The sequence below is a fragment of the Streptomyces sp. NBC_01471 genome (assembly GCF_041438865.1).
In the GTDB taxonomy this organism is placed as follows: domain Bacteria; phylum Actinomycetota; class Actinomycetes; order Streptomycetales; family Streptomycetaceae; genus Streptomyces.
The window spans coordinates 5,186,831-5,302,173 of sequence record NZ_CP109450.1 but is presented as its reverse complement, the minus strand read 5'-3'; the positions used below and the strand labels follow the sequence as shown (position 1 = coordinate 5,302,173).

Below are 115,343 nucleotides of genomic sequence, written 5' to 3'. Positions count from 1 at the left end.
ACCCACCAGGGGAATCCGGCACTGGCGGTGCGCAGTGCGGGCACCGTGGGGACGGTCAGCGGTCCGGCGAGCGAGACGGAGTACGTGGCGGGGGACGCCGGGGACGCGTAGCCGAGGTCGGTCGACGCGAGGACCAGCCGCAGCCGGTGTCCGGCCTCGATCTTGTCGTCGATGGCCGGCAGGGTCACCTCGACCGTCCGGCCCGCCTTCGCGCCCGTGATCCGGACCGGGGCGACGAGCTGGTGGGGCAGCACCTGCTGCTTGCCGCCCGGTGGCACGTCGTACACCTTGGCGAAGAGCACCGCGTCCGGCGATGACGACTCCACCCTGATCCTGGCCTTCGGTGCGCCGGTGACGTTGAGCGCGGTGGCCAGCGGCGCGGAGTCGAAGAGCGCGTACTGGCCGGGCAGGTCCAGCGAGAGCCCCACCCCGAGGCCCGAGAGCTGGGAGAGCGCGGCGACACCCGGTACGGCGGAGATCGAGGGTGGTGCGCCGCCCGCCGGATTCTCCACGGTCTGCTCGCGGCCGGTGAGCGCGAGCGGGCGCCCGCCGCTCTCCAGGCCGGGGTAGCGGTCGCTGCTCGCGCCCCTCAACTGGGCGGCGCCGTCGGTCGAATCGACGCCACCGGTCCGGGTGACGCGGAAGGCGGGTCCGGTGTCGGCGCCCTTGTCGTCCTTCAGGTAGCGGTCGAACCAGGAGCTGATCCGCCCGTTGATCCGGCTGGTCTCCCGGTCGCCGCCGTCATGTCCGCCGGCGATCCAGTCGACCGATACGGGCGCACCGTTGGCCTTGATCCGCTTCGCCGCCGCATCGGCCTGGCCCAGCGGGAAGAGGGAGTCCGTCTGGCCCTGGATGAGCAGCGAGGGCACCCTGATCCGGCCGCCCACCGCCGACGGGCTCCGCTCGTCGAGCTCCTTGCGGGCGGCGGCGTCCGGCTTTCCGCTCTCGGCGACCCGGTCGTACATCGTGCAGAGCTGCTTCTCGAAGCGGGCGCAGCCGCCGCCGGAGTTGATGAAGATCCCGGCCCAGAGCCTCTTGAACACCCCGTCCGGGAAGAGCGAGTCGGCCAGGTTCCAGTACGTGATCTGGGGCGCGATGGCGTCGACGCGGTGGTCGTACCCGGCGGCGAGCAGCGAGATCGCACCGCCGTAGGAGGCCCCGGTGACACCGACGCGTGGGTCACCCGGCTTGTCCAGCTGGACGTCGGGGCGGGTCGCCAGCCAGTCGATCAGCCGGGACACGTCCTTGACCTCGTGTGCGGGGTCGTTGAGCCCGATGGCTCCGGTCGACTTCCCGAAGCCGCGGGCCGACCAGGTCAGCACGGCGTACCCGTCCCGCGCCAACTCCTGGGCCTGGGACCTCACATCGTCCTTGCTGCCACCGAAGCCGTGCCCGAGCAGCACGGCGGGCCGCCGTCCGGAGCCGCCCGATGTGAAGTACGACGTGTCGATACGCACCCCGTCCACCGCCATCAGCCGGTCCGAGCGGTGCACGGGCGCGGGCCCGTCGGACGCGACGGCCGTCCACGTGCCGGCCCCGGCGAGGACGGCGAGCGCGGCGGCTGCCCCGGCGAGCACCCGGCCGCGGGGTTTGCGTAGCTTCATGTCTGAACCCTAAGCGCCTGCTCGGACAGTGCGACGGGCCACCGGGTGGAAGTGCCCGGCGTACTGGCGGAGTAGCCGGGCCGGGCGCGTACCGCGGCGGGAGTAGCGGAGCACGGGAGCAGCGGAGCACGCGCCCGGGTGTCCCGGACAGAGGACGGGGGTCAGCCCCGCGGAGCCCGCGGATGTACGAGGAAGGCGGGCGCGCCCGTGGTGAGCGGCGCGGTCGCCCGGCACCAGCCGAGCACCCGGTCCGCCGACATCCCGGGCACCAGCGGGGCCAGTGCGGCGATCCGCCGCCGCAGCCCGGCCTCGTCCGTGACGCCGTCGACGGCCCAGTCGGCCGCGTCGAAGTCCGGGTCGCCGTTCGTCGGCCGGGGGTCGATGGCGACGAGCCGCCCCGCCGGCCCGACGAGCACGTTCCCCTGGTGCAGATCGCCGTGCACCAGGCCGTCGGCGGGGCCGGTCCCGGCGAGTTCGAGCGCGGCGGCGCGTCCGCGTGCCAGCACCTGCGGACCGTGGGTGCCCCGCCGGGCGGCCATGTCGTACATGAAGGCGATCCGGTCGCTGAGCGGCGGGAGCAGCGGGGTACGGGGACGCGGTGCCGCGCGCAGGTCCGCCAGGAGCCGGGCGATGTCCGCGGTCCCCCAGCCGTGCTCCCGCACGCGGGTGCCCGGCTCGACCCCGGCGAGCAGCAACGCCCCGGCGCCGAGGTCGCTTTCGAGCAGCCGGACGACGGACGGGGCGGCGGACCAGGCGTTCAGGGCCTCGGCCTCCTGGGAGGCGATGACCGGATCGGGCGTGAGCTTCAGCCACACGGAGGCGGCGGCCGTGTCCCCTTCCCCGTACCGCAGGCAGCGGTACACCCGGGAGGTGCCACCCCCGCCTGCCGCACCGACGTCGAGACCCCACCGGCGGGCGAGGACGTCCACGAGCGCGGGGAGGGCGTCGTACCAGGGTCCGGCGGAGGGCCCGAAGCGTGTGATCAGCCGGGCGCGGTTGCCGGGGTCCTGCTCAGTCGTCACCATCGCGCTCTTCCCGCCGTACGCCGTCCGCCGTCGTGTCGCGCCAACGTACCCGGAGATCAGGTTGGGTGTGCCGGGCGCGGATGGGCAGGCCGGGGTCGTCGAGGCCCCCCGCTCAGACGTTCTCCGACGACGTCCGGGGGCGTGGGCCCCGGCTCACGTAGGCGGCGATTCCGGCGACGGCGAGCACTGCCGCGACCAGTGAAGCGGGTCGGCTTCCGGACGCCTGTGTCTGCCAGGTCAGCGCCTCCCCCGCAGTGCCCGTGCCCGGGAACACCGCCGCGCCGAGCGTCCATCCGAGAGGCAGGAACCACGCCCGAGCGGTACCGGTCGTGGCCGCCCCCAGGGCGGTCACGCCCAGCAGGCCTGCCGTGTCGCGGACGACACATGCGAACGGCCCGAACCGCGTGCCGGTGAGCAGCGTGGCCAGCAGGAGCACGAGCATCCATCCCAGGGCCGCCGCCAGGTGGGACGTCCGCAGCCACCCCCACGGCCTCGCCGCCGTGCGGTCCAGGGTGTCGTCGGGGCCGCCGAGCGTGGCGGTGACGACGGCCACGAGGAGCAGCGCCGTCAGGGCGAGTACGGTGCTGCTCACCTCGCCCGGGTCGCTGAAGACCGTCGCCAGCAGCCACACGACGGCAGTGGCCGCGGCCGCCGCGCCCAGTGCGGCCGGAGCCCGGCGCGAGCGGACGTAGAGCGTCAGCCCTCTCACCGGGCACTCCGGGTCAGGAGGTGGGTGGTGTCCCGGCACTTCTGGGCGGCCCGGTACACGGTGGTCACCCGGGCGCCGGCCTCGGCCCGTGGCAGTGCCTCCAGCCCCTTCCAGAGCTTGACGGCCTCCGGGTCGTCGGATTCGAGGCCGTCGGGACCGGCGGTCGGCTCCCGGTCGAGCAGCCAGTAGGCCGCAGCGGTGGCGACCTGGAAGTTCCGGGTGTCTCCGCAGCCGAGAGGTCCGGTGAACACCGCGGTGAGCATGGCCGGTTCGAGCCGGCCCGGGTGGGCGAGGTGACCGTCCTTGCCGACCGTGATCGTCATCAGCGCGGTGTCGGCCCTGGACCTCGGTGCGGTGGGAGGGAAGAGCGTGCTGGTGTCCTCGTGTGCCGCGACGACCGGTGTCTTCGACAGGAGCTCCACCGCGTGCCGGGCCCTGGGGGCCACCTCGGGCAGCAGACCTTCGTGCGCCCGGCTGACGCAGACCCGCGGGGCGTCCGCGGTGCACACCGGTTCCTGGGAGACCGGGTCGAGCGTCCCCCGGGCGTAGGCATCGCCGGTCGGTACGACCAGCGCCGTGACTGTTGCCCCGATGGCCAGCGGTACCAGCGCGGCGAACGCGAACTGACGTTTCCGGACGGCGAAGAGCACGACGCAGGCCACCGCGACCGCGACCATCCAGACGGCCTGGGCGACGCTGACTCGGCCGCTCACGGTGTCGTAGTCGCTGAACCTGCTCAGCCCCATCGGGGAGAACGCCGCCATGACTCCGCCGTCCGGCAGGGCGTGGGGCGCGAAGACCAGCAGCGCGAAGCCGGTCACGGCCAGCGCGGGTGCGGTGGCGAGCGCCGGCACCAGGCGTCCGACGGCCAGCCCGAGCCAGACCGAGGCGATCATCGCGATCAGCCCGACGGCCACGACGGCAAACGCGGCCGGCGGAAGGTAGCGCGCCGTTCCGGCGATCCGGGGTGCCGCCGCGAGGAGCGTGACCAGGTACGCGGCGAGAACCGCCAGCCCGGTCGCGACCAGGATCGGCACGATTCGCTGCTGCCGGGGGCGGGGCGCGCTGGCGAACAGCTCGGCGACGTTCGCCCGGTGCTCGCGGTAGGACTGCCAGGCACCGGCGGCCATCGCAAGGGGCGAGAGAGCCGCGAGGTATTCGCGCTCCGTCATGACCAGCGCCATCCACCCGGCGGACCACCGCCCGGCGGTGGCGTTGAGCACGATCGCGCCGACGACGGCGATCAGCAGTGCGGCGCCGGGCGCGGCCGACCGCCGGAGCTCGATGCCGGTGACGCGGATCATGCGTTGCTCCGGTGCTGACGCAGAAGTGCGGAGTAACCGCGCTCCGCCGGGCTGTCGCCCGCGTCGTCCTGCCCGCCGCGGGCCATCAGGTCACCGGGGGTGCCCTGGAAGAGGAGTCGGCCTTCGTTCATGAGAAGGACGTCGGTGCAGGCGGCGACGACGTCCTCGACGAGGTGGGTGGAGACCAGCACACAGCTGTCGGTGCCGAGGCCACGCAGCAGGTCGCGGAATTCGAGACGCTGTTCGGGGTCCAGTCCGACGGTGGGCTCGTCGAGCAGCAGCAGCTCGGGGTCGTTCACGATGGCCTGCGCGATGCCGGCCCTGCGCAGCATGCCGCCGGACAGCGCCTTCATCCTGGTGTCGGCCTTGCGGGTCAGCCCCACCCGGTCGATCGCACGTTGCACGGCGTCGGGTACAGCGGTCCTGGGCATTTCCTTGAGCCAGGCCATGTACTCGACGAACTCGCGGACGGTGAACCGCGGGTAGAAGCCGAACTGCTGGGGCAGGTAACCCAGTCCGCGGCGTACCCCGCGCACGTCCGCGCGGCCGTCGACCTGCGTGCCGAGCAGCGTCAAGGAGCCGCCGGCGGGCTTGACGACGGTGGACAGCGCGCGCATCAGCGTGGTCTTGCCCGCACCGTTCGGGCCGAGCAGACCGTGCACACCGGTCGTCAGGGCCAGGTCGAGGCCGTCGACGGCCAGGTGCCGGCCGGCCCGGACCCTCAGTTCCTTCGCGTGGATGGGCCAGGGATGCAGGGTGGGGGCCGTCTCGGCAGCACTCATCGGTCGCACGGGGTGTCTCCTGTTCACGGGGTCAGTTGCCGCTGGTCAGGCGGCGGAAGCGAGTGGCGGCGAACGGCGTGGCCGCCGCGAGCGCCACGGTCGTCGCCGCCCAGCCGGCGTCGCTGCCCGGTTGCAGCAGCGGGGGCAGGGACTGGGCCGCCACGCTCGGCAGCAGGACGGCCGCGGACCAGGCCGCGCCGAGTCCGATCGCCGCGCGCCGCACCCCGGTGAAGGCGCCGACCGCGAGGGTGGCCGCGGTGAACGCCAGGCACGGCAGCAGGGTGAGGGCCAGTGAGGTTCCGGTGCTCGCACCCGCCCCCAGCAGCGCCGGAAGCACGATGACGAGCACCGCGAGCGTGCGCCGCAGCACCATGGCCAGACCGGCTGCGGGCGTGGTGGCGATCAGTTCCCAGACCGGATCGGTCCGCCGGCTCCAGGCCACCGCGACGCCGGGCAGCGGAGCCACCGGGGCCAGCAGCAGCACGAGCGACGGCATGCTCGGCTCGGCGGAGTCGAGGAGCGCGCCGCAGCCCAGCACCGCGACGGTCACCGCGAGCCAGGGCAGCAGCGTCCAGGCGAGCCGGCGTCGGTGCACAGCCACTGCTCGTGTGCGGTGCCGGGCAGGAGGCGGGCTCGTCCGCACCGCCCGGTCGAGCGAGACGGCGACGCGGTCGAGCAGATCCGTCGTGGCGGGGGTGACGTTCCGGGCGAGTTGCTCACGGCATGGTGCGCACGCGTCGAGATGGACCTCGACCGACCAGAGCGCGGCGTCGTCGAGCCCGCGCCCGCCGTCCGCGTAGCGGGCCAGGATCATGGTGGTGGGATGAGTCATGAGAGCGCCTCCCGCAGCGCGATCCGGGCCCGCCGCGCGCGGGTCTTCACCGTGCCCTCCGGCATGCTGAGCAGCACTGCCGTCTGCCGGACCGACAGGTCGTCGAGCACCATCGCCTGCATCACCTGCCGCAACTCCGGTGGCAGCCGCAGCAAAGCCTGTTCGAGGTCCTGGTCGACGCGGGTGGCCAGCACCTCGTCCTCGGCGGCCGGCGTGGTCGTCTCGGCCAGGGCGATGCTCGGCACCCGCTCCTGCCGGGCGCGCCGGCGGAACGCGTCGACGAGACGGTTCGCGGCGATCGTCCAGAGCCAGCCGACCGCACTGCCCGCGGTCACGGAGCCCGCGTAGCTGCCGGCCGCCCGCCAGACCGCCAGGTAGGTGTCCTGGAGCACGTCGGCGACGACGTCGTCGTCACCGCAGCGGCGGCGGAGCCGCACCGCCAGCCAGGGCGAGGTACGCCGGTACAACTCGTCGAACGCCGCCCGGTCACCGCCGGCGACGCGACGCACGAGCTCTGCCTCGTCGAGGTCTGCCATGCCTTTCACACTGAGGGAGACGACGCGACCTTCGATTCAGGTTCTCTGACGGTTCCGCGCTTACCGGGAGCGACGATGCCGTTCGTTTCCGTACGAACGCCGTACGGGGTCCCCGCCGCGTCCGGAAATGATCAGTCAGGCGAGGAGCGCCCTGCCCAGCCAGTCCGTACGGTCCCGAACACCGGGCAGGGCGAAGAAGTACCCCCCGCCGAACGGCTTGACGTAGTCCACCAGCGGCTCACCGGCCAGCCGCTTCTGCACGGTCTCGAACTGCCGGGCCAGGTCCTGCTGGTAGCAGCAGAAGAGCAGCCCCATGTCGAGGTTGCCGTTGGAGTCCATGCCCCGGTCGTAGTTGTACGCGCGGCGCAGCAGCCGCTGCCCCCCGGTCTTCGGCGTCCGCGGATTGGCCATCCGGATATGGCTGTCCAGCGGGATCACATCGCCCTTCGGGTCCTGGGCGTACCGCGGGGAGTCGGACTCGTGGTTCCCGTCGAGCGGGGCGCCGGTGTCGCGGGCCCGGCCGAACATCCGCTCCTGCTCGGTCAGCGAGACCCGGTCCCAGAACTCCACCAGCATCCGGATCAGCCGCACCACCTGGTAGCTGCCCCCGGACGTCCAGCCGGGCTCGGCTCCGGCGCCCGCCCAGACCAGCCGGTCCATCGCGGCGGCGTCGTCGGCGTCGGGGTTGGCCGTGCCGTCCTTGAACCCCAGGAGGTTGCGCGGAGTTCCGCTGGGGCGGGCCGGGCTGCTGAAGCCGTCCATCCGCCAGCGCACCTGCATCGCGCCCCGGGTGTGCCGGGCGATGTCCCGCAGCGCGTGCAGCACCACATCGGGGCTCTCGGCGCTGAGCTGCACACTGAGATCGCCGTGGCACTCGGCCTGGTCGAGGTCGTCGTCGGGGAAGGACGGCATGGTGGTGAGCCGCAGCGGCTTGCGGCTGTGGAGCCCGAAGCGGCCGTCGAAGAGGGCGGCCCCGACACCGGCCGTGACGGTCAGCCCGCCGGCGGGGACCTGTGGTCCGAGGACACCGGAGTCGCTGGGCGGGGCGGTGATGCCGAGCGGGGGCGGGGTGCCTCCGGTGGTCAGGAACCGGGCCCGTTCGGTGAGGGTGCGCAGCAGTTCGGTGAGTTCCCTGCGGCCGTCGGCGGTGACGTCGAAGGCCGCGAACACGGTGGCGCGCTGGGGCGCCCCGAGGATTCCTGCCTGGTGCGCGCCGTGGAACTCCGTGCGGGACGCGGCCGGTTCCGCGGTGCTGCCGGCGGGAGCCGCGGGCCGGTCCGCGGCCACCAGGGCGGCCCCCGCTGCCACGGACCCCATGCCCAGCGCCGCACTCCGCAGGAACCCGCGCCTGCGCACCTCGTTCGGGCCGTTACCGCTCATACCGCTCCTCCCGCCGTTCCGGTGCCGTTCATGCTAGGCACCCGGTCCGCCCCCGAACTGCCGTACGGGTGCTGGCGGGGGCGGGAGTTCCCCCGGGAGTTCACCGCCGCGCCGCGCGGACGTCGGCGGTGAACCGGAGGGGACTCACGAGGACCGGACTCAGTGGTTGCGCGGGAAGCCCAGGTCGACGCCGGCCGGGGCGTCCGCCGGGTCGGGCCAGCGGGTGGTGACGACCTTGCCGCGGGTGTAGAAGTGCACCCCGTCGTTGCCGTAGATGTGGTGGTCGCCGAAGAGCGAGTCCTTCCAGCCACCGAAGGAGTGGTAGCCGACCGGGACCGGGATCGGTACGTTGACGCCGACCATGCCGGCCTCGACCTCCAGCTGGAAGCGGCGGGCCGCGCCGCCGTCCCGGGTGAAGATCGCGGTGCCGTTTCCGAACGGCGAGGCGTTCATCAGCGCCACGCCCTCCTCGTACGTGTCGACGCGCAGCACGCACAGGACCGGGCCGAAGATCTCGTCCTTGTACGCGTCCGATTCGGTGGAGACCCGGTCGAGCAGCGAGAGGCCGATCCAGTGGCCGTCCTCGTGGCCCTCAACCGTGAACCCGGTCCCGTCCAGGACGACTTCGGCGCCCTGGGCGGCCGCTCCCGTGACGTACGAGGCGACCTTGTCGCGGTGTGCCCTGGTGATCAGCGGCCCCATCTCGGATGACGGGTCGTTGCCGGGGCCGATCGTGATCTTCTCGGCGCGCTCGCGGATCTTCGCGACCAGCTCGTCGGCCACGGAGGCGACGGCGACGACGGCGGAGATCGCCATGCAGCGCTCACCCGCGGAGCCGTACGCGGCGGAGACAGCGGCGTCGGCCGCGGCGTCCAGGTCGGCGTCGGGCAGCACCAGCATGTGGTTCTTGGCCCCGCCGAGCGCCTGGACGCGCTTGCCGTGCGCGGTGGCGGTGGCGTGGATGTGGCGGGCGATCGGGGTGGAGCCGACGAACGAGACGGCGGCCACGTCCGGGTGGCTGAGCAGGCCCTCCACGGCGGCCTTGTCACCGTGCAGGACGTTCAGCACACCGTCCGGCAGGCCGGCCTCGGTGGCCAGCTCGGCGAGCAGGTTCGCGGCCGACGGGTCCTTCTCGCTGGGCTTCAGGACGAAGGTGTTGCCGCAGGCGATGGCCAGCGGGAACATCCACATCGGCACCATGGCCGGGAAGTTGAAGGGCGTGATGCCCGCGACGACACCGATCGACTGACGGATCGACGACACGTCGACCCGGCTGGAGACCTGGGTGGACAGCTCGCCCTTGAGCTGGGTGGTGATCCCGCAGGCCAGCTCCACGATCTCCAGACCGCGGGCCACCTCACCGAGCGCGTCGGAGTGCACCTTGCCGTGCTCGGCGGTGATCAGCGCGGCGATCTCGTCGCGGTGGGCGTCGAGGAGCGCCCGGTAGCGGAAGAGGACCGTGGTGCGCGCGGAGAGCGAGGAGGTTCCCCACGTCGCGTACGCGGCCTTCGCCGAGGCGACCGCGGTGTCCACGTCGGCGGCGGAGGCCAGCGCGACCTGCGTGGTGACGGCGCCGGTCGCCGGGTCCGTGACCGGGCCCCAGTTGCCCGACGTGCCGTCGACGGCCCTGCCACCGATCCAGTGGGTGACGGTCTTCATGGTGAACGCTCCTAAAGCCTTAGAGATGACGGCGTCGGGCTGCGACCTGCCGGTCGTACTCCTCCCGGGCCCCGACCGCCGAGGGGCGGGTGGCGGTCTCGGCCACAGGAACATCCCACCATGCCTGCGGCCGGGGCGGCCCCGACACTGTGTCTGCCGTTTCGGTCTCCACGTAGACACATGTAGGCCGGTCCGACGCACGCGCCGCGGCCAGGGCTTCGCGCAGGTCACGGAGGGTCTTGGCGCGCAGGACGGTCAGCCCGAGGCTGGCCGCGTTGGCCGCCAGATCGACCGGCAGCGGGTCGCCGGTGTACGTGCCGTCCGGGGCCCGGAAGCGGTACGCCGTGCCGAAGCGTTCGGCGCCCACCGACTCCGAGAGGCCGCCGATCGAGGCGTACCCGTGGTTCTGCAGGACGACGACATTGACCGGGAGCCGCTCCTGCACCGCGGTGACGATCTCGGTGGGATTCATCAGATACGTGCCGTCGCCGACCAGCGCCCAGACGGGCCGGCCGGGAGCGGCCAGCTGGACGCCGATCGCGGCCGGGATCTCGTATCCCATGCAGGAGTAGCCGTACTCGACGTGGTACTGGTCGGCGGAGCGGGTCCGCCACAGCTGGTGCAGGTCGCCGGGGAGGGAGCCCGCCGCGTTGATGACGATGTCGTCGCCGGTCACGAGCGCGTCGAGCGCCCCGAGCACCTGCGCCTGGGTGGGCGCGGCGTCCTCGCTGCCCGTGTAGGCGGCGGTGACCCGCACCTCCCACTCCGCCTTCGCCGCCCGGTAGGCGCCTTCGTACGCCTCGGAGACCCGGTGGCCGGTGAGTGCGCCGGTCAGCCGCTCCAGCGTGGCACGGGCGTCCGCGACGAGCGGGAGCGCGGACAGCTTGTACGCGTCGGATCCGGCGATGTTGATGTTGACGAACCGGACACCGGGGTGCTGGAAGAGCGTTCCCGAAGCGGTGGTGAAGTCGGTGTAGCGGGTGCCGACGCCGATCACCAGGTCGGCGGCGCGGGCCAGCCCGTCGGCCGTGGCGGTGCCGGTGTGGCCGATGCCCCCGACGTCCGCCGGGTGGTCGTACGGCAGCACGCCCTTGCCCGCCTGGGTGGAGGCCACCGGGATGCCGGTGGTGTCGGCGAAGGCCCGCAGCGCGTCCTGGGCGCCGCTGTGGCGGACGCCGCCGCCCGCGACGATCAGCGGGCGGTGCGCGGCGCGGACCGCGGCGACCGCGTCGGCGAACTCCGTCGCGTCCGGGCGCCGTACGGGTACCCGCCAGACCCGCTCGGCGAAGAACTCCTCCGGCCAGTCGTACGCCTGCGCCTGCACGTCCTGCGGCAGGGCGAGCGTCACCGCGCCGGTCAGCTCCGGATCGGCCAGGACCCGCATCGCGGCCAGCGCGGCCGGGATGAGCGCCTCGGGGCGGGTGATCCGGTCGAAGTACTTCGAGACCGGGCGCAGGCAGTCGTTGACCGAGACATCGCCCGCGTAAGGGACTTCGAGCTGCTGGAGGACCGGGTCGGCCGGACGGGCCGCGAAGACGTCGCCGGGGAGCAGCAGCACCGGCAGGTGGTTCACGCTCGCGAGGGCGGCGCCGGTGACCAGGTTGGTGGCGCCGGGGCCGATGGAGGTGGTGACGGCGTGCGCGGAGAGCCTGCCGGACTGCCGGGCGTATCCGACGGCCGCGTGCACCATCGCCTGCTCGTTGCGGCCCTGGTGGTACGGCATCGCGTCCTGGCCCGACTCGATGAGCGCCTGGCCGATCCCGGCGACGTTGCCGTGGCCGAAGATGCCCCAGGTGGCGGCGATCAGCCGCTGCCTGCGGCCGTCGCGCTCGGTGTACTGGCGCGCCAGGAAGGCCACCAGCGCCTGGGCGGTGGTCAGATGACGGGTGCGCGCGGGAGGCCCGTCGAGCCGCTCGCCGACGTGGTCGCTGCCGGCCCGGCGGTCGGTCATGAGCCTTCCTCCTGTGCTCCGTTGCCGTACAGCGGGAGCCTCGGGTCGACGGGCTGCGTGTCCCAGGTCTGCCGGATCCAGCCGTGGTCGGGGTGGTCGCTGATCAGCCACTCGCGCTCGGCGCCGGGACCCGCCATCACATTCAGGTAGTACATGTGGTGTCCCGGGGTGGCCATCGAGGGCCCGTGCCAGCCGTCCGGGATCAGTACCGTGTCCCCGCTGCGGACTTCGGCCAGCAGGTCGGTGCCGCCGGGCCTGGACGGGGAGACCCGGTGGTAGCCGGGGCCGCCGTCCGCGATCTCGAAGTAGTAGATCTCCTCCAGGACCGATTCCTCACCGGGCCGGTACTCGTCGTGCTTGTGCGGCGGGAAGGACGACCAGTTGCCGCCGGGAGTGAGCACCTCGACGGCGATGAGCCGGTCGCACGCGAAGGTGTCGGCGGCGGCGAAGTTGTTGACCTGGCGCGAGCAGCTGCCGCTGCCGCGCAGTTCGACGGGGACCTCCGGCGCGGGGCCGTAGCGGGCGGGGAGACGTCGCCCGCACTTCGCTCCTGCCAGGGCGAAGCGGCCTCCCGCGCCGGAGGAGATCTGCGCACGGGCGTCGCGCGGCAGGTAGGCGAAGTCGGTGACTCCGGCGAACACCCCTGCCCTGCCGTGCAGTTCGATACTCTCCCCGTCGACCAGGACCGTACAGCCCCCGGTGAGCGGCAGCACGATCCATTCGCTGTCCTCCGTGGAAAGACGGTGTGAACCTCCGGGGCCGAGTTCCAGGATCCGCAGCGCCGAACGGTCCCAGCCGGCCCGCTCGGGGCCGATGTCCAGGGCGTACGGGGCGCGGGCCGCGCTGCCCGCCCGTACCAGCGGGGACGTGTCGTGCGGACGGCTGTCGTTCATACGTCCCTCCCGGACGGCTGGAGCAGGCCCGCCGCGATGTCCACGGCGCCCGCCACGTCCCCGTCCGCCGGGTAGAGCAGCGAGCGCCCGGCCACCAGGCCCTGCACCGTGGGCAGTCGGAGCGCCGTGCGCCATCTCTCGTAGGTCGCGTCCTGGTCGCCGCCCGGTTCGCCGCCGAGCAGCACGGCGGGCAGGGTGGTGGTCTCCATCACCCGCGCCATGTCGTCCGGGTCGGCGGTGACGGGCACTTTGAGCCAGGTGTACGCGGAGGTGCCGGCCAGCCCGGACGCGATGGCGAGGGAGCGGGTGACCGCGTCGGCGGTGAGGTCGTTGCGGAGCCGCCCGTCCACCCGGTGGCAGATGAACGGCTCGACGAAGACCGGGAGCGCGCGGGCGGCCATCTCGTCGATGGCGCGGGCGGCGGAGTGCAGGGTGGCCGGCGAGCCGGGGTCCTCGTAGTCGATGCGGAGCAGCAGCTTGCCCGCGTCGAAGCCGAGCCGGGCCAGGTCCTCGGCGCGGTGGCCGGTGAAGCGGTCGTCCAGCTCGAAGGAGGCCCCGGCGAGGCCGCCGCGGTTCATCGAGCCCATCACGACCCGGCCCTCCAGGGCGCCCAGGAGCAGCAGGTCCTCCAGGATGTCGGCGGTGGCGAGCACACCGTCGACGCCCGGCCGGGAGAGGGCGAGGCAGAGCCGCTCCAGCAGGTCGTGCCGGTTGGCCATGGCGAGGTCCCGCCCGCCGACGGCGAGCGAGCCGCGGGCCGGGTGGTCGGCGGCCACGATCATCAGCCGGCCGCCGTCCCGGAGCAGCGGTCTGCGGGCGCGCCGGGCCGCCGCCTCGGCGATGGCTTCCGGGTGGCGGGTCCTGGTGGTGACGAGATCGCCGACGGAGAGCGCCCCGCCGCCGGTCACGGCCGCACTTCCTGGAGGGCCGCGTCGACCTCGGACGCGTACGGCATCGCGGACGAGCAGGCCAGCCGGGAGGCGACGATGGCGCCCGCCGCGTTGGCGTACCGCATGGTGCGCTCCAGCTCCCAGCCCGCGAGCAGGCCGTGGCAGAGCGCCCCGCCGAACGCGTCGCCCGCGCCGAGGCCGTTGACGACCTCCACCGGTACGGGTGGCACCTCGGCGGTGCTGCCGTCGCGGTGGACGGCGAGGACGCCGCCGGGGCCCTGTTTGACGACGGCCAGCTCCGGCCCCCGGGCGAGCAGCGCTTCGGCCGCCGCGCGGGGTTCGCGCTCACCGGTGGCGATCTCGACCTCGTCGAGGTTGCCGACGGCCACGGTGGCGTGGCGCAGCGCGCGGGCGTAGTGCGGCTTCGGGTCGTCGGTCCAGAACATCGGGCGCCAGTCCAGGTCGAAGACGGTGACGCGGGGTCCGGGAGGGGCGGGCTGGGGAGGGGCGGGGGCGGCGCTCCGGGCCGCCAGCGCGGTCAGGGTCGCCGTGCGGCTGGGTTCCGCGCAGAGGCCCGTCCCCGTCATCCAGAAGACCCGCGCGGCCCGGATCGCCCCGAGGTCCAGCTCCTCCCCGTACATCTCCAGATCGGGTGCCTTCGGCTGCCGGTAGAAGTACAGCGGGAAGTCGTCCGGCGGGAACATCTCGCAGAAGGTCACCGGGGTGGGCAGACCGGGGACCGGGGTCACCCAGCGGTCGTCGACGCCGAAGGCCCGCAGCTGCTGGTGCAGATACTCACCGAACGGGTCGGCGCCCGTCCGGGTGACGACCGCCGTCCGCAGCCCGAGCCGCGCCGCCGCGACCGCGACGTTCGTCGCCGAGCCGCCGAGGAACTTGCCGAAGGTGTCGACCTGCGCCAGCGGCACACCGGCCTGAAGCGGGTAGAGATCCACCCCGATCCGGCCCATCGTGATCAGGTCGTACACCGTGCACGTCCTCTCCATCGGCGGGCGGCCCCCCGGCCCCACGGCCGGGTGACGGGGGCCGGGTAACGGGCCCTCAGGTCTAACTCCCCCCTCGGACCCCTGTCAACGCATTGTCCGGACATTCGGACGAACGCTTGACAGCTTTCCCGGCCGGGCGGAAGCCTTGGTGCATGACGCAGATCCGGATCGGCTCCGCACCCGACTCCTGGGGAGTGTGGTTCCCCGAGGACCCGCTTCAAGTCCCCTGGACCCGCTTCCTCGACGAGGTCGCCGCGTCGGGCTACGAGTGGATCGAGCTCGGCCCGTACGGCTATCTGCCCACGGACCCGGTCCGCCTCGCCGACGAGACCGCCGCGCGCGGGCTGCGGGTGTCGGCCGGGACGGTCTTCACCGGGCTGCACCACGGGCCCGGCGTCTGGGACGCGACCTGGGCGCAGGTGGCCGGTGTCGCCGCGCTCGCGCAGGCGGCCGGGGCCGGGCATCTCGTCGTCATCCCGTCGTTCTGGCGCGACGACAAGACGGGCGAGGTCAAGGAGTCCGACACCCTCGACGCGGGCCAGTGGCGGCAGCTCACCGAGCTGACCGAGCGTCTGGGCCACGAGGTGCGCGAGCGGTTCGGGCTGCGGATCGTGGTGCATCCGCACGCGGACACCCACATCGACACCGAGGAGAACGTCACCCGCTTCCTGGACGCGACCGACCCGGATCTGGTCTCGCTCTGCCTGGACACCGGGCACTACGCGTACTGCGGCGGGGACAGCGTGCGGCTCATCGAGACGTACGGGGAGCGGATCGGCTATCTGCATCTGAAGCAGGTGGATCCGGTGGTGCTGGCCCAGGTGCGGGCGGAGCGGCTGCCGTTCGGGCCCGCCGTGGCGCGCGGGGTGATGTGCGAGCCGCCGGACGGCGTCCCGGCGCTGGAGCCGGTGCTCGACGCGGCGCGCAAGCTGGGGACCGATCTGTTCGCGATCGTCGAGCAGGACATGTATCCGTGCCCGCCCGACAGGCCGCTGCCGATCGCCCGCCGCACCCGCGCGTTCCTCCGCTCCTGCGGGGCCTGAGGCAGCATCGATCACCGCGGGCGCGAACCTCTATGCCCCCATCCACCCGATGTGACTCATGTGCCGCTTGAGTCACAGGAGTTACCTTCACGTCACGCATGTCCGCGTTACGCGGTCTTTCGGTCACAGGAGATCAACAGTCCCTCCCCTGTCCTCTTCGGACGCCGTTGTCCGGGGAGAGGGTGAATTGATCACCAATGCGCAGCCCCGCGACTCCCCCGACGGCCCACCAGGCCGGCGTCGCGCGGCAGGCAGGGAGGTGCTGGTCATGACCGACCGAAAGCTCTGGTCCTACAAGGAGATCGCCGCACACATCCGGGTGCAGCCGGACACCGTCCGCTCGTACCGGAAACACGGGCTGCTGCCGCCCCCCGATCAGGTGGAGAACGGAAAGCCCTACTGGTACGCGGAGACCATCCGGCTCTGGGTCTCCCGCAGGCCGAGCAACAGATCCCGCTAGGCCCTGTCCGCCGGGTCCCAGTGGCTTCCAGGAGCCCCGGGCGCACCATGGGGAGGTACGGAACATCCGCACAGAGGAGAGCAGCATGAGCGCCGAGACAGAGACATCCCGGCCCGGGGCTTCCCGGCCCGGCACCGCCTACCTCGGGATCCCCCAGTCCGGCCCGCCCGCCGAGGCCGCCGCCCCCGCGTCCGGCTGCTGCGGCGGCGGGTGCTGCGGCGGCGGGGCCGCCGACGTGGAGGCGGGCGCGGTCACCGCTGTCTACGAGGTGACCGGGATGGCCTCTGAGCACTGCGAGGGTGCCGTCTCGCTCGAACTCGCCGAGCTTTCCGGCGTCACGGGTGTCACGGCCGTCGCCGCCACCGGGCAGGTCACCGTGGTCTCCCGGGCCCCGCTGGACGAGGAGACCGTGCGCTCGGTGCTGGACGAGGCGGGATACGGACTCGTGGACCGGGCCTGACCCCGTACCCGTAACGCGCTCACCAGGAGGCCCGCACCGGCCGCGACCGGCGCGGGCCTCACCACGTCACCGGCAGTGTCTGCGGGGCCCTGCTCGTCCTGCCGGTCCTCCACCGGACCGGCCCGGCCGCGCGGAGCCCCGGATACAGCCGGGTCAGGGCCCGCAGCGCCTCCTGGAGCTGGACCCGGGCGAGTTGAGCACCGACGCAGAAGTGGGCCCCGTGCCCGAAGGCGAGGTGCGACGGCGTGTCCCGGGTGAGGTCGAGGAGGTCGGGCTCGGGGTACACGCGCTCGTCGTGGTTGGCGGAGGTGGTGAGCGCGATGACCGCGTCGCCCTCCGCAACCGTCACCCCGCCCAGCGGTACGGCCTCGGTCGCCACCCGCATATTGGCTCCCACACTGGCCTGCGCGTACCGCAGCAGCTCCTCGACCGCACCCGGGATACGGCCGGGCTCGCGGCACAGCAGCCGGTAGCGCTCGGGCTGTTCGAGCAGCAGATGGACCAGCCCGGCCAGCCGGTTGGCCGTGGTGCTGTAGCCCCCCATGAGCAGGACGACGCAGAACGAGATGAGTTCGCCCTCGCTGAGCCGGTCGTCGTCGTCGCGTGCCGCGATGAGCGCGCTGAGCATGTCGTCGGCGGGGTGGGCGCGTTTGACGGCGATCAGGCCGGCCAGATAGGTGCTCATCTCGTCGACGGCCGTGCTCACTTCGGCGTTCTTCGCGGTGACGCTGCGCAGCACGTTGTCCCAGGCGTCGAGCCGGTCGGCGTCCACACGCGGGGTGCCCAGCAGGTCGCAGATGACGGCCAGGGGCAGCGGCCGGGTGAAGTGGGGGACGAGGTCGACGGGGCCCGGCGTGGGTTTTACGCCGGTCAGCAGGTCGTGCGCGAGGGCGGCGATACCGTCCCGCATGGCCTCGGCGCTGCGTACGGTCAGCGCGGGGGCGATGAGCCGGCGCAGCCGGGAGTGGTCGGGCGGGTCGGTGGTGAGGATGGAGTCGGGAAGCGCCGTCGCCCGCCGGCCGCCGCCACCCTGTTCCCCGGTGGCCCGGGTGCGGCTGAAGCGGGGGTCCGCCAGGACTCTGCGGACATCCGCGTGCCGGGTCACCAGCCAGGCCGTGCCGCCGCCGGGCAGCCGGACGCGGACCACCGGCTCGTGGCGGCGCAGTTCGGCCAGTTCGGGCAGGGGGGCGAGACCGTCCGTGTGCGGGAAGGGGAATGGCCGGAGGCGGTCGGGCTGGCTCATGGTGGCCTTCCGTCAGGGCGGGTCGGGGACAGCGGCGGGGCGGGGGGCGTACGGGGCGGGCGGGGCTGGTCGGCGCGGTACGGGGCGGTCAGGGGCATGCGTAGACGGACACGTGGTACGCGCTGTCGCGGGTGAACGGTTCGCCCGCCCAGCCACCCCGGCGCTCCCGCAGCCGCAGTCCGGCCTGCTGTGCCATCAGGTCCAGCTCGCCGCAGCCCGCGTACCGGAACTCCACGCGCATGTGCCGGGTGCGGCCGTTCTCGTGGATGACGTAGTGCGAGCGGTAGCGCTGGACGGACGGGTCGATGCGCCGGTGGCACACGACCAGGTGGTTCTCTCCGTCGGAGACGACCTCGGAGCCGGCCGCCCGGGCGAGCGCCTCCGGTACATGGGCGTCGAGGACGAAGAGCCCGCCGGGGGCGAGGCGGCGCGCCACCTCGGTGAAACAGCGCGTTTGGCTCTCCTGGTCGGGCAGTTCGAAGAAGGTGCCCGCCGCCAGGTAGACCAGGCTGAACGTCGTCCCGGAGACGGGCACGTCGGAGAAGTCCCCGAGGGTGACGGGGACTTCCCCGCCGCCCGGCTTGGCGCGGAGCCTGCGGATCATGGCCGCGGAGCCGTCGATGCCGTGCACGTCGATGCCACGGGCCCGCAGCGGCAGGGCGATCCGCCCGGTGCCGATGCCGAGTTCGAGTACCGGCCCCTCCCCGGCGAGGTCCGCGAGGGCGTCCACCGTGGCTCCGCTGATCCGGGGCTTCCCGAAGAACCGGTCGTAGTCGTCCGCGAACTCGACGGCGTAGCCGGGCCGGGTGCCGGTCTCGGTCTCGGTCTCGGTTGCCATGGGGCTCCTATCCGAAGGGGTGGGGGCGGCTGCGGCCGGGACCGGGAACGTGCCCGGAGGGCAGCGGCAGAGCACCGGGGGCGATGACGCGCACGACCCGGACGCCGGCATTGCGGACGAACTTCGTGCTGGTCTCGACGAGGACCACGTCCTGGCCGGTGTGCCCGGCGAGGACGGCCAGCGGATCGGCCGGCCGGTTGGACCGGGGCGGCCCGGCGCGCCCGGCCGGGGCGGTCCGGTCCGTACGGTCCACCGGGTCCGCCCGATCTGGCTGGCCTGTGCGGTCCACCGGGTCCGCCCGGTCTCGTGCCTGTGTCCGGGCCACGTCCCACAGGCTCAGGCTGTCCTGCCGGTAGTACGCCCAGAGCGCGTGCTGCACCGCCGTGGTGGGAGGGGTCTCGCCCCGCCACTCCTCCCAGGCACCGCGGGCTGTCACGGTGTGCATGCTCCACCGCACCATCAGGGCCTCGTACGCCGCCTTCTCGACCAGGGCCGCGACATCGCCGGGCGGCCCGCACCGGGCCCCGAACGTCTGGCCCGTGCCGTCCGGCCGGTGCAGGGCGACCACGACGCACTCGGCCCCGGGCGGGGCCGGCAGGGCGAAGGCGGTGGCGGTCAGCCCGCGGTCCTCGATGAGCGCACCCAGCGGCCCGGCAGGACCGGCGTCCAGCATTCGGGGCGCACGGTCGGTCAGCCCGTACCAGCTGCGCCGCACCAGGTCCCGTTCGAGCACCTCCCAGGCCGCGTGGCGCGCGGCGGACGCCGCGTCGGGGTGCGCGGCGATGCCGGTCGAACCGGTCGACGACAGGGTGTCGCATCCGGGCGGGGGCCGGTGCTGGAGGAAGACGGCGCCCGCCGCCACATAGGTCTCCGCGCCCGCGACGGTCCGGCCGCGGACCCACAGCCGCCGGCTGTCGGGCAGGCCGGGGGGCGCCAGTGCCGCCAGCCCCCGGCGGCGCAGTTCTCCGTGAGTGGCCACGGTCTCGGCGGCCGCCTCGGCCGCCCGTCCGGCCATGACGTTCCCGACCCGTTCGAGGAGTTCCCCGCGGGCGCTCCGCGCGACCTGCTCCCGCTCGTGCCCGGCAGCGCTGCCGACGATGACACGGGCGCCACCGGCCGCGCTGGTCCCCTCGAACGCGGCCGACCGGGCGGCCACCCTGCCCAGCAGGACGTCCGGGTGGTCGGGACAGGGTGTGAAGACCTGGGGCGTCCAGGGGCTCACTCCCGCTCCCCCAGGATTCCCGCGCACTGTTCGAGCACCCGCCGGCCGCGCGGGGCGAGGCTGTCCGCGTGGGCGCTCAGGGTGCGTACGGCCTGGGCCCCGTCGCCCGTGAGTTTCGTGTGCCGGGCATCGGCAGCCGCGCCGGAACCGGCCAGCCGCCGGTAGAGCAGCACACTGCGAGCCAGGACGACGGTCTGCTGGAAGAGTCCGCTCAAGGGGCGCGGGTCGGCCCGCAGGGGTGTGGCGACGAGCAGTTCCCGGGCCGATCCGCCGCCGGGCGCGCCGCTTCGGTCGGGCGCTGGGCTTCCGCCGGGCACGCCGCTTCGGTCGGGCAGCAGGAACGGCTCCACCGATGCCGCGGCGTTGCACCGGGTGTGCGCGCCCTCGTGGATCAGGGCCTCGGCACAGCGCACCGGCCCCGGCAGGCCACCGGGACCGGCCAGCAGCCGGGTCCGGTTGACGAGGACCGCCCCGTGGACGGTGAAGTCGGTGAACCCGTCGATCGCGTTACCGTCCAGCAGGGCGATCTCGGCGACCGTCTCCCGGGTCTCAGCGGCGCTCTCCGGCCAGACCTGCGACAGCAGCCGGAACGCCTCGTCCAGGACCTGCCGTTCGGCCGCGCTCCAGGCGGTGACCTCCGCGTGGACGGGCCGCCCGTCCGCATCCGTACGCGCCGGGACCGAGCGCAGCGCGCGGGCCACACTGCGGCTGAGGTGCCCCCGCGGCGTGGCGGGCGCGCACATCGGGTCCGGCTCCCGGTCGAGCCGGGCCTCCAGCGTGCGGCGCCGGTCCGGGTCGAGGGCGCCCGATCGCAGGGCGCGCTGCACGGTGTGGACCACTTCGACGACCGCGGGCCGGTAGAGGGCCGCGTCCGGGGGCGCCGGCAGGCCGGCCCGGTCGAGTACCGCGCTCATGCGCCGGGTGAGTTCCGTCCGGTCCTGGACGGCCCCCCGGGCATCCGGCTCCACCTGCATGCCCGTTCTCCTCACTGCTCGGAAACGCCCGGAAACGCCCGGGACCCTTCGGGACTGCTCGGACGCAAAGGTGCGGCGGGCGCCAAGGCCCGCCGCACCGCGCGCGGTTGCGCGCCGACTGCTAGTCCGGGATGTCGACCATCAGGGCGAACTCGGGAAGTTCCTCCGCGTCGACCTCTTCGACTTGCTCGATTTCCTCGTGCATGGCGCGCTCCCTTCGGTTCACCGGCCCCCACCGCTCTCGGAAGGCGTTCACCCGGCAACCACATCGTTGGGGAAGGGCTCAGCACTGCCAATGGCGAGAAAACGGAAAAGTACGGGTACCGGCCTAGGTCGCGGCGTCCGGATTACGGCTTGTGACCAAGAACGGCGCCCCGGCCCCCGGCGCATCCGGCGTCATCACCGCAGATGGGACCAGCGCATGCCAAGTCGTTCAGTACCGCCACGTTCTTGGCAACCACGCCCTTCCCGCCCGGCGGGCCGCGGACCGTCCTGGACAGGTTGTCCGGAAACCGGGAAACGCCTCGGGCCAGGGGTGCCGGACGGGGTGGGACACGGACGCGCGAACCGGGCCCGGCCCGCGCCCGTACGTGGAGATCTTCTGGTGACCGGGCCGCCCGGCATCGTGCAGTCGGGTATTGCCATGGCCAACTCTTCGCTGTTCGTAGTGACAAACGGCTCGAAATTGCGTACCTTCACAGGACGTTCACAACGAGACTTAGATCACAGGATGTGGGGGGTAACCATTCCGGCGCCCCGAGTGTCTAAGTGAACGATGCCAAGGATGTCTTGGGGGACGTCCGGCGGAACATCTTGGGGGATGTTCCGGGCAAGCGTTGGCCGGGGCACGTGCCACGGGGAGCTTGAGCGGCCCACCCGTCGAGTACGTACCCCGGCAGATCGCATGCCGTGGCAGCAGCAGTACGCGGAGCCGGCCTCCGCGCCCAACAGACGCCCGGACCGGATCCCGTGGGGGGAATCCGCCCGGGGAAACGGGAAGCGCCCCGTATCGTCGACCCGTGGGGGGATCGGCGGCGGGGCGCTTTTCGATGCTGTGCGGTACGACCGCGGTGCGGAACGACCGGGTCAGCGGCCTTCGACCGGTGTGAAGTCACGGAGGACCTCACCGGTGTAGATCTGGCGCGGACGGCCGATGCGGCTGCCGGGCTCCTTGATCATCTCGTGCCACTGGGCGATCCAGCCGGGCAGTCGGCCGATCGCGAACAGCACGGTGAACATCTCGGTCGGGAAGCCCATGGCGCGGTAGATCAGACCCGTGTAGAAGTCCACGTTCGGGTAGAGCTTCCGCTCGACGAAGTACTCGTCGGCCAGCGCGTGCTCCTCCAGCTTCAGCGCGATGTCGAGCAGCTCGTCATCCTTGCCGAGGGCCGAGAGGACGTCGTGCGCCGCCGCCTTGATGATCTTCGCCCGGGGGTCGAAGTTCTTGTAGACGCGGTGCCCGAAGCCCATGAGCTTCACGCCGTCTTCCTTGTTCTTCACCTTGCGGATGAAGGTGTCGACGTCGCCGCCGGACTGCTTGATGCCTTCGAGCATCTCCAGCACCGACTGGTTGGCGCCGCCGTGCAGCGGGCCCCACAGCGCGCTGATGCCGGCGGAGATCGAGGCGAACATGTTCGCCTGCGAGGAGCCGACCAGACGCACGGTGGAGGTCGAACAGTTCTGCTCGTGGTCCGCGTGCAGGATGAACAGCTTGTCCAGTGCGGAGACGACGACCGGGTCCGGCACGTACTCCTGCGAGGGGACCGAGAAGGTCATCCGCAGGAAGTTCTCCACGTACCCGAGGTCGTTGCGCGGGTAGACGAACGGGTGGCCGATCGACTTCTTGTACGCGTACGCCGCGATGGTCGGAAGCTTGGCGAGCAGGCGGATCGTCGAAAGGTGCCGCTGCTGCTCGTCGAAGGGGTTGTGGCTGTCCTGGTAGAACGTGGACAGCGCGCTCACCACCGAGGACAGCATCGCCATCGGGTGCGCGTCACGCGGGAAGCCGTCGAAGAAGCGCTTGACGTCCTCGTGCAGCAGCGTGTGCTGGGTGATCTCGTTCTTGAAGGTCGACAGCTCGTCGACCTGGGGGAGCTCGCCGTTGATCAGCAGGTAGGCCGTCTCGAGGAAGGTCGACTGCTCGGCCAGCTGCTCGATCGGATACCCGCGATAGCGCAGGATGCCCTGCTCGCCGTCGAGGTAAGTGATCGCGGATTTATAGGCGGCGGTGTTGCCGTATCCGCTGTCCAGTGTGACCAGCCCGGTCTGGGCTCGGAGCTTCCCGATGTCGAAGCCCTGGTCGCCGACGGTGCTGTCGATCACCGGGTAGGTGTGCTCGTCATCGCCGTACCGCAGTACTACAGCCTTGTTAGCGTTCTCGCTCACGTCATCCCTCACCGACGTAGTGCCTCTTCTTCGAGGTGCCCTGACTGTCTCTACCATCCCCCACTTGGCTCAGCAGAGTGCACTCGGGGTCGCCCGTTGGGCTATTTGGCGGCACTGAGTGCCGCCAACCTGCTTATCCTGCCCTCTTCACCCCGGTCCCGGAACCCCGGGGTGACGATTCCCATGGTCTTCCGTCCGCACCGCCTCCCGCCAGTCTGTGGCCCAGCGCGGTAAACCGCCTGCCCGCGGAGACCGTGCGCACCGCCTGGCCGATCGCCTTCCGGGAGCCGACCAGGACGACGAGCTTCTTCGCCCGGGTGACGGCCGTGTAGAGCAGGTTGCGCTGGAGCATCATCCAGGCACCCGTGGTGACCGGGATGACCACGGCGGGGTACTCACTGCCCTGCGAGCGGTGGATGGTCACCGCGTACGCGTGCGCCAGCTCGTCCAGCTCGTCGAACTCGTACTCCACCTCCTCGTCCTCGTCGGTGAGCACCGTCAGCTTCTGGTCCTCCGGGTTGAGCGAAGTGACCACGCCCACCGTGCCGTTGAAGACCCCATTGGCACCTTTGTCATAGTTGTTGCGGATCTGGGTGACTTTGTCGCCGACCCGGAAGACCCGGCCGCCGAACCGCTTCTCGGGCAGCCCCGGTCTGGCCGGGGTGATCGCCTGCTGGAGCAGGCCGTTGAGCGTGCCCGCGCCGGCCGGGCCGCGGTGCATGGGGGCCAGGACCTGGATGTCACGGCGCGGGTTCAGCCCGAACTTCTGCGGGATACGGCGGGCCGCCACATCGACCGTGAGCCGCCCCGCCTCCTCGGTCTCGTCCTCCACGAAGAGGAAGAAGTCCGGCAGGCCCTGGGTGACCGGGTGCACCCCGGAGTTGATCCGGTGGGCGTTGGTGACCACCCCGGACTGCTGGGCCTGGCGGAAGATCCGGGTCAGCCGGACGTTCGGCGCCGGGCTGGTCGCCGACAGCAGATCGCGCAGCACCTCGCCCGCGCCGACGGACGGCAGCTGGTCCACATCACCGACGAGCAGCAGATGCGCGCCCGGGGCGACGGCCTTGACCAGCTTGTTGGCGAGGAGCAGATCGAGCATCGACGCCTCGTCCACGACGACCAGGTCCGCGTCGAGCGGGCGGTCCCTGTCGTACGCGGCGTCGCCGCCCGGCTTCAGCTCCAGGAGGCGGTGCACGGTGGACGCCTCGGCCCCCGTCAGCTCGGCGAGCCGCTTGGCGGCGCGGCCGGTGGGCGCCGCGAGCAGCACCTTGGCCTGCTTGGCGCGGGCCAGCTCGACCACGGAGCGGACCGTGAAGGACTTGCCGCAGCCGGGGCCGCCGGTCAGCACCGCGACCTTCTCGGTGAGCGCGAGGCGGACCGCCGCCTGCTGCTCGGGCGCCAGCTCGGCGCCGGTGCGCCCGGCCAGCCAGAGCAGCGCCTTGTCCCAGTCGACGTCACGGAAGGCGGGCATCCGGTCCTGCTCGGTGCGCAGGAGTCTGACCACCTGGGACGCGAGCGAGATCTCGGCCCGGTGGAAGGGCACCAGATAGACCGCGGTGACCTGCTCCTCGCCGCCTTCGGGTCCGGGCACCCGCTCCCGCACGACCCCCTCCTCCGCGGCCAGCTCGGCCAGGCAGTCGATGACCAGCCCGGTGTCGACCTGGAGCAGCTTCACCGCGTCGGAGATCAGCTGCTCCTCCGGGAGGAAGCAGTGCCCCTGGTCGGTGGACTGGGAGAGCGCGTACTGGAGTCCGGCCTTGACCCGCTCCGGCGAGTCGTGCGGGATGCCGACCGCCTGGGCGATGCGGTCGGCGGTCAGGAAGCCGATGCCCCAGACGTCTGCGGCCAGCCGGTACGGCTCGTTCCGCACGACGGAGATCGAGGCGTCGCCGTACTTCTTGTAGATCCGGACGGCGATGGAGGTGGAGACCCCGACCCCCTGGAGGAAGATCATCACTTCCTTGATCGCCTTCTGCTCCTCCCAGGCGGCGGCGATCATCTTCGTCCGCTTGGGGCCGAGCCCCGGCACCTCGATGAGGCGCTTGGGCTCCTGCTCGATGATGTCGAGGGTGTCCAGGCCGAAGTGCGTGGTGATCCGGTCGGCCATCACCGGGCCGATGCCCTTGATCAGCCCGGAACCGAGATAGCGCCGGATGCCCTGGATGGTGGCGGGCAGGACCGTCGTGTAGTTCTCCACGGTGAACTGCTTGCCGTACTGGGAGTGGGAACCCCAGTGGCCCTCCATGCGCAGCGACTCGCCGGGCTGGGCGCCGAGCAGCGAGCCGACGACGGTCAGCAGGTCGGAACCGCGGCCGGTGTCGACGCGGGCGACCGTGTAGCCGTTCTCCTCGTTGGCGTAGGTGATCCGCTCCAGGACCCCTTCCAGCACTGCCATGTTGGACATGGTCCGACGTTACCGCCGGGGTCGGACAGCCCGGTGCGCGGAGGCGGGTGCGACCGTCCGGCCACCCGGGCCGCGCGGTCACGATCGCGTTACGGAGTGCCGGGCTCCCCTTGACCGCTCCCCGTGTAATCGATTCCAATCTCCCGTGTAATCGATTCCATGCGGCCCACAAGGAGGTGGTCCAGCGATGGCGAGCATCAAGGACGTCGCAGCCGGCGCGGAGGTCTCCGTCGCCACGGTGTCCCGGGTACTCAACGGCCATCCGTCGGTCAGGCCCGACACCCGCACCCGGGTGATGGCCGCCGTGGAGGCCCTCGGTTACCGGCCGAACGCCGTCGCCAGGTCCCTGCGCACCCAGCAGACCCGCACCCTCGGCCTGGTCATCAGCGATGTGCTGAACCCGTACTTCACCGAGCTGGCCCGCTCCGTCGAGGACGAGGCGCGGGCGCACGGCTACAGCGTGATCATCGGCAACGCCGACGAGCAGCCCGCCCTCCAGGACCACCACATCCGCACCCTCACCGACCGCCGGATCGACGGCCTGCTGGTCAGCCCCACCGACGGCGGTTCGCCGCTCATGCTCGACGCGGTCCGGGCCGGTGTGCCGATGGTCTTCGTGGACCGCTGGATCCCGGGCGTGGACGTCCCCGTCGTACGCTCCGACGGGCGCGGCGCCGTCCGCGACCTGGTCGCCCACCTGTACGCCCTGGGCCACCGCCGACTGTCCATCATCGCGGGCCCGGCCACGACCACCACCGGCAGCGAGCGGGTGGACGCCTTCCGCGAGGCGCTGCGCGAACACGGCCTGCCGCTCCCGGACGCCCGGATCGGGCACGGCGACTTCCAGGCCGCCAGCGGGCGCCGGGAGGCGGCCCGGCTGCTGGCGCTGGCCGAGCCCCCCGACGTGATCTTCGCCGCCGACAATCTGATGGCGCTCGGCGCGATGGACGCGATCCGCTCCCATGGCCTGCGCATCCCGCAGGACATCGCGCTGGCCGCCTTCGACGACATCCCGTGGTTCGTCCACACCGACCCGCCGATCACCGCCATCGCCCAGCCGACCGGCGAACTCGGCCGGGCCGCGGTGCGCGCGCTGATCGACCGGCTGGAGGGGCGGGAGCCGCACTCCGCGATCCTCCCCGCGCAGCTGGTGGTACGCCGCTCGTGCGGCGAGCCGCCCGTGGCCACGGGCGCCGCCGGTACACCCCCCGCGCCCGGCTCCCCCCGTACGCAGCCCCCCACGTCCCCCGCCCCCACGCCGAACAGGAGCGACCGGTGAACGTCCCCGACGAGTTGCTGCGTATCGAAGGCATACGCAAGACCTTCCCCGGAGTGGTCGCGCTCGACAGCGTCGACTTCGACCTGCGCCGCGGCGAGGTCCATGTCCTGCTCGGCGAGAACGGCGCGGGCAAGAGCACTCTCATCAAGATGCTCTCGGGTGCCTACCGCCCCGACAGCGGCAAGATCTTCGCCGAGGGCCGCGAGGTCCGCATCCACAGCGCACAGGACGCCGAGCGCCTCGGAATCGCCACGATCTACCAGGAGTTCAACCTGGTGCCCGATCTGACGGTCGCCGAGAACATCTTCCTCGGGCGCCAGCCGCGCCGCTTCGGGATGATCGACCGGGCCAGGATGGAGCAGGACGCCGCCGGGCTGCTGGCCCGGGTCGGCCTCGACGTCGCGCCCCGGACCAAGGTCCGTGAACTGGGCATCGCCCGGCTCCAGATGGTGGAGATCGCCAAGGCGCTGAGCCTGGAAGCACGCGTCCTGATCATGGACGAGCCCACCGCCGTGCTCACCTCCGGCGAGGTGGAGAAGCTGTTCGGCCTGGTCCGCGCGCTGCGCGAGGACGGTGTCGGCATCGTCTTCATCACGCACCACCTAGAAGAGATCGCCGCGCTCGGCGACCGGGTCACGGTGATCCGTGACGGCCGCAGCATCGACCAGGTGCCCGCCGGCACCCCCGAGGACGAACTGGTCCGGCTGATGGTGGGCCGCAGCATCGAGCAGCAGTACCCCCGGGAGCGTACGGCCGCCGCGGACGGCCCCGGGGCCGAGGGCGCGCCGCTGCTCTCCGTACGCGGTCTGGGCCGGGACGGCGTCTTCCACGACATCAGCTTCGAGGTGCGGGCCGGTGAGGTGGTCGGCATCGCCGGGCTCGTCGGGGCCGGCCGGACCGAGGTCGCCCGCGCGGTCTTCGGGGCCGACCCGTACGACACGGGCACCGTCGACGTCGTCGGCAGACGGCTGCCCCGGCACGACGTGAACGCGGCGATGGGCGCCGGGATCGGCCTGGTCCCCGAGGACCGCAAGGGCCAGGGCCTGCTGCTCGACGCCTCGGTCGAGGAGAACCTCGGCCTGGTCACGCTGCGCTCCGCCACCCGCGCGGGCCTGGTCGACATCAAGGGCCAGCAGGCCGCAGCGGCCCGGGTCGCCGGGCAGCTCGGCGTACGGATGGCCGGGCTCGGCCAGCATGTGCGCACCCTGTCCGGCGGCAACCAGCAGAAGGTCGTCATCGGCAAGTGGCTGCTCGCCGACACGAAGATCCTCATCCTGGACGAGCCGACGCGCGGTATCGACGTCGGCGCCAAGGTCGAGATCTACCAGCTCATCAACGAGCTGACGGCGTCCGGCCACGCGGTCCTGATGATCTCCAGCGACCTGCCCGAGGTGCTCGGCATGAGCGACCGGGTGCTGGTGATGGCGCAGGGCCGGATCGCCGGTGAACTCCCCGCGCACGAGGCGACCCAGGACGCGGTGATGGCACTCGCCGTCAGCGCGGCAACCCCCCACAACGAAGTGAAGGAAGCAGAGGGTTCCCGTGACCACTGACACGCTCAAGAGCGATACGGGCGCGAGTGGCGCCTCTGCGGTCGTCCGCCGCGTCCTGCTCGACAACGGCGCGCTCAGCGCCCTGGTCGTCCTGGTGGTGGCGATGTCGCTGCTCTCCGGCGACTTCCTGACCACTCAGAACCTCCTCAACGTCGGTGTACAGGCCGCCGTGACCGCGATCCTCGCCTTCGGTGTCACCTTCGTCATCGTCTCGGCGGGCATCGACCTCTCGGTCGGTTCGGTCGCCGCGCTCTCCGCGACCGTGCTGGCCTGGACGGCGACCTCGGAGGGGATACCGGTCTGGATCGCGGTGATCCTCGCCGTCGCCACCGGCATCGCCTGCGGCCTCGTCAACGGCGTGCTGATCTCGTACGGCAAACTCCCGCCGTTCATCGCGACGCTGGCCATGCTCTCCATCGGCCGCGGTCTCTCGCTGGTCATCTCGCAGGGCAGCCCGATCGCCTTCCCCGGCTCGGTCTCCTCGCTCGGCGACACGCTCGGCGGCTGGCTGCCGGTCCCGGTCATCGTGATGATCGTGATGGGGCTGATCACGGCGCTGATCCTGGCCCGTACGTACATCGGCCGCTCCATGTACGCCATCGGCGGCAACGAGGAGGCCGCCCGGCTCTCCGGGCTCCGGGTCAAGCGGCAGAAGCTCGCCATCTACGCGCTCTCCGGCCTCTTCGCCGCCGCCGCGGGCATCGTCCTCGCCTCGCGGCTCTCCTCCGCGCAGCCGCAGGCCGCCGACGGGTACGAACTGGACGCCATCGCCGCCGTCGTCATCGGCGGGGCCAGCCTGGCGGGCGGTGTCGGCAAGGCGTCCGGCACCCTCATCGGCGCGCTGATCCTCGCGGTGCTCCGCAACGGCCTCAACCTCCTCTCGGTGTCCGCGTTCTGGCAGCAGGTCGTGATCGGCGTGGTCATCGCACTCGCCGTCCTGCTGGACACGCTGCGCCGCCGCGCCGGGTCCGGTGCGGGGGCGGGCGGATCCGCCGGTGCGGCCGGATCCGGCGGGCCCGGCGGCAAGGGACGGCAGGCGGCCAAGGCGGGCATCGCCGTCGTCGTGGTGGCAGCCGTCGTGGGCGCCGTCTCCTACTTCAACTCCGGCTCTTCGTCGACCACCCGTACCAAGGTCGGTCTCTCCCTCTCCACCATGAACAACCCCTTCTTCGTACAGATGAAGGCGGGCGCCCAGCAGGAGGCCAGGGCCGAGCACATCGACCTGACCGTCACCGACGCGCAGAACGACGCCTCCCAGCAGGCCAACCAGATAGAGAACTTCACCAGCGCCGGCGTCAAGGCCATGATCATCAACCCGGTGGACTCGGACGCGGCGGCCCCCTCCGTACGCGCGGCCGACAAGGCGGGCATCCCGGTGGTCGCTGCCGACCGCGGCGTCAACAAGGCGGACACCGCGACCCTCGTCGCGTCCGACAACATCGCGGGCGGCAAGCTCGCCGCGAAGACCCTGGCGGCCAAGCTCGGCGGCAAGGGCAGGATCGTCGTCCTCCAGGGCACCGCGGGCACCTCGGCCAGCCGCGAGCGCGGCCAGGGATTCGAAGAGGGCATGAAGGCGTACCCCGGCATCAAGATCGTCGCCCGGCAGCCCGCGGACTTCGACCGCACCAAGGGCCTGGACGTCATGACCAACCTGCTCCAGGCGAACCACGGGCTCACCGGGGTCTTCGCCGAGAACGACGAGATGGGCCTCGGCGCCATCAAGGCGCTCGGCAGCAGGGCGGGCACCTCGATCCCGGTGGTCAGCTTCGACGGGACGCCCGACGGGCTGAAGGCCGTCAAGGCGGGCACCCTGTACGCCACGGTCGCCCAGCAGCCCGCTGAGCTGGGCAAGCTGGCGGTCCAGAACGCGATCAGGGCCTCGCACGGCAAGAAGGTCGGCAGCATGGTGAAGGTGCCGGTCAAGGTCGTCACCAAGAAGAACGCAGCCGACTTCTCCTGACGGGCCCACCGGCCCCGTCACCGCCCTCCTTCGAAAGCAGGACAGATATGTACGACTACGACCTGCTGGTCGTAGGGTCGGCCAACGCCGACCTGGTGATCGGCGTCGAACGCCGCCCCGCCCCCGGCGAGACCGTGCTCGGCTCCGACCTGGTCATTCACCCGGGCGGCAAGGGCGCCAACCAAGCGCTGGCCGCGGCCCGGCTCGGCGCCCGCAGCGCCCTGCTGGCCCGGATCGGGGACGACGCCAACGGGCGGCTGCTCCTCGAATCCCAGCGCGCGGCGGGCGTCGACACCGTCGGTGTCCTCGTCGGCGGCGCACCGACCGGGGTCGCCCTGATCACGGTGGACCCGTCGGGCGACAACAGCATCGTGGTCTCCCCCGGCGCCAACGGCCGGCTCACCCCCGCCGACATCCGCGCGGCGGGCAGCCTGTTCGAGGCGGCCGGCGTGGTGTCGACGCAGCTGGAGATCCCGCTGGAGACGGTCGCCGAGCTGGTACGGGCGCTGCCCGACGGGACCCGGTTCGTACTGAACCCGTCCCCGCCGCAGCCACTGCCCCACGAGATCCTCGCGGCCTGCGACCCGCTGGTGGTCAACGAGCACGAGGCGAGGACGGTGCTGGGCGACGCCGCTGGCGACTCCCCCGAGGAGTGGGCGCGGGCACTGCTCGCACTCGGCCCGCGCTCCGTGGTGATCACCCTGGGCGCGGCGGGCGCGCTGGTCGCCGACGGCCGTACGGGCACGAGCGCGCACGTACCGAGTCTCAAGGTCGAGGCGGTGGACACGACCGGTGCGGGCGACGCCTTCACGGCGGCGCTCGCCTGGCGTCTGGGCCAGGGCGAGGACCTGGCGGAGGCCGCCGCGTTCGCCGCCCGGGTGGGTGCGACCGCCGTCACCAGGCCCGGCGCGCAGGAGTCCTACCCGACCGCCGACGAGGTGCGGGCGGAATGAAGAGGTCCGGAATCCTCAACCGCCATCTCGCGGGCGCCCTGGCCGAGTTGGGCCACGGCGACGGTGTGCTGATCTGCGATGTCGGGATGCCCGTGCCGGCCGGCCCCCGTCTGGTGGATCTGGCGTTCCGGGCCGGGACCCCGTCGTTCGCCGAGGTGCTCGACGGCATGCTGGCGGAGCTGGTCGTGGAGGGTGCGACGGCCGCCGAGGAGGTACGGGAAGCCAACCCGGCGACGGCGGATCTGCTGGACGCCCGCTTCCCGGACCTGCGGCTGGTCCCGCACGACGACCTCAAGGGCCTCTCGGCGGGCACCCGCCTGGTGGTCCGCACGGGAGAGGCGCGCCCGTACGCGAATGTGCTGCTGCGCTGCGGGGTCTTCTTCTGAACGGACGTTCTGAACGGACCTTCTGAGCAGCGGTTCCGAGCGAGTGTCCGGAACAGCCGTGCGGAGGGGGCCCGGTCCACCGGACCGGGCCCCCTCCGCATTCCCCTCCCCTGACATCAGAGCTTCCCGTTTCCCCCCGGATCCGTCCCCCTGAAGCCCTGATGCCACGTACGACGTGCGTCACGGGGAAAGGGTTGTACGGATGCGGGGAGTTACTTCTCCCGCCCGGTCAGACGCGGTCGGCCGCGATCAGGAGGTACTGGAACGAGCCGTCCTTGTACGAGTTGATGAACGCCTCCTCGATACCGGTGACCAGCGAGGACGTGGCCCGCAGCTCCCAGTAGGGCAGCGTCGCAGCCGTCAGGTCGATGATGGTCTGCGGTACGAGACGGTTGTCGGCCATGGCCTTCAGGTACTCCCGGCGGGAGTGGATGTTGCACTCGAAGTGCGCGTTGATCTGCGAGACCCACTTCGATGGCTGACCGTAACGCGGGTTCCAGCAGCCGGTGATGGTCACGTAGCGGCCCCCGGTCCGGAGGACGCGGGAGTGCTCGGCGAAGAGGTCGTCCAGGTCGACGTACATGCTCGACTCGTTGTTCCACGAGCCCGCGGCCTGCCCCGTCTCGAAGGGCGTGTCGAGCATGTTGCACACGCGGGCCCGGACGTGGTCCCCGATGCCGAGTTCGTGCGCACGCCGGTTGCCGAATTCGGCCTGCTTGGCCGACAGCGTGACGCCCTCGACCGTGCACCCGAACCGCTGGTGCGCCATGACCATCGAACCGCCCCGGCCGCAGCCCGCGTCCACGAGTGTGTCGTCACGCCCGATGGAGCCGAGGTGGTCCAGGAGGACTTCGGCCTGGGCCGACTCCAGCCGGTGGAGCTCGGCGATCAGCCTCTTCTCGTACTCGCTGTCGTGAGCGTCGCCGAGGGCGGCGTGGTCGACGTCGCCGATGCCGTAGTGGTGGTGGTACAGCCCGTCCACGTCACCGAGACGCAGATTCACGGGCCTGGCCTCACGGTCCCAGTAACGGGCGATGTCACCCTGGTACGGCGACGCCGGGTCCGGGATGAAAACGGGGGCGTCGGTGGTGAGATCGGTGCTGGTCATAGTGAAGTCCGCTCCTTACCAGAAATCGGGCAGGCTGTATCGGTAGGTGTTCGTCCGGTGCCAGTAGTGGTTGCCGTCGACCCAGGCGGCCACTCCCCGCAGGAAACGCAGCACGCTCGGGACGGGGCAGTCGGCCGCCAGCGCGGCGGCTTCGTTCTCGAAGCCGTGCATGAGGTCGTTGTGGACCTCGACCGCCTTCAGATAGGCGTCCCGGTCGGAGACGGCCTCCCGTTCGGCGATCACCACGGGCAGGTTCAGGTGCTTCCCGGGGCTCTTGAGTTCCTTGGTGTACGAATACAGGTCGTTGACGATGGTGGTGGCGTTGCCCGCGAGCGCGATGACCCGCTGCATCGCCGGCTGGGCGTGCAGGTCGGCGGGGAGTTCGTAGCCGCCGACGGTGTCGGTGATGGTGGGGCAGGGGCGGAAGTTGTTGAACTGGCGCATCGCCAGGTACTCCCACACCTCCGGCACGTGATCGGTCTCGGACCACGCGGCCTCGGCCAGGTAGCCCAGGTGCAGCCGGGCCATGTCGTGCCGGTACCGGTCGGTCTGCGAGGGGGTGGCCAGCTGGTTGAAGTACTCCATGGCGGAGCGGTAGGCGCGCCGGGGCGCGTCCGACTGGAGCGACCGCGCCCACTCCGGCTCGTACTCCTGCGTCGTGTGCAGCGGGTCGAGAGCCGTGTGTGCCAGCAGGAGGCGGCTGCCGAGTCCGACGGGTGAGCCGCCGTGGTCCTCGCAGTAGCAGTCGTCGACCGCGTTCTCGGCGACCATCAGCCGGGTGGCGGCCATCAGGTGGTCGACGGTGGGCGCGTCCGGGTGGCAGGCGACCATGTAGCGGCCGACGGAGAAACCGTCGAACTGGTCCTCCCACTCCGGGGGGTACGCCTGGACCTCGTCCACCGCCCACACCTTGATCCTGCGGCTGACCTCCTCCACCCGCACCGGGTCGGGGGGCGCCACCGGGTGGTGGTAGAGGCCCGGGATCGGTGTGCCCTCGGCCGGCCCACCGGGCTCCGCGGGCACCGGGGGCTCCGGGGATTCCGCGATGACCGGAGGTTCCGCGCGCCGGCCCAGGTGCAGGCCCGCCGTGCCCAGACCGCTGGGGCCGCACAGGATCCGTTGCAGGGCAGCGCTCGGCTGCAGAGGTGAAGGCCCGGGATCGGCCATCCGTAGCTCCTTGGTGAGGTGGGTGGGCTGCCCGGGGCTCAGCCGCGGTGGGCGATCTGTACGTTCTCCAGCACGCCGAGCGCGTCCGGCAGCAGGACGGCGGCGGAGTAGTAGGTGGTGACGAGGTACGAGATGATCGCCTGCTCGTTCATGCCCATGAAGCGCACCGACAGGCCCGGCTCGTACTCGTCCGGCAGGCCGGTCTGGTGCAGCCCGATGACGCCCTGGTTGTCCTCACCGGTCCTCATGGCAAGGATGGAGCTGGTGTTCTCCTTGCTGATGGGGATCTTGTTGCAGGGCAGGATCGGGACCCCGCGCCAGGCCGGGACCTGCTGGCCGCCGAGGTCGACATGGTCCGGGTAGAGCCCGCAGGCGTTGAACCCGCGCCCGATCGCCGCGATCGTCCGGGGATGGGCGAGGAAGAGCTTGGTGCCGCGGCGCCGGCAGAGCAGCTCGTCGAGGTCGTCCGGTGTGGGCGGGCCGGACTGGGTCTGGATCCGCTGCTTGAAGGCGGCGTTGTGGAGCAGCCCGAACTCCCGGTTGTTGATCAGCTCGTGCTCCTGGCGCTCCCGCAACGCCTCGACGGTGAGCCTGAGCTGCTCCTCGGTCTGATTCATCGGTCCGTTGAAGAGGTCGGCGACCCTCGTGTGGACCCGCAGGACCGTCTGGGCGACGGAGAGTTCGTACTCACGCGGCCGGAGTTCGTAGTCGACGAAGGCGCCCGGCAGTTCGGCCTCGCCGGTGTGCCCGGCCGACATCGCGATCTCGGCCTCGCCGTGCCGGGTCTGCGGCCGGTCCGCGAGCGAGCCGAACTGCCGCAGATGGGCCTGGAGACCCGGCGCACCGGACAGCACGGCGTCGAAGTCCGCGCGGGACAGCGTGAGCAGGGTGCCGGCGGTCTCGGCCGTGGCGGTGCAGTCCCACCTCGCGTCGGTGTCCAGCAGGGCGTTCTCACCGAACCGGTCGCCGTCGGCGAGCACGGCCACGGAGACGTCGTCGCCGTACTTGCCGGCGGCGGTCTGCTTGATCCGGCCGTGGGCGATCAGATGGATCTGCTCGGCGAGGTTCCCCCGCTCGGCCAGCACCTCGCCCGCGCGGAAGTCCCGCTGGACGCACCGGTCGGCGAGGGCGGTCAGTACCTCGACGTCGTCGAACCCGCGCAGCAGGGCCAGTTCGCCGAGCTCGCGCGGGATCACCCGGACGCCTGCACCGTCCTGGACGAACTCGATGAGTCCGTCGCCGACGGTGTAGCTCAGCCGGCGGTTCACCCGGTAGGCGCCACCCTTGGTCTCCACCCAGGGGAGCATCCGCAGCAGCCACCGGGAGGTGATCTCCTGCATCTGCGGGGCGGACTTGGTCGTGGTGGCCAGGTTCCGGGCGGCCGCAGTGCTCAGGCTGGACTGTGCCGGCTCTGTCTCCGGGCCGGTCTCAACGGTCATCAGGCGAGTTCTCCTTTGCGACAGCGGTGATCGGCACACACGCGCCGAACCGTGGACAAGGAATGAAGAGGATGATGTGCGGGCCATCCGTCCAGATCCACCGGAACGCTAACGGCCGCTTCAGCCAACTCGCCTGAACAGGATGTCGGGTTACTTCGATGCAGCGATCTCGCTCCGCATCAGGTTTATCGGGTGACTGACGGGATTCAGCCGAGATGGACGGCGAGACCAGCGAGGCTCAGCATTCGCGGGGAGGCAGGCCGTACCTGCGAGGTTGTGGCCACGGTGTCGGCCAAGCGGGGGCGGCAGACCGACGCCGCGGCCGACGCGCTGACAGTGTGGCTCAGCATGGCCTGAATATGGGTCTGGAGCGCGGGCCCTCAGGGCGACCGATCGTTCGACCCGAGTGTGTACTCGGGCCGGGTCAAGCCTGACGCAGTCCGTCTGCTCGAAGAAACCTACCGGCGGGCGGCGGCCGCGAGTTACGAGGCCCGGCCATCACCTTCTCGACCGCACGGCGGGGCGACCGACCCACCGCACGCACGTCACTGCGAAAGAAAGGCAGCGGATCCGGCCTCACGCGCGGCATGCACGGCTTCAAGGCGCTCAAAACCTCGGGGAAGCATGACCCGCCGCCACTCGGCCATCGAGGCGACGCGCAACTCCCTGTGCTCGCTCGCATCCAGCCGGATCGACTCCAACTGCTCATCCGTGAGAATGCCGCCGTCGAAGACGAAGCCCACCTTGGCCAGCGGCCACGACTCGCCACGCGGCAGGAAATGACTCAGGAGGAGACGCTGTTTCCCCCGGAACGTCAGCCCGGTCTCCTCGTGATACTCACGCACGGCCGTCTGCCAGGGCGTCTCGTCGAGGTCCGTGTTCCCCCCGGGGAACTGCCATCCCTGCTTCCCGTGGACGGACAGCAGTTGTACCGGCCGGCCGCGTGTGTCAGTGACGAAAAAGCAGCCATACATTGTGGCGCGCTCGATTGTCTGGACGTACTGCGACGGTGGGAGCCATGCCGTTGTCATGCGCTCACCGTACGCACCACACCGCTGTACCGCAGATTGGTGAGGGTGGGGCCCCCTGATGCCGAGCCCCATCCTCATCAATCCCGCAGCCTGCTATTCCGCGACGGCGAGCCGCGTCGGCCTACCCATCTGGTAGACCGTCCAGCCGGCCGACTGCCAGTGTTCCCCGTCAACTTGATTGCGCACATCCACCAGGACCCGGCGCTTGGAGCCAATATTCCCCGGCTCAAGAGCCGCGAACTGTGGCCAGTCCGTCGCCAGCACCACCAGGTCCGCGTCCTGCGCGGCGTCTTCGGCACTGTCTGCCAGGTTCCAGTCACCCGCGAGCTGCCGTACCTGCGGGTCGTACAGAGCGAGGTCGGCCCCAGCATCTGCCAGAAGGCCGGCCAGGGCCAGGGCCGGAGAATCCCGCACGTCGTCGGTGCCCGGTTTGAACGACACCCCCCAAACCGCGATGCGCAGTCCACGCACGTCCCCCACGGCCTCACGGATAAGTTCCATGGCTACCCTGGGACGGGTCACGTTCACCTGGTCCGCACCGTGAAGCAGATCAGCAGCATGATGAGCACCGATCTCCCGGGCACGGGTGGCGAAGGCGCGGACGTCCTTCGGGAGACAGCCGCCGCCGTACCCGAGTCCGGGAGTAAGCATGGCCCGGCCGATGCGGGGATCCATTCCCAGCGAGTCGACGACCACGTTCACATCAGCTTTCGCGATGGCACACATGTCCGCCAGGGCATTCGCCCAGCTCACCTTCAGAGCCAAGAAGGAATTCCCGGCCCCCTTGATGACCTCGCTGGTGGCAGGATCCGTCACCAGCAGGTGGGCCGAGCCCAGGATCGGTGCGTACACTTCCCGCAGGGTCTTCTCCGCCTCAGGTGACGTGACACCCAGTACAATTCGGTCCGGCCGCAGCGAGTCCTCCACCGCGTGGCCTTCTCGCAGGAACTCGGGATTCCAGGCGACCTCTGCACCTTGACCGGACGGAGCCAGACGGGCGGCCATCCCGGCGAGCCGGACCACCGTGCCCACGGTCACCGTGCTCTTCCCGACGATCAGGCACGGCCGGTCCAGGTGTGGGGCCAGAGCCTCCACCGACCCAATGACCTGGCTCATGTTGTAGCCGCCGGTCGCCGGGTCGATGGGGGTGCCGACTCCCAGAAAATGCACATCAGCGAAACGGCCCGCCTCGGCGATGTCAGTGGTGAACCGCAGCCGCCCCGAGGCGGTGTGCTTGGCCAGAAGGTCGTCCAGGTCAGCCTCGTAGAACCAGGCATGTCCAGCTTGAAGCATCGCGACCTTCGAGGGGTCCAGGTCCACACCAATGACGTCATGGCCCATCTCCGCGAGAGAGGCAGCATGGGGAGCCCCGAGGTGGCCGCACCCGATCACGCTGATGCGCATTTCCACTCCTATTCGCCGAGCCCCCTGCGAAAAGGGGCGCTTTTGGTGGTTGGGAGACCAAACCTCACACCGCAGGCGTCGGTGCCAGCCCAAGCCGGCGGGCGAGGTCCGCCAGTGCGGGACTGGCTGCCTGACGACAGAGCAAGTCACCCTCTCGGGCGCCTTCCACCGGGTAGTCGATCCACCGACCGTGCTCCATCAGCCCTTCGGGGTCGACGAAGAAGATCTTCATCCCCGCCTCACGTGCCCGCTTCTGGACCTGCCTGCGGTCAGCGTGGTTGCCCACGACCAGCAGAGCCTTGGCCTCCGGCAGGATCGGCACGGGAGGAATCTTCTGGTCATAGCGCCGCACGAAGCACTCTTCCAATCCCGCACGCGCGGAAAGCAGATCGAAGTTGTTCGTGATCACCGGCCCGACAAGCGCACCGCAGTCGGACATCTGCTTGAGCGCGTGGTGCGCCGATGTCGGCCGCGCAGAGAAGCAGGCCGCGAACATTTCGACGAAGTCGGAGAACTTGTCCTCTGGCGCCCGCAGAACCTCTTCGACTAACGGATCCGCGCCCTTGGTGAAGGTGAACTGGTAGTCCTGACCGAGTGCGTTGTCCTGCCGATCGGTCACCCTGTACACCTCATGCAGCCGGTGGAGAGGTGGGATTCCGGCCTCGATGCTCGTGCCGCAGCCAACCTCGATCTGGAACGGCAGGTGGTCGAGGAGCAGCGACAGGTCGTTCACGATGTGCGGATTTCCCCGCTGCTCCTTGATTCGCATTCCGCCGGCGAGGACGTCCCAGGGCAAGTTCTGCACAGGGCGCGGGACAAGGTTGCCTTCGGACGTGAAGCAGACATCTACGGAGCGGTAGTCGTCTGGCAGGCGGCGTCGGGCGCGGATGTCCTGCGGGTGGATTTCGTACTCGTTCACGGTGACGTTCAGATCGCCACGCGACCAAGCTTTGCGGCCTTTGGGGTCCCAGCCGGCCTGGAGACTGTCGTAGATCGACTGGCGGTGAAGTTCCAGTTCGGCAACGGGAGCGCTCACGGAGTGATGCAAGTAGAACGTGTCCAGGACCAGGCGCGGCATGGGGTGGGTGTAGTCCAGCGCGTAACCGTAGCGGTAGTGGACGACCCGCCGGCGGCGATCCCCGTCGCAGCCCCATCCGGACTGGGCTGCGTTCTGCGGTTCCTGGGTGCGCCGCCAGATGCCCTCTTCGATGGACCGCGCACGGTCGTGACGGCCCGCGAAGTAGGCGTCCCAGCGGTCGATTTCCGATGCGCTGAGATACTCAAGTACCGGGTATGGAAGGAGCATTACAGAGTCCTCTCGTTGGGATTTATCCATCAGCCGTCCGGGGCTCGAAATTCACCGAACGGGACAACCGCTCTGTCGACGCCGTATTCGACGCCCGTCGCAGGCCGGGGCAAGCGTGCGACCCCCTGCCTCTGGGACCGTCATGAGCCAGAGCAGAGATCTAGGGGCCCTCATCGGGGATCTTCGAGGCCGCGCCGGACTCGGTCCCGGAGTGCGAAATTTCTCCGTACGCCCTCGATCCGCCAAGGGTCGGCATTCGTCGCCGTAGTCTCGGCTCGGACTTGCACCTCAGCTTCGGCTGCACGCCGCGCCTGCTGCGCGAGGCGGAGCCGGAGGGCGTGCCCCTGTGCCATCAGAGTCGGCGAAGGCCGCCGGGTAGACGCAGGCGACCGCCTCCGGCAGCCAGCCCTTTACGTCGAGACGGAGCGGCAAATTGGCCATTGCCCCTTCAGCCGGGTCGACTTCATTGACCAGGGACAGCCGGAGACCAGACTCTGCGGTGGCCATTGCCTGTTCACCAACCCTTCAGCGCGAAGCAGACGGTCTTGCCGCCCAGGTCTTCATCAACATGCACGGTGTAGCCCGGAGCGCAGGCATCCAGCAGCTCCAGGCCCCTCCCGCCGATTTCATCCGTACCGGCATGACGCCTCTCGGGCCGGACAGGAGACGCGTCCCAGATCTCGATGACGAGGTCCGCGCGCACCGTCACCCGGTACTGCGTGCCACCGCCGTGTATTACGGCATTGGTTGCCACTTCACTCACGAGTAGTTCGCACAGGTCGGGTAAGGCCCCACCGGCAGCGACGTAGACCTTTGCGGCCCAACTTCGGGCGCTCGCTACGGTCTCCGGCCGACGGGCGAAGGTGGACGTAGCCACCCACTCTCGGTCTCCGAGATGCTGTTCCGTGTGCATGGCAGCCTCCAGCAACGCGGCCGTGAGCAGCCGCGTAGGCGAGTACGCACCGCTACTAGCCCTGCTCGGTGCGTAAGGCCGAGTGTGGTGCGATCGCACCTGCGATCGCAAGTCCCTGGAGGGAACTACCCTCGAAAGTGCCATCCACTCTGCCCTGCGCGCTACTCTGCGAGGACAGTCATCGCGAGTCATCGAGGGGAGGGACGACCGTGTCGGTCAACACGAACGCGATGGTCGCGCGCCAGCGGTTCGGAGAGGCGATCCAGGGCGTGCGGCTTGAGGCGCGCACGCCCAAGGGACAGAGGATCAAGCAGATCGACGTTGCCCGGGTTCTGAAACGCAAGACCATCGACCGGGTCTCACGCATCGAGCGCGGCCAGGCATGGCCCACAGAGGCCGAACTGGCCGCCATGCTGACTCTCTTCGGCGCCGACGTGGCCGTGGCGGTGCGGCTGGAGACCATGCTCAGTGATGGCCGGGCCATCGAGGGAGCGTGGTGGACCGAGTTCGACGACGAGTTCCCCGAGTCCCTGATCCAGTTCTGCGGCTACGAGGACGCCGCTACGAGGATCACCACCTGTGCGGGCAACCTGGTGCCGGGGCTTCTCCAGACGCCGGGGTACGGGCGCGCGGTCACCGGTCATCTGTCCAAGTCCACGCTGACCGAAGCCCTCGTGCAGCGGTCCGTGGACCTACGGGCGAACCGCCGTCGAGTCTTCGACAAGGCCAACCCGCCTGCCGTTGAGGCCATCATCGGCGAAGCGGCACTCCGGCAGGAGGTCGGCGGCACCGCGATGATGGTGGAGCAACTCGATTCCCTCATCGACGACGCCACCAGGCGGAACGTCACTCTCCGAGTGATTCCGTTTTCGGCGAAGGCCACGCTGACCTACTTCTTTCACTTCTTCGAGTTCGGCGGAGCGAGTGAGAATCCCATCGCGGCGTTTGACGCTATGACGGGCATGTCCTTCGAGAAGAGACCCAGAGAAGTCCGAGGCATCCGGGGACTCCTGGAATCGTCGAAAGAGCTGTCCCTCTCCCCGCTGGACTCGTTGGAAGCAATCCGCGCAGTGAGAAATGAGATGTCGCGTGACTAAGGAAGAACACCTCCAGTCCCTGATGGCACAGGACCTCACGGAAGCCACCTGGACCAAGTCCGACCTGTCAGGCGGCGGCGGGTCGGGAGACTGCCTGGAGGCTACGCGGATAGAAGGAGGCTGGGTTCTGCGCCATTCGATCAACAAGGATCAGAAGATCTGGCTCACGGATGGCGAGTACACCGCCTACGTGGGCGGAATTCAGGCGCGACAGCAGGGCCTGGTCCCGTAACCGCAAGCCGGGGCTCCGGCTCCAGCAAGTGTCGAGGCCCGCTCTCCGTCCAGACCGAGAGCGGGCCTTCGCTGTGCCGGTGGTGACCACCTGGCGAGAGATCTCCCCGCAGGGGTGGCTGGTCGATCGGAACCGGACCATGAACGCCCAAGGGCGTGTGCTGCACGGACTGCTGCACCGACACCGCCCCGCCGCCCCTGCGACCGCCGCTACAGCGCGTGCTTCACATACCGCTCGGCCGTCTCCCGCAGCAGTTCCACGCCGTCCCGCGTCCACAACTCGTCGTTGAACAGCTCCACTTCGACCGGCCCCGTGTATCCGGCCGCGTCCACCCGCTCGCGCCACTCCCGCAGGTCGACCGACCCGTCGCCGAGCTGGCCGCGGCCGTTCAGGACCCCGGCGGGCAGCGGGGTGGTCCAGTCCGCCAGCTGGAACGTGCAGATGCGGCCGCCCGCCCCCGCCCGGGCCACCTGCGCGGGCGCCTGGTCGTCCCACCAGATGTGGTACGTGTCCACGGCGACGCCCACCTGGTCGGCCGGGAAGCGTTCCGCCAGGTCCAGGGCCTGGGTCAGGGTCGAGACCACGCAGCGGTCCGCGGCGAACATCGGGTGCAGCGGTTCGATCGCGAGGCGCACCCCGCGTTCGGCCGCGTACGGGCCCAGTTCGGCCAGCGCGTCCGCGATCCGTTCGCGTGCGCCGTGCAGATCCTTCGAACCGGCCGGGAGGCCGCCCGAGACCAGCACCAGGGTGTCGGTGCCCAGCGTCACCGCCTCGTCGATCGCCTTGCGGTTGTCCGCCAGCGCCGCCGCCCGCCCGGCCGCGTCGGTCGCGGTGAGGAAGCCGCCCCGGCAGAGCGTGGTGACGCTCAGGCCCGCGTCCCGTACGAGCGCGGCGGCCGCCTCCACTCCGTACTCCTGGACCGGTTCGCGCCACAGGCCGACCCCCGGAACGCCCAGGTCGGTGCAGGCGGAGACCAGTTCGGGCAGGGCGAGCTGCTTCACGGTCATCTGGTTGATGCTGAAGCGGGTGAGGTCTGCGGTCACTGCGCGACTCCGTACACACTGAGCAGGGACGTCATCCGGATCTCGGCGAGCGCCGGGTCGGGGAAGAGGCCGAGACGGTCGGCCAGTTCGTACGCCCGCGCCAGGTGCGGCAGCGAGCGCGCCGACTGGAGGCCGCCCACCATCGTGAAGTGCGACTGGTGCCCGGCCAGCCAGGCGAGAAGGACGACGCCCGTCTTGTAGAAGCGGGTCGGGGTCTGGAAGAGATGGCGGGACAGCTCGACCGTGGGGTCCAGGATGTCCCGGAACCCCCGGGTGTCGCCGGTGTCCAGGACGCGCACCGCCTCGGCGGCCAGCGGACCGAGCGGGTCGAAGATGCCGAGCAGGGCGTGGCTGAAGCCGCGTTCGTCGCCCGCGATCAGCTCCGGGTAGTTGAAGTCGTCCCCGGTGTAGCAGCGGACCCCGTCGGGGAGCCTGCGGCGCAGCTCCACCTCACGTCCGGCGTCGAGCAGCGACACCTTGATGCCGTCCACCTTGTCCGGGTGGGCCGCGATGACCTCCAGGAAGGTCCCGGTCGCCGCGTCCAGGTCCGGTGAGCCCCAGTAGCCGTCGAGCGCCGGGTCGAACATCGGGCCGAGCCAGTGCAGGATGACCGGCTCGGCGCACTGGCGCAGCAGATGGCCGTAGATCTCCAGGTAGTCGTCGGGGCTCTTCGCAGCGGCGGCGAGCCCGCGCGAGGCCATCAGGATCGCCTGTGCGCCGGTCTCCTCGACGACGGTGAGCTGGTCCTCGTACGCCTCGGCGACCTGGTTCAGCGTCACCTCGCCCGGCGGGAGCTGGTCGGTGCCGACGCCGCAGGCGATGGCACCGCCCACCGACTTCGCCTCGGCGGCCGACCGGCGGATCAGCTCCGCCGCGACCGGCCAGTCCAGGCCCATGCCGCGCTGCGCGGTGTCCATGGCCTCCGCCACGCCGAGCCCGTGGGACCAGAGGTGGCGGCGGAAGGCGAGGGTGGCCTCCCAGTCGACGGCGGGCGGCCCGTCCGGCGAGACATCGGCGTACGGGTCGGCGACGACGTGCGCGGCGGAGAAGACGGTACGGGAGGCGAGCGGCGCGCCGCCCAGCGTGAACGCGGCGGGTTCGGTGCGGGGCGTGTAGGCGTACGTACCGCCCGCGTTCCCGCCGGCACCGGTGCCCGGGCGCGGAAGCAGGATCGTCACAGGGTGACCTCCGGAACGTCGAGACGGCGGCCCTCGGCGGACGACTTCAGCCCCAGCTCGGCGAGCTGCACACCGCGCGCTCCGGCCAGCAGGTCCCAGTGGTACGGCTCGTCGAGCGCGATGTGGCGCAGGAACAGCTCCCACTGGACCTTGAAGCCGTTGCCGAAGTCACCGTTGTCCGGGACCTCCTGCCACTGGTCGCGGAACGCGTGGGTGGCGGGCAGGTCCGGGTTCCAGACCGGCTTCGGGGTGGAACTGCGGTGCTGGACGCGGCAGTTGCGCAGCCCCGCGACAGCCGAGCCCTCCGTGCCGTCGACCTGGAACTCGACCAGCTCGTCGCGGTTGACCCGCACCGCCCAGGAGGAGTTGATCTGGGCGACCGCGCCGCTCTCCAGCTGGAAGATGCCGTACGCGGAGTCGTCGGCGGTCGCCTCGTACGGCTCGGACCGCTCGTCCCAGCGCTGCGGGATGTGTGTGGTGGCGAGCGCCTGTACGGAGGTGACGCGGCCGAACAGCTCGTGCAGGACGTACTCCCAGTGCGGGAACATGTCCACGACGATGCCGCCGCCGTCCTCCGTGCGGTAGTTCCACGAGGGGCGCTGGGCCTCCTGCCAGTCGCCCTCGAAGACCCAGTAGCCGAACTCGCCCCGGATGGACAGGATCTTCCCGAAGAAGCCGCCGTCGATGAGCCGCTTGAGCTTCAGCAGCCCCGGCAGGAACAGCTTGTCCTGGACGACGCCGTGCTTGATCCCGGCCGCCCCGGCCAGCCGCGCCAGCTCCAGCGCGCCGTCCAGGTCGGTCGCGGTCGGCTTCTCGGTGTAGATGTGCTTCCCGGCGGCGATGGCCTTCCGCAGCGCCTCCTCACGGGCCGAGGTGACCTGGGCGTCGAAGTAGATGTCCACGGCCGGGTCGGCCAGGACGGCGTCGAGGTCGGTGGACCAGTGGTCGAGCCCGTGCTTCTCGGCCATCGCCCGGAGGGCGTGCTCACGTCGGCCGACCAGGACGATCTCGGGCCAGAGCACGGTGCCGTCGCCGAGGTCCAGGCCGCCCTCCTCCCGGATCGCGAGGAGGGAGCGGACCAGGTGCTGGCGGTAGCCCATCCGGCCGGTCACGCCGTTCATGGCGATCCGCACTGTCTTACGTGTCACGAAAGATCCCTCCACACGGTCATAGCAAGCGCTTTCTAAGCGCTATGAAGCTAACCTGCGCACACCGGCCCCGACAAGAGGCACGGGCAGGCGCACAGGGTTGCGATCACCTGAGTCGCGATCAGCTGACAGGAGATGCGGGCGAGTGGCACGGAGGCAGACATGACAGCGACCCTCGCGGACGTCGCGGCCCGCGCACGGGTGTCCCCGGCGACGGTGTCCCGCGTGCTCAACGGCAACTACCCGGTGGCGGCGGCCACCCGGGAGCGCGTGCTGGCGGCCGTGACCGAGCTGGACTACGTACTGAACGGCCCGGCCAGCTCCCTGGCCGCCGCCACGTCCGACCTGGTCGGCATCCTGGTCAACGACATCGCCGACCCGTTCTTCGGCATCATGGCGGGCGCGGCCCAGTCCGAGATCGGCGGCCAGGAGGGCAGCGGGCGCGCGGGCGGCGAGAAACTGGCGGTCGTCTGCAACACCGGCGGCTCCCCGGAGCGCGAACTCACCTATCTCACGCTCCTCCAGCGCCAGCGCGCCGCCGCGGTCGTGCTGACCGGGGGCGCCATCGAGGACCCGGAGCACACCGCGGCGGTCTCCGCGAAGCTCGCGAAACTGACCGACGCGGGCACGCGCGTGGTGCTCTGCGGGCGCCCGCCGATCCCCGGCAGCGAGTCCGCGGTGACCGCGCTGCCCTTCGACAACCGGGGCGGCGGACAGCGGCTCACCGAGCATCTGCTGACCCTGGGACACCGGCGGATCGGTTATGTGGCCGGTCCCGCCGAACGGACGACCACCCGCGACCGCCTGGAGGGCCACCGGCGGGCCATGGCGGCGGCCGGACTGTCCGACGGCCGGTCCTGCCTCACGGTCCACGGCCCGTACGACCGCCGTTCCGGCTACGACGCCACCCTCGAACTGCTCCGCAGGGAGCCGGGGTTGACGGCCGTCGTGGCGGCGAACGACACGGTGGCGCTGGGGGCGTGCGCGGCGCTGCGGGAGCAGGGCCTGCGGATTCCCGAGGACGTCTCGGTGGCCGGTTTCGACGATCTGCCGTTCTCGGTGGACGCCGTCCCGGCGCTGACGACGGTGCGGCTGCCGCTGCACGAGGCGGGGGCGCGGGCCGGACGGCTGGCGATGGGCCGGGAGGCGGCGCCGAAGGGCGGGGTCGCGGTGGTACGGGGCGAGCTGGTGATCCGCGCGTCGACGGCCGCACCCGGGCGGTGACGGGGCCGGCCGTGCGCCGGCCGGGGTGGTGAACGGCCCCGCCCGCGAGGCGGGCTACCGGGAACGCGCCCGGTGGACCAATGATGTCCTGGCATCAGCAGGCAAGATCTGCGGGAACCAGGGCAAGCGGAACCAGAACCGACCGAACCAACAGATCTGACGGAACTGCCAGGGCGCCGGGGCCAGGGCCGGCGGCTCAGCCTTCAGGAAGGAACAGTGCGTTGAAATTCGCGTTCTCCACCCTCGGAGTGCCAGGAATCACCGTCCCGGACGTGGTGCGGCTCGCAGCGGACAGCGGCTACCAGGGGGTCGAACTGCGCGCCCACGCCGAGGAGGCGCTGCACCCCGGCACCGGGCTGCGGGAACGGGCCGCCGCCCGCGAGGAGTTCGCCCGCGGCGGCGTCGAGATCCTCGGAGTGGCCGGATATGTACGGGTGGCCGCGCCCGGCGACGACAAGGAGATCGAGGGCGACCTCGCCGAGCTGGTCTTCCTCGCCGCCGACCTCGGCGCCCCGTTCGTCCGGGTCTTCCCCGGCGGTGGCGGCCAGGAGCCGGCCGAGGCCGACGCTGCCGCCGCCCGCAGGCTGGGAGTGGCCGCCGAGGTCGCCGCCGACAAGGGCGTCCGCATCCTCCTCGAAACCCATGACTCGCACCGCACGGGCGCCGACGCGGCCCGGGTGCTCGGCCCGGTCGGCCACCTGAACGTCGGCGCACTCTGGGACGTGATGCACACCTGGCTGGGCGGCGAGACCCCGGCGGCCAGCCATGCCGTCCTCGCCCCGCACCTCGGCTACACGCAGGTCAAGGACATCGCGTCGGCCGAGGACACCACCCCGCTGGCGCTCGGCGCCGGGGTGCTGCCGCTCGCCGAGTGCGTAGAGCTGCTCGCGCCGGATCAGGGGTGGCTCTGCTGGGAGTACGAGAAGCGCTGGTATCCGCAGGCGGCCGAACTGCCGGGGCTGCTGACGGCGGGCCGGGAGCATCTGGAGCGGCTGGCCGGTGGCGGGGCCGCGAACCGGCCGGGCAGCTAGGTCCTGTCCGGTCCGCCCTGTCGGGGACCGGCAGGGCGGGCCGGACAGGGCGGACCGCGGGCAAATGGGCCAATGCCGCCCCGATCCGGCACGCACCCTTGACCTGGCAGTTAGTTTCCGGATATCGGTGCTGCTTGGAAGTTTCCTTCAGATTCCTTGCGCAGCATGGCCGGAAGGGGCACCAGTGCAGTTCCGCACCTCCAGACGCTCTCTGCTCATCGCTACCGCAGCCGCGGTCGCCGCAGCAGCCACGGGCGTCACCGCCCACGCCGATCCCCACCGCCCCGGTCCCGACCCCAGTGGTCACGACCGGCAGCTCAAGAAGCTCATCGGCCGCATGAGCATCGAGGAGAAGGTCGGCCAGCTCTTCGTGATGCGGGTGTACGGACACTCCGCCACCGCACCCGACCAGGCCGACATCGACGCCAACCTGAAAGAGATCGGTGTCCGCACCGCCGCCGAGCTGATCGCCAAGTACCACGTCGGCGGCATCATCTACTTCAGCTGGGCGCACAACACCCGCGACCCGCACCAGATCGCCGCCCTCTCCAACGGCATCCAGCGCGCCGGTCTCGCCCAGCCCACCCCCGTACCGCTGCTGATCGCCACCGACCAGGAGCACGGCATCGTCTGCCGGGTCGGCTACCCGGCCGCCCTCTTCCCCGGCGCGATGGCGCTCGGCGCGGGGCGCTCGCGCGAGGACGTCCGTACGGTCGGCCGGATCTCCGGGGCCGAGCTGCGGGCGATCGGCATCCGGCAGGACTACTCGACGGACGCCGACGTCAACGTGAACCCCGCCAACCCGGTCATCGGAGTGCGCTCCTTCGGCTCGGAACCGGCCGCCGTGGCCCGGCTGGTCGCCGCCGAGGTGCAGGGGTATCAGAGCTCTCAGGTCGCCGCCACCGCCAAGCACTTCCCCGGCCACGGCGACACCGCGGTCGACAGCCACACCGGGATCCCGGTCATCACCCACACCCGCGAGGAGTGGGAGCGCATCGACGCGCCGCCCTTCAAGGCGGCCGTCGCGGCCGGGATCGACGCGATCATGACGGCGCACATCCAGTTCCCCGCACTGGATCCGAGCAACGATCCGGCCACCCTGTCGCAGCCGATCCTCACCGGCATCCTCCGCGAGGAGCTGGGGTACGACGGCGTCGTCGTCACCGACTCGCTGGGGATGCAGGGCGTACGGGACAAGTACGGCGACGACCGGGTGCCGGTGCTGGCGCTCAAGGCCGGCGTCGACCAGCTGCTGAACCCGCCGGACCTCGCCACCGCGTGGAAGGCGGTGCTCGGCGCGGTGCGGAGCGGGGAGCTCACCGAGGAGCGGCTGGACGAATCGATCCTGCGGATCCTGCGGCTCAAGGAGCGGCGCGCGCTCTTCAGCAGCCCGTACGTGGCCGGGGTCCGGGTGGACCGGACGGTCGGCATCCGGTCCCATCTCGTGTCGGCCGACCTGATCGCCGAGCGGACCACCACCCTGCTGGTGAACACGGACCGGCTGCTGCCGCTCTCCCGGCGCCGCGCCCGGAGTCTGCTGGTCGTCGGCCCCGACCCCGCGTCACCCACGGGGACGACGGGGCCGCCCACCACCGTGCTCGGCAAGGAGCTGACCGGTCTGGGCTTCACCACCGCGGTGCTCCCGACCGGTACCGCGCCCACCGCCGCGCTGATCGACAGCGCGGTGGCCGCGGCAGCGGGCAAGGACGCGGTGATCGTCGGCACCTACGACGTGGTCGCCGGCGACGCACAGACCAAGCTGGTGGCGGCCCTGGTCGCGACCGGGGTCCCGGTGGTGCAGATCGCGGTCCGCAATCCGTACGACATCGCCCAGCTCCCCGGCGTCCGGGCCGCGCTCGCCACGTACAGCTGGACGGATGTCGAACTCCGGGCGGCCGCACGGGTGATCGCGGGCCGGGTCTCGCCGCGCGGCCTGCTGCCGGTGCCCGTCCAGCGCGCGGACGATCCCACGAAGGTGCTGTACCCGGTGGGGCACGGCCTGACGTACTGACCCCCCGGCAGAGGCTGTGCCCGCCGCGGTGTTTCGCGGCGGGCACAGCTCAACCTGCTTCAGCGACAGCCCGGTTGACGGCCGGTGCCGGTGTCACGGCCGCAGCGACGGCTCGCGCTCCAGGCTCCTGCGGTCGAGCGTCGCGTCGTACGGGGCGAGCGGCTTGGCCCGCTGCGGGTCGGCCTGCACCGCCGCCGGGGCGACCCCGGCCCAGGCCAGGATGCGTGCGGTGGCCTTCGCCTTCTCGGCGGGGGCGAGGCCGTCGACGTTCGCGCCGTGGTTCATCCCGGGCGCGGTGTAGACATAGCTGTCGTGCGGGTGCTTCCCGACACTGAAGCGCTCGGCGCCCCAGGGGTCGTTCTGCCCGTACACGTACAGCATGTGGTCGGCGTGGTGCTTCACCCAGTTGTCCACGTCGGCCATCACGCCCGGCTGGAAGTGCATCGGGATGGAGCTGGGGACGAAGTGGCGCGGCGGCTGGTAGCCGTAGCGGCTCAGCCTGCCGAGCCAGGGCTGCTTGATGTCCGGCGAGCCGAGCTGGGTGCCCGCCTGGTAGTAGTACGGCGTGTACGTCTCAAGTCCCTGGTCGGTGTAGAAGGAGAACCCGGAGATCGTGTCGACGGAGTCCCAGATCTCCTGGTCGGTGGCGTGCGGGGCGTCGGCGGGGACGGTGTCGCAGTCGGCGAGCAGGCTGTACTGCCAGAAGCCCCAGATGTAGTCGAGCACCACGGCCTCGTACGCCTTGTCGAGCGACCCGACGGTGGTGAAGGTGTAGCCGTTGTCCTTCGCGTACTGGGCGTACTTCTCCTCCAGCGGCCCGCGGCGGATGAGCGCCTCGCGCTGGACGCCCTCCAGCCGGTCGCGGCACTCCTTGGTGCCGACGGTGCTGAGGAACCGGTCGTACGCCGAGTCCTCGTCGTTGACGACGTCGTTCGGCGCGACGTACGCGACGACCCCGTCCATGTCCTTCGGGTAGTAGCGCTCGTAGTAGGTGGCGGTCATGCCGCCCTTGGAGCCGCCGGTGGTCAGCCAGTTCCGGGTGTAGATCCTCTTGAGCGCCGTGAACAGCCGGTGCTGGTCGCTGGCGGCCTGCCAGATGTCCAGCTTGGACCAGTCGGCGGGCTGCGGCCGGGACGGCGTGAAGTAGCGGTACTCCAGTGACACCTGATTGCCGTCGACGATGCGGGTCGGCTCGGTGCGGCTGGGTGTGGTGGAGACGTTGTACCCGCCGGTGTACAGGACCGTCGGCCGGCTGGTGTCCTTGTGGAGCAGGGTGAAACGCTGGTTGAAGGTGCCCTTCGACGGGTGCCGGTGGTCGATGGGCTGGGCGTACTGGAGAACGAAGAAGCGGTAGCCCGCGTAGGGCTTCTCCTCGATAAGACTCATGCCGGGGATCGCGAGGATCCGGGCCTTGATGTCCGGGGTGTCCGGTACCGCGGCGGTGGCCGCACCGGCCGATGCCCCCGCCGCACTCAAGGTACCTATGAGCACCACGAACGCGAGCAGCCATCTGAGCGCCTTGCGCATTCAGCCCTCCCCTGGGGATCACAACGAGTAGCCGCGAACCTAGCCGGGGTAACACCAGGCACGCCAGACCCAGTTGACCATCGGGGGAGATCATCCGCTCAGCACAGGAACCAGCCGGAGTCCCCTTTCCTGCCGGAGACCGCGCCCACGGCCCGGACACAGCGGTGCGACGCACGGACCTTCACCGGCCCCGCCAGACGGGTGAAACGCCCCTTGTCGGCGACCGGCCTGGCCCCGCGCGCCTGGAGCTCGACGGACATCTGCCTCCTGGCGCCCGGCTTCCTGGCGAGGGTGACGGCGCAGACGTACTGGCCGCTCCGGTAGACCCGCAGCTGACCGGTGGCGAAGCCCACGGCCCTGACCTGGTGGCCGGGGCACCCGGACGCGGCGCTCGCCGGGTGGGCACCCGGCCCCACCAGGGCGAGCGCCACCGCGGCCACCGCCGTGAGACCTGCGGCCCAGCGGGCGGCCCCCGCGCCACGGGCGGATCCGCGCACGGGTGTGACCACCGGCGTGAGCCCCGGCCCGGACTCCGGCTTTCGCCGCAACTCGAACACTTCTTCCCCTTCGGCCGTGCGGGCGTATGTGTGTACGGACGCATGGGGCAGTCCGCTGGTTGCACCGCAGAAGCGGACAGATGGTGACAGGTTCGGCGTAATCCGTGCCACCGCCTGTGGTCCGGGGCGGTGGTCAGGGGCCCGTGGTCCAGGCTCGTGGCCGGGGTCCCATGGTCCAGGGGAGGAACCGTGCGGACGGTCACCGAGGGGCGCGGAACGGGCCCTCCGGGCAGCAGCGCGCCTACGGGCCCGAGTCCACCAGCGGAGCCCCGGCGCGGGCGCGGCGCCGGCCGCGGACTCCGCCCCGGCCGCCCCGCTCGCGGACCGGCCACAGCAGCACGTACGCCGTGGACAGCGCCACGAACGCCAGCCGCAGCAGGCCGCGCGCCGCGTCGTCCGGGACGACGAAGACACTGCCGTACAGCGTCAGCAGTGCCAGCCAGCTCCACCACGGCACCAGCCGGCGCTGTCCGATGACGTCCCACAGCAGCGTGCCGAGCAGCACCGACGCCGTGTAGTACGTGTAGACGCTCGGGTCGAGCACGATGCGGGCGTTGGCACCGAGCAGGACCACCGCGGGCCAGCGGCCCCGCCAGACCGCCACCGTGCCGAGCACCAGGCCGAGCGCGGCCTGCGCGGGGCGGTCCCAGCCGGGAGTCTCCGGGTCGCCGACCCCGAGCCAGCGCAGAGCGGACGCCGGATGGTTGGGGATGGCGAACTTGGCCGCGGCGAAGGACTGCGGGTCGCCGACGAAGAACGGCAGCCAGGCGACCGCCAGCAGCCCCGCGCACCACAGGGCGGCCCGCAGCCAGTGCCGCCGGGGAAGGGCCAGCAGCAGCGGGAGGAAGGCCAGCGCGGTCGGTTTGGAGTCCATCGCGAGGGCGAGAAACGCGCCGGTGGCGGCAGGGTTGCCCCGGGTGACGGCCCGGACCGCGAGCGCGGTGAAGAACAGCGCGAGCACGTCGTCCAGGTGTCCGAAGCGGACCGCGACCTCGATCCACATGGGGATGAAGGCGAGCCCGGCGATCAGCACCCGCTGGCGCAGCCGCTGGTGGTTGGTGCCGGTGCCGAGCAGATGGTGCGCGGCGCTGCGCCCGGCCAGCACGACGATGACCAGGCCGAGCAGGGACATCAGCGCGGCGGCGAGGAACTGTCCGGTGGCCTCGGGGAACGGGTTGAACAGCCCGGCGACGAGGAAGCTCACCGGCCCCATCTGGAGCTCGGGGTGGTGGGCGTAGAGGTTGAGGCCGCCGGTGCCGCCGCCGCCCTGGTAGATCAGCTCGCCGCCGGTGTGCAGATAGTGCCAGGAGAAGCCGCCGTGCGGCTCCACCACGGCGAACCACAGCACCGTCCAGACGGTGAGCAGCACCAAGTGCATCCGCTGGCTGATCGTCGGCACCGTATCTCAGCTCCCGCTTCCGGTGTGTGCGCTGTCGGGGCTGCACATCCCGGTAGAGAAGAGGGCCGAACGGGAGAAAAAGTTGCCCGACGGCAGACGTGTGCCCCCGGTAACGCTCTCATCCCGTACTCACAGTGATCTCATGAGGTCCCCTTCGCACCGGCCCGGTGGGCCCCTGCTACGCGACCGCTTCCGCCGGCTCCCCCACGAAGGTCCGCCACAGCCGTGCGTAGCTGCCGTCCAGGGTGAGCAGCTCCTCGTGCGTGCCGTCCTCGATCACCCGGCCGTGGTCCATCACCACCACCCGGTCCGCCCGCGCCGCGGTGGTCAGCCGGTGGGCGACCACCAGCGTGGTCCGCCGCCCGGCGATCCGGTCCGTGGCCTGGTTGACCTGCGCCTCGGACGCCAGGTCGAGCGCGGCCGTCGCCTCGTCGAGCAGCAGGATGTCCGGGTCGACCAGCTCGGCGCGGGCCAGCGCGATCAGCTGCCGCTGGCCGGCCGACAGGTTGCGGCCGCGCTCGGCCACCTCGTGGAGGTAGCCGCCCTCCAGGGTCGCGATCATGTCGTGCGCGCCGACCGCCCGCGCCGCCGCCTCGACCTCGGCGTCAGTGGCGTCCGCCCGCCCGTAGGCGATGGCGTCGCGGACCGTACCCGCGAAGAGGTACGCCTCCTGCGGGACGACTCCGAGCCGGTGCCGGTAGGACGTCATGTCCATGTCCCGCAGATCGGTACCGTCGGCCGTGACCCGGCCCGCTGTCGGGTCGTAGAACCGCGCGACCAGCTTGACCAGCGTGGACTTGCCCGCGCCGGTCTCCCCGACGAAGGCGACCGTCTGCCCGGCGGGGATCCGCAGATCGATGCCGCTCAGCGCCGTCTCGGCCGCATCGGCCGGTCCGTACGCGAACGAGACGCCCTCGAAGGCGATCTCGCCGCGCAGCGAGGTGACCTCCAGCGGTACCGCGCTCGCCTCGGTCGACGTGGGCTCGGTGAGGAGCTCCTGGATGCGCTTGAGCGAGACGGTGGCCTGCTGGTACCCGTCGAAGACCTGGGAGAGCTGCTGCACGGGGGCGAAGAACAGGTCGATGTACAGGAGGTACGCGACCAGGGCGCCCGTGGTGAGGGTGCCGGCCTCGACCCGGTGGGAGCCGACGATCAGCACGGAGGCCGCGGCCACCGACGACAGCAGCTGGACGAACGGGAAGTAGACCGAGATCAGCCACTGGCCGCGCACCCGCGCCTGCCGGTAGTGGTCGCTGCGGCCCGAGAAGCGGCCCGCGCCGGTGGACTCGCGGCGGAACGCCTGCACGATCCGCAGCCCGGAGACGGACTCCTGGAGGTCGGCGTTGACGACGGAGACCCGCTCGCGCGCCAGCTCGTACGCCTGGACGCTCTTCTTGCGGAAGAAGTACGTGGCGACGGCCAGGAACGGCAGCGTCGCGAAGACGACCAGTGCCAGCTGCACATCGAGCACGAACAGCACCACGAGGATGCCGAAGAAGGTGACGACCGAGACGAACGCGGTGACCAGGCCGGTCTGCAGGAAGGTGGAGAGCGCGTCCACGTCCGTGGTCATCCGCGTCATGATCCGGCCGGTCAGCTCGCGCTCGTAGTAGTCGAGGCCGAGCCGCTGGAGCTGCGCGAAGATCTTCAGACGCAGCGTGTAGAGGACGCGCTCGCCGGTGCGTCCGGTCATCCGGGTCTCGCCGGTCTGCGCCAGCCACTGGACGGCCACGGTGACCAGCCCGAGCCCGGCCGCCGTCCACACCGCGCCGGTGGCGAGCCTGGTGACGCCCTGGTCGATGCCGTGCCGGATCAGCACGGGCAGGAGCAGTCCCATGCCCGCGTCGACCGCGACGAGGAACAGGCTGATGAGCAGGACGGGCCCGAAGCCGCGCAGCAGCCGGCGCAGCCCGTACGAGGTCTCGGCCGCGACGGCGTGCGCCTCGTCCACGTCCGGGGTGTCCGTGGCGGGCGGCAACGCCGCGACCTGGGCGAGGAGTTCGGGCGTCGCGGGCATCCCGCCGGGCGCGGGGTCGCGGTCGGCGCCGCCGGGTCCGGCGCCGGTCGCGGCGGCCGGGTTGTCGTTGCGGACCCAGAGCGGCGGGGTGATGCCCCGCTCGACGTCGAACTCGGCGTCCAGCTCGGCGCGTACGGAGGTGTCCTCCGGCTCGTCCGCGGCGGGCCCGGTGTGGCCGGGCGAGACGCCGCCCAGCTCGTCCGGGTCGGTCAGCAGCTGCCGGTAGAGCGCCGAGCGCTCCTCCAGCTCCGCGTGCGTACCGACGTCGGCGAGCCGGCCCCCTTCTATGACCGCGATGCGGTCGGCGAGGTTGAGGGTGGAGCGGCGGTGCGCGATGAGCAGGGTGGTCCGGCCCGCCATCACCCCGCGCAGCGCCTCGTGGATCTCGTGCTCGACGCGGGCGTCCACGGCGGATGTGGCGTCGTCCAGGAGGAGCAGCCTGGGGTCGGTGAGGATGGCGCGGGCGAGCGCGACGCGCTGGCGCTGGCCTCCGGAGAGGGTGAGGCCGTGCTCGCCGACGGTGGTGTCGTATCCGTCGGGCAGCTCGGCGATGAAGCGGTCGGCCTGGGCGGCGCGCGCCGCGGTGCGGACCTGCTCGTCGGTGGCGTCGGGGAAGCCGTAGGCGATGTTGGCGCGGACGGTGTCGGAGAAGAGGAAGCTGTCCTCGGGCACCAGGCCGATGGCGGACCGCAGCGATTCCAGGGTCAGCTCGCGCACGTCATGGCCTCCGATGAGGACCGCGCCGTGCGAGACGTCGTAGAAGCGTGGCAGGAGCAGCGAGACGGTGGACTTGCCGCTGCCGGACGAGCCGACGACGGCGACGGTCTCGCCCGGCGCGATGGTCAGCGAGAAGCCGTCGAGCACGGGCCGGTCCTCGGTGTACCCGAAGGAGACACCGTCGAACTCGACGGTGGCCTCGGCGTCCGCCGGGAGCGTCTTCGTGCCGTCCGCGATGGACGGCTCGGTGTCGATGAGCTCCAGGACGCGTTCGACGCCCGCGCGGGCCTGCTGGCCCACGGTGAGCACCATGGCGAGCATCCGGACCGGGCCGACGAGCTGGGCCAGGTAGGACGAGAAGGCGACGAACGTCCCGAGGGTGATCTCGCCCCGGGTGGCCAGCCAGCCGCCGAGCGCCAGCATCGCGACCTGCCCGAGCGCGGGGACGGCCTGGAGCGCGGGCGTGTAGCGGGAGTTCAGCTTGATGGTGCGCAGCCGCCCGGCGAAGAGCCTGCGGCTGACCGTGCGGAGCTTGCCGGTCTCCTGGTCCTCCTGGCCGAATCCCTTCACCACACGGACCCCGGTGACGGCTCCGTCGACGACGCCCGCGACGGCGGCGGCCTGCCCCTGGGCGTACCAGGTGGCGGGGAAGAGCCGCGCCCTGCTGCGCTTGGCGATGATCCACAGGGCAGGTGCCACGGCCACGGCGATCAGCGTCAGGAGCGGGGAGAGCCAGGCCATGATGCCCAGCGAGATCAGGAAGAGCAGCACGTTGCCGAGGGTCATCGGCAGCATGAAGAGCAGCCCCTGGATGAGCTGGAGGTCGCTGGTGGCGCGGCCGATGACCTGCCCGGTGGACAGCTCGTCCTGACGGCGGCCGTCCAGCTTCATGATCGTCCCGTACATCTCGGTACGGAGGTCGTGCTGGACGTCGAGGGCGAGGCGCCCGCCGTAGTAGCGCCTGACGTAGGTGAGGACGTACACGACGACGGCGGCGCCGATCAGCAGCCCCGTCCAGACGGCGAGGGAGCGGGTGCCATTGCCGATGACGTCATCGATGATCACCTTGGTGACCAGCGGGACGAGCGCCATGACGGCCATCCCGGCGAGCGACGACCCGAGGGCCAGCAGCACATTGCGCCGGTACCGCCAGGCATACCCGGTGAGCCGTCTCGCCCAGCCCTGCCGCCGCGCCTCCCCGGCCGCGGCCTCCCGCGCACCGTCCTGCTCCGGGTCCTGCCGCGCACCGCCCTGCTGCACGCTGTCCTGTTGCGCGGCGTCCGCCACTGGTGCCTCCCGTTGTCTCATACCACCGGAAGGATCCAACGCGGCGACCTGGGGATTTCATCCCGCGGCAACAATCGGGGGCGGAAGCCGGTCCGAAGGACGTAGGGGGCCGGTCTGCGGACGTAGGTCCGGGATGGAGGAAGGGCCGCCCAGGACCGGAGCGGTCGTCCTGCCTCGTCCCGCTGTCCAACGTCGCGTTCAGGGCGCGTACGACCGCCGCCTGAACCGCGGCCCCGCACCTGGACCGGGCGGGGCCGGGTCCGCCTCAGCCCAGGTGCGTGGGCGCGAACATCTTCAGCACCGCCGGCAGCACGACCACCGAAGGGCCCGGCTCCGCCAGCGACCTGGCCAGGTCATCGGTCAGTGTCTCCGGGGTCGTCCGCAGCGCCGGGACCCCGAAGGACTCGGCCAGGGCGACGAAGTCCGGGCGGGTGAGTTCCGTGGCGGTGGCCTCGCCGAAGGCGTCCTCCATGTACTCGCGCAGGATGCCGTAGCCGCCGTCGTCCACGATCAGCCAGGTGACCGGCAGCCCGTACTGCCTGGCCGTGGCCAGTTCCGCGATCGAGTACATCGCGCCGCCGTCGCCCGACACCGCGAGGACCGGTGTCGTCGGGTCGGCGACCGCCGCGCCCAGCGCGGCCGGGAAGCCGTAGCCGAGGCCGCCCGCGCCCTGGGCGGAGTGCAGGGCGCCGGGCCAGGCGGACCAGGCCCAGTAGGCGAGGATCGTCATGTCCCAGAAGCTCGGGGACGTCTCCGGCAGCGCGGCCCTGACCGAGGCCAGGATCTGCTGTTCGCGGTCCAGGTCCTGGCCGGCGATCCGCTCGCCGACCTTCGCGAGGACGGTGCGTACGGCGTCGGCCGCGCCCGGGTCCGTGCGCTCCTCCACCGTTTCGAGCAGGGCGGACAGCGCGATACGGGCGTCCGCGTGGATGCCGAGCGCCGGGTGGTTGGACTCCAGCTTGCCGAGGTCCGCCTCGATCTGGACGACCCGGCCGCGCGGCTTGAACGTGTGGTAGTTCGAGGAGAGTTCACCGAGTCCGGAGCCGACGACCAGCAGGACATCGGCCGCCTCCAGGAAGTCCGTGGTGTGCCGGTCCTCCATCCAGGACTGGAGCGAGAGCGGGTGCTCCCAGGGGAACGCGCCCTTCCCGCCGACGGTGCAGACGACCGGGGCGTCCAGGCGTTCGGCGAGCGCGAGCAGCTTCCCGGCCGCGTCGGACCGTACGACACCACCGCCCGCGATGATCACCGGGCGCTCGGCGTGCGAGAGCAAGTGGGCTGCCACCGCGGTCAGTTCGGGGCGGGGCTCCAGCTCGCGCGGGGTCGCGTCCAGCGCGGTCACCGGCGGCAGGGCCGTCTCCGCGAGCAGGACGTCCTGCGGGATCTCCACCCAGACCGGGCCGTGCGGCGCGGTCAGCGCGGACTCCCAGGCCGCCGCGATGGCGGAGGGGATCTGGGACGCGGTGCGCACGGTGTGCACGGACTTCACGATGTCGCGGAACGACGCCTTCTGGTCGCGGAGTTCGTGCAGATAGCCGTGCCGGCCGCCGCCGAGCCCGGCCGTCGGGACCTGGCTGGAGACGGCGAGCACGGGGGCGCTGGCCGCCGCCGCCTCCTGGAGCGCGGCGAGCGAGGTCAGCGCGCCGGGACCGGTGGAGAGCAGCAGCGGGGCCACCTCGCCGGTGATCCGGCCGTACGCGTCGGCGGCGAAGCCCGCGTTGTTCTCGACGCGCAGCCCCACGTACGAGAGCGCGGAGCGGCGCAGCGCGTCGAACATGCCGAGCGCGTGCTGTCCGGGCAGCCCGAAGACGGTGGTGGCGCCCAGGCCCTGGAGGGTTTCGACGACGAGGTCGCCGCCGTTGCGCCCCGCCGGGGGGTTCAGCGCGGCCGCGGTCTGCTCGGCGGTGAGCCGCGGGGTCTCGTGGTGGTGGTCGTGGGTCACTTCGCCCGGGCCTCGGCAATCTGGCGCGACATGATCGTGGTGAGTTCGTACGCCGTGTGGGACGCGGCGACGGAGGTGATCTCGGCGTGATCGTACGCCGGTGCGACCTCGACCAGGTCGGCCGAGACCAGGTGGCAGGAGGAGAGGCCGCGGACGATCTCCAGGAGTTCACGGGAGGTCAGGCCGCCCGCCTCCGGGGTGCCCGTGCCGGGCGCGTGCGCCGGGTCCAGCACGTCGATGTCGATGGAGATGTACAGCGGCCGGCTGCCGATGCGCTGGCGGAGCTGGTCGGTGATCTCGTCGACCCCACGCCGCATGACGTCGGCCGACGAGACGATGCCGAAGCCCATCTTCGCGTCGTCGTCCAGGTCCTTCTTGCCGTAGAGCGGGCCGCGCGTGCCGACGTGGGAGAGCGCGGACGTGTCGAGGATGCCTTCCTCGACGGCCCGGCGGAACGGCGTGCCGTGGGTGTACTCGGCTCCGAAGTAGGTGTCCCAGGTGTCCAGGTGCGCGTCGAAGTGGAGCAGTGCGACCGGGCCGTGCTGCTTGGCGACCGAGCGCAGCAGCGGCAGCGCGATCGTGTGGTCGCCGCCGAGCGTCATCAGCCGGGCGCCGGTGGAGAGCAGGTCGTCGGCGGCGGCCTCGATGGTGTCGACGGCCTCGTTGATGTTGAACGGGTTGGCCGCGATGTCGCCCGCGTCGGCGACCTGCGCCAGCGCGAACGGCGACGCGTCCTGCGCCGGGTTGTACGGGCGCAGCAGCCGGGACGCCTCGCGGATGGCGTTGCCGCCGAAGCGGGCGCCGGGCCGGTAGGAGACACCGGAGTCGAAGGGCACACCGACGACCGCCACGTCGGCGGTGCCGACCTCGTCGAGCCGGGGCAGCCTGGCGAAGGTCGCGGGGCCGGCGTACCGGGGGACGCGGGAGGAATCGACGGGGCCGCGCGGCTGTTCGGTGCTGCTCATGGGTGTGCCCTTCTTCTCTGTTTTTCGGCGCTTTTTAAGCGTGTTCCGCGCTTTTGAAGCGTGTTCGGCGCTTTTTCGGCACGGGGGAACTCTAACGAGGGGCCGGTACGGAGTCCGATCCGGAGGCGGTCCCGGGGGCGGGGACGGCTTCCGCGCCGGATCCGTCCCGCCCGGCCAGCCGCTCCCGCCAGGCGGCGAGCACCGCCGCGTCCGTCGGCCTGGTGGCCAGCGACACGACGACGTACACGACCAGGGAGCAGAGCAGCCCGTAGTAGATGGGCTCGTTGGCGAGGGCTCCGTACGCCGCCATCAGGCCCAGGACGACGAGCCCGCCCGCCGCGACGGACGCCAGCGCACCCTGCACCGTGCCGCGCTTCCACAGCAGGCCGCCGAGGATCGGCACCAGCAACCCGCCGACCAGCAGGTTGTACGCGACGGTGAGCGCTTCGACGACGTTGTTCAGGGCGATGGCGATACAGATGACCAGGACACCCATGGCGAGGATGAAGGCCCGGTTGCCGCGCACCTCGTCGTGGTCGTCGCCCCGGGCGCTCCCGCCGCCCCGTATCCCGCGCAGCCGCGACCAGATGTCGTTGTTGGCGACGGTGGCGCAGGCGATCAGCGCCCCGGACGAGGTGGACATCACCGCGGCCAGTGCGGCGGCGAGGACCAGTCCCCGTACGCCGATGGGCAGTTCGTCCTTCACGATGGTGGCGAAGGCGGCGTCGGAGCTGGGCAGCTTCGGGTACATGACCTTGGCGGCCGTCCCGATGACGGCCCCGGCGACCGCGTACACCAGGCAGTACGTACCGGCGACCGTGCCGCCGAGCCGGGCGACCTTGTCGCTGCGCGCGGTGAAGACCCGCTGCCAGATGTCCTGCCCGATGAGCATGCCGAAGGTGTAGATCAGGACGTACGTGAAGATCGTCTCGCCGCCGATGCCCAGCGGGTCGAAGTACGAGGTGGGCAGCTTGGCCTTCATCTCGGAGAAGCCGCCGGCCTTGACGATCGCGATCGGCAGCAGCAGGAGCAGCACTCCGATCGTCTTGACGACGAACTGCACCATGTCGGTGAGGGTGATCGACCACATGCCGCCGAGCGTCGAGTACGCGACGACGATCGCACCGCCGATGATGATCGACACGGTCCGGTTCATGTCGAAGAGGACGTCGAAGATCGTGGCGTAGGCGATGGTCGAGGTGACGGCGAGCATCAGCGTGTACGCCCACATGACGACGCCGGAGATGACCCCGGCCCTGCCGCCGTAGCGCAGGTCGAGCATCTCGGAGACGGTGTAGACCTTCAGCCGGGCGATGCGCCCGGAGAAGAAGATGCTGAGCGCGAGGAGCCCCAGGCCGATGGTGAAGACCATCCAGGCGCCGGAGAGCCCGTACTGGTACCCGAGGCCCACACCGCCGATGGTGGAGGCGCCGCCGAGCACGATCGCGGCCATGGTCCCGGAGTACATGGCGGGGCCGAGCCTGCGGCCCGCCACCAGGAACTCGGACTTGGACTTGGCGCGGCGCATGCCCCACCAGCCCATGGCGAGCATGCCCGCCAGATAGGCCACGATCACCGCGTAGTCGACTGCCATGCGCCCTCCTTCTCTTCGGCCTCTGCCACCTGCGTCCGACTGCTTTCGAACGTTGACCCTAGGTGGCCGGAAAGCGCCGTTGAAGTGTACGTTCCCTCCACTGAACCCCTCCCCCGATGGATGGAACATCCATGCCGGACCCTGCCGCTCCCCCCACCTCTCCCGTCCAGCTGTCGGCCCTGCTCGCCCGCCGGGACCTCGGACTGCGCCAGGTCGCGGGCCCTGCGGCCGGAGAAGGAGGCGGGGCCGGGGTGCACTGGGTGCACACGAGCGAGATGGCCGACCCGTATCCGTATCTGCTCGGCGGTGAACTGCTGCTGACCGCCGGAGTACAGCTCGCCGAGGACCCCGACCGGTACGCGGCGCGCATCGTCGCGGCGGGCGGGGCCGCGCTCGGCTTCGGGCTCGCGCCGGTGTACGACACGGTGCCGGAGGCGCTGGCCGTCGCGTGCGACCGCCACGGCCTGCCCCTGCTGGAGGTGCCGACCAGGACCCCCTTCACTGCGGTGGCCCGCGCGGTGTGGGGCCTGATGGCGGAGGCCCGCCACCACGAGCTGCGCCGGGTGTCCCAGGCCCAGCAGGGCCTGGCGGTGGCCGCCGCCCGCCCCGACCCGGTGCCGGCGGTGCTGCGCCAGCTGGCCACCCGGCTCGGCGGCCGGGCGGTGCTGCTCGCGGCGGACGGGACGGCGCTCCAGGCGGCGGGACGCGAACCGGAACCCGGGGCGCGCGAGGCCCGTGCGGCGCTGGCGGCACTCGCCCGGGTCGTACGGCCCGGGGCACCGGGCGGCAGCCCGGCGGGGCACCGTTCGGCCCCCGCGTCCGCCACCGACACGGCGGGCGCCGCCCACCTCGCGGCCTACGCGGTGGCGGGCGGCGAAGGGCTGGTGCTCGGCGTCACCACCCCGGCCCGCGAACCGGGCGACCACACCATCGCCGGGGTCGCCGTCGTCCTGCTCTCGCTGCTCACCGCCCCCCGGCAGGGCGCCGACGAGGCGGCGCGCTCCGCCGCGCTGGTCCGGCTGCTGCTCGGCGCCGCGCCCGCCGACGTGGCGCCGCTGCTCGGCGCGGCCCCCTGGACGGTGGTGCACGCGCACGGCACGGGGACCCCGCCCGCGCTGGGCAGCCCGCTGGTGGACGCGTCGGCCGACACCGTACGGATCCTGCTGCCCGCCGACCGCGAGATCGCCCGCCACCCCGGCTGGACCCTCGGGGTGAGCGCCCCGGCCGAGCTGCGGGACCTCCCGGCTGCCGACGCCCAGGCCGGCCGGGCCCTGCGCCACGCGGAGGCGACCCGCACCCCGCTGTCCCGGCACAGCACGACGGGCCTGGCCGCCCTCCTGGACCCGGCCGAGGCGGCGGCCCACGCCCGCGCCCTGCTCGCCCCGCTCGGCGACCCGCCGCCCGCCGCACTCCTGGAAACGCTGCGCACCTGGCTCGCGCTGCACGGCAGTTGGGACCGCACGGCAGTGGCCCTGAACATCCACCGCAACACGGTCCGCCAGCGCATCGGCCGCTGCGCGGCACTGCTCGGCTCGGACCTGGACGACATGGACGTACGGACGGAACTGTGGTTCGCGCTGGGGCGGGGGTGAGCAATCGATCCGCGGGACGTACTCACCGGTGGTCGATCAGCTGGCTGATCGACCACCGTCAGGTCTCCGACTGGTCAGGGCCGCCCGCACCACACCCGCAGGCATCCAGCCGCGCGCCCCGGCTCCGGGCGATCCGGTGCAGGTCGCGCAGCGACTCGGCCAGGCGCGCCACCACATAGCGGAGCTGTACCGAGGTGACCTCCTGGTCGCCGGCCATGTCGGCGACGTGATCGAGCAGTTCGTCTGCCATGTCGAGCTGCACGCCCTCGACGTTGTCCGCGTAACGGGAGACATACCCGGTCCCGTCCCCGAAGAGGTAGCAGGGCTTGCCTTCCGGGCCGGCCCACGGGAGCAGCCTCCCCACTCCTGACGTCTGGTCGATCATGTGGCGGCTCCTGTGCGTCGACGGCCGAGAATTGCGCTGGGTAGCGATCCACTCACAGCGTGAGACGGGAAGGGCTAGGCTCGCCAGAGGTTGGGTGGTGACACGGCTTTTGTCGCACGGGAGTTGGCGATGGGAAATCGGTACGGCGAGTGGTTGAAGGCGCAGCGCGAAGCGGCGGGGATGACACAGCAGGAGCTGGCCGACGCGGCGCTCATGACCCGCTCGCACATCTCGCACATCGAGGCGGGGCGGCGGATTCCGTCGAAGGAGGACGCGCGGCGACTGGACAGGGCACTGGGCACGGGGGACGTGCTGAGCAGTTTCCTGCCGGAGGACGATACGGCGGTCGCCGACTATTTCGAGGCGGCGCTGCATCTCGAACAACAAGCCACCGAAGTCCGCGAGTTCGCCTTGTCATTCGTGCCCGGCATCCTCCAGACGGAGAGATACGCACGTGCGGTTCTGGGCTCGTCATACCCTCCCCTGAGCGAAGAGGAGTGTGACCGGCTCGTCGTCACACGACTTGAGCGGGCCAAAGTATTGGAGGGCCCCGTGCTTCCCGTCGTCTGGGCACTGATCGACGAGTCAGTGCTGCGACGCGTCGTCGGCAGCCGGGAGATCATGGCGGAGCAGATCACGCACATGGTTCGGCTGACCGAGAGGGGACGCGTGCGCGTCCATGTGGTGCCTTTCGAGCTGGGCTTCCACCCGCTGATGGAGGGCATGCTTACGTTGATGTGGTTCGAGGACCAGCCACCCGTGGCGTACGGCGAAGGCCTGCGCATGGGAAAGGTGCACGACTCCCCGTCCATGGTCCGCGAGCTGACCGGCCGCTACGATCTTGCACTGAGCGATGCACTCCCGCTGAAGGAGTCTCAGGCACTCTTGAGAGCAACAGCAGAGGACTATGGGCACCATGACTGACCAAGCCATTCCGAACTCCGCCTCGCTGAACGGCTGGCGCAAGTCGTCGTACAGCAACAGCGAAGGCGGCAGCTGCGTAGAGGTCCTGGACAACCACCCCTCCGGCGTCCCCGTACGCGACTCCAAGGCGCCTCACGGCCCGGCGCTGGTCTTCCCCGCAGCCGGATGGGCATCGTTCATCACAGCGCTGAAGGGTTAGAGCGCCCCTGACCCTCGGCATGTCACCGCGACGCGGGTGGAAGGCGGCGGATCCGGCCGGTCCGCGCGCAGCCGTAGGGCCGCGAGCGGACCGGCCGGGGTGTGCCGGGCTTTACCAGTCGTCGCTGTCCCGGCGCCGGTACCGCGGCCGGGGGGCCGGGCTCAGGGAAGGGCTGCGCGAACTGCGCGAACTCCTGCGCCTCAAACGGTCCTGCTCCCAGTCGTCGTACTCCGGAACCACACCGGCGTCCAGTCCCGACACCACCTGACGCGCCGCGGCGTACTGCGCCTGCCTGCGGATTTCGTTGGTGTGCGGGAGCTCGCCCCGCCGTTCGCGCTCCGCGGCCGATCGGGTGTCGAAGGGATCGAGCCTGGCCGAGAACGGTTCGCTGTTCAGGGGCTCATGGGGCGACCTCATGGAATATTCCATGTCACGGTAGATGCTGGTTCGGCCGACCCGTCGGCTCATACCGGCTTGCGTGATCGGAATTCCGTGCATATCGACCGGGGTGGCGTACCGCGGGACCCGCGAGCTCTGGTAGCTCGGGGGGCTTCCAGGGACATCCACCATGGGCGCCTGGTGCCCCGAGTTGGCGTACTCGTAGCGGCGGTGCGAGAGGTTCGTGCCGTCGGTCCCGGGGGCCAGGTTCGATGCCCGCTGAGGTGTGCCGTACACCGGGTCACCGTGGCTGTAGGCGGCTGCGAGGTGCAGGTGGGACACCGGGCCGCCCGGGTGTACGCCGGCGTCCCGCATGTGACGGGCCGCCGAGCGGTTGTTCATCACACTGTTCTGGGAGGGGTGCCTCCGGGTGGGCTGGCGTCCCAGGTAGTCACGGTCGATGTAGCTCACGTCCGTGTAGTCGTACTCGGGCGGCTCCTCGTAGTAGGAGCGACTGCTCCTCCGGCTGCCACCGGCACGCTGCACCGTCGGGGCGTTGGCACCCGTCGTGCTGGTGGTGCCGCCTCGCCCCCTGTTCAGAGCAGCGGTGAGACCGGCGTTGCCGATGCTGCGCTGGAGGACGCCCATCGACGCGGCGGAGGGGTGCGCCAGGGTCGCGGCGGCCTGTGCCGCATCGTTGGCACGAGTGGGGGGAGAGAACGCCTGCGAGGGACGCCGTACTGACCCTTTGGCCTTGGTCCAGTCGGCATCCCCTGCCGGGCCTGCATGAGAGTGCATGAAGTGGCCTCTGCGATGGGGGATCTCGAACAATCAGTCCTGGCAGCGTACTTCGCCTGCTTGAGAGCCGTACAGCAGCGTCAGGATTCCCCGGCCGGGAGTGCAGCAGCCAGTACGGCTCACCAGCCGGCGTCGCCCACGACCAGGCGCCCGGCCTTGCGGTACTCCCTCCGCGCACCGACCAGCAGGTCGTCCGAGGTGACAGAACCGCCGCGGGTGGCCGCGGCGTAGGCGGCGGTCACCACGGCGCTGCGGATCGAGCCGCCGGCCAGCTCGAAGTCCCGGGCGCACGGTGCCGGGTCGATGTCGTCCGCGCACGGAACGTGGGCCAGGCTGTGCCGCCACAGGGCCAGCCGCTGGTCCTCGTCCGGGAAGGGGAAGTCGACCACCAGGTCCAGCCTGCGGGTGAAGGCGTCGTCGATGTTGGCGCGCAGGTTGGTGGTGAGCAGGGCGATGCCGCTGAACGACTCCAGGCGTTGCAGCAGGTAGGCGCTTTCGAGGTTGGCGTACCGGTCGTGGGCGTCCTTCACGTCGGAGCGCTTCCCGAACACGGCGTCGGCCTCGTCGAAGAGGAGCACGGCGTCGGTGCGGTCGGCCTCGCTGAAGATCCGCTCCAGGTTCTTCTCCGTCTCACCGACGTACTTGTCCACCACGGACGAGAGCTGCACGACGTAGAGGTCCAGGCCGAGGTCGGCGGCGATCACTTCCGCGGAGAGCGTCTTCCCGGTGCCGGACTCCCCGGCGAACATCGCGAGGACGCCGCGGCCCCGGCCTCCCCCGGCACTCAACTGCCAGTCCCCGAGCACTCGTTCACGGTGCCGGGCGCGCTGGGCCAGCTCGTGCAGATGCTCCAGTGGAGCCTTCGGCAGGACCAGGTCGTTCCAGCCGACGGCCGGCATGATCCGGCGGGCGTGCCGTTCCAGCCCCGACGCGGACTGCTGCCGGGCGGCCAGTCGCAGGTGCTCGGCCGTCACATCGGTGTCGTCCAGAGCGGCGAGGTCCAGCGCCGAGTGGGCGGCCCGGCGAATCCGGTCGCCGCCCAGCCGGTAGGTGGCGACCGTCCCGGCCAGATCGAAGCCCAGGTCCTGCGCCGACTCCACTCCGAGGGCGGCGGCCCAGAGCCCCACCGTGTCCGAAGTCGAACTGGGTGCGTCCAGGACGAGCGGGTCGGGATCGCACCACTGAGGGTCGTACGGCGTCGCTCCGATGAGGATCACCGGCACGTCACCTGCGTCGAGCGAGCGGATCAGGTCGGCCGGCTGCTCCGGCAGCGGGTACACCACGATCGCGGAGCCGCGCAGCCGGGCCTCAAGCAGCAGTTGCTGCACCGGGCTGTGGGTGTGCGTACCGCCGCTGGACTGTTCGTCGCCGCTGTCGCGCTGCTCGCCGGTCTCCCGTGAGCGGGTCTCCGCCGCGGTGGTGAGGTGCAGCGCGGGCCGGCCCGCGGCGGTGAGGGCCGCGGCCGCGCAGGCCAGACCGTCGCCTTCCCGGCGCTCGCGCAGGTAGATCACCGGAGGGTCGGGCTGGGCGAGGGGCTTGGCCAACTTGCCCGTCAGCGAGTCACCCGCTCCAGCGGGAGAGGGCCGCAGGGCGCGGACATGCCCCTCCAGCGCGGCGTCGGGGGTGTCGTTACCGATCAGGTGGGCGGCCAGCCGGTCGGGTACGCGCAGGGTGCGTCCGAGGAAGGGGGCGTCCGGTTCCTCGACCCGCACCAGACCGAGCCAGGAGAGCGGCGCGGTCGGATGGAAGAGGTCGCGGGCTGTGGCGTCCAGGGCGGGCAGGCCGCACACGTCGAGCACCAGCCCGACGGTCGCCCGCCGGCGGCTGACGTCGTTGTTGAGGTAGCCGTACAGCTGCTCGAAGTCGCGGTCGAGATCCGGGGCGAGCGCGAGCAGCAGGATCGTGGCTTCCAGGTCGGTCAGCCCCATCCGCGCGGCCAGCCCGGCGAGCCGGTCGGCGGGACCGAGCGGCGCGCTCCGGGCGACGACGACGCGCTCCGCGGAATCCTCCCGTTCGGGACCGGACTTCTCCAGAAGGTGCTGTACGGCGTCCTTGGACAGATACAGCCCGCGCAGCGGGTCGTCGGCCGTGGGGTCATCGGCGGACCGCTCGCGGACCAGGGCGGCGACCCGCTCACGCTGGGCGGCGAGCCGGTCGCGCAGGGGACGGGCCGGAATGTGGTCGGAAGTGCTGTGCGCGGCGGAGCTGTCCTGGGCATCGGACGCGGTGCCGGTGCCGGTGTCGGCCGACTCGCCGCCCTGCGGGGCTGTCATCGCGCGTCCGGACGCCGGGCCGCCCGGCCCGGGGCGGGAGCGCGTACGGGCGCCTGGAGGCAGGATTCCGTCGGCGAGTCGCCGTCGGGTGCGATTCTGAGACTCTCGTCCACTTCGCGGATCATTACTACGCTGCGCTCTTTCCGGCTGGTTCTGTCGGCAGCGAGTGCTGATGCTGCGTGATCGGCATCCTTTCGCGGGGGCCGACCGCGCCGCAAGGGCCTCGGGGACGATACCCGGGCACCCGACTCTGCCCGGCCGATCCCTTGATCTGCCTGTTCGGACAGGCAGCCGCGGCAGCCCGCGCTCCGGGAGGGTTCCGCCGGACAGGCCGTGGCGAGGTGTCCGCCCGTACGCGGGGGCCAAGGAACCGTGCCCCTCCCCCGGCCCGCGCCGTCACTTGCCCGAGCGTGCTCAGGCTCACCCTGGACAGCCCCGGTGACCTCCCGGTAACTTCGACTGAGCAAGCGCTTAGCAGGAGCGGCCTGCCGGGTCGACCGGACCCCGGGGCCACGCCAGAACCGCAGAGGAGCCTTCCGTGCGCCGTACCGTTTACAACGAGGACCACGAGGCGTTCCGGGACACCATCCGGGCCTTCATCGAGGCCGAGGTCGTGCCCGTGTACGACGAGTGGCTGGCCGCCGGCCAGGCGCCGCGCGACTTCTACCACAAGCTCGGCGAGCTGGGGATCTTCGGCATCGAGGTGCCCGAGGAGTTCGGCGGCGCGGGCGAGGAGTCCTTCAAGTTCCAGGCGATCATCTCCGAGGAGTGCGCCCGCGCGGGTGTCTCCTTCGGCGGTTCCGGCGTGCACGTCGCGCTCTGCCTGCCGTATCTGAAGGCGTACGCCACCGACGAGCAGAAGAAGCGCTGGCTCCCCGACTTCGTGAGCGGCGCCTCGATGTACGCCATCGCCATGACCGAGCCGGGCACCGGTTCCGACCTGGCCGGCATGAAGACCACCGCCAGGCTCTCGGACGACGGCACGCACTACGTGCTCAACGGCGCCAAGACCTTCATCACCGGCGGTGTGCACGCCGACCGCGTGATCGTCTGCGCGCGCACGGCCGCCCCGACCCCCGAGGACCGCCGGCACGGCATATCGCTGCTCGTCGTCGACACCAAGTCCGAGGGGTACGCGGTCGGCCGCAAGCTCGACAAGCTCGGCCTGAAGACCTCCGACACCGCCGAGCTCTCCTTCACCGACGTGAAGGTCCCGGTCGGCGACCTGCTCGGCGAGGAGAACAAGGGCTTCTCCTACCTCGGGCAGAACCTCCCGCAGGAGCGCCTCGGCATCGCGGTGGGCGCGTACGCGCAGGCCGCCGCCGCCGTCCGGTTCGCGCAGGAGTACGTCCAGGACCGCACGGTCTTCGGCAAGACCGTCGCGTCCTTCCAGAACACCAAGTTCGAGCTGGCCGCCTGCAAGGCCGAGGTGGACGCGGCCGAGGCGGTCTGCGACCGCGCCCTGGAGGCGCACGACCTGGGCGAGCTGTCGGCGGCCGAGGCCGCGTCCGCGAAGCTCTTCACCACCGAGGTCGCGCACCGCGTGATCGACAAGTGCCTCCAGCTGCACGGTGGTTACGGCTACATGAACGAGTACCCGATCGCCCGCCTGTACGCCGACAACCGGGTCAACCGGATCTACGGCGGCACCAGCGAGGTCATGAAGATGATCATCGCCAAGAGCATGGGTCTGTAGAGGCACCCGGAGATACGCCGCAGAGCGACCTTGTAGAAATACAGCTATGAACCTGGCACTTGAGTCCCTGCTCGATCTGCTCGATCTGGAGCGGATCGAGCAGGACATCTTCCGCGGCCTGAGCCGCTCCGCCGTCGTGCCGCGCGTCTTCGGCGGCCAGGTCGCCGCCCAGGCCCTGGTCGCCGCCGGGCGCACCGTGCCGGACGACAGGACGGCCCACTCGCTGCACGCGTACTTCCTGCGCCCCGGCGACCCGGGCGCGCCGATCGTGTACACGGTCGACCGCATCCGGGACGGCCGCTCCTTCACCACGCGCCGGGTCGTCGCCGTCCAGCACGGGCAGCCGATCTTCCATCTCTCGGCGTCGTTCCAGACGTACGAGGAGGGGCTCGACCACCAGACGGCGATGCCGGACGCACCCGACCCGGAGACGCTGCCGACGGCCGCCGAGATGCTGCCCCGGTACGCGGACAGCTTCCTGGAGCCGGGGGTCGTGGACCGGCTGATCGAGGCCCGTGCGGCGGTCGATCTGCGGTACGTGGACGCCCCGCCGTTCGGCAGCGTCGGCACCCCGCGCGAACCGCGCTCGCAGGTCTGGTTCCGTACGAACGGAAAGCTGGCGGACGACCCGCTGCTGCACGTCTGCCTCGCGACGTACGTCTCGGACATGACGCTGCTCGACTCGGTGCTGCTCGCCCACGGGCGGGGCGGCTGGGCGGTCGGGGACGTGGTCGGCGCCAGCCTGGACCACGCGATGTGGTTCCACCGCCCGTTCCGGGCCGACGAGTGGCTGCTGTACGACCAGGAGTCCCCGTCGTCGTCCGGCGGACGCGGTCTCGGGCAGGCCCGGATCTACACCCAGGACGGGCAACTGGCGGTCACGGTGATCCAGGAGGGCGTCATCCGGGTCCCGCGCTGACGCGGCGGGTCGCGCCCGGCCCGCCGAGGCCGGTCCGGCCCGCCGCCTGTCAGCCCAGCCCTGCCGCGTCCAGCAGGTACGCCGTCATCGGGTCGTAGAAGCGCGGATCGGTGACGTGGTCGTCGAGCGGGACGGTGACCTGGAGGGTTCCCTCGGCCTCACCCAGGAAGAGCGCCGGGTCGTTGCAGTCCGCGTAGCCGATCGAGTCCAGTCCGCGCTGGCCCGCGCAGCCCGCCCAGCCGTGGTCGGCGACGACCAGGTCGGGGAGCGGCCTGCCCGCGCGCTCCAGGCCGTCGAGGATGGCCCGCATCGGCTCGGGCGAGTGGGTGTGCCAGAGGGTCGCGCCGCGCTCCAGCATCGCCACGTCGGCGAACTGGAAGACCATCCCCTCGTCGGCGCTGAGCCCGCCCGGAATCCGTACGATCTCGCAGCCCGCCGCGCGCAGCGCGTCCGCGGTGGCCCGGTGCACGTCGAGCAGCCCGCCGGGGTGTCCGGTGGCGAACAGCACGCTCTCGCTGCCCTCGGCCGCCTTCCGCAGCCGGGCGGCCATCCGGTCCAGGGCGTCGACCGTCAGCTCCGGGTCGATGGTGTCCTGGCCCTGCCGGTGCTCCGGGTCGTCGCTGACACCGCACCGCTCGGCCATCACGGCGAGCACGTCCTGCTCGTCGGACCAGCGGTCACCGAGTTCGAGCCCCAGCCAGAAGTGCCGGTCACCGTTGGAGAGCTTGCGGTAGTGGGAGAGGTTGTTGTCGCGGGGCGTGGCGACGTTTCCGGCGATCCGGGTGCGGACGAGGTGGTCGACGAGTTCGGCACGGCTGGGTATCGGCATGAGCCCATTGTGCCGCCAGGGCCCGTCGCCGTCAGTCCGGTACCGGCGGATACCGGGGGCGCACCGGCCCCGCACAGCCCCGCCTGCCCCACAGCCGTACGTCGGCCGGCCACCGCGGCCCGCGTCAGCCGGCCGCCGGTGCCTCGCCCTGTGCGCGGGCCGGCACCCGGTCCAGCGCCTCGAAGGCCCCGTGCGCCAGGCGGCGCAGCAGCGCGCCGGTGGTGGTGCGGCCGGGCAGGCCGCCGGTGCCCAGGTGCGGGGTGGAGTTCAGCAGGCCGAAGACCGCGTGCACGGCCGCGCGGGCCTCCTGCTCCGGGGTGTGCGGGTACAGCTCGCGCACGACGGTGACCCACAGCTCGACGTACTGCCGCTGGAGCCTGCGGACCGCCTTGCGGTCGCTGTCGCGCAGCCGGTCCAGCTCACGGTCGTGGACCGTGATCAGCGGGCGGTCGTCGAGCGCGAAGTCGATGTGCCCGTCGATCAGCGAGGCGAGGACCGCGGCCGGGCCGCCCGCCGCCCGCTCCGCCCGCGTCCGGCCGCCGTCGAGCAGCCGCTCGCTGATCCCGACGAGCAGCTCGGCGAGCATCGCGTCCTTGCCGGCGAAGTGCCGGTAGAGGCCGGGGCCGCTGATGCCCACCGCCGCACCTATCTCGTCCACGCCGACGCCGTGGAAACCGCGCTCGGCGAAGAGGCGCGCGGCCTCCTTGAGGATCTGCTCGCGCCGCGTCGGGGCGTCCGTCCTGGTGCTCATGGATCCATTCTAGACAGCGGGGTTAGCGAGCGTTAACCTGACGACAGGTGTTAACGATCACTAACCGCCCCGACCGGGTAGGGATGGTCGGGACCACATCGGCACAGAGCAGACAGAAGAGCAGAGGGGGCCCGACCGATGCAGCAGGCACCAGTCCTGACGAGTGCGGCCGATCCCGCTTCGGAGGCCTGGCGGGCCAACGAGGCGGCGCACGAGGCACTCGCCGACGAGCTGCGGACCAGGCTGGCGACCGCACGGCTCGGCGGCGGCGAGAAGTCGCGGGCCCGCCATGTGGCGCGCGGGAAGCTGCTGCCGCGCGACCGCGTCGACACCCTGCTGGACCCGGGCTCGCCCTTCCTGGAGATCGCGCCGCTGGCCGCCGACGGCCTGTACGGCGGGGCCGCACCCGCCGCCGGGGTCATCGCCGGGATCGGCCGGGTCAGCGGCCGCGAGGTGGTGGTGGTCGCCAATGACGCGACGGTCAAGGGCGGCACGTACTACCCGATGACCGTGAAGAAGCACCTGCGCGCCCAGGAGGTGGCCCTGGAGAACCGGCTGCCGTGCGTGTACCTGGTCGACTCGGGCGGTGCCTTCCTGCCGATGCAGGACGAGGTCTTCCCCGACCGCGACCACTTCGGCCGGATCTTCTACAACCAGGCCCGGATGTCGGGCGCGGGCATCCCGCAGATCGCCGCCGTGCTCGGCTCCTGCACGGCGGGCGGCGCGTACGTCCCGGCGATGAGCGACGAAGCGGTGATCGTCCGCAACCAGGGCACGATCTTCCTGGGCGGCCCGCCGCTGGTGAAGGCCGCGACCGGCGAGGTCGTCACGGCCGAGGAGCTGGGCGGCGGCGAGGTGCACTCGCGGACCTCGGGCGTCACCGATCACCTCGCGGAGGACGACGCGCACGCGCTGCGCATCGTCCGGACCATCGTCTCCACGCTGCCCGGGCGCACCCCGCTCCCCTGGTCCGTGGAGCCGGTGGAGGAGCCGAAGGTGGACCCGGCCGGGCTGTACGGCGCGGTGCCGGTCGACTCCCGTACGCCCTACGACGTACGCGAGGTGATCGCGCGGCTCACGGACGGCTCGCGGTTCGCCGAGTTCAAGGCGGAGTTCGGGACGACGCTGATCACCGGCTTCGCCCGGATCCACGGCCATCCGGTCGGCATCGTCGCCAACAACGGCATCCTCTTCTCCGAATCCGCCCAGAAGGGCGCGCACTTCATCGAGCTGTGCGACCAGCGCGGCATTCCGCTGCTCTTCCTCCAGAACATCTCCGGCTTCATGGTCGGCCGGGACTACGAGGCGGGCGGGATCGCCAAGCACGGCGCCAAGATGGTGACGGCGGTGGCCTGCACCCGGGTGCCGAAGCTGACCGTGGTCGTCGGCGGGTCCTACGGCGCGGGGAACTACTCGATGTGCGGGCGGGCCTACTCGCCGCGCTTCCTGTGGATGTGGCCGAACGCCAAGATCTCGGTGATGGGCGGCGAGCAGGCCGCTTCCGTCCTGGCCACGGTCAAGCGCGACCAGCTGGGCGACGACTGGAGCGCCGAGGACGAAGAGGCGTTCAAGGCCCCGGTTCGCGCGCAGTACGAGGAGCAGGGGAACGCCTACTACGCGACGGCCAGGCTCTGGGACGACGGGGTGATCGACCCGCTGGAGACCCGGCAGGTCGTCGGCCTCGCGCTGACCGCCTGCGCCAACGCGCCGCTGCCCCAGAAGGACCGGACGGCGCCCGGCTACGGCGTCTTCCGGATGTGACGGGGGTGGCCGATGTGATGAGGGTGCCGGAGACGGATCTGATGAGGGTGGACATGTTCGACAGCGTTCTGATCGCCAACCGGGGCGAGATCGCCGTGCGCGTCATCCGTACGCTGCGGGAGCTGGGCATCCGCTCGGTCGCCGTCTACAGCGACGCGGACGCCGACGCCCGGCACGTACGGGAGGCGGACACCGCCGTCCGGCTCGGTCCGGCGCCCGCCGCCGAGAGCTATCTGTCGGTGGAGCGGCTCCTCGGAGCGGCGGCGCGCTCCGGCGCGCAGGCGGTCCATCCCGGGTACGGGTTCCTCGCCGAGAACGCGGAGTTCGCCCAGGCGTGCGCCGACGCGGGCCTGGTCTTCATCGGGCCGCCCGCTTCGGCGATCTCCCTGATGGGCGACAAGATCCGCGCCAAGGCGACCGTGGAGGCCGCGGGCGTCCCGGTGGTCCCCGGCTCGTCGGGCAGCGGGCTCTCCGACGCCGAACTGGCCGCATCCGCACGGGAGATCGGGATGCCCGTGCTGCTGAAGCCGTCGGCGGGCGGCGGCGGCAAGGGCATGCACCTGGTCCGCGACGAGGCGCTGCTCGCCGAGGAGATCGCCTCGGCCCGGCGCGAGGCGCGGTCCTCGTTCGGCGACGACACGCTGCTGGTGGAGCGGTGGATCGACCGCCCGCGCCACATCGAGATCCAGGTCCTCGCGGACGCCCACGGGAACGTCGTGCACCTGGGTGAGCGCGAGTGCTCCCTCCAGCGCCGCCACCAGAAGATCATCGAGGAGGCGCCGTCGGTCCTGCTGGACGAGGCGACCCGGGCCGCGATGGGCGAGGCCGCCGTCCAGGCGGCGCGCAGCTGCGGGTACACGGGCGCGGGCACGGTGGAGTTCATCGTCCCCGGCGGCGACCCGTCCGCGTACTACTTCATGGAGATGAACACCCGCCTCCAGGTCGAGCACCCGGTGACCGAGCTGATCACCGGCCTCGACCTGGTGGAGTGGCAGCTGCGGGTCGCCGCGGGTGAGCGGCTGCCGTACGAGCAGAAGGACATCAGGCTCACCGGGCACGCCATCGAGGCGCGGGTCTGCGCGGAGGACCCGGCCCGCGGCTTCCTGCCGTCCGGCGGCACGGTGCTGGCGCTGCGTGAACCCGAGGGCCACGGCGTACGGACCGACTCGGGCCTCAGCGAGGGCGTGGAGGTCGGCAGCCGCTACGACCCGATGCTGTCGAAGGTCATCGCGTACGGCCCGGACCGCGCGACGGCGCTGCGCAGGCTGCGGGCCGCGCTGGCCGCCACGGTCACCCTGGGCGTCCCGACCAACGCGGGCTTCCTGCGGCGGCTGCTCGCCCACCCGGCGGTGGTGGCGGGCGAGCTGGACACCGGGCTGGTGGAGCGGGAGGCGGACGGCCTGGTGCCGGACACGGTGCCGCCCGAGGTGTACACGGCGGCGGCCGCGGTACGGACGGCCGGGCGGGCCCCGGAGCCGGACGCCGGCGGCTGGACCGACCCGTTCTCGGTGCCGAGCGGCTGGCGGCTGGGCGGCGCCCCGCTGCCGGTGACGCAGTGGCTCCAGATCCCCGGGCACGAGGCGGTGCTGACCGGCGGCGAGGGCCGGGTCACACCGGACACCGTGTCGGTGACGGTCGACGGGACCGTGCACACCTTCCACCGCGCCGGGGACTGGCTCGGCCGGGACGGCGACGCCTGGCACGTCCAGGACCACGACCCCGTGCAAACCACGCTGGACGCGGCGGCAGGCCGGGGCGGGGCCGGTTCGCTGACCGCGCCGATGCCGGGCACGGTCACCGTGGTCAAGGTCGCCACCGGTGACGACGTGGTCGCGGGTCAGGGCCTGTTGGTGGTCGAGGCGATGAAGATGGAGCACCTGATCACCGCCCCGCACGCGGGCACGGTCACCGAACTCGACGTCGCCCCCGGCACGACGGTCGCGATGGACCAGGTGCTGGCCGTCGTCACCCCGGCGGCCGGTCCGGCCGCCGGCACAACCCCGCTGGAGGAGAAATGACGTCCGGCACACCCCTGTCCGGCCTGCCCATGTCCGTACCGGCGGAGGGGCTCCCGGCCCGGGTCCGTATCCACGAGGTCGGCGCCCGCGACGGACTGCAGAACGAGAAGACGGTCGTCCCGACCGGGGTGAAGGCGGAGTTCATCCACCGGCTCGCCACCGCGGGCCTGACGACCATCGAGGCGACCAGCTTCGTGCACCCCGAGTGGGTGCCCCAACTGGCCGACGCCGAGAGCCTGTTCCCGCAGCTCGCCGATATTCCCGGCGTGGACCTGCCGGTCCTGGTGCCGAACGGCCGCGGGCTCGACCGTGCCCTGGAGCTCGGCGCCCGCCGGATCGCGGTCTTCGGCAGCGTGACGGAGTCGTTCGCCAAGGCCAATCTGAACCGCACCGTGGACGAGTCGCTCGCCATGTTCGAGCCGGTCGTCGCGAAGGCCCGCGCGGCGGGCCTGCACGTGCGCGGCTACCTCTCGATGTGCTTCGGCGACCCGTGGGAGGGCCCGGTCCCGGTCGACCGGGTGGTCACCGTCGCCCGGCGCCTGCTGGACCTCGGCTGCGACGAGCTGAGCCTCGGCGACACCATCGGGGTCGCGACACCGGGACACGTACAGGCCCTGCTCACCGCGCTCAACGAGGCGGGCGTGGGCACGGATTCCCTCGGCGTCCACTTCCACGACACGTACGGCCAGGCGCTCTCCAACACCCTGGCCGCCCTCCAGCACGGCGTGACCACAGTGGACGCGTCGGCGGGCGGCCTCGGCGGCTGCCCGTACGCGAAGTCCGCCACCGGCAATCTCGCCACCGAAGACCTCGTCTGGATGCTCGAAGGGCTCGGCATCGAGACCGGGGTCGACCTCGGCCGCCTCACCGCCACCAGCGTGTGGATGGCCGGACAACTGGGCCGACCCAGCCCGTCCCGCACCGTACGCGCCCTCTCCCACCAGGAGCAGTGACCATGGACCACCGTCTGAGCACCGAACACGAAGAACTCCGCCGCACGGTCGAGGCGTTCGCCCACGATGTGATCGCCCCGAAGATCGGCGACTTCTACGAGCGGCACGAGTTCCCGTACGAGATCGTCCGGGAGATGGGCCGGATGGGCCTGTTCGGGCTGCCGTTCCCGGAGGAGTACGGCGGGATGGGCGGCGACTACCTCGCGCTCGGCATCGCGCTGGAGGAGCTGGCCCGCGTCGACTCGTCGGTGGCGATCACCCTGGAGGCGGGCGTCTCGCTGGGCGCGATGCCGGTCTTCCGCTTCGGCACCGATGAGCAGAAGCGCGAGTGGCTGCCCCGGATGTGCTCGGGCGAGATCCTGGGCGCGTTCGGCCTGACCGAGCCGGAGTGCGGCTCGGACGCGGGCGGCACCCGCACCACGGCGGTGCGCGACGGTGACGACTGGGTGATCAACGGCTCCAAGTGCTTCATCACCAACTCCGGTACGGACATCACGGGCCTGGTCACGGTCACGGCGGTCACCGGCCGCAAGCCGGACGGCCGCCCGCACATCTCCGCGATCATCGTCCCCTCGGGCACCCCGGGCTTCACGGTGGCGGCCCCGTACTCGAAGGTCGGCTGGAACGCCTCGGACACCCGCGAGCTGTCGTTCTCGGACGTACGGGTCCCCGCGGCGAACCTGCTCGGCGAGGAGGGTCGCGGTTACGCCCAGTTCCTGCGCATCCTCGACGAGGGCCGGGTGGCGATCTCCGCCCTGGCGACGGGCCTGGCGCAGGGCTGTGTGGACGAGTCCGTGGCGTACGCGAAGCAGCGCCACGCGTTCGGCCGCCCGATCGGCGACAACCAGGCCATCCAGTTCAAGATCGCGGACATGGAGATGAAGGCCCACACGGCGCGCGTCTCGTGGCGCGACGCGGCGTCGCGCCTGGTGAGCGGCGACCCGTTCAAGAAGGAGGCGGCGCTGGCGAAGCTGTACTCCTCGACGGTGGCGGTGGACAACGCCCGCGAGGCGACGCAGATCCACGGCGGGTACGGCTTCATGAACGAGTACCCGGTGGCCCGGATGTGGCGCGACTCCAAGATCCTGGAGATCGGCGAGGGCACGAGCGAGGTCCAGCGGATGCTGATCGCACGGGAGCTGGGGCTGCCCACCGGGTGAGCCCGGCCCGGAGATGCCGGACAATGCGGGACATGGAGCTGCGGGGAGACCGGGTCGTGCTGCGGCCGGTGGCGGACGGTGAGGGAGCGGAGCTCGACAGGATCGTGCGGGAGCCGGAAGTCGCCATGTGGTGGGCCCCCCCGGCCGGTTACGCGGACATGCTCGCCGTCGTCCTCGACGGCGAGGTCATCGGAGCCGTCCAGTTCGCGGAGGAGACCGACCCCGAGTTCCGCCACGCGGGCATCGACATCTTCCTGACGGCGCGCAGGCACGGGGAGGGCCTGGGCACCGACGCCGTCCGGACACTGGCCCGCTGGCTGGTGCACGAGCGCGGTCACCACCGGCTGACGATCGACCCCGCGGCGGCCAACACCGCGGCGATCCGCAGTTACGGCAAGGTCGGATTCAAGCCGGTGGGGATCATGCGCGCGTACGGCCGCGACCACCGGACAGGCAGCTGGCAGGACGGGCTGTTGATGGATCTGCTGGCCGAGGAGCTGACCGACGACCAGGAATATCCATACAGATAAGGACAATTCAGAAGAGCGGTCGACAACTCCGTCACGACGCACATCTCCCACTGGTTGATAGACAAGTTCCCAGTGGGTGAGACAACGGTCTCGTCGTGGCTGGATTTGTTTCCTAAGGTCTGACGTGTGATTACCGGAAAGACCGCTCCGGGTCCGGCCCACAGAACCGGTGCCATCCTGGCCGTGCTCGCCGAGCAGGCTTCTGTGACCGCCCAGGACCTCTCCCGCCGCACCGGCATTCCGGTCAGCGCCGTGTATCGCCATCTGGGCGATCTGACGCAGCTCGGACTCGTCAGTGCGACGCGGACGCGCGGCCGGTACTGCGCGGGTTCGCTCGCGGTGCAGATGGCGGTGAACTACCGGCGCGAGATGCTCGGTGGCGGGGGCGTGAAGCGCCGTCTGGCCCGGCTGGCGTCCGACACCGAGGAGCTGGCGGCCTTCCTGATCCCCAGCGGCCGGCACGTCCTGTGCGTCGAGGCCGCCGAGGGGTCCCGGGTGATCAAGTGCAGCTTCTCACCGGGGCTGAGCCAGCCGCTGACCTTCGGGGCGAGCGCACAGGCGATCCTCGCCCACCTTCCGGCCGCACGCGTCGCCGAGGTCTGCACGGCGCACCGGCTCGGCCCCCGGGAGACCGAGGCGCTCACCGCCGACCTGCACCACGTCCGCGACCGGGGGTACGCCATGAGCACCGGAGCTGTCGACGAGGGCGTGTGGGGCGTGAGCGTCCCCGTCCTCGACCGGCAGGGGCAGCTCACCGGAACCGTCAGCACCATGGCGCCGGAGTTCCGGGGGCGCCGCAACCACCAGGCGCTGCTCACGCTCACCCATGCCGCGGCGCAGGACATCGGCCGTCTTGAGGAGCCGCTGCCATGACGGCCCGGGACGGTCCCCGGCCCGCCGGTGACGGCACGGCCCGGCACCCGGTGCCACGCACCCCGGCCCCGTCACCCGAACTCGCGCATCACGCACGGCCCGAATGGAGTGGAACATGGTAAGAGCACCCGTCGGGCGAAGGGGCGCAGCCGTGCTGGCCGGGCTCCTCTCGTCCTTCCTCCTGCTGGCGGGAGCCTCGCCGGCCGCCGCCGCGCCGCAGGCGGACAAGGGGGCACAGAAGCTCGAACGACTGCGCTCGGGGCACGCCACGCTGCGCGTGGGCACCGACGCCACGTTCCCGCCCTTCGAGTTCACCGACGCCAAGGGCGGCCGGGTCGGCTTCGACATCGAGCTGGTGCGGGCACTGGCGAAGCGGGCGGGCATCAAGAAGGTCAGCTTCACGCAGATGCCGTTCGGGAACATCGTCCCGGCGTTGCAGGCCCATCAGATCGACGTGGGCGCCTCGGGGATCTACATCAACAAGGAGCGGGCCAAGGTCATCGACTTCTCGGACGTGTACTACCCGGGCGGGCTCGCGATGTTCACCGCCGGCAAGGACCACACGATCCACTCCCTGGACGACCTCGCGGGCAAGCGGGTCGCGGTCCAGGTCGGCACCAAGTCCGTCGAGTGGGTCAAGGAGAACCAGCCCCGCGCCAAACTCGTCACGGTGCAGACCAACCAGCAGATGTTCTCGTCCGTGAAGCTGGGCCAGGCCGCGGCGGTCGTCACCGGAGCCCCGGCCGGCCAGTACTTCATCGCTCAACAGGGCGGCCTGAAGCAGGTCGGCAAGCGTCTGACGGGCGAGGACTACGGCTATGCCTTCCCGAAGGCGGACACGGCCGTGACCGCCGCGTTCGACGGCGCGCTGAAGGACATGAAGAGTGACGGCTCCTACGGCAAGCTGACCCACAAGTGGTTCGGAGCCGGGAGCGCGGCCAAGGTGGAGAAGCACGCGCTCCTCAACCCGCGGACGATCATCGACTCCTGGGGCCAGATATGGCACGGCCTGCTGGTGAGCATCGAGGTGATCCTCATGTCGCTGTGCCTGAGCCTCCTGTTCGGCATGACGGGCGGGTTCGCCAAGCTGAGCAGGATCGCGCCGCTGCGCTGGCTGGGCAACGCCTATGTCTCCGTGATCCGCGGGACCCCGTTCGTCGTCCAGCTGTTCCTGATCTACTTCGGTCTGCCCCAGCTCGGGCTGCAACTGCCGCCCATGGTCGCGGGCGTGCTCTCCCTCGGCCTCTACAGCGGCTCGTACGTCACCGAGATCTTCCGCGGGGCCGTGCAGTCGGTGGACCGGGGCCAGATCGAGGCCGCCAGGTCCTGCGGCATGTCCCACGCGTCGGCCATGCGGCACGTCGTCGTACCGCAGGCGTTCCTGCGGATGCTTCCCCCGCTGGGGAACGAGTTCGTCTCGCTCACGAAGAACTCGACGCTGGTCTCGTTCGTCACGATCGGCGAGCTGTTCCTCGTGGGCCAGACGGTCATATCCCGGACGTTCGACGCCCTGACCGTCTACCTCTTCATCGGCCTTCTCTACTACGTACTCACCAACATCATCGGTTTCGCGACCCATGCGATAGAGAAGAAGATGGCGGTGTACGTCTGATGGCACTCCTCGAAACCCAGGGCATCACCAAGGCGTTCGGCGATCACGAGGTACTGCGCGGCATCGACTTCACCATCGAGCCGGGGCAGGTCGTGGCCGTCATCGGTCCCAGCGGCGGCGGCAAGTCGACGTTCCTGCGCTGCCTCAACCTGCTGGAGACGCCGACCTCGGGGCGCGTCGTGTTCTCGGGCGAGGAGCTCAGCGCCACCGAGTCCGACCTCGACCGGCTGCGCGCCCGGATGGGCATGGTCTTCCAGCAGTTCAACCTGTTCCCGCACATGACGGCGCTGCGCAACGTGGTCCTGCCGCAGATGAACGTACTCGGCCGGACCCGCGGGGAAGCGGAGACCAGGGGCCGTGCTCTCCTGGAACGGGTGGGCATGCTCGGGCGGGCCGACATCTACCCGAACCGGCTGTCCGGCGGGCAGAAGCAGCGGGTCGCCATCGCACGGGCGGTGGCGATGGACCCGGAGCTGATGCTGTTCGACGAGCCGACCTCCGCGCTGGACCCGGAGGTCGTCCAGGACGTCCTGGACGTCATGACCGGACTGGCCAAGGAGGGCATGACCATGGTCGTGGTGACACACGAGATGGGCTTCGCCCGCAAGGTGGCCGACCGGGTCGTCTTCATCGACGGCGGCCGGATAGCAGCGGATCTGCCACCCGACGAGTTCTTCTCCGACACGAACGAGAACGAGCGGGTCCGGACCTTCCTGGCGAAGGTGCTGTAGCCGCGAGGGGCCCGCCGGGTTCGGATGGGCCCCTGCTCCGCCGGGCACGTACGGGCCTTCACCGGCTGCTCTCCACCCGGCTGGCCTCACGCTCCGGGTGGAGGCCGCCCCCGCCCGGGTTCCACCCCCGTTCCACCCCTGGGTTGAAGGAATCCGGGGCGCCGGAGCGAATAGTCGAAGCCATGACGCTCACCGACTGGATCATCGACATCGCCCTTCTCCTCATCGTCTTCCGGCAGCTCAAGGAGGAGCGGCTCACCGCCCGCACCGTCCTGCTGCCCCTCGGCATCATCGCCTGGACCGGCTTCAACTACCTCGACGCCTTCCCGACCGCGGGGAACGACCTGCCGCTGATCGCGGGATTCGCCGGGGTGGGAATCGTCTTCGGCCTCGTCTCCGGCCTGCTGACCCGCGTCCGCTACGCGGAAGGTCACGTGCGCATCAGGGCCACCGCGAGCGCCGCGGCGCTCTGGGTGATCTGCATGGGCTTCCGGCTCGGCTTCGCCATCTGGTCGAGCCACCCCTCCGGCCAGACCCATCTCGCGCACTTCTCCGTCGCCCACGACATCACCAGCGGCCAGGCCTGGGTGGTGGCCCTCGTCCTGATGGCGTTCGGCGAGGTCGTCGTACGGATCGGTACGATCGTCGCCCGGGGCGGGCTCCTGATGGCCCGCAACAGCCACGCCGACAACGCCGGGTCGCCGTCCGTCGCACCGGCGCCGCACCCCGGCACCTACGTCTGACCGGGCAGGATCGGAGCGGGCCGGCCGGCGGAGAACGGAGTGCGGGGATGAACGGGCGCTGGTGGAGGAATCCGGTGGACTGGAGCACGCCGGTCTGGGAAGCACCGGGCTGGAAACCGCTGGACCGGGGCTCTTTCAGGGGCGCGGCGGCCATGGTGGCCTGTATGGCGGTCACCGTGCTCGCGGCCCACGGGACGCCCCTCAGGATCGTCGTCGGTGCGCTGGGAGTCCTCGCGGAGCTGGGGATGCTGCTGGGCCGGCGGATGCTGCCGTCCGTCCTGGGCGCCGTGGGCGCGACGGTCACCATCGGTGCCGGTCTCACGGTCTCGCTCCTGGTGCCGGCCGGGCTCGGCTCCGTGCCGGTGCTCGCGGGCGTCGCCGTCCTCGCCCTGCGGCTGCCCGCGGGGCCCGTGCGGACGACCGGCGTCGCGGTGGTGTCGGCCGCGTTCGGGATCACGATCATGGTGATCACCGGCAGCCTGGCCGGGCTGCTCGCCGGGGTGGGCGTCTGGCTGCTCGCCGACCGGTCCGTGGAGCACACCGCCCTCCAGACCGAGCGGGACCGGGCCGTGGCGCTGCTGGCCGAGGTCGAGGCGTCCCGGGAGGCCCTCCAGGAGGCGGCGGCCGTCGAGGAACGCAGCCGTATCGCACGGGAGATGCACGACGTCCTGGCGCACAGCCTCGCCGGGCTCTCCGTGCAGTTGCAGGCGGTGCGGGCCATCGCGAACCGGGACGGCGCACCCGCGTCGCTGACCGGCCCGATCGACCGGGCGGCGGACCTCGCACGGGACGGGGTCCAGGAGGCGCGCGCCGCGGTCGGCGCGCTGCGCCACGCACCGCTCCGTGGGGTGGACGACCTCAAGGGCCTGGTCGGCGGTTTCCCCGGCGAGGCCCGCCTGCGGGACACCGGCCGGCCGCACCCGCTCGGCGCCGACGCGGGCCACGCGGTGTACCGGGCGGTCCAGGAGTCGCTGACGAACGCCGCGCGGTACGCGACCGGGAGCGTCATCGACGTGGATCTGGCCTGGACGGAAACGGAGTTGCGGGTGGAGGTGCGCGACCACGGGCGCCCGGCCGGCCGCGGACCGTCGGGCGTGCAGGGCAGCGGCACCGGCCTGCGGAGCATGGCGGAGCGGATCGAGGCGGTCGGCGGGACGCTGTCCGCCGGGCCGGTGCCCGGCGGCGCGGGCTGGCGTACCGAGGTGCGCGTACCGGTGGCGGGTGCCGGGGGCGCAGGCCCGGCAGGGAAGATGGGGTCGTGAACACATCAGCGGGCATCCGGGCGCCGCGCACGGGCGGGAAGGCGGACGCGTGACGATTCGGGTACTGGTGGCGGACGATCAGGCAGTGGTACGGGACGGAGTCGTGCTGCTGCTCTCGTCGGCCGACGACATGGAGGTGGTCGGTGAAGCGGGCGACGGGCACGAAGCCGTGCGGCTGGCCACGGAGTCACGGCCCGACGTGGCCCTCGTCGACCTGCGGATGCCGGGGCTGACCGGCGCCGAGGTCACGGCCCGGGTCGTCGCCGCGGACATCGGGGTCCGGGTGCTCATCCTGACCACGTACGCGGACGACGACGCGGTGATGCCGGCCCTGCGGGCGGGCGCGTCCGGCTATCTGACCAAGGACGCCACCGGCGAAGCGGTGCTGGCCGCGGTCCGTGACGTGGCCGCGGGACACACCGTCCTGGACCCAGCGGTCCAGCGCCGCCTGGTCGAACTGGTCGTCAGCGAACGGGACTCCGCCACTCCGGCTCCCGCACCCGTAGCCGGGATTCCGGCCGAGGCCGAGGGCCTCACCCGGCGGGAGATCGACGTCGTCCGGCTGGTGGCCCAGGGGCTCAACAACCGCCAGGTGGCCAAGGAGATGGTCGTCAGCCAGGCGACCGTCAAGACGCATCTCAACCATGTGCTGGCGAAACTGGCCCTGGAGGACCGCGGCGCGCTGATCGCCTGGGCCTGGCGGTACGGACTGGCCGACAGGACCCCGTAGCCACTCCCCCGCGCACCGCGCGGGGGTCTCCGCACACCACTCTGCGCCCCTTTCCGTACAGCACCTCTCCGTACAGCACCTCTCCGTACAGCACCGTTCCGGAACGAGCCGTCCACCGGGTCACCACCCCACTCCACCCTCTGGACAAGAGGTCAGGTTAGGCTAACCTGACCAGGAATCGCCCGGTGGCCGTCCCGGCACGTACGGAAAGCAGAGCCCAGCCATGCCCAACGCCCGCGCCTCCCACTTCTCCCGTCGCGGCATCCTCGCCGCGGGCGGCGTCATCGGTATCGGTGCCGCCCTCAGCGCCTGCGGCAGCACCGACGCGAAGAGCTCGGGCTCCGCGAAATCGGACACCGGCCCCTGGTCCTTCAAGGACGACCGCGGCATCACCGCCAAGGCCGACGCGACCCCCACGAAGATCGTCGCCTTCACGGGCACCGCCGCGGCGCTGCACGACTACGGCGTCGAGGTCACGGCGGTCTTCGGGCCGACCAGGACCAAGGACGGCAAAGCCGATGTCCAGGCCGGCGACCTCGACATCAACAAGGTCGAGATACTCGGCAACGTCTGGGGCGAGTTCAACGTCGAGAAGTACGCCGCGCTCGGCCCCCAGCTGCTGATCACCGGCATGTACGACAAGGGCGCCCTCTGGTACGTCCCCGACGAGTCCAAGTCCAAGATCCTCAAGCTGGCTCCGAGCACGGCCCTGATGGTCGCCCGCACCTCGATGCCCGCCGCGCTCCAGCGCCACGCGGAGCTGGCGGAGTCCCTCGGTGCCGATCTGAAGGCCAAGAAGGTCACCGACGCGAAGGCCCGCTTCGAGAAGGCCGCGGCCCGGCTGCGCTCCGCCGCGAAGGCCAACCCGAAGATCAAGGTGCTCATCGGCTCGGCCAGCGCCGACCTCCTCTACATCTCGACCCCCGAACCGTCTGCCGACCTGCGCTACTTCAAGGAACTCGGCGTCAACATCGTCGTACCGAAGAAGGTCGACAAGACCGGCTGGTTCGAGAGCCTGAGCTGGGAGAACGCCGACAAGTACCCGGCCGACATCATCATGATGGACAACCGGACCTCCGCCATCCAGCCGTCCGCGCTGAAGTCCAAGCCGACCTGGGGCGAGCTGCCCGCGGTCAAGGCAGGGCAGGTCATCCCGCGCTCGACGACCGACCCGATCTTCTCCTACGCCAAGTGCGCCCCGGCCCTGGAGGCCCTGGCCAAGGCAATCGAGACCGCGAAGAAGGTCAGCTGACCCATGACGACGGCCGCCATCGCCCCCTTCCGTTTCTTCGGCCTGCACGTCGTACGGACGCGGCGGCTCGGCCCGTCGATGGCCCGCATCACCTTCGGCGGCGAGGACCTCAGGGACTTCGCCGCCGGAGGCCGTGACCAGAGCCTCTCGCTGTTCCTGCCGCACCCGGGGCAGCGCGAGCCGGAACTGCCGTCCGGCGAGAACTGGTTCGCCGAGTGGCGGGCGCTGCCCGCCGACGTACGGGCCGTGCTGCGCTCGTACACCGTGCGCGAGCAGCGCCGTGACCCCGATGAGATCGATATCGACTTCGCCCTGCACGGGGCGGCGTCATCGACCTCCGGAACGGCGAGCGGCCCCGCCTCCCGATGGGCCCGGGAGGCCACCCCGGGGCAGCGGGTCCGCGTCCTGGGGCCCGCCATGGAACACAACACCGCCGTCCGCTTCCAGCCGCCGACCGGCACCGACTCGGTGCTGATCTGGGCCGACGAGACCGCGCTGCCCGCCGCTTCGGCCATCCTGGAGTGGCTGCCGGCCGGGACGCGGGCCCAGGTCTACCTGGAGGTCCAGCACGCGGCGGACCGGCAGCCGCTGCGCACCGAGGCCGACGCCCGGGTCACCTGGCTCGTACGGGACGAGGGCGCCCCGGCGGCCGTCGACGCCGTACGCGCGGCCGAACTGCCCGGCACGCACCCGTACGCCTGGATCGCCGGAGAGTCCGGCTGCGTCAAGGAGCTGCGCCGCCATCTCGTGCGGGAGCGTCAAGTCGACCGCAGGCAGGTCACGTTCGTCGGCTACTGGCGCCGCGGACTCAGCGAGGAGCAGCTGCGGGAGTCCGTGGCGCGCGCCGCCTGACCCAGGTACACACCGAGGGGGGCGAGGCCTCATTGCGACGCCGAGATTGGTTAGGTTAGGCTAACCTAACTACGACATCGCAGTGATCCCTCTCCCCCCTTCTTCCTTCCCCGGAGGACCGTTCATGCGCTCACACCTGCTCAATGACACGACAGCGGAGCAGTACCGCCTCACTGCTACCGCGGCAGTCGAGCGGGTGGCGGCCCAACTCGCCTCCGCCAAAAAGCCGTTCACCGGGATCTCGCCACAGGAACTCGCTCCCGCCCTGGACGCCGTGGATCTCGACAAGCCGCTGGGCAGCGCGGACGCCGCTCTGGACGAGCTCGACACCGTCTACCTGCGGGACGCCGTCTACTTCCACCACCCCCGGTACCTGGCCCACCTCAACTGCCCGGTCGTCATACCGGCGGTGGTCGCCGAGGCCGTGCTCTCCGCCGTCAACTCCTCGCTGGACACCTGGGACCAGAGCGCGGGCGGCACCCTGATCGAGCAGCGGCTCGTCGACTGGACGGCCGGCCGGATCGGTTACGGTCCCGGCGCCGACGGGGTCTTCACCAGCGGTGGTTCGCAGTCGAACCTCCAGGCGCTGCTGCTGGCCCGCGAGGAGGCGAAAGCCGCCGACGCCTCCCTGCTGCGGGTCTTCACCTCCGAATGCAGCCACTTCAGCGTCCAGAAGTCCGCCAAACTGCTCGGCCTCGGGCCCGACGCCGTCGTCTCCATCCCCTGCGACGGGGACAAGCGCATGCAGACCGTGGCGCTCGCCCGTGAGCTGGAGCGCTGCCGTGAAGAGGGCGCCGTCCCGATGGCCGTCGTCGCCACCGCCGGGACCACCGACTTCGGCTCCATCGACCCGCTGCCCGAGATCGCCGAGCTCTGTGCGCGGTACGGCACCTGGATGCACGTCGACGCGGCGTACGGCTGCGGGCTGCTCGTCTCCCGCCGGCGCTCTCTGCTCGACGGCATCGAGAACGCCGACTCGGTCACCGTCGACTACCACAAGTCCTTCTTCCAGCCGGTGAGTTCGAGCGCCCTGGTGGTACGGGACGGGGTCACCCTGCGGCACGCCACCTACCACGCGGACTACCTCAATCCGCGCTCCGCCGCCGAGGCCCGCATCCCGAACCAGGTCGACAAGTCCCTCCAGACCACCCGGCGCTTCGACGCCCTCAAGCTGTGGATGACGCTGCGGGTGATGGGTGCCGACGGGGTGGGCGGGCTCTTCGACGAGGTGATCGACCTCGCCGGGGAGGGATGGAAACTCCTCGCCGCCGACCCGCGCTTCGACGTGGCCGTCGAGCCGCAGCTCTCCACACTCGTCTTCCGCTTCATCCCCGGCGACGTCACCAGCCCCACGCTCATCGACCGGGCCAACCAGTACGCGCGCAAGGCCCTGTTCGCATCCGGTGACGCCGTCGTCGCCGGGACCACGGTCAACGGCCGCGCCTATCTGAAATTCACCCTGCTCAACCCGCAGACCACCGTCGCCGACATCGCGGCCGTCCTCGACCTCCTCGCCGAGCACGCCGGCCAGTACCTGGGAGAAACCCTTGTCCACGCCTCTTGAGTCTCACGAGACCTACGACTTCATCGCGGTCGGGCTCGGACCGTTCAATCTGGGGCTCGCCTGCCTGGCCGACCCGGTCGAGGAGCTGAACGGCCTCTTCCTGGAGTCCAAGCCGGACTTCGACTGGCACAGCGGCATGTTCCTGGAGGGCTCCACGCTCCAGACCCCCTTCATGTCCGACCTGGTCACCCTGGCGGACCCCACATCGCCGTACTCCTTCCTCAACTACCTGAAGGAATCGGGGCGGCTCTACTCCTTCTACATCCGCGAGAGCTTCTATCCGCTGCGCGAGGAGTTCAACGACTACTGCCGGTGGGCCGCCGCGAAGATACCCGCGATCCGCTTCGGCGAGTCGGTGACCGAGGTGACGTACGAGGAACGGGACGCGGTCTACGCGGTACGGACCGCGAGCGGCGCCGTGTACCGGGGCCGCAGACTCGTCCTCGGCACCGGAACCCCGGCCTACCTCCCGGAGCCCTGCCGGGACCTCGGCGGCGACCTGATCCACAACTCCCGCTATCTGGGCGCGAAGGAGAACCTCCAGACCAAGGAGTCGATCACCGTCGTCGGCAGCGGGCAGAGCGCCGCCGAGATCTACTACGACCTGCTCCAGGACATCGACCAGCACGGGTACGCGCTGAACTGGGTCACCCGCTCGCCCCGGTTCTTCCCGCTGGAGTACACCAAGCTCACGCTGGAGATGACATCCCCGGAGTACGTGGACTACTTCCACGGGCTGCCGTCCCGGACCCGCGACCGGCTCAACGTGTCGCAGAAGAACCTCTACAAGGGCATCAACTCCGAGCTGATCGACGCCATCTTCGACCTGCTGTACGCGAAGAACCGGCGCGGCCCGGTGGCGACCAGGCTGATGACGAACACCTCCCTGGAGACCGCCAGTTACGACCACGGCACCTACACGCTGGGGCTGCGTCAGGAGGAGCAGGAGAAGGACTTCGCCCTCGCCACCCAGGGGCTCGTCCTCGCCACCGGCTACAAGTACCGGGTACCCGGCTTCCTCGCCCCGGTGCACGACCGGATCAACTGGGACGACCAGGGCCGCTTCGACGTCCACCGCAACTACAGCATCGACGCGGACCGGACGATCTACGTGCAGAACGCGGAGCTGCACACCCACGGCTTCGTCGCCCCCGACCTCGGGATGGCCGCGTACCGCAACTCGTGCATCATCCGCGAGCTGCTCGGCGGCCAGGAGTACTACCCGGTCGAGAAGACCATCGCTTTCCAGGAGTTCACCGCATGAACCGCTTCAGCATCCGCCCGCTTGACCCCCGCGCCGACGCCGAGCTGGTGCACGGCTGGGTCACCCACCCCAAGTCCGTCTACTGGATGATGCAGGAAGCGAGCCTCACCGACGTCGAGCGCGAGTACATGGCGATAGCGGCGGCAGAGCACCACGACGCCTACATAGGACTGCACGGCTCCACCCCGGCGTTCCTGATGGAGCGGTACGACCCGGCGCACGTCGAGCTCAAGGGTCTCTACGACCCCGAACCCGGCGATGTCGGCATGCACTTCCTGGTCGCGCCGACCGACACCCCCGTGCACGGCTTCACCCGGGCGGTGATCACGGCCGTGATGACGGAGCTGTTCGCGGACCCGGCGACGCGCCGGGTCGTGGTGGAGCCCGACATCCGCAACACAGCGGTCCACGCGCTCAACAAGGCCGTGGGCTTCGAGGCGTTGCGCGAACTGGCGAAGCCCGAGAAGACCGCACTGCTGAGCGTCTGCACCCGCGCCGCGTTCGAGGGAGCCCGCCGATGAGCACCCATCTGACCCCCGTACTCTGGGCCGAGGCCGAGCGGCTTCTGATCCGCAAGGCGCTCGCGGAGTTCTCGCACGAGCGGCTGCTGTCCCCACAGCCGCTGAGCGAGGACGCTCCGCGTCTCGGTCCCGCCGGAACAGGGGAGACCCCGTTCTCCGTACGCAGTGACGACGGCGGGACCGAGTACCGGTTCCGCGCCCGGCTCCTCGCCCTCGACCACTGGCACATCCCGGCCGAGTCGATCACCCGCCACCGCGGCGCCGAAGAACTCCCCCTGGACGCACTGGAGTTCTTCATCGAGCTGCGCGGTGCGCTGGGGCTGAGCGAGGCGATCCTGCCGGTCTACCTGGAGGAGATCTCGTCCACGCTGTCCAGCACCGCCTACAAGCTCGCCCGGCACGCCGAGCACCCCGTGTCGGCCGCCCAGCTCGCCACGTCCGGCTTCCAGGACATCGAGACCGGGATGACCGAGGGCCACCCCTGCTTCATCGCCAACAACGGCCGTCTCGGCTTCGGTTCGGACGAATACCTCAGCTACGCGCCCGAGGCCGCGAGCCCGGTCCGGCTGATCTGGCTGGCCGGCCGGCGCGACCACGCCACCTTCAGCGCGGGCGCCGGACTCGACTACGAGTCGCTGATCCGGGCCGAACTGGGCAAGGAGACGCTGGAGCGGTTCGCCGCGACCATGGCCGGGCTCGGCCTGGACCTCGACGCGTACTTCCTGATCCCGGTGCACCCCTGGCAGTGGCGGAACAAGCTCTCCGTCACCTTCGCCGCCGAGGTGGCCAAGCAGCGGCTCGTGCTGCTGGGGCACGGTGACGACTCGTACCTCGCGCAGCAGTCGATCCGCACCTTCTTCAACACCAGCGACCCGGCGAAGCACTACGTCAAAACGGCGCTCTCGGTGCTCAACATGGGCTTCATGCGCGGCCTCTCCGCCGCGTACATGGAGGCGACGCCCGCGATCAACGACTGGCTGGCGCAGCTCATCGAGAGCGACCCGGTACTGAAGGCCACCGGCCTGACGATCATCCGGGAGCGGGCCTCGATCGGCTACCACCACCGTCAGTACGAGCAGGCGACCGTCAAGGGCTCGCCGTACCGGAAGATGCTGGCCGCGCTCTGGCGGGAGAGCCCGGTGCCCACGCTGGAGCCGGGCGAGCGCCTCGCCACCATGGCATCGCTGCTGCACACCGACCGGGACGGCGCCTCGTTCGCGGGCGCGCTGATCGCCGAGTCGGGCCTCGATCCGGCGGTCTGGCTGCGCCGCTACCTGGAGGCGTACTTCACCCCGCTGCTGCACAGCTTCTACGCCTACGACCTGGTGTACATGCCGCACGGCGAGAACGTCATCCTGGTCATCGAGGACGGCGCGGTGCGGCGGGCGGTCTACAAGGACATCGCCGAGGAGATCGCGGTGATGGACCCCGACGCGGTGCTGCCGCCGGACGTCGAGCGCGTCCGCGCCGATGTGCCGGACGACATGAAACTCCTGTCGATCTTCACCGATGTCTTCGACTGCTTCTTCCGCTTCCTCAGCGCGACGCTGGCCACCGAAGGCGTGCTCGGCGAGGACGAGTTCTGGCGGACCGTCGGCGCGTGCGTACGGGACTACCAGGGCTCGATGCCCCAACTGGCCGACAAGTTCCGGCAGTACGACCTGTTCGCGCCAGAGTTCGGGCTGTCCTGCCTCAACCGGCTCCAGCTGCGCAACAACCAGCAGATGGTGGACCTCCAGGACCCCGCGGGCGCGCTCCAGCTGTCCGGGACCCTGAAGAACCCGATCGCCTGATCCACGGCGACCGTCCGGAACGCCCGGCGTGCGGAGACCGGTCCTCTCCGTACGCCGGGGCCGCCGGGGTATCCGCCAGGACCTACTGGGCGGGCCAGCCGACCTGGGGCGACCGGTAGTAGTCGATGCCCAGCGCGTCCCACCGGGGTGCCTGGGCGGCGAGCCGGGTCCGGTACCCGCCCCAGTCGTGGGTGGACTGCGGCGACCAGCCCAGTTCGGCGATGCCGGGCAGCCTCGGGAACGCCATGTAGTCGATGTCCTTGCTGGTGGTCAGCGTCTCCGACCAGAGCGGCGCCTCGACCCCGAGGACCGAACCGGCCGGCGCGCCCGCCAGATAGGTCGCCGGATTCCAGTCGTAGGAACGCTGCACCTCCACAAGCCCGGCCCACGACAGGCCCAGCTTGGTGTCCGCCGTGTACTTCATGTCGAGGTAGGCGCGGTCGGCCGGTGAGAGCACCAGCTTCGTCCCCTTCTCCGCCGCGGCCACGACCTGCGCCCGCTCGGCTGCGCCGGTGGCGTCGTACCCCCAGTACTGGGCGACCTCCCCCTTCACCGGGGCGGCGGCGGTGATCTGGTGCCAGCCCTCGACCTTCTTGCCGTGCTTGCCGACGATGGCCTTCGCCTTGTCCATGAAGGCGTTGTAGTCGGCCTGGCTCGTGGAGTGCGCCTCGTCGCCGCCGATGTGCAGATACTGGCCGGGGGTGAGCGCGGCCAGCTCACGCACCACGTCGTCCACGAAGTCGTACGTCACCGGCTTGGGCACGCACAGCGAACTGAAGCCGACGTCGGTGCCCGTGTAGAGCGGGGGCGCGACGCCGTCGCAGTTCAGCTCGGGGTAGGAGGCCAGCGCGGCGTTGGTGTGCGAGGGCAGATCGATCTCGGGGATGACGTCCAGGTGGCGCGAGGCCGCGTAGCGCACGATCTCCCGGTAGTCCGCCTTGGTGTAGGAGCCGCCCTTGCCGCCGCCGACCTCGGTCGAGCCGCCGTAGGTGGCCAGCTTCGGCCAGGAGGAGATGGCGATGCGCCAGCCCTGGTCGTCGCTCAGGTGCAGATGCAGTTTGTTGATCTTGTAGAGCGCCAGCTCGTCGATGTACCGCTCGACCTGCCGCACGGTGAAGAAGTGCCGCGAGACGTCGAGCATGGCACCCCGGTAGGCGTACCGGGGCACGTCGGTGACGGTGCCGCCCGCGACCCGCCACGGGCCGGGCTGCCGCCGGTTCGCCTCGACCGCCGCGGGCAGCTGCTGACGCAGCGTCTGGACGCCGTGGAAGAGCCCGGCGGCCTTCTCCGCGGTGATCGTGACCCCGTGCGCGGAGCTGACCAGCCGGTAACCCTCGTCGCCGAGGCCGTGTTCACGGGGGCTGAGCGTCAGCGTGATGTCGCCCCGGCCGCCGTGCGGGCCACCGGTGACCGGCAGCGGATATCCGGTGGAGGGCCGGAGCAGCCCCGCCAGATACGAGCCGACCTGGCGCGCGGCGCGGGAGTCCGCCCGGATGTGTGTCCTGCCGGTGATCGCGTACGGGGCGCCGGCCGCGTGGACGGAGGAGGGCGCCGGGATGATCGCGCCGAGCGGGCGGATCGCGGGCGCGGCGGCCGGTGCGGCGGAGGCGACGGGGGCCGCTCCGGTGCCGGCGAATCCGGCGGCGGCGACGAGGAGGAACGTGCCGAGGAGCCGGGGCAGGGACCTGGATTCGAGTGTTCTGTGCAGTCTCACAAGCGGATTCCCTCCGGAGGGTCTCGCAACTGTGGTGCTGGGCGACGGAACGTGTCCCATGGGTATCGCACGCCCCCGGGAGGGTCAAGGGTATAGACCACTCCGGACCTCCCTCCCGGACGGAACAACCGAATCCGCAGGGGCCCATCTGCCTCCATCTGCCCGATATCGGGCAGAATTCTTGCACAGGACCTCGCTCCACTCCAATATCAACGGGTGGCCGCAACATCCCGTCCGTCCTACGACGACCTCATCGACCACCTGGTGCGCAGCTCCGCCCTCCAGCGCGGCGAAGCCGCCCGGGTGGTCCTCGATGTGCTGGCCTATTTCGACGAGACGACGGAGGAGTTCGTCCGCAGGCGCCACCGTGAACTACAGGCCCGCGGACAGACGAACCCGGACATTTTCCAGCAGATCTCGGACGAGCTGCCTCATCGTGCAGTGGCACCGCCCGAGCTCTCCCTGCGGCAGCTGCGCCGCATGATCTACGGCTAGGAATCAAGGAGCGATATGTGCGGAATCGTCGGGTACATCGGCAAGCGTGATGTGGCACCGCTGCTGCTGGAGGGGCTCCAGCGGCTGGAGTACCGGGGGTATGACTCCTCGGGCATCGTCATCTCCTCTCCCAAGTCCACCGCGCTGAAGATGGTGAAGGCGAAGGGCCGCGTCCGTGAGCTGGAGGCCCGGGTCCCCAAGCGTTTCGCGGGCACCACCGGTATCGCCCACACCCGCTGGGCCACCCACGGCGCCCCCAGCGACCTCAACGCCCACCCGCACCTGGACGCGGAGGGCAAGGTCGCCGTCGTCCACAACGGCATCATCGACAACGCGTCCGACCTGCGCGCCCGGCTCAACGCCGACGGTGTGGAGTTCCTCTCCGAGACCGACACCGAGGTCCTCACGCACCTCATCGCCCGCTCCCCGGCGGCGACGCTGGAGGAGAAGGTCCGCGAGGCCCTGCGGGTGATCGAGGGCACGTACGGCGTCGCGGTCATGCACGCGGACTTCCCGGACCGCATCGTCGTCGCCCGCAACGGGTCGCCGGTCGTCCTGGGCATCGGCGAGAAGGAGATGTTCGTCGCGTCCGACGTGGCGGCCCTCGTCTCGCACACCCGCCAGGTCGTCACGCTGGACGACGGCGAGATGGCCACCCTCAAGGCCGACGACTTCCGTACGTACACGACCGAGGGCTCCACCACCTCGTCGACGCCGACCACCGTGGAGTGGGAGGCCGAGTCGTACGACATGGGCGGCCACGACACGTACATGCACAAGGAGATCTCCGAGCAGGCCGAGGCGGTCGACCGGGTGCTGCGCGGCCGGATCGACGACCGCTTCTCCACCGTGCACCTGGGCGGCCTCAACCTGGACGCCCGGGACGCGCGGGGCGTGCGCCGGGTGAAGATCCTCGGCTGCGGCACCTCGTACCACGCGGGCCAGATGGGCGCCCAGCTGATCGAGGAGCTGGCCCGCATCCCCGCGGACGCCGAGCCCGCTTCGGAGTTCCGATACCGCAACCCGGTGGTGGACCCCGACACGCTGTACGTCGCCGTGTCGCAGTCCGGTGAGACGTACGACGTGCTGGCGGCGGTGCAGGAGCTCAAGCGCAAGGGCGCGCGGGTGCTCGGCGTGGTGAACGTCGTCGGCTCGGCGATCGCGCGCGAGACCGACGGCGGTGTGTACGTGCACGCGGGCCCGGAGGTCTGCGTCGTCTCGACGAAGTGCTTCACCAACACGGTGGTCTCCTTCGCGCTCCTCGCGCTCCACCTGGGCCGCATCCGCGACCTGTCGGTGGCCGACGGCAAGCGGATCATCGCGGGGCTGCGGAAGCTGCCCGGTCAGATCGCCGAGATCCTGGACCGGGAGGACGAGATCGAGAAGCTGGCCGGCGAGTACGCGGATGCCAGGTCGATGATGTTCATCGGGCGGGTGCGCGGCTACCCGGTGGCGCGGGAGGCCTCGCTGAAGCTCAAGGAGGTCTCGTACATCCACGCCGAGGCGTATCCGGCGTCGGAGCTGAAGCACGGGCCGCTCGCGCTGATCGAGCCCGCCATGCCGACGGTCGCGATCGTGCCCGACGACGATCTGCTGGAGAAGAACCGGGCGGCACTGGAGGAGATCAAGGCGCGCGACGGGCGCATCCTCGCGGTCGCGCACCAGGAGCAGCCGAAGGCCGACCACACGATCGTGGTACCCAAGAACGAGGACGAGCTTGACCCGATCCTGATGGGGATCCCGCTGCAACTGCTCGCCTACCACACGGCGTTGTCCCTGGGCCGGGACATCGACAAGCCACGCAACCTGGCGAAGTCGGTCACCGTCGAGTAGCCGCCCGCCCGGCTGTTCCCGGGGGCAACCTCCACGGGAACAGCCGGTGTTGCCCGGCGGAGGCGGCGGCGTCCCGTGCCCGGCCGGGCCGCGTCACGGGATGACGATGACGGGCCGCTGGGCGCGCCGCGCCAGCCGCCCGGCCACCGAGCCGAAGATCCGCCCGACGATGCCGTGCGTCGAGCCGACCACGATCGCGTCCGCGGAGTACTCCCGGCCGACCTCCTCCAGCTCGTGGCAGATGTCGCCGCCGCGCTCCACCAGGATCCAGGGCACGTCGGCGAGATAGTCGGCGCAGGCCAGTTCGAGGCCGAGCACTTCGGTCCTGTGGTCGGGCACGTCCACGAAGACGGGGGGCTCGCAGCCCGCCCAGACCGTGGTCGGGAGCCGGTTGGCGACGTGGACGATGATCAGGCCGGAGCCCAGTCGTACGGCCATGCCGATGGCATAGGCAAGGGCCCGCTCACTGGAGGTCGAGCCGTCGAAACCGACGACGACCCCGTGTCTGAAAGCGGGATCACATGCGTGACGTGGTGCGTCCGCCGCATGGAGTTCGGCCGATGGATCGGCGATCTTCCTGCGGTCCGCGGGTTCGGAGAATTCGTAACCGGCCATCGGTATCTCGGCGAAGAAGATCCTGTTGGGAGGGAACGGCAGTTGACGGTGGAGCGTGTCCGGCGGAGCTGTGTCCGGGAATCATCTTCCCAAGCCCATACCCTCCAGAGTACGGCGACACTCCTCCTCTGCCCACCGCACGCCGATCCAGTCCGGCGTTCCAGGGAGCATGCCCGAGCGGGCCGGTAAATGGCAATGCCAGGTGGTATCTACAGCTTCCCGCCCGTGCCGCCGGAGCCGAAAACCGACCGCCGCGCGCTTCCCGTCCGCGCTCCCCCTCGCGGCTCCGCACACACGCCGGACCCCGGGCCGCCGCCCGCCGGGCAGACAGGGGGCGTACGGCCGCCGCCCGGCCGCCGTTCGTCCGCCGCGCGGGCCCGGCGTGCGGGGAGCGCACAGGTTCCGGTGGCAGTCTGAGAGGCGCACGCCGGGCCTCTGACTGAATCCCACCCGCGCGCCCGATCGTTTTCAGCCAACTTACGCGACCCACCCCGACCTTGGCGGAACGATACGTCAACCCCGGTGCCACCAGGGATGAAAGGACCACAGGCGGCTCTCGCACCCTACTGGGACGGGCCATGCGCGGGATGCCCACTTCCCTGCGGGCTTCCTGAGTGAAACGCTTCCTGATCGAATGCTTCGCGCCAAGTTGCCATGTCGACATAACGCCGTCAGTCGAACTTGTCACGCCGGCAGCACGGGACGCAGTAGATTCGATCATGGGTAAGAGGCGGGGGGAACTCGTGCTGGACCGAGGGGCTGTGACGATTAAAAGCAGTTTGCAGGAGCGACAGTCCCGACAGGATCAGGGAGCCGTGAGCACCGAGGGGGGCTTAGCACCATGAGTCAGGGCCAGGACTCCATCGCCGTGGCGGAGACCGTAAGAAAGCTCTCCGGGCGCCGCCGCAAGGAGATCGTTTCGGTACTGCTCTTCAGCGGCGGCCCCATATTCGAGAGCTCGATTCCGCTCTCCGTCTTCGGCATCGACCGGCAGGACGCCGGGGTGCCCCGTTACCGGCTGCTGGTGTGCGCGGGCGAAGAGGGGCCGCTGCGCACCACGGGCGGACTGGAACTCACCGCGCCGTACGGCCTGGAGGCCATCGGCAGGGCCGGCACCGTCGTCGTCCCGGCGTGGCGGTCGATCACCTCGCCGCCGCCGCCCGAGGCACTGGACGCACTGCGCCGCGCCCACGAGGAGGGTGCGCGCATCGTCGGCCTGTGCACCGGCGCCTTCGTGCTGGCCGCCGCGGGACTGCTGGACGGCAGGCCCGCGACCACGCACTGGATGTACGCGCCGACACTCGCGAAGCGCTATCCGTCGGTCCACGTGGACCCGCGTGAGCTCTTCGTCGACGACGGCGACGTCCTGACCTCGGCCGGGACCGCGGCGGGAATCGATCTGTGCCTGCACATCGTGCGGACGGACCACGGCGCGGACGCGGCGGGAGCGCTCGCCAGGCGGCTGGTGGTCCCCCCGCGCAGGACCGGCGGCCAGGAGCGCTACCTCGACAGGTCTTTACCGGAGGAAATCGGCTCCGACCCCCTCGCGGAGGTCGTCGCCTGGGCGCTGGAGCACCTCCACGAGCAGTTCGACGTGGAGACCCTGGCGGCCCGCGCGTACATGAGCCGCCGGACGTTCGACCGCCGGTTCCGCTCGCTGACCGGCAGCGCGCCGCTCCAGTGGCTGATCACGCAGCGGGTGCTGCAGGCGCAGCGCCTGCTGGAGACGTCGGACTACTCGGTGGACGAGGTCGCGGGCCGCTGCGGCTTCCGTTCGCCGGTCGCGCTGCGCGGCCACTTCCGGCGCCAGCTGGGCTCGTCACCGGCCGCGTACCGGACGGCGTACCGGGCCCGCAGGCCGCAGGGGTCCGAACCCGTACCGGTGGCCCCGGCGGCGGACGGCGTCCCGCAGGCCCGCCGCGCCGCGGGACCGGGCGGCGCCCAGCCCCCGGCGCCACCGCAGGGCTCCCCCGCGCTGCCAGAGCCGGGAAAGCCCGGCTCGGACACGTACGCACCGGGCCGCCCGGTGGTCCCGGGGCAACGGAGCGCGACCTAGCAGTGCCCCCAGGGGGCCGGGCCTCAGGGCCCGGCCCCCTGTTCCGTCAGGTGTCCGTGCCGACCGGTCTAAGGTAGGGCGTATGAACGATCGCATGGTGTGGATCGACTGCGAGATGACCGGGCTCTCGTTGACGGACGACGCACTCATTGAGGTGGCCGCACTGGTCACCGACTCGGAGCTGAACGTGCTCGGCGAAGGGGTGGACATCGTGATCCGCCCGCCCGCCGAGGCCCTGGAGACCATGCCCGACGTGGTGCGGAAGATGCACACCTCATCCGGCCTGCTCGACGAACTGGACGGCGGCACCACACTGGCCGACGCCGAGGCGCAGGTGCTGGCGTACGTACGCGAGCACGTGAAGGAGCCGGGCAAGGCGCCGCTCTGCGGGAACTCGGTCGGCACCGACCGGGGCTTCCTGCTGCGCGACATGAAGGATCTTGAGGGCTACCTGCACTACCGGATCGTGGACGTCTCATCGATCAAGGAGCTGTCCCGCCGCTGGTACCCGCGGGCCTACTTCAACAGCCCGGAGAAGAACGGCAACCACCGGGCGCTGGCGGACATCCGCGAGTCGATCGCGGAGCTGCGCTACTACCGGGAGGCCGTCTTCGTACCGCAGCCGGGCCCGGACTCGGACACCGCGAAGAAGATCGCGGCCAAGTACGTCCTGCCTGCGGATTAGGATCCCGCGGGCGCTCCGCGCGGACGGCCGGCGACCCGCCCGAAAGGCGGGAGCGAGCACCCTCCCGGACCCTGTACACTTTTTCTCGGCCGGTCGGAAACGACACGGTCATGGTGGGTATAGCTCAGACGGTAGAGCACCTGGTTGTGGTCCAGGATGTCGCGGGTTCGAGTCCCGTTACTCACCCTTTTCGATCAAGGGCCGATCTGCTTCAGCAGATCGGCCCTTCTCCGTATCCGCGGCAGCCGCCTCCGGCCGGACAGGGCCTACGAGCTGAGCCGCGGCACCAGATCCGTCGGGAGCACCAGTTGGGTCCGCTCGACGGCGGGCGCCCCGGGCGAGCGGTGCGCCGCGATCTCCGAGAGCAGCAGACGGGCCATGGCGCGGCCCATCTCCTCGATCGGCTGTCGCACGCTCGTCAGCGGCGGGTCCATATGACGGGCGATCACCGAGTCGTCGAAGCCGACCAGCGCCACGTCGTCCGGCACCCGCAGGCCGCGCTCGCGCAGCACCTGGCGGGCTCCGGCCGCCATCACGTCGGACGCGGCGAACACCGCGTCCAGATCGGGCCGGCGGTCGAGCAGCAGCTCCATCGCCCGGCGACCGCTCTCCTCGGAGAAGTCGGCCGGGGCGACGAGCGCCTCGTCGCCGTCGGCGCCCGCGGCGGCGACGGCCTTGCGGTACCCGTCGATGCGGCACTGCGCGGCGTATATGTCGGGCGGTCCGGTGATCGTCGCGATCCTGTGCCGGCCCCGCGCGACCAGGTGCCCGACGGCGCTGCGCGCGCCCTGGTAGTTGTCCGAGTCGACCGAGGGAAGCGTCTCCCGGTCGGAGCGCCGGCCGCTCACCACGGCCGGGATGGAGAGCTGCTGCAGCAGCTCGGGCAGCGGGTCGTCCGCGTGCGCGGAGACGAGCAGCACCCCGTCCACCCGGTGCGCGGCCAGATACTGGGCGAGCCGGTCCCGCTCGCGGTCGCTGCCGACGAGCGTGAGCAGCAGCTGCATCTCGGTGTCGGCGAGCGCGGCACCGACGCCCCGGACGATGTCCGAGAAGTACGGCTCGGCGAAGAAGCGGGTCTCCGGCTCGGGGACGACGAGGGCGATGGCGTCCGTACGGTTCCCGGCGAGCGCGCGGGCCGCCCGGTTGGGTACGTAACCCAGCTCGGCGACCGCGGCTTCGACGGCCTCGCGGGTGCGGGCGCTGACCCGGGGCGATCCGTTGATGACCCGGGATGCCGTGCCGCGTCCGACCCCGGCCCGTGCCGCGACCTCTTCGAGCGTGGGCCGCCCGCCGCTCCGTACTCGCGCTGCCGCCATGGCTGCCTCCCGTTCGCGGTCAATTTCTCACAAGTCGGATAACCGGACCAAGTCCGGTCGTCGGCTCCTCGACACGCTCGGGGAGGGGTCCGCCCCGTACCGCGCACCCCTGGTGGGAGCGCTCCCACTGTACGGGGTGGGCGGGCCGCCGGAAAACGGACCGGACCGGGCACGGGACCGGTCCCCTCCGTCCGCCGGGGCCCGGCCGGGTCAGTCCACCGGAGGCAGTGCGTTGCGGCGGATCACGTCGGCGTACCAGTGGGCGCTCGACTTCGGGATCCGGCGCTGGGACGCGTAGTCGACGTAGACCGCGCCGAACCGCTTCGAGTACCCGTACCCCCACTCGAAGTTGTCCATCAGCGACCAGAGGAAGTACCCGCGCACATCGGCGCCGTCGGCCACCGCCCGCCGTACGGCGTCGAGATGGCCGCGCAGGTAGTCGATCCGCTCGGGGTCGGCGACCCGGCCTTCGGGCGAGACGTAGTCGTCGAAGGCGGCGCCGTTCTCGGTGACCATCAACGGCAGTCCCGGGTGGTCCCGGCTGACGTCCGTCAGCAGGCTGTACAGCCCGTCGGGGTCGATCGCCCAGTTCATCGCGGTGCGCTTCTTGCCCTCCGCCAGGTGGAAGGCGACGTGCTCGGAGCCGGTCCAGGGCGAGTGGTCGCTGCTGCCGTGGCCGTCGTCGCGGGTGTCCCCGGCGCCGGTATCCGGTGTCGAAACCAGCGTCGGTGTGTAGTAGTTGACGCCCAGCACGTCGACGGGGGCCGCGATGGTGGCCTGATCGCCGTCCCGTACCAGCTCCGACCAGTCCACCAGGTGCGCGGTGTCGGCGATCAGGTCATCGGGGTAGGCGCCGTCCAGGATCGGGCCGGTGAAGATCCGGTTGCCGACCGCGTCGATCCGGCGCGCGGCGTCGGCGTCGGCCGCGCTGCCGGTCAGCGGCCGGACCTGGTGGAGATTGAGGGTGACCGAGATCTGCGCGGTGGCGGGGAGTTGACCGCGCAGAACCTCGGTCGCCCGGCCATGGGCGAGGTTGAGATGGTGGGCCGCCCGCAGGGTCGCGGCCGGTTCGGTGCGGCCCGGGGCGTGCACCCCGGAGCCGTACCCGAGGAAGGCGGAGCACCACGGCTCGTTGAGGGTGGTCCACATGCCGACGCGGTCGCCGAGGGCGCCGGCCATGATCGCCGCGTAGTCGGTGAAGCGGTCGGCGGTGGCCCGGTGGGGCCAGCCGCCCGCGTCCTCCAACTCCTGCGGCAGGTCCCAGTGGTAGAGGGTGGCGACCGGGGTGATGCCCGCTTCGAGGAGTTCGTCGGCGAGTCTGCGGTAGAAGTCCAGGCCGCGTTCCACGGCCGGGCCCCGGCCGGTGGGCTGCACCCGCGACCAGGAGACGGAGAAGCGGTACGCCTTGAGGCCCAGCTCCTTCATCAGCGCCACGTCGTCGCGGTAGCGGTGGTAGTGGTCGGCGGCGATGTCGCCGGTGTCACCGTTGCGGACCTTGCCCGGGGTGTGGCTGAAGGTGTCCCAGATGGACGGGGTGCGGCCGTCGGAGGCGGCGGCGCCCTCCACCTGGTAGGCGGCGGTGGCCGCGCCCCAGACGAAGTCCACGGGGAAATCCGTCGTCGCGGGCGCCTGCTCACGGGTGGTGGTCTCGGATCGTACGGCGGTCATGCGGGAGCGCTCCCAGGGGTGGACGGACAGGGGCTGACGGGAAGGGGGCCGGGCAGGGGACGTCTTTGGTGTCCCGTACGGCCCGCGGTCAGGCGCGGGCCGTACGGGACGCACCGGGGGGGGGCGGGGGACGCGGGCGTCACCCCTTGACGGCGCCGGACATGATGCCTCCGACGATCTGCTTGCCGAAGATCACGAACACCACGAGCAGCGGCAGCGTGCTGATCAGCGCGCCGGCCATCACGATGCTCTGATCGGGCGTGTACGAGGCGCTCAGCTGGCCGAGTGCCACTTGCAGGGTGGGGTTCTGCTGGTTCAGGGCGAGGTAGGGCCAGAAGAAGTCGTTCCAGGCCTGGACGAAGGTGAGCATCCCCAGCACCATCATCGCGGGGCGGGCCGCCGGGAGGACGACGCTGCGCACGATGCGGAGGTTGTTGGCGCCGTCGAGCTTGGCCGCCTCGATGAGTTCGTACGGCAGTGCCTCCAGCAGGTACTGCCGCATGAAGAAGACGCCGAACGCGCTCACCAGGGTCGGGAAGATCACCGACTCCAGGTTCCCGCCCCAGCCGATCTTGGACATCATCATGAAGAGCGGGACGACGCTGAGCTGCGGGGGGATGGTCAGGGTGGCGATGACGGCGGTCATCAGCCCGCCGCGGCCCCGGAACCGCATCTTGGCGAAGGCGTACCCGGCCAGTGTGCAGAAGAAGAGCGTCGCCGCGGTGATGCAGCCGGAGACGATGACGGAGTTGACGATCGCCTTGCCCAGATGGGCCTGGTTCCAGGCCGCTTCGAGGTTGTGGACGAGCCGCCCGCCCGGCAGGAACGGCGGTGTACTGGCCAGCACTTCGTCCTGGGTGTGGGACGCGGCGACCAGGGTCCAGTACAGCGGCAGGATCGAGCCGATGCCGACGGCGATCAGCGCGAGGTAGGCGAAGGGGCCGCCCTTGAGCTGCTGGCCCGCGCCGGGCCTGAAGCGGCGGCGGGGCGCGGGTGGGGCGGCGGCCGGCCGGGTGGTGAGACCGGGCGCGTGGGTGGGGCTGGTCATGGTCATGGATTTCGCTCCCGGTCAGACCGCGGACTTGCGTACGAAGCGGCCGATGAGCCAGTTGATCGCGGCGATGATCAGCAGCAGAGCGAGCATCGCCCAGGCCACCGCGGCGGCCGGACCGAGATGCCCCAGATTCCAGCCGTAGTTGTAGAGGTAGACGCTGAGCGTCTCGTACTGATTCTCGTTGCCGCCGGTCGCGCCGAGGGTGCCGCCCTCAAGGAGCAGCGGCTCGCCGAACAGCTGCATGGAGCCGATGGTCGAGATGACGATCGTGAAGAGGATCGTCGGCCGCAGCGAAGGCACGGTCACCTTGCGGAACTGCTGCCAGCGCGAGGCTCCGTCGATCGAGGCCGCCTCGTACAGATCGGTGGGCACCGCCTGCATCGCGGCCAGGTAGATCAGGGTGTTGTACCCCGTCCACCGCCAGATGACGATCACGGAGATGGCGATCTTCGAAGTCCAGTGCCCGTTGGCCCAGTTGGTGTGGCCGAGGCCGATGAAGTGCAGCAGCCAGTTCAGCAGGCCGCCGTCGGCCCGGAAGACCAGCGCGAAGACGAGCGCGGCCGACGCCACCGACGTGGCGTACGGGGTGAGGATGATGGTCCGGAAGAAGGTACTGGCCCGCAGTCTGTAGTTGAGCAGATGGGCCAGGCCCAGCGCGACGAGCAGCTGCGGGACCGTCGACATCACCCCGATCAGGAAGGTGTTGCCGACCGCCGTCCAGAACTCGGCGTCGTGCAGGATCCGGTCGAAGTTGGCCCAGCCGACCCACTGCATCTGGTCGAGGCCGGTCATCTCCACCCGGTGCAGGGCGATCCAGCCGGTATAGAGGAGCGGATAGAGCCCGAAGGCACCGAAGACCAGGAAGAACGGGGCTATGTAGGCGTACGGCGACGCCTTGTCGTCGAACCGCCACAGCCTGCTGCGCCACTTCTGCCGGCGGGCGGCCGCCGAGGTCTGCGGGGAACCGGAGGGGGGCGGGGCGTAAGCATCCCGGGCGGGTGCCGAGGTGGACACGGTCGGGAGTCCTTCCCTGAGGGGCGCCGACACGGCGCGGTGGACCGGGCGGGTGCCGGCTTGGCGCAGGGGCCGGGTGGACGGCCGGTGCCGGGCGGACGGCGGGGCCGCCCGCCCGGCGCTGGTCAGCCGATGGCCTTGTCGATCGCGTTGGTGGCCGCGGACCACGCGTCGTCCGGGCTGGTGCCCCGCTGCTCCATGTTGTTGATCTGCGTCGAGAAGTTGTCCTTGATGACACCGTCCTTCTCGCCGATCACGGCCTCAGGGATGGTCTTGGCCTCGTCGGCGTAGATCTGTCCGATCGGAGCGTTGTTGAAGTACGGCAGCTTGGCGTTCTTCACCTCGGGCAGGTCGTACGCGCCCTTGTTGGACGGGAAGACACCGATCGCCTTGAACACCGCGGCCTGCTGTGCGGGGGCGGTCAGCCACTTGACGAGAGCGCTGGCCTCGGTGACGTGGCTGCCCTTCTTCGGGACGGCCAGGAAGGAGCCGCCCCAGTTGGCGGCCGTGGCACCGGGAGCGGTGGTGATGTCCCACTTGCCCTTGTTCCCCGCACCGGCGTTGGTCGAGATCTGGCCCGCCATCCACGCGGGGCAGGCCACCGTGGCGATGGTGCCCTTGCGCAGTGCGGCCACCCACGGGTCGTTGAACTGGGCGAGGCCCTGGGTGAGCTTCTTCGACGCGGCCTCGGCTGCCAGGTTCCAGCCCTCCTTGACGCTGGGGCTGTCCTTGTAGATCGCCTTGCCGCTCGCGTCGTAGTACTGCTTCGCGTTGGAGCTCACCACGGCGTTGAACATCGCGCTCGCGGAGTCCATGAAGTACGTGCCCGCGGGGGCCTTCTTCTTGTACTCCTCACCGAGCTGGAGGTACGAGTTCCAGCCGCCCGCGACCTTCTTGGCGACCGCGGCGCGGTCGGTCGGCAACCCGGCCTTCTTGAACAGTTCGGTGTTGTAGCAGAGCGACATCGGACCGATGTCCGTGCCGGCGCCGATCACCGCGCCGCCGGACGTGGTGGCCTGCTTCTCCTTCCAGGGCACCCAGTCACCGACGTTGATCACCTTGCTGAGGTCGGCGAAGTCGTTCGCCTTGGTGTCGACGACCTCCTTGATCCGGCCGACTTCGACGCCCTGCACATCGGCCAGCCCGCTGCCCGCGTTCAGCTCCTGGAGCATCTTGGGGTAGTAGACCTTCTCATCAGCGGTGACGTCTTCCTTGACCGTGATGTTCGGGTGCAGCTTGTGGTACTGGGCGAAGAGCCCGGCCTCCTTGTAGCCGAACTGCCCGTAGTCCGCGACGGTCAGGGTGATCTTCCCGTTCGCGTCGGAGCTCTTGCCCGAGTCCGACGAGTCGCTGCTGCAGCCGGCCAGCAACAGGGCGGTGGCCGTCAGGCCCGTGGTGGCGATGACCGCGGCTCTGCGGCGGCGACCGCCGACGGTGCGGGTGATGCGCATTCCACTACTCCTTGTTTCCAGGGTGGGACTGGCGTTCTTACTGCGCGGCATACGCGCTGGTGAGTGCGAGTGCCGGGAAGTGCAAGGGGGGAGACACGGGCCGTTCTGTCCGTACGGGAAAAACCCGTGCGATGTGGGAGCGCTCCCATGCGCCGATGCCGGAAGGTTGCTGCCTGGAAGGGGTGGGTGTCAAGAGTTGAAGACGGTTCCGTTGCCCGAGCGTGTCCCGCACGTCACGAGAACGTGTCCCGCACGGCCCTTGCCACGGTCCGGGCCCTCTCGCCCCATTCTCGGGGCGGGGCCAATTCCCGCAGCTCAGCGGGGTGGTGAAGGCGAAGAGCCCGGCTGCGGGGCCTGACAGGGGCACACCGGAACCGGGATGGTGGCCGTACACCGAGAGGTGAACAGGGCGTGGAAGGGGAGGCCGTTCCGGACCATCCGCGCCTTTTTTCTCCGAACTCCGTCCAGGAACGGATGAGTTGCCGGGCGGCGCAGAGCCATGTCCGGACACGGCGAACGCCCCGGCCGGGTGGGGGGTGAACCGGCCGGGGCGTCGTCGAGGAGGCGCCGTCGTCAATCAGGCTGCGTCGTCAATCAGGCTGCGCCGTCAGGGAGACGGCGCTTCGGGGAGGTGGCGTCAGCTGTTCGCGGCGAACGCCTTCGTGAAGGCCAGGTCGTCCTGGACGACCGACGAGCACGTCGGGTCGGCCGAGTCCTTCGCACCGCCGGGGCACTCCTTGTCCCGCGCGCCGGACCACATCGAGAGCCGCCCGATCCCCTTCGCCTTGGCGAACTCAGCCAGCTGCTTCGCGTCGTCCACCGTGAACTTCTCGGTGTTGACGTCGTTGACACCGATCATCGGGGTGACCGCGACGGCCTTCCAGGCAGCGGCGTCCGACAGCCCGAGCACCCCCTTGATCTGGGCCTGCGTGGCGGTCGCCGCCTGGGTCGCGTAGTCACCCATGTCGCCGCTGTACGAGGGCCCGTAGTCCATCGCCATGATGTTGACCGCGGAGATGTCGACACCGTTCTTCTTCGCGTTGGCAACGAGATCCACGCCGGGCTGGGTGAGCCCCTCGGGCATCACCGGCAGGGTGAACGAGACGTCCAGCCCCGGGTGGGACTTCTGGAGCTGCGCGATGGCCTGGGCGCGGCGGGTGTTGGCCGCGGTGTCCGGCAGCGCGCCGCCCTCGATGTCGAAGTCGACCTTGGTGAGCTTGTAGGTGTCGATGACCTTTCCGTACGCGGCGGCCAGCGCGTCGGCGGAGGAGCAGGCCGCGCCCAGCTCGGTGCCGGAGGCCCCGCCGAAGGACACCCGGACGTCACCGCCCTTGGCCCGCAACCCGCTGATCTGCGAGGCCACCTTGTCGTCGCCGAGACCGGTGGCACCGCCCCAGAGCGGGGCGCAGCTGCCGCCGGAGGTGATGAAGGCCAGGTTGAATTCCTTCACGCCGGCCTTGGTCGCGGTGTCGAGCAGGTCGTACGCGGGGTAGAGCGAGGTGTCGACGTACGGGGCGAAGCCCGCACCGGACGAGGTGCCCGTTCCGGTGGCGGTGGTCCTGGTGGGCTCGGGCGCGGGCTTCGAGGTCGCGCCCCCGGCCGGTGCCGCGGTCGAGGTGGGCTTGGCCGGCGGCTGCGGCGCCCTGGACGGCTCGGACGGCTTCGACGACCCGGTGGGCCGGCCGCTCGGTGCAGGCGCGCCGCCGCTGTCCACCGAGCACTTGGCGCCGTCGATGACGCAGCCGGTGGGGTCGCCCGCGGTGGCGCCCGACGACGTGACGAAGCCGATGGTGAGGGACTTGCCCGCGGCGATACCGGCCTTGTCCCACTTCGACGGGCGCACCGTGACGTGCTGTCCGTCGACGGTGGAATCGGCGTTCCAGAGCGAGCTGAGCTTCGTGCCCGAGGGGAGGTCGAACTCCAGCTTCCAGTCGGTCAGCGCCTTGCCCGCGTCGTTGCTGACGACGTACTGGCCGGTGTAACCGCCCTGCCAGTCACTGGTCTTGGTGTAGGCGGCGCCCACGTCGGCGGCGTGCGCGGTACCGGTCAGTGCGAACGCGCCGCCCCCTGCGACGGCTGCGGCCACGACCGCGCCCATCGCCTTGGTCTTGCCGCTCACCTTGCGCCGGTGGGTCGTCGTACTCATGGCGTGCCTGCCTCTGCGTTACGGAAGTGGGGGGTGTGGCAGCACGCTAGCGACTCCGAACCGGACAATTGGGCGGTTCAGGAGGGGAGCCGAGGATCTTAGGGTGGGCTTAAGGAAGACAAAGGGAGCGGTTAATGCCGGGGGTTGCCGCAGCCCTGATCAGGGCCTCTCAGCCGGTACGGACCCCCGGGCCGTTCCGCGCCTGCGGCCCCGTACCCGGTGGCCGTGGGCCACGGCCGTACGGCCGCCGTCGAGGGCGATCCACAGCCGGACCTCGGTACCGCCGAGGACCGAGCGTCCGATCCGTACGTCTCCGCCGGTCGACTCGGCGACCCGGCGCACGATGTCCAGTCCGAGCCCCGTGGAGCCCGTCCTTCCGCCGCTGTTGCCGCGCGCCAGGGCCGCCGCCGGGTCGGCGATGCCCGCGCCGGCGTCCGACACCAGCACGATGACGGCGTCCTCCGCATGGTGCACGTCCACCGAGAAGGGGGTGCCCTCGGGGGTGTGGCGGAAGACGTTGCCGAGCAACGCGTCGAGTGCGGCGGCCAGTTCGGAGCGTGCGACCGGGATGCGTACGGTGCGGCCCACTCCGGCCAGCCGTACCGTGCGCCCCTCGTCCTCCGCCAGCGCCGACCAGAAGGCCATCCGTTCGCGGATCACCTCGGAGGCGTCGCAGCCCCCGGCCGCGCTCTGCCGCCCCTGGGTCTGCGGGCGCTGTTCGCGGGCCGTGCGGATGATCGTGTCGACCTCCCGCTCCAGCTTCTCGACGGCCGCGCGGGTCTGTTCGGCGGCCGGCCCGTCGCCGAGCGAGGCCGTGTTGAGCCGCAGGACGGTGAGCGGAGTGCGCAGCCGGTGCGAGAGGTCGGCGGCCAGTTCGCGTTCGTTGTCCAGGAGTTGGACGACCTGGTCGGCCATGGAGTTGAACGCGACGGCGGCCGAGCGCAGTTCGGTCGGCCCCTCCTCGGGGACCCGTACGGACAGCCGGCCCTCGCCCAGGTCGTGTGCCGCCCGCGCGAGCCGCTGCGCGGGGCGCACCATCCGTACGCCCAGCCGGTCGGCGACGGCGACCGAGCCGACGACCAGCGCGACACCGACGCCGGCGAGGACCAGCCAGGCGGTGCCGACGCCGTTGGAGACCTCGCCCTCCGGTACGTACACCTCGACGACCGCGATCCGCCCGGTGGGCAGCGCGGTCGGCTGGAGGAGTGCGGAGCCGCCGGGCACGGCGGTGATCACGGCCTGGCTGCGGGCGGCCTCGATGTCCTTGGCCGCTGCCCGCCGGTGGCCTATCCCGGTCGGCCGGCTGCCCGGTTCGCCCGACGCGGGCACATGGACGGCGACCCGGCCGGCCGCGCCCGCGGGGGTGGAGGCGACCGCCTTCTCCAGCGGGAGGCGGTCGGTGGTGATGGAGAGGGTGGGGGCGAGGGCGGCCGCGTTCCGCTCGGCGCCGGCGAACGCCCGGTCGCTGGCCATCTCCTTGATGACCAGACCGAGCGGAAGGGCGAAGGCGACCACGACCATGGCGGTGGCGGCCAGCGCCACCTTGACCAGCGCCCACCTCATCGGGGCGGCTCCAGCTTCACCCCGACGCCCCGGAGCGTGTGCAGGTAGCGCGGGCTCGCGGCGGTCTCGCCGAGTTTCCGGCGCAGCCAGGAGAGATGGACGTCGATGGTCTGGTCGTCGCCGTACGACTGCTGCCACACCTCGGCGAGCAGTTCCTTGCGCGGTACGACCACGCCGGGCCGTCCGGCGAGGAAGGTCAGCAGGTCGAACTCCCGCCGGGTCAGATCGAGCCGTACCCCGTCCAGCTCCGCCTGTCTGCGCAGCGGGTCGACGCAGAGCCCGCCGACGCGGATCAGCCGCGGAGGCGGCTCGGCGCCGGACCTGCTCCGGGAGCGGCGCAGGACGGCCGTCATCCGGGCCGACAGATGCTCCACCGAGAAGGGCTTGGTGAGGTAGTCGTCGGCGCCGTCGTTCAGCAGCCGTACGATCTCCGCCTCGTCGTCCCGCGCGGTGGCGATGATCACCGGTACGTCGGTGATGCCGCGCAGCATCTTCAGCGCTTCCGCCCCGTCGAGATCGGGCAGACCCAGATCGAGAATGACCAGGTCAAAGCCGAAATGGGCCACCTCACGCAACGCCTCCAGGGCGGTGCCGACGCTCCGCACGGTGTGGGAGGCCTCGGTGAGGTGCCGGATGAGGGCGGAGCGTACGAACTGGTCGTCCTCGACCACGAGCACACTTGCCATGGGCGGCACCGTACGCCATCCGGGGGAGCCGGGTGGGCCTCTCACCGTGTTGCGGCATCACTGGGGCGGGTGGTGCAGTATGGCGCGATGATCCGGCGACTGACACAGGCCCTGGCATGGTCGCTCGCCACCGGCGCGGCGACGACGCTGACCTGGTGGGGGGTCCATTCGGTGATGGCGGGCACGGCCTACGACCCGCCCCGGGCGCTTCCGGTGGCGGGGAGCCCGGAGCTGCTGTCATCGGCCACGCAACGGCCCGAGGAGCCGGATTCGGCGTCTCCCGGCGCGGACCGGTCGCCGGGGGGCGGGTCGTCCTCCCCCTCCCCCGCGCACCCGCCGGAGAGCTCTTCCCCGCCGTCCTCCTCGTCGCCTTCGTCCTCGGCTCCCGCTTCGCCGCCTTCTTCAGCTTCGAACGAATCCGCGGGTTCTTCGGGTTCTTCGGGTTCATCCGGTGACGTACGGAGCTATACGGCTTCGGGCGGCCGGGTCGTCTTCGATCTGGGGGCCACCTCGGCGGGGCTGGTGTCGGCGACTCCCGCGGACGGCTGGCAGATGAGGGTCTGGAAACAGTCGGAGTGGATCCGGGTGACGTTCACGCAGGGGCAGCGGTCGGTGTCGGTGTTCTGCACGTGGAACGGGCACAGGCCGTCGGTGGAGGTCGACGACCACTGAGGCTGCGGGGCGGCATTCGCCTGCGGCGGGCCTGCCCGCGATCCCGTGCGAGCAGCTGAAGGCGGCAGCCCCGCTACCCGAAGACCGCCGGCGGCGGCGCGGGTGACGGCTGCGCGTCCGCGTCCCGCACCGGCCGCGCCCCGCCCGTGAAGTCCGCCAGGCCCCGGCCGTGCTCCAGCCGTCCCGCGTGCCCGTCCCCCGCCACCCGGCGGGTCAGCTCGGCGAGGGGCAGCGGGAGCGCCGACCCGACCAGTACCGCGTTCCCGAACCTCCGGCCGCGCAGTACCGCCGGCTCGGCCGCCAGGGCCAGTTCGGGGAAGGTCTCCGCCGCGGTCGCGATCTGGCCGCGCAGATAGGTGAGCGGCGGGCCGTCCGTGAGGTTCGCCGCGTACCAGCCCGTCGGCTTCAGCGCCCTGCGGACCTCGGTGAGGAATTCCGTACTGGTGAGATGCGCGGGGGTGCGCGCGCCGCTGAAGACATCCGCGACGATCAGGTCGGCCCAGCCGTCGGGGATCTTCCCGAGTGCGGCGCGGGCGTCGGTGGAGCGGACGCGGATCCGGGCTCCGGGATCCAGTGGCAGCACCCTGCGCACCAGCTGGACCAGCGGGCCGTCCACCTCGGCGATCTGCTGGGTGGAGCGGGGACGGGTCGCCGCGACGTAACGGGCGAGGGTGAACGCCCCGCCGCCCAGATGCACCACGTGCAGCGGCTGCCTGGGCGGTCCCGCGAGGTCGATGACATGGCCGAGCCTGCGCTGGTACTCGAAGTCGAGGTACGCGGGGTCGTCGAGGTCCACATGGGACTGCGGGGCGCCGTCGATCAGCAGTGTCCAGGCGCGCGGGCGGTCGCGGTCGGGCCTGAGCTCGGCGACCCCGCCATCCACCTGCTCGACGACGGACTCCGGTGCGGAACGGCCCTGCCGCTTGTTCTTCGCCACTCCCCCAGTATCGCGACACCCTCGGCACCGCGGCTCCCCGGTGGCGCGTCCGGCAGCAGTGGCGCTCAGCGGTACCGGCCGCTCACCGGCGGTTGTCCGCCGCCTCGATCAGACGCGCCGCCTCACCGAGCGCCGCCCTGAGCACCGAAGGATCGGTGACCGGCGCGGTCTCGGGCGGCAGCAGCCAGCCGGTGCCCCGGACCGGCGGCTCCTCGGGGATCCGCAGCCCGCGGCCGTTGGTCTGCGTACACGCGCTGCCCGGCAGGTCCCAGCCGTCGGCCGTGCCGGGCGGCACCAGGAAGCCGAGGGTGTCGCAGGCGCCGTCGTGCAGGACCGGGCCGACGTCGGCCGAGTCCGCTCCCCTGCGCAGGATGTCCACCGCCTCCAGCCCCTGCCGTGCGGGGACCGTCACCAGATCGCACGGTTCGGCCGCGCCGTCGGGCGGTGCGCTGAACTCCTGACTGGGCTTGTGCCGGGCGGTCGTTCTCGAACCGCTCATCTCGATACCGGTCTCCAACAAGGCAACCCCTCCTCGTTCTCCGCAAGGTTCAACGCTTGCGAACGTCAAGGGCTACGGCGCAGCGCCGCCATAAAGGATGGCAGTTCATGGCAAATCGTGGGTGAGATATCCGTTTTGTAGCTATACCGGGCGTGTGTGTCTCATCACAGGCGATACGTTTTGCCCGCCGGAGCGGTCCGGACCGGCAGCACCATCCGCCAGAGAGGGCTCAGCCATGGCGACGTCACGGGAGGTACGCAACCCGGCATTCCGGCAGTTGCGCGGACAGCGCTCGCCCGGTGAGTTCGCGGCGGCGATCCGCCGGGCCGCGCGCGAGATCGGCGAGCAGGTCGCCTGTGACGCGCGCTACATCGGGCGCGTCGAGGCCGGCGAGATCCGCTGTCCCAACTACGCGTACGAGCGGGTCTTCCTGCACATGTTCCCCGGTTCGACCCTGAAGGACCTGGGGTTCTCCGACCGCGGGGCGGTACGCGGCCGGGGCCCGTATCCCGGCGTCGAACCGCCGCCCCAGTCCCACACCAGCCAGCACCCCAGCCAGCACACCGAGGAGAGCGACGTGCTGCGTCGCGCATTCATGGCCGGCGGTTCCGCCGCCCTGGCCGCCGTTTCGCTGGGCCTCGGCCCGGCACCCGTACCGTCCCAGCGCCGTGTCGGCGACGCGGAGGTCAGCGCCGTCGAAGCTGCCGTACGCCAGATCCGGCTGCTCGACGACCGGCATGGCGCCGCCGGTCTCTACCAGCGGGCGGCGCAGCCGCTGGAGGCCGCCTACGCCCTGCTCGACGCGGGCACCGCCCGCCGGTCCGCGGCCGACCGGCTGCACGCGGGCGCCGGTGAACTGGCCATCTCCGTGGGGTGGCTGGCGCACGACTCGGGCCGCTTCGACGACGCGCGGTCCCACTACGCGGAGGCCCTGGCGACGGCACGGGTGTCCGGTGATCCCGCGCTGGAGGCCCACGCCTTCTGCAACACGGCGTTCCTGGCGCGGGACGCGGGGCGGCCGCGCGAGGCGGTGCGGGCCGCGCAGGCCGGGGAGCAGGCGGCGAAGCAGCTGTCGTCGCCCCGGCTGCTCTCGCTGCTGACCCTGCGGGAGGCGGGCGGCTGGGCGGGGCTTGGCGACCGTACGGCCTGTTCGGAGCGGCTGGTACGGGCCAAGTCCCTCTTCGCGCAGGGCACGTCGGACGCCGATCCGGAGTGGATGAGCTTCTTCGTCGAGGCCGAGCTGGAGATGCTGGAGGCGCAGTGCTGGTCGGCCCTGGACGACTGGCCGCGCGCGGCCCTGCACGCCGAGCGCGCGGCGGAGCTCCAGGATCCGCACTTCGCCCGGAACCTGGCGCTCTACCGTGCGCAGCTCGCCGACGACCTGGCGAGGGCCGGCGCTCCCGACCGGGCGGCGGCGGCCGGGCACCAGGTGCTCGACCTGCTGGACCAGGTCCAGTCGTCCCGTATCCAGGCCATGCTGGCGGGCACGGCCCGCAGACTGCTCCCGGAGCGCCGCACCGCGGGGGTGTCGGCCTTCCTTGAGCGGCACGCGTCGACCCCGAGGCTGGTCTGAGCCGAGCCGCGCGAACGGCCGGTTCGATGCGGTCCGTCCACGATTGACATGGCATATCCCCATCCGGGTGGGGCCGTTACGGCTCCAGGTACCTGTCCGGGCGGGACCCTCACCGCTCCAGGTGACCGGTGTCGTTCCACCGCTCGACCGCCGGATCGCCGTACGCCCAGCCCAGCACCGAGAGCGACGCCGGGGCCAGCCGGATCCGGGCGCCGAACGTCAGGTCGTAGCCGAGCCAGCGCGCGGCGAGCGCCCGCAGGATGTGGCCGTGAGCGAAGACCAGGACGTCGCGTCCTTCGGTCCGGATCCGGTCGATCGCCTCGTCGGCGCGCGCGGTGACATCGGCCACGGACTCACCGTCCGGAGCGCCGTCGCGCCAGATGAACCAGCCGGGCCTGACCGCCTGGATCTCGGCCGGGGTGAGCCCTTCGTACGCTCCGTAGTTCCACTCCAGGAGCGCGTCCCACTCCTCCGCACGGTCGCCGAACCCGGCAAGTGCGCACGTCTCGCTCGCCCGTAGCAGTCTGCTGGTGAACACCCGGGCCTCCGGCACCCCGCCCCACGGCGCCCGGTGCAGCCGCCCGCCCAGCAGCTCAGCTCCCTCGCGGCCCTCCCCGAGCAGCGGAATGTCCGTCCTGCCGGTGTGTTTCCCGGACAGCGACCATGCGGTCTGTCCATGCCGGACCAGCAGCATGCGGGGTGCCATGACGCTCTCTCTTCCCGTGCGGTGATGCTCCTCCCATCATCGCGTACGGGTTCCGGGAGCAACCCGGCGGACGTCCTTGGCGTCCCCCCTACCGTGCCCCCGCAGAGAGGGGCCCCCTGAACTTGTCATTCCATACGCCCTATGGTGGTACGCCGGGTGACAGGCCCCGTTTGAACAGACGATGGAGAGCATTCGGATGCCGTACACCGCGAACCGTGACCGGCCCCGCTGGTGGACAGAGCTCCTCGTGATCGCTGTCGTCTACACCGCGTACTCATCGGGCCGGCTGCTGGCGCGCGGCAACACCGAGGACGCGATCAAGCACGGCCTTTCGCTGCTGCGCGCCGAGAAGTTCCTGCACATCAACGTCGAACACCCGCTGAACAGGCTGTTCACGCACACCCCCGCCATCGGGATACCCGCCGACTTCGCCTATGCCTCGCTGCACTACGTGGTCACCCCGGCCATCCTGATCTGGCTCTTCCGCCGCCGCCCCGCCCAGTACCGCATGGCGCGCACCTGGCTGATGGTGTCCACCCTGCTCGGCCTGATCGGGTTCACACTGACGCCGACCTGTCCGCCGCGGCTGCTCGCCCCGGCGGAGGGTTTTGTCGACACGATGGCGCAGTACAGCTCGTACGGCTGGTGGGGCGACGACGCGAGCGCCCCGCGCGGAATGGGCGGGATGACCAACCAGTTCGCCGCGATGCCGAGCCTGCACGTGGGATGGGCGCTGTGGTGCGGGATCATGCTGTGGCGCCACGGGCGTACGCCGCTGGCCCGAATACTCGGGGTGCTCTACCCGTTGACCATCACCTTCGTGGTGCTGGGCACGGCCAACCACTATCTGCTCGACGCGATCGCGGGGGTCGCGGTGATGGGTGTGGGGCTGCTGCTCGCCCGGCCCGTGGTGCGGCTGGCCGACCGGATACGGGCCCGCCTCTCCTCGCGTACGACCGGCGGTCCGTCCCCGATTGTCGGTACCGGATGCAAGACTTCCCCGGGTGAGCGATTCCCCGGGCAGCGGACCTCCTCCGCCTCTTCCTCGTCAGCAGGCGACACCGCCGACGACGGCACTCCGACAGCGGCTCGCTGAGCTGCGGGGCCCGTCCGTCGCGCCGCAGCCACTGGACGCCCGCGCGCTGGCGGCCCTCGCGGCCAACCCCGGCTGCGAGCGGCGCGCGCTGCTCGACGGCGCCGGGGTGAACAAGACGGTTCTCGCCCAGGCCCT

At 71.1% G+C, this 115,343-nt stretch carries 99 protein-coding genes and 1 tRNA gene (2 of these 100 running past the window's edge); 44 read left to right on the top strand and 56 right to left on the bottom strand.

Translation table 11 applies throughout. The features are described from left to right. The 13 genes from OG285_RS23765 to iolC form a co-directional block, all read right to left on the bottom strand. Positions 1–1,604, bottom strand: partial view of an alpha/beta fold hydrolase gene (locus tag OG285_RS23765; RefSeq protein WP_371792138.1) — the 5' portion only. Its footprint begins 1,009 nt before the window's first position; 1,604 of the gene's 2,613 nt are visible here — the first part of the coding sequence; the start codon lies at positions 1,602–1,604; its stop codon lies off the left edge, out of view. Between the two features lie 161 nt (positions 1,605–1,765). Beyond that, positions 1,766–2,629, bottom strand: a complete 864-nt coding sequence (locus OG285_RS23760; RefSeq protein ID WP_371792137.1) for an aminoglycoside phosphotransferase family protein — start codon at positions 2,627–2,629, stop codon at positions 1,766–1,768. A gap of 112 nt (positions 2,630–2,741) precedes the next feature. Next, on the bottom strand, positions 2,742–3,338 hold the full coding sequence (locus OG285_RS23755) for a hypothetical protein (RefSeq protein ID WP_356833881.1): 597 nt from the start codon (positions 3,336–3,338) through the stop codon (positions 2,742–2,744). After that, positions 3,335–4,642: a hypothetical protein gene (locus OG285_RS23750; RefSeq protein ID WP_371792136.1), complete on the bottom strand. Its 1,308-nt coding sequence runs from the start codon at positions 4,640–4,642 to the stop codon at positions 3,335–3,337. The genes OG285_RS23755 and OG285_RS23750 overlap by 4 nt, the downstream gene beginning before the upstream one ends. Beyond that, on the bottom strand, positions 4,639–5,424 hold the full coding sequence (locus OG285_RS23745) for an ABC transporter ATP-binding protein (protein WP_371793595.1): 786 nt from the start codon (positions 5,422–5,424) through the stop codon (positions 4,639–4,641). The genes OG285_RS23750 and OG285_RS23745 overlap by 4 nt, the downstream gene beginning before the upstream one ends. Before the next feature lie 31 nt (positions 5,425–5,455). Further along, positions 5,456–6,256, bottom strand: a complete 801-nt coding sequence (locus tag OG285_RS23740; RefSeq protein WP_371792135.1) for a zf-HC2 domain-containing protein — start codon at positions 6,254–6,256, stop codon at positions 5,456–5,458. Next, on the bottom strand, positions 6,253–6,792 hold the full coding sequence (locus tag OG285_RS23735; protein ID WP_356833875.1) for an RNA polymerase sigma factor: 540 nt from the start codon (positions 6,790–6,792) through the stop codon (positions 6,253–6,255). The genes OG285_RS23740 and OG285_RS23735 overlap by 4 nt, the downstream gene beginning before the upstream one ends. Positions 6,793–6,927: 135 nt before the next feature. After that, positions 6,928–8,172: an iron uptake transporter deferrochelatase/peroxidase subunit gene (gene efeB, locus OG285_RS23730; protein ID WP_371792134.1), complete on the bottom strand. Its 1,245-nt coding sequence runs from the start codon at positions 8,170–8,172 to the stop codon at positions 6,928–6,930. Positions 8,173–8,331: 159 nt separating this feature from the next. Next, positions 8,332–9,831: a CoA-acylating methylmalonate-semialdehyde dehydrogenase gene (locus tag OG285_RS23725; protein ID WP_371792133.1), complete on the bottom strand. Its 1,500-nt coding sequence runs from the start codon at positions 9,829–9,831 to the stop codon at positions 8,332–8,334. Positions 9,832–9,850: 19 nt separating this feature from the next. Continuing rightward, positions 9,851–11,782 (bottom strand): 3D-(3,5/4)-trihydroxycyclohexane-1,2-dione acylhydrolase (decyclizing), encoded by a 1,932-nt coding sequence (gene iolD, locus OG285_RS23720; RefSeq protein WP_371792132.1) that lies wholly within the window; start codon positions 11,780–11,782, stop codon positions 9,851–9,853. Beyond that, positions 11,779–12,675, bottom strand: coding sequence for a 5-deoxy-glucuronate isomerase (gene iolB / locus OG285_RS23715; RefSeq protein WP_356833867.1), 897 nt, complete (start codon positions 12,673–12,675; stop codon positions 11,779–11,781). The genes iolD and iolB overlap by 4 nt, the downstream gene beginning before the upstream one ends. Then, entirely contained in the window at positions 12,672–13,583 is a 912-nt protein-coding gene (locus OG285_RS23710; RefSeq protein WP_356833865.1) for a deoxyribose-phosphate aldolase, read from the bottom strand. The genes iolB and OG285_RS23710 overlap by 4 nt, the downstream gene beginning before the upstream one ends. Further along, complete coding sequence (gene iolC, locus OG285_RS23705; RefSeq protein WP_371793594.1) at positions 13,580–14,533, bottom strand: 5-dehydro-2-deoxygluconokinase; 954 nt, start codon at positions 14,531–14,533, stop codon at positions 13,580–13,582. The genes OG285_RS23710 and iolC overlap by 4 nt, the downstream gene beginning before the upstream one ends. Before the next feature lie 188 nt (positions 14,534–14,721). Between iolC and OG285_RS23700 the strand changes: the two genes are divergently transcribed. From OG285_RS23700 to OG285_RS23690, 3 genes are all read left to right on the top strand, one after another. Further along, positions 14,722–15,612: a sugar phosphate isomerase/epimerase family protein gene (locus OG285_RS23700; RefSeq protein WP_371792131.1), complete on the top strand. Its 891-nt coding sequence runs from the start codon at positions 14,722–14,724 to the stop codon at positions 15,610–15,612. Positions 15,613–15,880: 268 nt separating this feature from the next. Next, the gene (locus OG285_RS23695) at positions 15,881–16,072 is read left to right on the top strand and encodes a MerR family transcriptional regulator (RefSeq protein ID WP_356833859.1); all 192 of its coding nucleotides are present in this window, start codon (positions 15,881–15,883) and stop codon (positions 16,070–16,072) included. Between the two features lie 85 nt (positions 16,073–16,157). Then, positions 16,158–16,532 (top strand): heavy-metal-associated domain-containing protein, encoded by a 375-nt coding sequence (locus OG285_RS23690; protein ID WP_356833857.1) that lies wholly within the window; start codon positions 16,158–16,160, stop codon positions 16,530–16,532. A gap of 58 nt (positions 16,533–16,590) precedes the next feature. Here OG285_RS23690 and OG285_RS23685 read toward each other — a convergent pair whose 3' ends face one another. The 7 genes from OG285_RS23685 to OG285_RS23655 all read right to left on the bottom strand — a co-directional run bounded on the left by OG285_RS23685 (position 16,591) and on the right by OG285_RS23655 (position 25,598). Next, a complete protein-coding gene (locus tag OG285_RS23685) occupies positions 16,591–17,775 on the bottom strand; it encodes a cytochrome P450 (RefSeq protein WP_371792130.1) in 1,185 nt (394 codons plus the stop codon). Positions 17,776–17,863: 88 nt separating this feature from the next. Next, positions 17,864–18,613: a class I SAM-dependent methyltransferase gene (locus tag OG285_RS23680; RefSeq protein WP_371792129.1), complete on the bottom strand. Its 750-nt coding sequence runs from the start codon at positions 18,611–18,613 to the stop codon at positions 17,864–17,866. A gap of 7 nt (positions 18,614–18,620) precedes the next feature. Next, positions 18,621–19,835 carry a YcaO-like family protein gene (locus OG285_RS23675; protein ID WP_371792128.1) on the bottom strand — a complete coding sequence of 405 codons (1,215 nt, stop codon included), beginning with the start codon at positions 19,833–19,835 and terminating at the stop codon, positions 18,621–18,623. After that, positions 19,832–20,809 (bottom strand): HEXXH motif-containing putative peptide modification protein, encoded by a 978-nt coding sequence (locus OG285_RS23670; protein ID WP_371792127.1) that lies wholly within the window; start codon positions 20,807–20,809, stop codon positions 19,832–19,834. The genes OG285_RS23675 and OG285_RS23670 overlap by 4 nt, the downstream gene beginning before the upstream one ends. A gap of 121 nt (positions 20,810–20,930) precedes the next feature. Next, complete coding sequence (locus OG285_RS23665) at positions 20,931–21,065, bottom strand: hypothetical protein (protein ID WP_371792126.1); 135 nt, start codon at positions 21,063–21,065, stop codon at positions 20,931–20,933. Between the two features lie 830 nt (positions 21,066–21,895). Then, positions 21,896–23,194: a citrate synthase gene (locus tag OG285_RS23660; protein ID WP_356833846.1), complete on the bottom strand. Its 1,299-nt coding sequence runs from the start codon at positions 23,192–23,194 to the stop codon at positions 21,896–21,898. A 133-nt stretch (positions 23,195–23,327) separates the two neighbouring features. After that, positions 23,328–25,598, bottom strand: coding sequence for an ATP-dependent RecD-like DNA helicase (locus tag OG285_RS23655; RefSeq protein ID WP_371792125.1), 2,271 nt, complete (start codon positions 25,596–25,598; stop codon positions 23,328–23,330). A 187-nt stretch (positions 25,599–25,785) separates the two neighbouring features. Between OG285_RS23655 and OG285_RS23650 the strand changes: the two genes are divergently transcribed. From OG285_RS23650 to rbsD, 5 genes are read left to right on the top strand one after another with little or no spacing between them, the layout of a single operon-like run. Continuing rightward, a complete protein-coding gene (locus OG285_RS23650; protein ID WP_371792124.1) occupies positions 25,786–26,877 on the top strand; it encodes a LacI family DNA-binding transcriptional regulator in 1,092 nt (363 codons plus the stop codon). After that, positions 26,874–28,430, top strand: a complete 1,557-nt coding sequence (locus tag OG285_RS23645; RefSeq protein ID WP_356833839.1) for a sugar ABC transporter ATP-binding protein — start codon at positions 26,874–26,876, stop codon at positions 28,428–28,430. Before OG285_RS23650 ends, OG285_RS23645 begins: the two co-directional genes overlap by 4 nt. Continuing rightward, the gene (locus OG285_RS23640; RefSeq protein ID WP_356833837.1) at positions 28,420–30,390 is read left to right on the top strand and encodes a substrate-binding domain-containing protein; all 1,971 of its coding nucleotides are present in this window, start codon (positions 28,420–28,422) and stop codon (positions 30,388–30,390) included. The genes OG285_RS23645 and OG285_RS23640 overlap by 11 nt, the downstream gene beginning before the upstream one ends. 47 nt (positions 30,391–30,437) lie before the next feature. Further along, positions 30,438–31,343 (top strand): ribokinase, encoded by a 906-nt coding sequence (locus OG285_RS23635; protein WP_371792123.1) that lies wholly within the window; start codon positions 30,438–30,440, stop codon positions 31,341–31,343. Next, positions 31,340–31,729 carry a D-ribose pyranase gene (rbsD, locus tag OG285_RS23630; protein WP_371792122.1) on the top strand — a complete coding sequence of 130 codons (390 nt, stop codon included), beginning with the start codon at positions 31,340–31,342 and terminating at the stop codon, positions 31,727–31,729. The genes OG285_RS23635 and rbsD overlap by 4 nt, the downstream gene beginning before the upstream one ends. 229 nt (positions 31,730–31,958) lie before the next feature. Here the strand turns inward: rbsD and OG285_RS23625 are convergent, their stop codons facing one another. The 7 genes from OG285_RS23625 to OG285_RS23595 all read right to left on the bottom strand — a co-directional run bounded on the left by OG285_RS23625 (position 31,959) and on the right by OG285_RS23595 (position 40,097). Further along, positions 31,959–32,837, bottom strand: a complete 879-nt coding sequence (locus OG285_RS23625; protein ID WP_356833831.1) for a geranyl diphosphate 2-C-methyltransferase — start codon at positions 32,835–32,837, stop codon at positions 31,959–31,961. 15 nt (positions 32,838–32,852) lie between these two features. Next, positions 32,853–34,004 carry a family 2 encapsulin nanocompartment cargo protein terpene cyclase gene (locus tag OG285_RS23620; RefSeq protein ID WP_371792121.1) on the bottom strand — a complete coding sequence of 384 codons (1,152 nt, stop codon included), beginning with the start codon at positions 34,002–34,004 and terminating at the stop codon, positions 32,853–32,855. Between the two features lie 38 nt (positions 34,005–34,042). Further along, the gene (locus tag OG285_RS23615; protein ID WP_371792120.1) at positions 34,043–35,443 is read right to left on the bottom strand and encodes a family 2B encapsulin nanocompartment shell protein; all 1,401 of its coding nucleotides are present in this window, start codon (positions 35,441–35,443) and stop codon (positions 34,043–34,045) included. Positions 35,444–35,988: 545 nt separating this feature from the next. After that, positions 35,989–36,474, bottom strand: coding sequence for an NUDIX hydrolase (locus OG285_RS23610; protein WP_356833827.1), 486 nt, complete (start codon positions 36,472–36,474; stop codon positions 35,989–35,991). Between the two features lie 93 nt (positions 36,475–36,567). Next, positions 36,568–37,878, bottom strand: a complete 1,311-nt coding sequence (locus tag OG285_RS23605) for a UDP-glucose/GDP-mannose dehydrogenase family protein (protein WP_356833825.1) — start codon at positions 37,876–37,878, stop codon at positions 36,568–36,570. Positions 37,879–37,942: 64 nt separating this feature from the next. After that, on the bottom strand, positions 37,943–39,184 hold the full coding sequence (locus OG285_RS23600; protein WP_356833823.1) for a hypothetical protein: 1,242 nt from the start codon (positions 39,182–39,184) through the stop codon (positions 37,943–37,945). Positions 39,185–39,698: 514 nt separating this feature from the next. Beyond that, on the bottom strand, positions 39,699–40,097 hold the full coding sequence (locus OG285_RS23595) for an ATP-binding protein (protein WP_356833821.1): 399 nt from the start codon (positions 40,095–40,097) through the stop codon (positions 39,699–39,701). 209 nt (positions 40,098–40,306) lie between these two features. Between OG285_RS23595 and OG285_RS23590 the strand changes: the two genes are divergently transcribed. Beyond that, the gene (locus tag OG285_RS23590) at positions 40,307–41,194 is read left to right on the top strand and encodes a DUF5753 domain-containing protein (RefSeq protein ID WP_356833819.1); all 888 of its coding nucleotides are present in this window, start codon (positions 40,307–40,309) and stop codon (positions 41,192–41,194) included. After that, positions 41,187–41,426 carry a DUF397 domain-containing protein gene (locus OG285_RS23585; protein ID WP_356833817.1) on the top strand — a complete coding sequence of 80 codons (240 nt, stop codon included), beginning with the start codon at positions 41,187–41,189 and terminating at the stop codon, positions 41,424–41,426. Before OG285_RS23590 ends, OG285_RS23585 begins: the two co-directional genes overlap by 8 nt. Positions 41,427–41,635: 209 nt before the next feature. Here OG285_RS23585 and OG285_RS23580 read toward each other — a convergent pair whose 3' ends face one another. From OG285_RS23580 to OG285_RS23570, 3 genes are read right to left on the bottom strand one after another with little or no spacing between them, the layout of a single operon-like run. Next, positions 41,636–42,433 carry a sugar phosphate isomerase/epimerase family protein gene (locus tag OG285_RS23580; protein ID WP_356833934.1) on the bottom strand — a complete coding sequence of 266 codons (798 nt, stop codon included), beginning with the start codon at positions 42,431–42,433 and terminating at the stop codon, positions 41,636–41,638. A 32-nt stretch (positions 42,434–42,465) separates the two neighbouring features. Continuing rightward, complete coding sequence (locus OG285_RS23575) at positions 42,466–43,647, bottom strand: dihydrodipicolinate synthase family protein (RefSeq protein ID WP_371792119.1); 1,182 nt, start codon at positions 43,645–43,647, stop codon at positions 42,466–42,468. Then, on the bottom strand, positions 43,644–44,795 hold the full coding sequence (locus tag OG285_RS23570; RefSeq protein WP_356833815.1) for a Gfo/Idh/MocA family oxidoreductase: 1,152 nt from the start codon (positions 44,793–44,795) through the stop codon (positions 43,644–43,646). Before OG285_RS23570 ends, OG285_RS23575 begins: the two co-directional genes overlap by 4 nt. A 162-nt stretch (positions 44,796–44,957) precedes the next feature. Here OG285_RS23570 and OG285_RS23565 point away from each other — a divergent pair, with 162 nt between their 5' ends. From OG285_RS23565 to OG285_RS23555, 3 genes are all read left to right on the top strand, one after another. Beyond that, a complete protein-coding gene (locus OG285_RS23565) occupies positions 44,958–46,019 on the top strand; it encodes a LacI family DNA-binding transcriptional regulator (RefSeq protein ID WP_356833813.1) in 1,062 nt (353 codons plus the stop codon). A 221-nt stretch (positions 46,020–46,240) separates the two neighbouring features. Beyond that, positions 46,241–47,050, top strand: a complete 810-nt coding sequence (locus OG285_RS23560; protein WP_371792118.1) for a sugar phosphate isomerase/epimerase family protein — start codon at positions 46,241–46,243, stop codon at positions 47,048–47,050. 184 nt (positions 47,051–47,234) lie between these two features. Next, positions 47,235–49,061 carry a glycoside hydrolase family 3 protein gene (locus OG285_RS23555; RefSeq protein ID WP_371792117.1) on the top strand — a complete coding sequence of 609 codons (1,827 nt, stop codon included), beginning with the start codon at positions 47,235–47,237 and terminating at the stop codon, positions 49,059–49,061. Positions 49,062–49,154: 93 nt separating this feature from the next. On the opposite strand, the gene OG285_RS23550 is transcribed toward OG285_RS23555, so the two are convergent. The 7 genes from OG285_RS23550 to OG285_RS23520 form a co-directional block, all read right to left on the bottom strand. Beyond that, positions 49,155–50,588: a S28 family serine protease gene (locus OG285_RS23550; RefSeq protein WP_371792116.1), complete on the bottom strand. Its 1,434-nt coding sequence runs from the start codon at positions 50,586–50,588 to the stop codon at positions 49,155–49,157. 98 nt (positions 50,589–50,686) lie between these two features. Further along, a complete protein-coding gene (locus tag OG285_RS23545) occupies positions 50,687–51,136 on the bottom strand; it encodes a hypothetical protein (RefSeq protein WP_371793593.1) in 450 nt (149 codons plus the stop codon). A 250-nt stretch (positions 51,137–51,386) separates the two neighbouring features. Beyond that, on the bottom strand, positions 51,387–52,544 hold the full coding sequence (locus OG285_RS23540; protein ID WP_371792115.1) for a hypothetical protein: 1,158 nt from the start codon (positions 52,542–52,544) through the stop codon (positions 51,387–51,389). A gap of 178 nt (positions 52,545–52,722) precedes the next feature. Further along, the gene (locus tag OG285_RS23535; RefSeq protein ID WP_356833805.1) at positions 52,723–56,586 is read right to left on the bottom strand and encodes an ABC transporter ATP-binding protein; all 3,864 of its coding nucleotides are present in this window, start codon (positions 56,584–56,586) and stop codon (positions 52,723–52,725) included. A 244-nt stretch (positions 56,587–56,830) separates the two neighbouring features. Continuing rightward, entirely contained in the window at positions 56,831–58,507 is a 1,677-nt protein-coding gene (locus OG285_RS23530; RefSeq protein ID WP_371792114.1) for a thiamine pyrophosphate-binding protein, read from the bottom strand. Further along, on the bottom strand, positions 58,504–59,472 hold the full coding sequence (gene speB / locus OG285_RS23525) for an agmatinase (RefSeq protein WP_328377097.1): 969 nt from the start codon (positions 59,470–59,472) through the stop codon (positions 58,504–58,506). The genes OG285_RS23530 and speB overlap by 4 nt, the downstream gene beginning before the upstream one ends. Positions 59,473–59,563: 91 nt before the next feature. Beyond that, complete coding sequence (locus OG285_RS23520) at positions 59,564–61,066, bottom strand: sodium:solute symporter (RefSeq protein ID WP_371792113.1); 1,503 nt, start codon at positions 61,064–61,066, stop codon at positions 59,564–59,566. Positions 61,067–61,197: 131 nt separating this feature from the next. Between OG285_RS23520 and OG285_RS23515 the strand changes: the two genes are divergently transcribed. Beyond that, positions 61,198–62,658 carry a PucR family transcriptional regulator gene (locus OG285_RS23515; protein WP_371792112.1) on the top strand — a complete coding sequence of 487 codons (1,461 nt, stop codon included), beginning with the start codon at positions 61,198–61,200 and terminating at the stop codon, positions 62,656–62,658. 58 nt (positions 62,659–62,716) lie between these two features. Here the strand turns inward: OG285_RS23515 and OG285_RS23510 are convergent, their stop codons facing one another. After that, positions 62,717–63,043, bottom strand: coding sequence for a hypothetical protein (locus OG285_RS23510; protein ID WP_371792111.1), 327 nt, complete (start codon positions 63,041–63,043; stop codon positions 62,717–62,719). 129 nt (positions 63,044–63,172) lie between these two features. Here OG285_RS23510 and OG285_RS23505 point away from each other — a divergent pair, with 129 nt between their 5' ends. Together OG285_RS23505 and OG285_RS23500 are read left to right on the top strand one after the other, a co-directional pair. Beyond that, positions 63,173–63,967, top strand: a complete 795-nt coding sequence (locus OG285_RS23505; protein WP_356833795.1) for a helix-turn-helix transcriptional regulator — start codon at positions 63,173–63,175, stop codon at positions 63,965–63,967. Beyond that, positions 63,960–64,166: a DUF397 domain-containing protein gene (locus OG285_RS23500; RefSeq protein ID WP_371792110.1), complete on the top strand. Its 207-nt coding sequence runs from the start codon at positions 63,960–63,962 to the stop codon at positions 64,164–64,166. The genes OG285_RS23505 and OG285_RS23500 overlap by 8 nt, the downstream gene beginning before the upstream one ends. Positions 64,167–64,277: 111 nt before the next feature. On the opposite strand, the gene OG285_RS23495 is transcribed toward OG285_RS23500, so the two are convergent. Both OG285_RS23495 and OG285_RS23490 read right to left on the bottom strand, forming a co-directional pair. Continuing rightward, entirely contained in the window at positions 64,278–65,342 is a 1,065-nt protein-coding gene (locus OG285_RS23495) for a hypothetical protein (RefSeq protein ID WP_371792109.1), read from the bottom strand. A 119-nt stretch (positions 65,343–65,461) separates the two neighbouring features. Next, a complete protein-coding gene (locus OG285_RS23490; protein WP_371792108.1) occupies positions 65,462–67,615 on the bottom strand; it encodes an ATP-binding protein in 2,154 nt (717 codons plus the stop codon). Positions 67,616–68,153: 538 nt separating this feature from the next. Between OG285_RS23490 and OG285_RS23485 the strand changes: the two genes are divergently transcribed. Further along, entirely contained in the window at positions 68,154–69,311 is a 1,158-nt protein-coding gene (locus OG285_RS23485) for an acyl-CoA dehydrogenase family protein (RefSeq protein WP_356833787.1), read from the top strand. A gap of 46 nt (positions 69,312–69,357) precedes the next feature. Then, entirely contained in the window at positions 69,358–70,230 is an 873-nt protein-coding gene (locus OG285_RS23480) for an acyl-CoA thioesterase II (protein ID WP_356833785.1), read from the top strand. Positions 70,231–70,279: 49 nt separating this feature from the next. Here OG285_RS23480 and OG285_RS23475 read toward each other — a convergent pair whose 3' ends face one another. Both OG285_RS23475 and OG285_RS23470 read right to left on the bottom strand, forming a co-directional pair. Beyond that, on the bottom strand, positions 70,280–71,059 hold the full coding sequence (locus OG285_RS23475; RefSeq protein WP_356833783.1) for a phosphatase: 780 nt from the start codon (positions 71,057–71,059) through the stop codon (positions 70,280–70,282). 124 nt (positions 71,060–71,183) lie between these two features. Beyond that, a complete protein-coding gene (locus tag OG285_RS23470) occupies positions 71,184–71,810 on the bottom strand; it encodes a TetR/AcrR family transcriptional regulator (protein ID WP_356833781.1) in 627 nt (208 codons plus the stop codon). Between the two features lie 138 nt (positions 71,811–71,948). Between OG285_RS23470 and OG285_RS23465 the strand changes: the two genes are divergently transcribed. From OG285_RS23465 to OG285_RS23385, 17 genes are all read left to right on the top strand, one after another. Further along, positions 71,949–73,571, top strand: a complete 1,623-nt coding sequence (locus tag OG285_RS23465) for a carboxyl transferase domain-containing protein (RefSeq protein WP_356833779.1) — start codon at positions 71,949–71,951, stop codon at positions 73,569–73,571. Positions 73,572–73,624: 53 nt separating this feature from the next. Next, positions 73,625–75,589 carry an acetyl-CoA carboxylase biotin carboxylase subunit gene (locus OG285_RS23460; RefSeq protein ID WP_371792107.1) on the top strand — a complete coding sequence of 655 codons (1,965 nt, stop codon included), beginning with the start codon at positions 73,625–73,627 and terminating at the stop codon, positions 75,587–75,589. Further along, positions 75,586–76,542 carry a hydroxymethylglutaryl-CoA lyase gene (locus tag OG285_RS23455; RefSeq protein WP_356833775.1) on the top strand — a complete coding sequence of 319 codons (957 nt, stop codon included), beginning with the start codon at positions 75,586–75,588 and terminating at the stop codon, positions 76,540–76,542. Before OG285_RS23460 ends, OG285_RS23455 begins: the two co-directional genes overlap by 4 nt. Beyond that, entirely contained in the window at positions 76,539–77,702 is a 1,164-nt protein-coding gene (locus OG285_RS23450) for an acyl-CoA dehydrogenase family protein (RefSeq protein WP_356833772.1), read from the top strand. Before OG285_RS23455 ends, OG285_RS23450 begins: the two co-directional genes overlap by 4 nt. Positions 77,703–77,734: 32 nt before the next feature. Further along, the gene (aac(6'), locus tag OG285_RS23445) at positions 77,735–78,232 is read left to right on the top strand and encodes an aminoglycoside 6'-N-acetyltransferase (protein WP_356833770.1); all 498 of its coding nucleotides are present in this window, start codon (positions 77,735–77,737) and stop codon (positions 78,230–78,232) included. Positions 78,233–78,358: 126 nt separating this feature from the next. Next, positions 78,359–79,105, top strand: coding sequence for an IclR family transcriptional regulator (locus OG285_RS23440; RefSeq protein ID WP_356833768.1), 747 nt, complete (start codon positions 78,359–78,361; stop codon positions 79,103–79,105). A 115-nt stretch (positions 79,106–79,220) separates the two neighbouring features. Continuing rightward, complete coding sequence (locus tag OG285_RS23435; RefSeq protein ID WP_371792106.1) at positions 79,221–80,717, top strand: ABC transporter substrate-binding protein/permease; 1,497 nt, start codon at positions 79,221–79,223, stop codon at positions 80,715–80,717. After that, on the top strand, positions 80,717–81,448 hold the full coding sequence (locus OG285_RS23430; protein ID WP_356833765.1) for an amino acid ABC transporter ATP-binding protein: 732 nt from the start codon (positions 80,717–80,719) through the stop codon (positions 81,446–81,448). Before OG285_RS23435 ends, OG285_RS23430 begins: the two co-directional genes overlap by 1 nt. Positions 81,449–81,630: 182 nt before the next feature. Further along, positions 81,631–82,191: a hypothetical protein gene (locus tag OG285_RS23425; protein ID WP_371792105.1), complete on the top strand. Its 561-nt coding sequence runs from the start codon at positions 81,631–81,633 to the stop codon at positions 82,189–82,191. Positions 82,192–82,265: 74 nt separating this feature from the next. After that, complete coding sequence (locus OG285_RS23420; protein WP_371792104.1) at positions 82,266–83,453, top strand: sensor histidine kinase; 1,188 nt, start codon at positions 82,266–82,268, stop codon at positions 83,451–83,453. 49 nt (positions 83,454–83,502) lie between these two features. Continuing rightward, entirely contained in the window at positions 83,503–84,183 is a 681-nt protein-coding gene (locus tag OG285_RS23415; RefSeq protein ID WP_371792103.1) for a response regulator, read from the top strand. Positions 84,184–84,406: 223 nt separating this feature from the next. Further along, positions 84,407–85,435, top strand: coding sequence for an ABC transporter substrate-binding protein (locus OG285_RS23410; RefSeq protein ID WP_356833757.1), 1,029 nt, complete (start codon positions 84,407–84,409; stop codon positions 85,433–85,435). A gap of 3 nt (positions 85,436–85,438) precedes the next feature. Beyond that, positions 85,439–86,287, top strand: coding sequence for a siderophore-interacting protein (locus OG285_RS23405; RefSeq protein WP_371792102.1), 849 nt, complete (start codon positions 85,439–85,441; stop codon positions 86,285–86,287). A gap of 124 nt (positions 86,288–86,411) precedes the next feature. Then, positions 86,412–87,851, top strand: coding sequence for an aspartate aminotransferase family protein (locus OG285_RS23400; protein ID WP_371792101.1), 1,440 nt, complete (start codon positions 86,412–86,414; stop codon positions 87,849–87,851). Beyond that, positions 87,835–89,115, top strand: a complete 1,281-nt coding sequence (locus OG285_RS23395; protein ID WP_371792100.1) for a lysine N(6)-hydroxylase/L-ornithine N(5)-oxygenase family protein — start codon at positions 87,835–87,837, stop codon at positions 89,113–89,115. Before OG285_RS23400 ends, OG285_RS23395 begins: the two co-directional genes overlap by 17 nt. Continuing rightward, on the top strand, positions 89,112–89,636 hold the full coding sequence (locus tag OG285_RS23390; protein ID WP_356833749.1) for a GNAT family N-acetyltransferase: 525 nt from the start codon (positions 89,112–89,114) through the stop codon (positions 89,634–89,636). Before OG285_RS23395 ends, OG285_RS23390 begins: the two co-directional genes overlap by 4 nt. Beyond that, on the top strand, positions 89,633–91,429 hold the full coding sequence (locus tag OG285_RS23385) for an IucA/IucC family siderophore biosynthesis protein (protein WP_371792099.1): 1,797 nt from the start codon (positions 89,633–89,635) through the stop codon (positions 91,427–91,429). Before OG285_RS23390 ends, OG285_RS23385 begins: the two co-directional genes overlap by 4 nt. An 82-nt stretch (positions 91,430–91,511) precedes the next feature. On the opposite strand, the gene OG285_RS23380 is transcribed toward OG285_RS23385, so the two are convergent. Beyond that, entirely contained in the window at positions 91,512–93,203 is a 1,692-nt protein-coding gene (locus OG285_RS23380; protein WP_371792098.1) for a beta-N-acetylhexosaminidase, read from the bottom strand. A 156-nt stretch (positions 93,204–93,359) separates the two neighbouring features. Here OG285_RS23380 and OG285_RS23375 point away from each other — a divergent pair, with 156 nt between their 5' ends. Next, on the top strand, positions 93,360–93,638 hold the full coding sequence (locus OG285_RS23375; protein ID WP_356833743.1) for a hypothetical protein: 279 nt from the start codon (positions 93,360–93,362) through the stop codon (positions 93,636–93,638). A gap of 15 nt (positions 93,639–93,653) precedes the next feature. Next, the gene (glmS, locus tag OG285_RS23370; RefSeq protein WP_356833741.1) at positions 93,654–95,471 is read left to right on the top strand and encodes a glutamine--fructose-6-phosphate transaminase (isomerizing); all 1,818 of its coding nucleotides are present in this window, start codon (positions 93,654–93,656) and stop codon (positions 95,469–95,471) included. Positions 95,472–95,564: 93 nt separating this feature from the next. Here the strand turns inward: glmS and OG285_RS23365 are convergent, their stop codons facing one another. Next, a complete protein-coding gene (locus tag OG285_RS23365; protein ID WP_356833739.1) occupies positions 95,565–96,086 on the bottom strand; it encodes a universal stress protein in 522 nt (173 codons plus the stop codon). 841 nt (positions 96,087–96,927) lie between these two features. On the opposite strand from OG285_RS23365, the gene OG285_RS23360 reads away from it, so the two are divergent. The 3 genes from OG285_RS23360 to OG285_RS23350 all read left to right on the top strand — a co-directional run bounded on the left by OG285_RS23360 (position 96,928) and on the right by OG285_RS23350 (position 99,013). Further along, complete coding sequence (locus tag OG285_RS23360; RefSeq protein ID WP_356833737.1) at positions 96,928–98,142, top strand: helix-turn-helix domain-containing protein; 1,215 nt, start codon at positions 96,928–96,930, stop codon at positions 98,140–98,142. Between the two features lie 82 nt (positions 98,143–98,224). Beyond that, complete coding sequence (orn, locus tag OG285_RS23355; RefSeq protein ID WP_328326792.1) at positions 98,225–98,827, top strand: oligoribonuclease; 603 nt, start codon at positions 98,225–98,227, stop codon at positions 98,825–98,827. A 113-nt stretch (positions 98,828–98,940) separates the two neighbouring features. Then, positions 98,941–99,013: transfer RNA gene (locus OG285_RS23350), tRNA-His, on the top strand. A gap of 80 nt (positions 99,014–99,093) precedes the next feature. On the opposite strand, the gene OG285_RS23345 is transcribed toward OG285_RS23350, so the two are convergent. From OG285_RS23345 to OG285_RS23310, 8 genes are all read right to left on the bottom strand, one after another. Then, positions 99,094–100,143 (bottom strand): LacI family DNA-binding transcriptional regulator, encoded by a 1,050-nt coding sequence (locus tag OG285_RS23345; protein WP_356833733.1) that lies wholly within the window; start codon positions 100,141–100,143, stop codon positions 99,094–99,096. Positions 100,144–100,353: 210 nt separating this feature from the next. Further along, positions 100,354–101,811 (bottom strand): GH1 family beta-glucosidase, encoded by a 1,458-nt coding sequence (locus OG285_RS23340; protein WP_371792097.1) that lies wholly within the window; start codon positions 101,809–101,811, stop codon positions 100,354–100,356. Between the two features lie 139 nt (positions 101,812–101,950). Then, on the bottom strand, positions 101,951–102,865 hold the full coding sequence (locus tag OG285_RS23335) for a carbohydrate ABC transporter permease (RefSeq protein ID WP_356833729.1): 915 nt from the start codon (positions 102,863–102,865) through the stop codon (positions 101,951–101,953). Positions 102,866–102,880: 15 nt separating this feature from the next. Further along, positions 102,881–103,879 carry a carbohydrate ABC transporter permease gene (locus OG285_RS23330; protein WP_371792096.1) on the bottom strand — a complete coding sequence of 333 codons (999 nt, stop codon included), beginning with the start codon at positions 103,877–103,879 and terminating at the stop codon, positions 102,881–102,883. A gap of 125 nt (positions 103,880–104,004) precedes the next feature. Next, positions 104,005–105,330: an ABC transporter substrate-binding protein gene (locus OG285_RS23325; protein ID WP_356833724.1), complete on the bottom strand. Its 1,326-nt coding sequence runs from the start codon at positions 105,328–105,330 to the stop codon at positions 104,005–104,007. A 637-nt stretch (positions 105,331–105,967) separates the two neighbouring features. Continuing rightward, complete coding sequence (locus OG285_RS23320; RefSeq protein WP_371792095.1) at positions 105,968–107,476, bottom strand: cellulose binding domain-containing protein; 1,509 nt, start codon at positions 107,474–107,476, stop codon at positions 105,968–105,970. A gap of 159 nt (positions 107,477–107,635) precedes the next feature. Beyond that, positions 107,636–109,039 carry a HAMP domain-containing sensor histidine kinase gene (locus OG285_RS23315; protein WP_356833720.1) on the bottom strand — a complete coding sequence of 468 codons (1,404 nt, stop codon included), beginning with the start codon at positions 109,037–109,039 and terminating at the stop codon, positions 107,636–107,638. Further along, on the bottom strand, positions 109,036–109,725 hold the full coding sequence (locus OG285_RS23310) for a response regulator transcription factor (protein WP_356833718.1): 690 nt from the start codon (positions 109,723–109,725) through the stop codon (positions 109,036–109,038). Before OG285_RS23310 ends, OG285_RS23315 begins: the two co-directional genes overlap by 4 nt. 155 nt (positions 109,726–109,880) lie before the next feature. On the opposite strand from OG285_RS23310, the gene OG285_RS23305 reads away from it, so the two are divergent. Then, a complete protein-coding gene (locus tag OG285_RS23305; RefSeq protein ID WP_356833716.1) occupies positions 109,881–110,180 on the top strand; it encodes a hypothetical protein in 300 nt (99 codons plus the stop codon). A gap of 9 nt (positions 110,181–110,189) precedes the next feature. Here the strand turns inward: OG285_RS23305 and OG285_RS23300 are convergent, their stop codons facing one another. From OG285_RS23300 to OG285_RS23290, 3 genes are all read right to left on the bottom strand, one after another. Further along, positions 110,190–110,354 carry a hypothetical protein gene (locus OG285_RS23300; protein ID WP_356833714.1) on the bottom strand — a complete coding sequence of 55 codons (165 nt, stop codon included), beginning with the start codon at positions 110,352–110,354 and terminating at the stop codon, positions 110,190–110,192. Between the two features lie 116 nt (positions 110,355–110,470). Beyond that, a complete protein-coding gene (locus OG285_RS23295) occupies positions 110,471–111,334 on the bottom strand; it encodes a fused MFS/spermidine synthase (RefSeq protein ID WP_356833712.1) in 864 nt (287 codons plus the stop codon). 82 nt (positions 111,335–111,416) lie between these two features. Then, positions 111,417–111,833, bottom strand: a complete 417-nt coding sequence (locus OG285_RS23290) for a hypothetical protein (protein WP_371793592.1) — start codon at positions 111,831–111,833, stop codon at positions 111,417–111,419. A gap of 235 nt (positions 111,834–112,068) precedes the next feature. On the opposite strand from OG285_RS23290, the gene OG285_RS23285 reads away from it, so the two are divergent. After that, positions 112,069–113,406: a hypothetical protein gene (locus tag OG285_RS23285; protein ID WP_356833708.1), complete on the top strand. Its 1,338-nt coding sequence runs from the start codon at positions 112,069–112,071 to the stop codon at positions 113,404–113,406. Between the two features lie 109 nt (positions 113,407–113,515). Here OG285_RS23285 and OG285_RS23280 read toward each other — a convergent pair whose 3' ends face one another. Next, on the bottom strand, positions 113,516–114,112 hold the full coding sequence (locus OG285_RS23280) for a histidine phosphatase family protein (protein WP_356833706.1): 597 nt from the start codon (positions 114,110–114,112) through the stop codon (positions 113,516–113,518). 181 nt (positions 114,113–114,293) lie between these two features. On the opposite strand from OG285_RS23280, the gene OG285_RS23275 reads away from it, so the two are divergent. After that, positions 114,294–115,208: a phosphatase PAP2 family protein gene (locus OG285_RS23275; RefSeq protein ID WP_356833704.1), complete on the top strand. Its 915-nt coding sequence runs from the start codon at positions 114,294–114,296 to the stop codon at positions 115,206–115,208. Then, positions 115,117–115,343, top strand: the 5' end (the start) of a protein-coding gene (locus tag OG285_RS23270) for a hypothetical protein (RefSeq protein ID WP_371792094.1). 994 nt of this gene lie beyond the right edge of the window; only the first 227 of its 1,221 coding nucleotides appear in the window; it begins with the start codon at positions 115,117–115,119; the stop codon falls past the right edge of the window. Before OG285_RS23275 ends, OG285_RS23270 begins: the two co-directional genes overlap by 92 nt.

What these genes read in the sequence shown, in the direction of transcription:
- iolC (WP_371793594.1), bottom strand. Translation starts at nt 14,533, where the DNA reads ATGGGCCGGATCGGGGTGGATCTCTACCCGCTTCAGGCCGGTGTGCCG.
- OG285_RS23400 (WP_371792101.1), top strand. Translation starts at nt 86,412, where the DNA reads ATGCGCTCACACCTGCTCAATGACACGACAGCGGAGCAGTACCGCCTC.
- OG285_RS23595 (WP_356833821.1), bottom strand. Translation starts at nt 40,097, where the DNA reads ATGCACACGGAACAGCATCTCGGAGACCGAGAGTGGGTGGCTACGTCC.
- OG285_RS23280 (WP_356833706.1), bottom strand. Translation starts at nt 114,112, where the DNA reads ATGGCACCCCGCATGCTGCTGGTCCGGCATGGACAGACCGCATGGTCG.
- OG285_RS23580 (WP_356833934.1), bottom strand. Translation starts at nt 42,433, where the DNA reads ATGACCGTGAAGCAGCTCGCCCTGCCCGAACTGGTCTCCGCCTGCACC.
- iolD (WP_371792132.1), bottom strand. Translation starts at nt 11,782, where the DNA reads ATGACCGACCGCCGGGCCGGCAGCGACCACGTCGGCGAGCGGCTCGAC.
- OG285_RS23315 (WP_356833720.1), bottom strand. Translation starts at nt 109,039, where the DNA reads ATGAGGTGGGCGCTGGTCAAGGTGGCGCTGGCCGCCACCGCCATGGTC.
- OG285_RS23740 (WP_371792135.1), bottom strand. Translation starts at nt 6,256, where the DNA reads ATGACTCATCCCACCACCATGATCCTGGCCCGCTACGCGGACGGCGGG.
- OG285_RS23605 (WP_356833825.1), bottom strand. Translation starts at nt 37,878, where the DNA reads ATGCGCATCAGCGTGATCGGGTGCGGCCACCTCGGGGCTCCCCATGCT.
- OG285_RS23385 (WP_371792099.1), top strand. Translation starts at nt 89,633, where the DNA reads ATGAGCACCCATCTGACCCCCGTACTCTGGGCCGAGGCCGAGCGGCTT.
- OG285_RS23435 (WP_371792106.1), top strand. Translation starts at nt 79,221, where the DNA reads ATGGTAAGAGCACCCGTCGGGCGAAGGGGCGCAGCCGTGCTGGCCGGG.
- OG285_RS23535 (WP_356833805.1), bottom strand. Translation starts at nt 56,586, where the DNA reads ATGAGACAACGGGAGGCACCAGTGGCGGACGCCGCGCAACAGGACAGC.
- OG285_RS23750 (WP_371792136.1), bottom strand. Translation starts at nt 4,642, where the DNA reads ATGATCCGCGTCACCGGCATCGAGCTCCGGCGGTCGGCCGCGCCCGGC.
- OG285_RS23490 (WP_371792108.1), bottom strand. Translation starts at nt 67,615, where the DNA reads ATGACAGCCCCGCAGGGCGGCGAGTCGGCCGACACCGGCACCGGCACC.
- OG285_RS23500 (WP_371792110.1), top strand. Translation starts at nt 63,960, where the DNA reads ATGACTGACCAAGCCATTCCGAACTCCGCCTCGCTGAACGGCTGGCGC.
- OG285_RS23550 (WP_371792116.1), bottom strand. Translation starts at nt 50,588, where the DNA reads ATGCGCAAGGCGCTCAGATGGCTGCTCGCGTTCGTGGTGCTCATAGGT.
- OG285_RS23680 (WP_371792129.1), bottom strand. Translation starts at nt 18,613, where the DNA reads ATGGCAACCGAGACCGAGACCGAGACCGGCACCCGGCCCGGCTACGCC.
- OG285_RS23670 (WP_371792127.1), bottom strand. Translation starts at nt 20,809, where the DNA reads ATGCAGGTGGAGCCGGATGCCCGGGGGGCCGTCCAGGACCGGACGGAA.
- OG285_RS23690 (WP_356833857.1), top strand. Translation starts at nt 16,158, where the DNA reads ATGAGCGCCGAGACAGAGACATCCCGGCCCGGGGCTTCCCGGCCCGGC.
- OG285_RS23735 (WP_356833875.1), bottom strand. Translation starts at nt 6,792, where the DNA reads ATGGCAGACCTCGACGAGGCAGAGCTCGTGCGTCGCGTCGCCGGCGGT.
- OG285_RS23510 (WP_371792111.1), bottom strand. Translation starts at nt 63,043, where the DNA reads ATGATCGACCAGACGTCAGGAGTGGGGAGGCTGCTCCCGTGGGCCGGC.
- OG285_RS23725 (WP_371792133.1), bottom strand. Translation starts at nt 9,831, where the DNA reads ATGAAGACCGTCACCCACTGGATCGGTGGCAGGGCCGTCGACGGCACG.
- OG285_RS23475 (WP_356833783.1), bottom strand. Translation starts at nt 71,059, where the DNA reads ATGCCGATACCCAGCCGTGCCGAACTCGTCGACCACCTCGTCCGCACC.
- OG285_RS23495 (WP_371792109.1), bottom strand. Translation starts at nt 65,342, where the DNA reads ATGCACTCTCATGCAGGCCCGGCAGGGGATGCCGACTGGACCAAGGCC.
- OG285_RS23335 (WP_356833729.1), bottom strand. Translation starts at nt 102,865, where the DNA reads ATGACCATGACCAGCCCCACCCACGCGCCCGGTCTCACCACCCGGCCG.
- OG285_RS23650 (WP_371792124.1), top strand. Translation starts at nt 25,786, where the DNA reads ATGGCGAGCATCAAGGACGTCGCAGCCGGCGCGGAGGTCTCCGTCGCC.
- OG285_RS23465 (WP_356833779.1), top strand. Translation starts at nt 71,949, where the DNA reads ATGCAGCAGGCACCAGTCCTGACGAGTGCGGCCGATCCCGCTTCGGAG.
- OG285_RS23620 (WP_371792121.1), bottom strand. Translation starts at nt 34,004, where the DNA reads ATGGCCGATCCCGGGCCTTCACCTCTGCAGCCGAGCGCTGCCCTGCAA.
- OG285_RS23745 (WP_371793595.1), bottom strand. Translation starts at nt 5,424, where the DNA reads ATGAGTGCTGCCGAGACGGCCCCCACCCTGCATCCCTGGCCCATCCAC.
- OG285_RS23480 (WP_356833785.1), top strand. Translation starts at nt 69,358, where the DNA reads ATGAACCTGGCACTTGAGTCCCTGCTCGATCTGCTCGATCTGGAGCGG.
- OG285_RS23635 (WP_371792123.1), top strand. Translation starts at nt 30,438, where the DNA reads ATGTACGACTACGACCTGCTGGTCGTAGGGTCGGCCAACGCCGACCTG.
- OG285_RS23760 (WP_371792137.1), bottom strand. Translation starts at nt 2,629, where the DNA reads ATGGTGACGACTGAGCAGGACCCCGGCAACCGCGCCCGGCTGATCACA.
- OG285_RS23615 (WP_371792120.1), bottom strand. Translation starts at nt 35,443, where the DNA reads ATGACCGTTGAGACCGGCCCGGAGACAGAGCCGGCACAGTCCAGCCTG.
- OG285_RS23290 (WP_371793592.1), bottom strand. Translation starts at nt 111,833, where the DNA reads ATGAGCGGTTCGAGAACGACCGCCCGGCACAAGCCCAGTCAGGAGTTC.
- rbsD (WP_371792122.1), top strand. Translation starts at nt 31,340, where the DNA reads ATGAAGAGGTCCGGAATCCTCAACCGCCATCTCGCGGGCGCCCTGGCC.
- OG285_RS23410 (WP_356833757.1), top strand. Translation starts at nt 84,407, where the DNA reads ATGCCCAACGCCCGCGCCTCCCACTTCTCCCGTCGCGGCATCCTCGCC.
- OG285_RS23520 (WP_371792113.1), bottom strand. Translation starts at nt 61,066, where the DNA reads ATGGCAGTCGACTACGCGGTGATCGTGGCCTATCTGGCGGGCATGCTC.
- OG285_RS23340 (WP_371792097.1), bottom strand. Translation starts at nt 101,811, where the DNA reads ATGACCGCCGTACGATCCGAGACCACCACCCGTGAGCAGGCGCCCGCG.
- OG285_RS23685 (WP_371792130.1), bottom strand. Translation starts at nt 17,775, where the DNA reads ATGAGCCAGCCCGACCGCCTCCGGCCATTCCCCTTCCCGCACACGGAC.
- OG285_RS23610 (WP_356833827.1), bottom strand. Translation starts at nt 36,474, where the DNA reads ATGACAACGGCATGGCTCCCACCGTCGCAGTACGTCCAGACAATCGAG.
- OG285_RS23275 (WP_356833704.1), top strand. Translation starts at nt 114,294, where the DNA reads ATGGAGAGCATTCGGATGCCGTACACCGCGAACCGTGACCGGCCCCGC.
- iolB (WP_356833867.1), bottom strand. Translation starts at nt 12,675, where the DNA reads ATGAACGACAGCCGTCCGCACGACACGTCCCCGCTGGTACGGGCGGGC.
- OG285_RS23425 (WP_371792105.1), top strand. Translation starts at nt 81,631, where the DNA reads ATGACGCTCACCGACTGGATCATCGACATCGCCCTTCTCCTCATCGTC.
- OG285_RS23700 (WP_371792131.1), top strand. Translation starts at nt 14,722, where the DNA reads ATGACGCAGATCCGGATCGGCTCCGCACCCGACTCCTGGGGAGTGTGG.
- efeB (WP_371792134.1), bottom strand. Translation starts at nt 8,172, where the DNA reads ATGAGCGGTAACGGCCCGAACGAGGTGCGCAGGCGCGGGTTCCTGCGG.
- OG285_RS23345 (WP_356833733.1), bottom strand. Translation starts at nt 100,143, where the DNA reads ATGGCGGCAGCGCGAGTACGGAGCGGCGGGCGGCCCACGCTCGAAGAG.
- OG285_RS23310 (WP_356833718.1), bottom strand. Translation starts at nt 109,725, where the DNA reads ATGGCAAGTGTGCTCGTGGTCGAGGACGACCAGTTCGTACGCTCCGCC.
- OG285_RS23405 (WP_371792102.1), top strand. Translation starts at nt 85,439, where the DNA reads ATGACGACGGCCGCCATCGCCCCCTTCCGTTTCTTCGGCCTGCACGTC.
- OG285_RS23695 (WP_356833859.1), top strand. Translation starts at nt 15,881, where the DNA reads ATGACCGACCGAAAGCTCTGGTCCTACAAGGAGATCGCCGCACACATC.
- OG285_RS23505 (WP_356833795.1), top strand. Translation starts at nt 63,173, where the DNA reads ATGGGAAATCGGTACGGCGAGTGGTTGAAGGCGCAGCGCGAAGCGGCG.
- OG285_RS23515 (WP_371792112.1), top strand. Translation starts at nt 61,198, where the DNA reads ATGCCGGACCCTGCCGCTCCCCCCACCTCTCCCGTCCAGCTGTCGGCC.
- OG285_RS23285 (WP_356833708.1), top strand. Translation starts at nt 112,069, where the DNA reads ATGGCGACGTCACGGGAGGTACGCAACCCGGCATTCCGGCAGTTGCGC.
- OG285_RS23455 (WP_356833775.1), top strand. Translation starts at nt 75,586, where the DNA reads ATGACGTCCGGCACACCCCTGTCCGGCCTGCCCATGTCCGTACCGGCG.
- OG285_RS23655 (WP_371792125.1), bottom strand. Translation starts at nt 25,598, where the DNA reads ATGTCCAACATGGCAGTGCTGGAAGGGGTCCTGGAGCGGATCACCTAC.
- OG285_RS23360 (WP_356833737.1), top strand. Translation starts at nt 96,928, where the DNA reads ATGAGTCAGGGCCAGGACTCCATCGCCGTGGCGGAGACCGTAAGAAAG.
- orn (WP_328326792.1), top strand. Translation starts at nt 98,225, where the DNA reads ATGAACGATCGCATGGTGTGGATCGACTGCGAGATGACCGGGCTCTCG.
- OG285_RS23380 (WP_371792098.1), bottom strand. Translation starts at nt 93,203, where the DNA reads ATGGGACACGTTCCGTCGCCCAGCACCACAGTTGCGAGACCCTCCGGA.
- OG285_RS23460 (WP_371792107.1), top strand. Translation starts at nt 73,625, where the DNA reads ATGTTCGACAGCGTTCTGATCGCCAACCGGGGCGAGATCGCCGTGCGC.
- OG285_RS23565 (WP_356833813.1), top strand. Translation starts at nt 44,958, where the DNA reads ATGACAGCGACCCTCGCGGACGTCGCGGCCCGCGCACGGGTGTCCCCG.
- OG285_RS23430 (WP_356833765.1), top strand. Translation starts at nt 80,717, where the DNA reads ATGGCACTCCTCGAAACCCAGGGCATCACCAAGGCGTTCGGCGATCAC.
- OG285_RS23625 (WP_356833831.1), bottom strand. Translation starts at nt 32,837, where the DNA reads ATGACCAGCACCGATCTCACCACCGACGCCCCCGTTTTCATCCCGGAC.
- OG285_RS23365 (WP_356833739.1), bottom strand. Translation starts at nt 96,086, where the DNA reads ATGGCCGGTTACGAATTCTCCGAACCCGCGGACCGCAGGAAGATCGCC.
- OG285_RS23320 (WP_371792095.1), bottom strand. Translation starts at nt 107,476, where the DNA reads ATGAGTACGACGACCCACCGGCGCAAGGTGAGCGGCAAGACCAAGGCG.
- speB (WP_328377097.1), bottom strand. Translation starts at nt 59,472, where the DNA reads ATGAGCAGCACCGAACAGCCGCGCGGCCCCGTCGATTCCTCCCGCGTC.
- OG285_RS23470 (WP_356833781.1), bottom strand. Translation starts at nt 71,810, where the DNA reads ATGAGCACCAGGACGGACGCCCCGACGCGGCGCGAGCAGATCCTCAAG.
- OG285_RS23600 (WP_356833823.1), bottom strand. Translation starts at nt 39,184, where the DNA reads ATGCTCCTTCCATACCCGGTACTTGAGTATCTCAGCGCATCGGAAATC.
- glmS (WP_356833741.1), top strand. Translation starts at nt 93,654, where the DNA reads ATGTGCGGAATCGTCGGGTACATCGGCAAGCGTGATGTGGCACCGCTG.
- OG285_RS23325 (WP_356833724.1), bottom strand. Translation starts at nt 105,330, where the DNA reads ATGCGCATCACCCGCACCGTCGGCGGTCGCCGCCGCAGAGCCGCGGTC.
- OG285_RS23390 (WP_356833749.1), top strand. Translation starts at nt 89,112, where the DNA reads ATGAACCGCTTCAGCATCCGCCCGCTTGACCCCCGCGCCGACGCCGAG.